Source organism: Pseudomonas sp. (assembly GCF_049653025.1).
In the GTDB taxonomy this organism is placed as follows: domain Bacteria; phylum Pseudomonadota; class Gammaproteobacteria; order Pseudomonadales; family Pseudomonadaceae; genus Aquipseudomonas.
In genome coordinates this window covers 1-115,343 of sequence record NZ_JBASFM010000013.1, presented here as the reverse complement: position 1 = coordinate 115,343, position 115,343 = coordinate 1, and the positions used below count along the sequence as shown (strand labels likewise).

Sequence of the window (115,343 nt, the reverse complement as noted above, 5' to 3'; positions counted from 1 at the left end):
GGGCCAGCCCCTGCAGCGACTCCGCGATGCTGCTGTGCAGCTTGCCCACACGGGTCTCGAGATCGCCCGCCTGACCGGACTGGCCGATCATCGCGTTGACTTCGATCAGGTCGACAAAATCCTCCAGATTGCGCCGCAGCGTCAGGCTTTCGCCGAGCAGGTCAATGCTTTCCAGAGCGGCCTGGGTGCTGATGAACTGCCGATAGGAGTCACGTACCAGGTAGAAGTTGGTCACCAGCATGGGCAGGAAGAACAGCACACTGATCAGGCTGAACTTCATGCCAAAGCTGAGGCGGTTCATAAGCGCGATGGCCGGATACAACACGGTCTTCACAGGACGTCTCCAGTTCTAATTATTGTCGTATAAGGTGACAATTCGGCCGCACAGAATCTCAGACGGCGGCTTGCGTGTCCCTTGCTGCTCGACCTGCGGTGTTCGGATCAACGGGGTAAATACGGGCAGATTAATGTGATCAATGTCACAAAATAGCGGTCGAGCATGGCGTCATGTATACCTCTTATCGACCTCAACCTCTGTAACTTAAGGTTAATGATGCGCACATCGTTAAAGCTTGGCGTCGACCTGGGCGGCAGCAAAATCGAAATCATCGCCCTGGAAAACGGCCAACAAGCGTTACGCCGTCGCGCGCCAACGCCACAAGGCGACTACTGCGCGACTGTCGCCCTGATTGCCAGCTTAGTTGAAGATTGCGAGCGCGAACTGGGCGGCCGCGGCAGTGTCGGCGTCGGTATCCCCGGCACCCGCTCCCCCGACCACGGGCGAATCAAGAATGCCAATTCGCTGTGCCTGATCGGCCAGGACTTGCAGGGCGACCTCGAACAGCGCCTACAACGCCCGGTGCGCCTAGCCAATGACGCCGACTGCTTTGCCCTCTCGGAAGCCTGCGATGGTGCCGGCGCAGGTGCCAACAGCGTATTCGGGGTCATCCTCGGCACCGGCGTGGGCGGCGGCCTGGTGATTCACAACCGCTTGCTCAGCGGCCCCAATGCCATCGCCGGCGAATGGGGGCACAACCCGCTGCCATGGCGACGCGCCGAGGACGGCCCGGCCAGACGCTGTTACTGCGGCAAGGACGATTGCATCGAAACCTTTTTAAGCGGCCCAGGCTGGGCGGCGCGCAGCGCCCTTGGCCTGGACGCCAACGCCCTGGTGGCAGCCGCACAAGCAGGCCATGACGCAGCGCAGCACGCCCTGAGCACCTACTGCGACCAACTGGCGCGCGGACTGGCTTCAGTCATCAACCTGATCGACCCGCAGGTGATCGTGCTCGGCGGCGGCCTGTCCAACGTGGCGGCGCTGTATGTCCAGGTCATGCCGCTGCTGCCGCGCTATGTGTTCTCCGACCAGGTCAACACCCGCCTGCTGCAAGCCCGGCATGGCGACTCCAGCGGCGTACGCGGTGCCGCCTGGCTGTGGAACAACGACGAGCAGCCTTAGAGCCGATTTATGATCTCGCGAGCTAGAGTAATGCAAGGCGAAAACAGGCGAGGAAGCGGAGTTTACGAGTTGTAAATGAGCATTCCGAGCCTGTTTTTAACGCAGCGGGACCAACGCGCAGCAGATCATAAGCAGGCTCTTAGATAAGCAGCGCCCACAAGGCAAACACCGCATACCAGAGCACCGCCGCACGCACCAGCAATTGCCACAAGCCGTCCAGGCTGCTGACACCCGCCTCGCCGATCACCGGCTCCGGCGTCTCGCCAGCGGCGCGCGCGGTATTGATCACTAGTTGCGCGGCGCTGATGTCCCAGCTGAGCAGCTCGTGCAGCAGCGCCCGGCTAACTCCGGCGAAGTTGCCGACCAGGGCAAAGCTGGCCGCCAGCACGCGCACCGGCAGCCAGTCGAGGCCATGGCGCACCTGCACGGCACTCTCACGCAAGGCTGGCAGCGTGGCATGTTCGGCGGCCAGGGCGAGCAAGCGATAGGCCAGTGCAGCCAATGGCCCCAGCAGCGCATACCAGAAGATCACTGCGAAGAAGCTCTGGTAGGCCTGCCAGACCAGATGCCCCTGGACGCTGTACAGCAGCGCACCGGCTTCATCCTCCTCCAGGGCCAGGTCACGGCGCGCCACCAGATAGGCGGCTTCGGCATCACCGCGCCGCCAGCTATCGCGGAACGGTCCGAGCGCGGCCAGCAGATCACCGCGCCCCAGGCTGTAAATCACCACCAGCAAGTGCACCGGAAAAGCCAGCCAGCCATAGGCGACGGACTCAAGCACCACCAGCAGCAACGCCAGAACCAACAGCGGCAGCCCCACCAACAGCGCCAAAGCCAACCAGGGCCGCGCCGCCCACTGCGCTTGGCCTTCGGTCGTGACCAACAGGCGCAACCAGGGACCGTCGTGTTGTATTCGGTTGCGCCAGGCCGAGAACTTCTCAACCCAGAGCACCAGCAGTAGCACCATAAAACTCATGTTGGCTCCTTGTCTTGCTGCAATGCCGTACGCAAATGTTGCCAGTCGAATGCAGGGCCAGGGTCGGTCTTGCGCCCTGGCGCGATATCGCTATGCCCGCAGATCCGCTGTGTGGTGATGGCCGGATAAGCATCTTGCAGGACGCGAACCAGAGCAGTCAGCGCAGCATACTGCTGATCACTGAAAGGCAGCTCGTCCGTACCCTCAAGTTCTATGCCCAGGGAAAAATCATTGCAGTTTTCCCGCTCGGCATAACGCGACTGGCCCGCATGCCACGCCCGCTCGTTGCAGGAAACAAACTGGGTGATCGCGCCGTCGCGTTCAATCAAGAAGTGCGCAGAAACCTGCAGGCTGGCGATGCTGGCAAAGTACGGGTGCTCAGCGGCATCCAGGCGATTCTGAAAGAACTCCTGCACCTTGCCGGTACCGAATTGCCCAGGCGGCAGGCTGATGTTATGGATCACCAGCAGGGAGACTTCCGCTTGCGGGCGCTGATTGAAGTTGGGGGACGGGCAGTGGTGAACGCCATGACACCAGCCACTGGTGGAATCCAGCTGCATAAAGGCTCCTTGAAGAGCCCTCACTCTAGAGCAGGCCGCGCGCAGGGCCAAGCACTAGCCATCTGCGCGGCAATGCAGATGGCCAATTGGCGAGCCAACCAAGGCAAAGCCGTGAGCTAGGAACGCAGGCAGAAATAGCGGCGACTGCAGAACCCAGTCGCCGGGGGAACAAGACCTGATCAGGCCCCTTTGAGCTTGCGCAGGTTGCCGATTACCGACTCCAGCGCCCGATCAAACAGCAAGGCATCGTCCAGCAAACGGATGGCACTGCGGCGGAACTCCACGGCCAGGCCCATACGGGTCTTTTCCAGCACCTTCATGCCAGTGCGATTCACAAAGATGTATTTGCCGGTGGGCTTGATTACCGCCGCCAGCTTGCAACGCAGCTTATGCTCCTCGTCCTCCTGAAACTCGACCCAACTGCCCACACGCAGGTTATCCACCTGCAGCAACGACTCATCATCGTCAGGCAGGCTAGCCTCCGGCTCTGCGGCACGCAGCTCACCCGGTGCCAGCAGAACGATCTCCTCGACCACCTCGACCATCGCCGGCTCTTCAACTGGCTCTGCGGCTGGCAGCTCCAGCAGCGGCAGATCGATCCCAGCCTCGGCCAGCGCGGCGCGCTGCTGCTCATCGACGTCCACAAGCTCGGGTTGAGCGTCTTGCGGCTTGCCCTCTTCCGGCAGGCTGCGCTTGAAGCGCTGGAAGGCCTGCACATGCAGCGCCTCCAGCTGGCTGAAGAACTCACCCGTGGAGAACGGATCGAAGGCCGCGCTGGCCATGCCTTCGCGCAGGGCCTTGAGCAACCCCGGAACCATTTCCAGCAAGCGCATGCGCGCCTCTGGCTCCTCATGCTGCTCGACACTCCAGACCAGCTCATCCATGGTCGCCAGGGCCGACTGCCATTCAGCAGACTCAACGCCGTGCTTCAGGCAGGTGAGCATCAGCACCTTGCTCCAGGCCTCCTGCAGCAAACGCACCACCACTTCCGGCAGGGTCTTGCCGAGCAGGCGTTCATTCAATGCCTGCTCAACCTCACGACGTGCCAAGGCGGCCTTGGCACTGCCCTCTTCAGCATCGCGGGTACGCTGTTCAAGCAATTCGCTACGACGGCGCTCGTCGCCGGTAAAGGCGAGGAAATCGGCCAGCAACTCGGAGAAGATCACCGGGTCGTCGACAAAATCGTTGAGCAAGCGCTGCACGATTTGCTCGATCTTCTGATACAGGCTATCGCGCTGCGTATCGTCCTGATCGCCCCAGCCCAAGGCCGCGGAAGCGATTTCGTTGAGCAAGCGGCGAGCAGGATGGCTGCCGCGACTGAAGAAGGTCTTGTCGATCACCGCCACTTTCAGCATGGGTATCTGCAAACGGCCGATCAGCGCCTTGAGCGAATCAGGCAGGGTGCGGTCGTCGAGAATAAATTCGAACAGCATCGACACCAGGTTGATGACGTCTTCATCAACCTCGCCGACCACCCGCGCCTTGCCCGCTTTGGCACTGGCACGAGTCAGCAAGCCCTCAAGCTGCTCACGCAGATCAAAATCATCACTGACCTGCGCCGGTGCGCGCTGCTGCATGTGCGAAAGCAGGCGCATCAAATCGTTGCTGGAAATCGGCATGGCGTCCGCAGGGCGGTTACGCCGTGGGACGGCAGTGCCGCGCGCCTGCGACAGCAATTCCTGCAGCGCGCCAAAGACTTCCTGGACACCTTCATCGGCAAACTCGCCAGCCAACTCAACACCCGCCTCTTGCCGGGTGCCGCTCGTCGCAGCGCTAGCACGCGCAGGATTACGCCGCGCCGGAGCCGACTTCAGCTCGGGCAAAACGCCTGCAGTGATCAAGGCCTGGTTAGCTTCGGCATACAGCTGATCGAGATCGCTGAGCACATATTTCTCGAACAGCTTGAGAATGATCAGCTTGACCTTGATCTCGACGCCCAGGCTGCTGCAGGCATCGAGAAAGAACTCGCAGAGGCTCATCGGCCCGACGGGGTTGCTCTTGTCATCGAGCTTCTTGCTGACCATGGCATTGAAACGCGTGGTCAGGTGGTTCAGCGCCGTGCCATCGCGGCTGATGACCTTGGCCACCATGGCGTCCAGTGCCACCGACTCTTCCAGCTCGTCGTTCTGCACCAGCGACAGGGTGTCGTACGACACGGCATCCAGCGGGGTTGGTTTGCCGATCTCATACTGATTGAGGGTAGCGAAGGCCTCGAAGACCTTCTGCAGAAAACCACGCTCGATATTTTTGCGTTTCAGGCGCAAATCACGCATGGCCTCAAAGAATGCGTTCTGCTCAGCGTTGCTGGTGGCGCGATCCGCCATCTCGAACAGCGTATCGTCCGCATTGTCGAACAGCGTCTGCAACGCCACTTTCAGCTGTTGCGCCGCTTTGTCACGCACGTTTGTCAGCGCCACAGGCAGTCTTCCTACCGGTGAAATGGGCGGTTGCTCAGGGTTCACCTTGCTCAGGTGCACCACATTCGCATCAGTCTTCATTGCGTATCTCCTGCAGACTGCCCCTCTTGGGCGGACCGATCTGCACAGCGATCAACTGAGCGTCATCCGTAACGTCAAAGGCCTGGCGTCAACAATTCTAAAAAGTAAAGTCATTATAGGGATGCGCGCGCGCATACCAAGCTGACTTTTCCTCCAGACATGATCCAGGTCACAGATGCAGCGCCACAGCTTCCCAACGGTTACCTGCATACGACCAACGCACCTATTAGCAGGCCGCAGCAGCACGCAGCTAACGAAGAACCTTTATCAGCATAGCCGCAGAGCGCCCACTAACCACGCGCAAACGCTGCACGGATGAGCACCAGTCCCTATAATCGGCACATTCAGCTTAATGGAGCCCAGCATGGCCAACCTAATCCTCGCCGACCTCGCCAACGAAATCGAGGCCAACGCTCGCCGCGCTCTGGCTGAGGACATAGGCAGCGGCGACATCACCGCCCAACTGATTCCCGCAGAACGCCTGGCCCACGCTACGGTCATCACCCGCGACTCCGCCATCATCTGCGGCACCGCCTGGGTAGATGCCGTATTTCGCCAGCTTGACCCACGGGTCGCTGTGCACTGGCAAGTCACAGACGGCCAACGCGCCGAGCCCAACCAGGTGCTGTTTGAACTGGAAGGCCCCGCCCGCGCCCTGCTCACCGGCGAACGCAGCGCACTCAACTTCCTGCAAACACTCTCCGCCGTCGCCACCCGCTGCCAGCACTACGCCGACTTGGTGCAAGGCACCGCCGTAAAACTGCTCGACACCCGCAAAACCCTGCCCGGCCTGCGCCTGGCGCAGAAGTACGCCGTGACCCAAGGCGGCTGCCACAACCACCGCATCGGCCTGTACGACGCCTTTCTTATAAAGGAAAATCATATCGCCGCCTGCGGCGGCATCGCCCAAGCCGTAACCGCCGCGCAGAGAATCGCACCCGGCAAGCCGGTGGAAGTGGAAGTGGAGAGCCTGGAAGAGCTGCGCCAGGCACTGGGCGCTGGGGCCGACATCATCATGCTTGATGAACTGAGCCTGGACGAAATGCGCCAGGCCGTAACCCTCACCCAAGGCCAGGCCAAACTGGAGGCTTCGGGCGGGGTCAACGAAAGCACTTTGTGCTCAATCGCCAATACGGGAGTGGATTATATCTCGATTGGCACACTGACCAAGGATGTAAAGGCGGTGGATTTGTCGATGCGGCTTAGCCTTTAGCCAAAAATAGCAAAGCCGCACGCAACAAACTGGGTTCACTGAGTCTCGATAAAGTCGTACAGCCGCATGCGCTGGGTATCGACACAGACAGAACCTTTTGTATAGGCACTCTCAATATCTACACGCAAGCAACCATCCACCTCTTTGCTTCCAGCCCGCAACAGCGCGCCTAGCTGCTCAGGCGCGTCAGGCATTGGCTGAAACAAGTCGTAACGCTCTTGCAAAGGTGTGGCACCATTCAGAACGTCTTTTATATGTTGCTGCAAGAACTCTTCCCGCGTACCCGGCACGGGCACATAGTAAAATCTGGGCAACCAACCCGTAAGCCTCTTCTGAGCCTCTAGATCCAACCCCTTGGTGGAAAAACTCTCTTGATTGTGCGCATAAAAGGTGTCGAAGACCTGCACCACCGCCAGCGGTCTAACCAAATGGGCCGCATATACCCCACCTGCCAGCGCCACAACCTGCATCAGGCCAATAAGCGTTAAGTCACGGCGCAACTCAGCGGCCGGCTTACGGCGGTTAAATACAACCAACGTCAGGCATGGCCCCAAAACCAAATCGACCAAGGCAATAATCTGTACGCCCTGCCAGCCACCCGCAGCCGCAAATAAAGCACCGGGGAAAAACCACAACCACATCGCACCCAGCAACGCAGCAAAAATAACCGAACTAATCAGCAGATGAATGGCAAACGCTTGCAACCGCCCGATCTTCATCGATAAACCTCATTTACCCAGTAAACAAAAAGCCCCCATTAAGGAGGCTTTTTGTTAGCAGCAAAACATAACTAAACGCCATGCAGAGCTAGTTTAAAACTTAACGGCACTCGCTTGGAGCAAACTGGCCAGGCAGAGTACCGGGCGTCAGCCGTGGCAGAAGACGAGCAGCGGACACAGCATTAGAAACAGAAGAGCAGCCCCAGTCGATAGAACCAGTCACACCAGCTGCAAAGCTACCACCCAACTGAGTAGGCGCACCCGCTGCGTTCTGGACATAAGGGGTATATACCAGTGTCGCGTTCGCAGGAATGTTACCAACGTTAGCATTGTTAAACGTAACGGTAACCTCACCGGTTGCCGGAGCAATTTGCACACTGTTGACATACTTACTAAGCGCGCCCGCACCACCTGCCTGAGCATTCCAGACGTTCGCACTTGCTAACAATTCAGCTGCTGTGCCCGAGCTATCACCAATCAGCTGTTTAGCACTAGAGGCCAAACCAACACCTTCAGTTACACGCGCACGGATGGTGTAATCCTGGTATGCCGGCAGTGCTACAGCAGCCAAGATACCGATGATCGCAACCACGATCATCAATTCGATCAGGGTAAAACCCTTTTGCAACTGAGCTTTCATAAAAATCTCCTAAGTGTGTTTAGGTCAACGACCTGAGTTAACCAAAGCAGGTTGCGTGCCAACTTAAGAATCGACTCATGACATGCACCCTGCATGCTCAAGGCCGGTTTCACCCACCACCTTCCAGGCACTAACTGCCCTTTTTTGTCACCCACACCCCATACATTTGGCAGCCCCGGTCAACTAGGCTATAACGCAGGCATTGTTATGGAGCCTGCAATGAACGATAGCGTGTCCCTGACCGGTCTTGCCCGACAGATGGTTCTGGCTGAGCTGCTGGATGAAAAAACCGCCCAGCAAGCCCAAAGCCAAGCCCAGCGTAATAAGCTGTCGCTGGTTACTTACCTTGTGCAGAATAAGCTAGTCAAAAGCCGAATCCTTGCGGAGCTTGCATCAGAACAGTTTGGCGTCTCCTTCGTTGACCTCCACTCCATCGACAAGGAGAGTCAGCCAAAAGATATAGTGTCAGAAAAACTAGTTCGCCAGCACCGTACACTCCCCCTGTACAAGCGCGGCAACAAACTGTTTGTGGCCGTTTCCGACCCCACCAATCACCAAGCCATTACTGACATTCAGTTCAGCACAGGCATGAATACCGAGGCGATCCTTGTCGAAGACGACAAACTCGGAGACGCCATCGACAAGTTCTTCGATGCCGGCTCAAGCGGCATGGGCGAGCTTGATGACATTGACCTTGATGGCCTCGACATTGAAAGCGCCAATGAGGACGGACAGGATCAAGGTGAGAGCAACGCCGCCGATGATGCCCCGGTTGTGCGCTTTGTTAACAAAATGCTGCTAGACGCCATAAAAGGCGGCGCGTCAGACCTGCACTTCGAGCCTTACGAAAAGACCTATCGAGTGCGTTTCCGCACCGACGGCATTCTGCAGGAAATTGCCCGCCCGCCAATCCAGCTGTCACCACGCATCTCCGCGCGCCTAAAGGTTATGGCCGGCCTGGATATTTCCGAACGGCGCAAACCCCAGGATGGGCGCATTAAGATGCGCATATCCAAAACCAAATCGATCGACTTCCGCGTCAGCACCTGCCCAACCCTATGGGGCGAAAAAATCGTGATGCGGATTCTTGACTCAGCCAGCGCACAAATGGGCATCGACGCCCTGGGTTATGAAGAGTCGCAAAAAGAGCTGTACATGACAGCACTCAAACAGCCCCAAGGCATGATACTGGTGACCGGCCCTACCGGCTCGGGTAAAACAGTATCTCTCTATACAGGCCTGAATATTCTCAACACCGTTGACGTGAACATCTCGACAGCCGAAGACCCGGTGGAAATCAACCTGGAAGGCATCAATCAGGTCAACGTCAACCCCAAGCAGGGGATGGATTTTACCGCAGCGCTAAAATCATTCCTGCGCCAAGACCCTGACATCATCATGGTCGGTGAAATTCGCGATCTGGATACAGCATCCATCGCCATCAAGGCAGCGCAGACAGGCCATATGGTGATGTCGACGCTACACACCAACAGCGCAGCAGAAACCCTGACTCGCCTGCGCAATATGGGCGTCCCCTCCTTCAACATTGCCACCTCAGTGAACCTGATCATTGCTCAACGTCTGGCACGCAAGCTGTGTAGCCACTGCAAGAAAGAAATTCAGATCCCACGAGAGACGCTGCTTGAGGAGGGCTTCCCGGAAAACAAAATCGGCACCTTCAAGATTTATGAGCCGATTGGCTGCGAAAACTGCAATGGTGGCTACAAAGGCCGTGTCGGTATTTATGAAGTGGTTAAAAACACGCCAGCCTTGCAACGGATTATCATGGAGGAAGGCAACTCTATTGATATATCCATACAGATGCGCAAAGACGGCTTTAACGACCTTCGTACCTCAGCACTGCTGAAGGCCATGCAAGGCGTCACCAGCCTCGCAGAAGTGAACCGCGTGACAAAGGACTAACAGATGGCCGTTAAAGCAATAAAAACCAGCACCTTTGCTTGGGAAGGTACGGATAAAAAGGGCACCAAGATCAAGGGTGAAACAAGCGGCCAAAGCCCTGCCCTAATCAAGGCTCAACTGCGGAAACAAGGCATCAACCCAACCAAGGTGCGCAAGAAATCTATTTCGCTATTTGGTGCAGGCAAAAAAATAACTCCAACGGACATTGCTCTGTTTGCACGGCAAATGGCCACCATGATGAAAGCCGGCGTACCACTACTGCAGTCGTTTGAAATCATTGGTGAGGGATTGGAAAACCCAAATATGCGCAAGCTGGTTGACGACATCAAACAGCATGTCGCCGCAGGCAATAGCTTCGCTGCATCGCTCCGCACTCGCCCGCTGTACTTCGATGACCTTTTCTGCAATCTGGTCGATGCCGGCGAGCAAGCAGGCGCCTTAGAGGACTTGCTTGATCGCGTTGCCACATACAAAGAAAAAACCGAGGCACTGAAGGCAAAAATAAAGAAGGCAATGAACTACCCTATAGCGGTAGTCGTAATTGCAGTCATTGTTTCAGCAATATTGCTAATTAAAGTAGTCCCACAGTTCGAAGCAGTTTTCGCAAATTTCAATGCAGAACTCCCAGCATTCACCCAATTCGTTATTGGCATATCTCAAGCACTCCAGAAATGGTGGTTCGTATTTTTACTGGGATCATTTTTGGCGATTTACACTATCTCAGAAACGAAAAAACGGTCAGAGAAATTCCGCAACTGGATTGACCGCACTGCACTCAAGGCACCGATTGTTGGCGACATCATTTACAAGTCTTCTGTAGCCCGCTACGCGCGCACCCTGGCCACCACGTTTGCTGCTGGCGTTCCTTTAGTAGAAGCGCTTGACTCCGTTGCCGGAGCAACCGGAAACGTGGTATTCAAGGACGCCGTTAATAAAATTAAACAAGACGTAAGCTCTGGTATGCAACTTAATTTCTCCATGCGGACTACAGCGGTGTTCCCATCCATGGCAATACAAATGACCGCCATCGGCGAGGAATCCGGCGCACTAGACATGATGCTCGACAAGGTTGCCAGCTACTATGAAGCGGAAGTTGATAACGCGGTAGACGGTTTAACCAGTCTCATGGAACCACTGATCATGTCGGTTTTAGGCGTACTAATAGGCGGCCTGATCATTGCAATGTACCTACCGATCTTCCAGCTTGGCGCCGTTGTTTAACTTATGCCAATAATCGATTTTCTGGCCAGCTACGCGCTGGCCTTTATTTTATGCGCACTACTGATCGGTTTGCTAATCGGAAGTTTCCTCAATGTTGTGGTTTATCGCCTACCCAAGATGATGTTTCGTGACTGGCGTGAGCAGGCCCGTGAAGTACTGGAGTTACCCGCTGAGACCTCGACAGAGTTTTTCAATCTGATTCTCCCCAACTCACAATGCCCGCACTGCTCCCACGAAATAAAACCCTGGGAAAACATCCCGGTCATTAGTTACTTATTCCTGCGCGGTAAATGCTCCAGCTGCAAAGCCCACATCAGCCTGCGCTACCCACTGGTAGAGCTAACGTGCGGCCTGTTGTCCGCTTATATCGCCTGGCACTTTGGCTTTACCTGGCAAGCGGGCGGTATGTTGTTGCTGACGTGGGGCTTGCTGGCGATGAGCCTGATTGATGCTGACCATCAACTGCTGCCGGACTCACTGGTGCTGCCGCTGCTGTGGCTGGGTTTGATCGCCAACAGCTTTGGTTTGTTCAGCAGCCTTGAAGATGCCCTGTGGGGCGCAATTGCCGGCTACCTGAGCCTGTGGTCGGTGTACTGGCTGTTCAAGCTGGTAACCGGCAAGGAAGGCATGGGCCATGGCGACTTCAAGCTACTGGCCATGCTCGGAGCCTGGGGTGGCTGGCAGGTTTTGCCGTTGACCATCCTGCTGTCGTCACTGGTGGGCGCGGTACTCGGCATCATCATGCTGCGCCTGCGCAATGCCGAAACCAGCACGCCGATCCCGTTCGGGCCGTACTTGGCGATTGCTGGCTGGATAGCGCTGCTCTGGGGCGAGCAGATCACCTCCGGTTATCTGCAAATTGCCGGATTCCGCTAAGACGTAAACTGGCATCTGCTGTGACCTCGAGTCAGCCCAACAACAGCTGACTGAGGCCCACAGCCCACCCGCACCGCACAACACATCCCCTACCGATTCGCCAGCCCATCAGCGGCTGCACTACAATCGCGGCGTTATTTGACTGACGCGAGCCGCATGCTGATATGAAACCCTGGATTCTTGGCCTTACCGGCGGCATTGGCAGTGGTAAGAGCGCTGTCGCTCAGCACTTTATCGACCTGGGCGTGCACCTGGTCGATGCCGATCATGCGGCGCGCTGGGTGGTCGAGCCGGGCAAACCGGCGCTCAGCAAGATTGTCGAGCACTTCGGCGGCGAGCTATTGCAAGCCGATGGCCAACTTGATCGCACGGCCCTGCGCAAGCGGATCTTTGCCAATGCGGATGACCGTCGCTGGCTGGAAGCCCTGCTGCATCCGCTGATCGGCCAGGAGATCATGCAGTACCTGGCGCGCGCACAATCACCCTATGCGATTCTGGTGTCGCCGCTGCTGATCGAGTCCGGCCAGCACACAATGACCCAGCGCGTATTGGTGGTGGATGCGCCCGAGCAGCTGCAGATACAACGCACCATGGCCCGCGATCAGAGCAGCGACGAACAGGTACAAGCCATTCTCAAGGCGCAAGCCAGTCGTGAAGAACGCCTGCGCCACGCCGACGATGTCCTGCTCAATGACCGCGACCTGGCCTGGCTGCAAAGCGAAGTTGAACGCCTGCATCATTTCTATCTGAGCCTACGTGGAGGCCAAGTATGAGCACCCCGCCCCTAGTCACCTGCCCTACCTGCAACGCCCCTGTCGAATGGGGCCCACAAAGCCCCAGCCGGCCATTCTGCAGCGAACGCTGCAAGCTGATTGATCTGGGCGCCTGGGCCTCCGAAGAGCACGCCATCCCCGGCAACCCACTGGAAGACGATCTGTTCTCTGGCGACCTGCCGCCGCGCCAACACTGATCCGCTCAAGGCCGCATAAGCCGTGGTCGCGCTCGTCGCCCAATCACTCGGCGCGATCGTCATCCTTCCAGGGCGCGGCCAGGTAGCGTGAGCGATTGAAGGTCTCCAGCCAGTCCGGATAGAACACCACCAGCGCCGTCACCAGCATGCCGTTGATAAACGCCTCGGGGAACATTACCAGCCAGAGGTAACCAATAAAATCCTCCAGCCACAGCGGCATTGGAAACAGGCCATCCAGCCACAGCCAGGTGAAACCCACACCGATGCACAACAACGTAGCCAGAGCCGCCGCAAAGAAACCACTAAAGAAGATATAAATGAACAGGTTGCGCGATTGCTGCCGCTCGACCCATATCGCGCAGGCCTCGGTCACCAGCACAGGAATCACCACCAGCAGCAAGCCGTTCACACCCATGGCCGCCAGATCCTGCCGCCCCAAGGCGAGCAAACCGAGCTGCGCGAGCAGGCCGACCAGCACCGCCAGCGGCCAATCCAGCAGCAGGGTCACGGCCGTCATACCGATAAAGTGATAGGACAACCCGGAGTCGAAGTCCCGCCGTACCAGCCACAGCAGGAACAGCGCCAGCGCCGTGCCGCCCAGCAGGTGCTGACGCCGCAGATCGCTGCACAGCTCGACCCAAGGCGCACGCCACAGCGCCCAGCACAGCAGCGGCAGATAAACCAGCCAGCCAACCACCTGACTGGTCGGCGAAAGCAGTTCTGCGGCAATCATGACGACTGATTCCTTGCCATTTATCTCGATATCCGCAGTCTACAGCCGCCGCGCCTCTTTATAAGGTGACCGATCGCCACGCCGCCGGGGTACCAACAACCGTGCCACGCAGGCTAAGCTGAGGCCATGGATGATTCAGACTACCTGCGCCTGCTCACGCACCAGGCCGAACAAGCCAATGCCTTTCTCTCCAACGCCCGCAAATGGGAGCGCGAGCGCTGGGTTTGCCAGCGCCTGCTGCAGGCGCTCAACGTGGTGCACCGGCTCGATGAGTTCAGCGCGGCCGGCCATGAGCCGCCCGACGTGCTGTTTCGCGACGCCAGCTTCGAGGTGTTCTTCGTACTGGACGAAGGCCGTCGCCTGAATGACGAATGGCGCGCCGAACTGGAACGCCGCCGCAGCGCCTTTTCCCTCAGTCAATTGGTGCGCCGCGAAGCCAAGCCACGGCGCATTGCCGTCAGCGAACTGCAACAACGACTCAGCCCGACGCTGCGCAAAAAGGCCCACAACTACCGCGAGCGCGGCCTCGACCTGGGTGAGCTGGACCTGCTCGCCTACGTCAATTTGAAACGCGCCATTCCGGACTTCAATAGCCATTTTCCACCGCCGACTGAATTCCTGCGCCAGGGCTGGCGCTCACTGTCGCTGGTCGGCCCGACATTTGCCCGGGTGCTGTTTGCTCACCCAGACGCGCCGGATTTTCTGCGCAACAACCTGGGCCGCAGCGTGCTCTTTGATGTCGGAATCAGCCTGTGAGCCCTCTGCAGGAGTTGATAGCCAACGTCCCTCAACAGGGCTGCGTACGCTGGATTGGCGTACACCCGGCCGCACGCAGTGACATGTTGGTGCCGGATGCGGTGGAAGCACGCCGCGAGGCCGGCCTGACCGGCGACCACAGCCGCCCCGGGCCGCGCAATGCGCGCCAGGTCACCCTGATCCAATGGGAGCATCTGGCAGTGATCAGCGCCCTGATGGGGCGTCCCGATGAGCAACCGATAACGCCACAGGAGCTGCGCCGTAATATCGCCATCAGCGGCATCAATCTGTTCAGCCTCAAAGGCCGACGCTTTCGTCTCGGCCAGGCGATTCTGGAAACCACCGGCTGGTGCCAACCCTGCGCGCGCCTGGAAGCTCGCCTCGGGTCAGGCACCTTCCAAGCCATGCGCGGCCACGGCGGAATTACCGCCCGCGTGCTACAAGGTGGCATTATCCGCCTGAGTGATGCCTTGCGCGTTGAGCCTTTATAAGCCGCGCAGCTAGAATGCCCACCACTTCAGCCCGCCATCGACACCCCTATTCGAGGCTTCTATGTCCAGCCGCCTGAACCCTGATGATCAAAAACGCGTCGAGCAATACCTAAGTGCTCCGCAGCATCAGGTTGAACGCCAGCCGTTCAAGGTCTGGCGACTGCTGCTGATCATCGTGATCGTCGTGATCGGCCTCGGCGTGCTGAGCCGTCTTCTGAGTCGACTGGTGCTATGAGCTGCCTTGCGCTCGCCCAGAGCGACTCACCGTCTTTCCTTAAAAGCCTTGTGAGCGTGTCTAATGACTCATCAAATAGTAATTGTCGGCGGCGGTGCCGGCGGATTGGAACTTGCCACCCGCCTGGGTAGAACCCTGGGTAAACGTGGCCAGGCCAAGATCACCCTGGTCGACGCCAACCTGACCCACATCTGGAAACCGCTGCTGCATGAGGTAGCCGCCGGTTCACTGAACTCCTCGGGCGACGAGCTGAACTACGTGGCCCAGGCCAAGTGGAATCACTTCGAGTTCCAACTGGGGCGGATGTGTGGTCTCAATCGCGGCGAACGGCGCATCAGCCTGGCCGCCACCCTGGACGATGCTGGCCAGCAGCTGATGCCTGCGCGTGAACTGAGCTATGACAGCCTGGTGATCGCGGTCGGCAGCACCACCAATGACTTCGGTACCCAAGGCGCCGCCGAACACTGCCTGTTTCTCGATACCCGCGCCCAGGCCGAACGCTTCCATCGTCAATTGCTCAGTCACTACCTGCGCGCCCACGCCAGCCAGAGTGAAACCACCGAGCTGATTGACGTCGCCATCGTTGGCGCAGGTGCCACGGGCGTCGAACTGGCGGCCGAACTGCATCACGCCGCCCACGAACTGGCAGCGTACGGGCTGGATCGTATCCGCCCGGAAAACATGCGCATCACCCTGATTGAAGCCGGTCCGCGCGTGCTGCCCGCCCTGCCGGAGCGCATTAGCCAGCCGGTGCACAAGACCCTGGAGAAGCTCGGGGTAACCGTACTGACCAGCTCATCTGTCAGCCAGGTGACCCACGACGCCCTGCACACCGCCCAGGGCCAGGTCATCCCCGCCAGCCTGAAAGTCTGGGCGGCCGGCATTCGCGCACCGGGTTTCCTGAAGGACCTGGACGGCCTGGAAAGCAACCGCATCAACCAGCTGCAGGTGCGCCCGACCCTGCAGACCACCCGCGATGACAACATCTTCGCCTTTGGCGATTGCGCCGCCTGCCCGCAACCCGGCAGCGAGCACAATGTGCCGCCGCGTGCGCAAGCCGCCCACCAGCAAGCCTCACTGCTGGCCAAGGCCCTCAAGCTGCGCATCGACGGCAAGGCGCTGCCGGAGTATCGCTACCGCGACTACGGCTCACTGATCTCGCTATCGACCTTTTCTGCGGTCGGCAACCTGATGGGCAACCTGACCGGCAGCGTGATGCTCGAAGGCTGGCTGGCGCGGATGTTCTACGTGTCGCTGTACCGCATGCACCAGGTCGCCTTGTACGGCATGACCCGCACCCTGCTGATGATGCTGGGGGATCGCATCGGCCGCAGCACCGAGCCCCGCCTGAAACTGCATTGAGCCACGCGCGGGCAAGGTCACACCTTGCCCGCCACCAGTACATAAGCAAGAAGCACTAAATCGCAGGCAATAAAAAACCCGCACTAGGCGGGTTTTTTACTTTCAAGCTTGCTTGAAATGGTGGGTCGTGTGGGATTCGAACCTACGACCAATTGGTTAAAAGCCAACTGCTCTACCAACTGAGCTAACGACCCAAAAATGGTCGGGGTAGGGGGATTCGAACTCCCGACATCCTGCTCCCAAAGCAGGCGCGCTACCGGACTGCGCTATACCCCGATGAAAGATTGGCTCCGCGACCAGGACTCGAACCTGGGACCCAATGATTAACAGTCATTTGCTCTACCGACTGAGCTATCGCGGAACTACTTGCTTCCTTTCTCAGAAACCGGAACCGGTTGTTAAATCGTTTCCCGTGTCTGAGGCGCGCCATTTTACGTTTCCGCGCGCGCCTGTCAACCCCTTAAATTGCTTTTAGTACAATGATTTGCAGCTGCGCGAGCGGCTGCTATATCTTCCCTATGTCTGTATACATTGCAGGACGCACCAGCCATACGGCTTCAGCCAGGAAAGTCCATGAGTAACCAGGGCATACCACCAAACCCACCCAGCTCGGTGCAGACCCTCGCCACCAGAGGCATCCAACCTCGCTTTGGCGAACTGGTGCAAAGCTGCCGCAAACTGGTGATGAACCGCTTGGCCGAGCACCTGACTGGGGTCTTTGCCCAGGTCGACGACACCCTGTTTGAATGCGCGGAAAAAGCCGAGAACAATCAGGTGCAGACCCTGTTCTTCGACAACATGCGAGAAATCCGCAAACAGCGCCCGCAGATCGAACGCAGCTATCACCAGCAGATCGCGCAGAATTTCTCCGACTTCCTCGAAGGCAAACTCAAGCCGCCCGCCAACACCAGTGAATTGGACGCCGAGCAACTGGCCCTGGTGCAGAACGAGGACTACGAAGAAAGCCTGCAAGTCACCAATATGGTCAGCCGGGTCAAGGCGCGCTGCGCGCAACCACTGTTTGCCCTGGAACAACGCCTGGCTCTGCTGAACAACGGACAGAAGCTGGGCGAGGACATCAACCCCTTCGGTCCGCAGATGATCGCCCAGGCGTTTCGCGACGCCCTTGCCCCCTGCCCGTTTCCGCTGCGGATAAAGGTCATCCTTTATACGCTGTTCGACACCCACGTCATGCACAGCCTGGACAGCATCTATGCCGCGCTGAACCAACGACTGATCGATGCCGGCGTGCTGCCCAATCTCAAGTACAGCGCCCAGCGCAATGCCGAGCCGGCACGCCCACGCAGCAGCGCGCCGGCTACAGAGCCCGCAGCCGACAACGCCGCAACCGCATCGCCCGCTACGGCGCAACACCTCACTGGCCAGCCGGGCAACGCAGGCAGCCCTCGCGCTGCCGCTGGCGACCTTAGCGGTCCGCCACCCAGCGATCCGCTGGAGCTGCTCGGCAACCTGGCATCGCTGCTCGGCGAACACCGCCAGCGCGATATCGACGCGCCCCTACTGGGCGGCACCCGCAGCATTGCCAGCTTCACCCCGCGTGACGCCACGCGCACCTACAGCGCCTCGGCACTGCTCGATGCGCTCAACCGCATGCAGCAGCAGTCCGCCAGCGACCTGTCGCAGCGCCTGCATCGCCCGCAACAGGTAGAAGGCCTCAAGGCCGACCTGCAGCAGCAGCTGGAAGCGCACAGCGACATGCCGGGCCAGCACAAGGTTTCCGATCAGGAAGCCGACGTGATTGACCTGGTCGGCATGCTGTTCGACTTTATTCTCGACGATGAGAACCTGCCGGACAGCTGCAAGACCACCCTTTCGCACTTGCACACGCCCTACCTGAAAGTCGCCCTGCAGGATAAGGCACTGTTTACCCAACACCATCACCCCGCGCGCCGCCTGCTCAATGCCATGGCCCAGGCCGGCGTGCTGTATGGCGGTGAAGGCGATGAGCGCGGCCTGCTGGCCAAGATGCAATGGGTGGTCGAACGGGTCATTCATGACTTCTTTGGTGACCTGCAACTGTTCGAGGGCCTGCTGGAGGAGTTCAACGAATTCGTTGCCACCCTCAGGCACAAGGTCGAACTGCGCGAGCGCCGCGCCGTGGAGGCCGCCAAAGGTCGCGACAAGCTGCTCGGTGCACGCCAGCATGCCGTCGAGGTGGTTGCCAACTGCCTGAGCAACCGTCAGCCGCCAGCGATCATCCGCAACTTCCTTGAACTGACCTGGGCCGACGTGCTGGTGTTCGTGCTGCTGCGTAATGGCGAGCGCAGCCCCGAGTGGCAGCGCGCCTGCGAAGCCGCCGAACAACTGGCCTGGAGCGGCACCCTACTGGATGAAGCCGGCCGCGAACGCCTGCAAAAACTGCGCGTACCGCTGCTCGAAGACCTGCGCAAGGGCCTGGAGCTGCTCGGCGGTTACCACGAAGACGGCATCCGCCGCCTGCTGCAAGACCTGGTGGCCTGCCAACACGCCGTGCAGGCCAAGCAACCGCAAGTGGCCGCGCAACTCAAACCGAACCTACCGGAAAGCCCACTGGGGGCCATGCTCGGCGAAGATGCCGCACTGGCGACCCTGGCCCCGCGCGAATCGACCCTTTCGGCCCGCGCGCAGGCGCTGGCCAAGGAGCTCGGCCATATCGAATTCGGCACCTGGTTCGAGTTCGTCAACGGCGAGCAGGTGCGTACGCTGAAGCTGTCCTGGTTCAGCCCGACCACGCGCAACTACATGTTTGTCGACCAAAGTGGCCAGCGCGTAGCGATCAAACCGCTGACCCAGTTAGCCACCGAAATGGAGCAGGGTCTGGCGCGTATCGTCACCCCTGACCGCGGAGCCCCTCTGGTGGACCGCGCCCTTACCGCTATTTACCGCGTGCTGCAGCGCTTTACCGGGCGCACGGCCGAGACCCAAGAATAAGGAACTCGTATGGATGACGAACGTCGCCTGCACAGCCGGCATCACGCGGAATTGCAGCTGGAAGTCTTCGAGCTGCACTCAGGGCAGCGCCTGGGCCGCGTGGTGGACCTTTCCGCCGATGGCTTCATGCTGTTCAGCGACACGCCGCTGACGGCCGATGAGCTGGTGGAATGCCGCCTGGTCAGTGAACAGGTGATCGACGGGGTCTGCGAAATAACCCTCGGGGCCGACTGCCTGTGGAGCCGCCCCGCCGCCGACGGCGAGCATTGCTGGGCGGGCTTTCACATCATCGACCTGGCCGAAGACCAGGCCGCCGCCCTGGATGTGATGCTCAAGCACATCTAGAAATCGAATAAAAAACACCCCGCTCGGCGCAAGCCGTCGCGGGGTGTTTTTATGCCACCAGCAGATCCTTAGTTGAAGACGATGGTGTCGCCCTCGACCCGCCCAGTGACGCTGCTGCCAGGGCCGAACTGCCCCGCCAGGATCAGCTGCGCCAGGGGGTTCTCGATCCAACGCTGCACCGCCCGCTTCAGCGGCCGCGCGCCGTAGACCGGGTCGTACCCCACGGCAATCAACTTGTCCAAGGCCTCGTCAGTCAGCTGCAGAGTCAACTCACGCTCAGCCAGACGCTGACGCAGGCGGCCCAGTTGAATCTGCGCGATGCCGGCGATCTGTTCACGGCCCAGCGAGTCGAACACCACCACCTCGTCGATGCGGTTGATAAATTCCGGACGGAAGTGATTGCTCACCGCATCCATCACCGCCGCGCGCTGTGCCTCGCGGTCGCCGGCCAGCTCCTGAATCTGCGCCGAACCGAGGTTGGAGGTCATCACGATCACGGTGTTCTTGAAATCCACAGTGCGTCCGTGGCTGTCCGTCAGGCGGCCGTCTTCGAGCACCTGCAGCAGCACGTTGAACACATCCGGGTGAGCCTTCTCCACCTCATCCATCAGCACCACCGAGTACGGCTTGCGGCGTACCGCTTCGGTCAGGTAACCGCCCTCCTCGTAGCCGACATAGCCCGGCGGCGCGCCAATCAACCGCGCCACCGAATGCTTCTCCATAAACTCGGACATATCAATGCGCACCAGCGCCTCCTCGGTGTCGAAGAGAAACTCGGCCAGCGCCTTGCACAGCTCGGTCTTGCCCACCCCGGTCGGCCCGAGGAAGAGAAACGAGCCGCTCGGTCGATTCGGGTCGGACAAGCCGGCGCGGGAACGCCGCACCGCATTGGCCACGGCCACCACCGCCTCGTCCTGACCGATCACCCGCTGATGCAGCAGGCCTTCCATCTTCAGCAGCTTGTCGCGCTCGCCTTCGAGCATCTTGCTCACCGGGATGCCAGTCCACTTCGAAACGACTTCGGCAATCTCTTCCTCGGTGACCTTGCTGCGCAGCAACTGGTTCTCGGTCTTGCCGTGCTGGTCGACCATCTGCAGGCTGCGCTCCAGATCCGGAATGATGCCGTACTGCAACTCGGCCATGCGCTGCAGATCCGACTTGCGCCGCGCGGCTTCCAGCTCCTGGCGAGCCTGTTCGATCTTCTGCTGGATCTGCGCGGAGCCCTGCACCTCGGCTTTCTCCGACTTCCAGATTTCCTCCAGGTCGGCGTACTCGCGCTCCAGGCGGGCGATGTCTTCGTTGAGTTTTGCCAGGCGCTTGATCGCTGCCTCATCGTCCTCTTTCTTCAGCGCCTGGGCTTCCACCTTGAGCTGAATCAGCCGGCGCTCCAAACGATCAAGCACTTCCGGCTTGGAGTCGATCTCCATGCGGATGCGGCTGGCCGCCTCGTCAATCAGGTCGATGGCCTTGTCCGGCAACTGGCGGTCGGTGATATAGCGGTGCGACAGCTTGGCCGCGGCGATGATCGCGCCGTCGGTAATGGCCACCTTGTGGTGCACCTCATAGCGCTCTTTCAGGCCACGCAGAATGGCGATGGTGTCCTCTTCACTTGGCTCGTCGACCAGCACTTTCTGGAAGCGTCGCTCCAGCGCCGCGTCTTTCTCGATGTACTGGCGGTACTCGTTGAGCGTGGTCGCGCCGACGCAGTGCAGCTCGCCACGGGCCAGCGACGGCTTGAGCATATTGCCGGCATCCATCGCGCCCTCGCCCTTGCCGGCCCCGACCATGGTGTGCAGCTCGTCGATAAACAGGATGACCCGTCCTTCCTGCTTGGACAGCTCATTGAGCACCGACTTGAGGCGCTCCTCGAACTCACCGCGGAACTTGGCGCCGGCGATCAGCGCGCCCATGTCCAGCGACAGCAGACGCTTGTCGCGCAGGCCATCCGGCACTTCACCGTTGACGATGCGCTGAGCCAGGCCTTCGGCGATGGCAGTCTTACCCACGCCAGGTTCACCGATCAGCACTGGGTTGTTCTTGGTGCGGCGCTGCAACACCTGGATGGTGCGGCGAATTTCATCATCACGACCAATCACCGGATCGAGCCTGCCCTCTTCGGCGCGCTTGGTCAGGTCGACGGTGTATTTATCCAGTGCCTGGCGGTTTTCCTCGACGTTCGGGTCATTCACCGCATCGCCGCCGCGCAGGTTGGCCACCGCATTTTCCAGGGCCTTGCGGCTGACACCCTGGCCCAGCAGCAGCTTGCCGAGCTTGGTGTTCTCATCCATCGCGGCCAGCAACACCAGCTCGCTGGAAATAAACTGGTCGCCCTTCTGCTGCGACAGGCGGTCGGCCTGGTTGAGCAGGCGCGCCAGATCCTGCGACAGGTTGATGTCGCCGGACGGATTCTGGATTTTGCCGAGCTGGTCGAGCTCTTTGCCCAGCGCCTGGCGCAGGCTGTTGACCTCGAAGCCCACCTGCATCAGCAGCGGCTTGATCGAGCCGCCCTGCTGTTCAAGCAGCGCCTGCATCAGGTGCAGCGGTTCAATTGCCGCATGATCGAGGCCGACGGCCAAGGATTGCGCGTCGGATAGCGCGAGTTGCAACTTGCTGGTTAAACGATCGATACGCATAAACACTCATCCCTCACGGTGAAGGCAGGCCGGCGCGCTGAATCACGCCTGTGCAGAAAGCCTGCTAGATGAAGAGTAGATGAGGTCGATTGTGCGGGTTTCAAGCCAGGCGGCGTTGACTTGGGTCATTGACCGCCGGCCTGCACCGCGAGATGAGCGGCGGAAAGGCTCAGCTGCCCAGCCAGATCAGACTGGCAAAACGCCCGGTTTGCGCCGAACGGCGGTAGGAATAGAAGCGCGGATCACTAAAGGTACAGAAATCGCCGCCGTACACCGCATCAATCCCACGCGCAGCCAGACGGACACGCGCCAACTGGTAGATATCGGCGATAAATTTGCCTGGATTCTGACTGGGCTTGAATGCCTCCGCCGCCTGAGCATGTTGCGCGACAAAGGCTTCACGCACCTCGGCACCGACCTCGAAGGCCTGCACGCCGATGGCCGGACCGAGCCAGACCAGCACCTGATCCGCTGGCAGCGCCAGACTCTCCAGCGTCGCCTCCAGCACTCCGCCGGCCAAGCCACGCCAACCGGCATGAGCCGCCGCCACGCGGGTACCGGCGCGGTCGCAGAACAATACCGGCAAACAGTCGGCAGTCATCGCAGTACAGGCCACACCCGGTTTCACCGTCCAGCTGGCATCGGCCTCAAGCACCTGCCCAGGCTGCGCCTCGACCACGTCGATGCCGTGCACCTGGCGCAACCAGGCCGGCTTGCAACCGAGCAAGCTGACCAGGCGCTGGCGGTTCTTCAGCACCGACTGCGGCTCATCGCCAACATGGTCACCCAGGTTGCAACTGTCGAACGGCACAACACTGACACCGCCACTACGGGTGGTGACACAGGCTTTCACGCGCGCCGGGGCGGGCCATTGCGGGGTTAACCAATCATGCATAAGGCGGGCGCTCAACCGATAAATGCCTCGCGATCCTGACGCAACAGCGTCAGCAACCAGACAAAATCATCCGGCAATGGCGACTGCCATTTCATCCGTTCACCGGTAATCGGATGGTCCAATTCAAGGAAGCGCGCGTGCAGAGCCTGGCGCGGAAACTCCTTGAGGCTTTGTACCATAGTCAGGTTGGCAGCCGGCGGAATACGGAAACGCCCGGCGTAGACAGGATCACCCACCAGCGGATAACCGATATGACTCATGTGTACGCGAATCTGGTGAGTACGCCCGGTTTCCAGCTTGACCCGCGCATGGGTATGCGAGCGGAAACGCTCAAGCACGCGGTAATGACTGACCGCGGGCTTACCGCCATCGCTCACCGCCATGCGCTGGCGCTGCGAGGAGCTGCGGCCGATCGGGGCGTTGATCTTGCCGCCCGAGGTGATCACGCCAATCACGATGCATTCATAGATGCGGCTGACCGAGCGTTTCTGCAACTGGTCGACCAGGCGGGTCTGCGCCTCGATGGTCTTGGCCACCACCATCAGCCCCGTGGTGTCCTTGTCCAGGCGATGAACGATGCCAGCACGCGGCACGTTGATGATGTCCGGCACATGGTGCAGCAAGGCATTGAGCAAGGTGCCATCGGCATGCCCGGCAGCAGGATGCACGACCAGGCCGGCGGGCTTGTTGATCACCAGGATCTGCTCGTCTTCGTAGACGATATCCAGCTCGATATCCTGGGCAATCCACTCACCCTGGGCTTCCTGCTCGGCCTTCAGCGCCAGCAGCGAGCCACCGTGAACGATGTCACGCGGGCGCAGCACGGCACCATCGACGGTCAGCAGACCCTCTTTGATCCAGGCAGACAGACGCGAACGCGAGTGCTCGGCGAACAGGAGTGCGGCAACTTGATCGAGGCGTTGACCGCCCATTTCATAGGGCACCTCGGCGTTCAGTTCTATGGTCTGCTTATTAATAGAGGACATGCTCGGCAACAGAGGGGGGCGTAGCCTTTGGTTTCAGCTACACGCTTGTGGTTAAATACGGCGTCTTTGCCCCAGGTGTACCGGGGGCGCTCATCATAACAGGACGGCTTTGCTCAAGACAGCCGCCGTCACAGGGACGCAAGCCGCCATGCAAGTGAAACACCTGCTGCTGATCGCAATCCTCGCCCTCACTGCCGCCTGCTCGTCAAAAGAGGTAGTCGACGAAAATCTGAGCGAGACCGAACTGTACCAGCAGGCACAGGCCGATCTGGACAACAAGAGCTACACCAGCGCAGTGGCCAAGCTCAAGGCCCTGGAGTCGCGCTACCCGTTTGGCCGCTATGCCGAGCAAGCCCAGCTCGAGCTGATCTACGCCTATTACAAGAACGTTGAGCCGGAAGCCGCCAAAGCCGCAGCCGATCGCTTTATCCGCCTGCACCCGCAGCACGCCAACGTCGATTACGCCTACTACCTCAAGGGCCTGTCGTCCTTCGACCAGGACCGCGGCCTGATTGCCCGCTTCGTTCCGCTGGACATGACCAAGCGCGACCCCGGTGCCGCCCGCGACTCCTACAACGAGTTCGCCCAGCTGACCAGCCGCTACCCGACCAGCCGCTACGCGCCAGACGCCAAACAGCGCATGATCTACCTACGCAACCTGCTGGCCGCTTATGAAATCCATGTAGCCCACTACTACCTGACCCGTCAGGCCTATGTCGCCGCCGCCAACCGCGGTCGCTATGTGGTGGAGAACTTCCAGGAAACCCCAGCCGTCGGTGATGGCCTGGCGGTCATGACCGAAGCCTACCAGCGCCTGACTCTGGACGAACTGGCGGCCACCAGCCTGGAAACCCTCAAGCTCAACTACCCGGACCACCCGAGCCTGGTCGACGGCAACTTCGTGCCACGTGAAGAGGAAGCCGATACCCGCTCCTGGATGGCCAAGGCCACCCTGGGCCTGATCGAAACCGACACCCCACTGCCGCCGGGCGAAACCCGCGCCAGCCAGGACGTGATCAAGCAGTACGAAGACGCCGAAGAGCTGATCCCGGACGAACTGAAAGCCGAAGCCGCCGATGAGCAACCCAAGCGTTCCTGGTTCAGCTACATGACCTTCGGGCTGTTTGACTGAGTCAGCGCACGACTGCATGCATGGGAGGCCTCGGCCTCCCTTTTTATTGGCCGTTTCAAGCGGGGACACACTGCACAGCGCAGCGCATCCGCACTGTGCTCACACCGGCGGGTTAGCTAAACTGCCCGCTTACTGACACGAAGAGAGCGCCATGGGTCTGTTCCGCTTGCTGTTCTGGGTTGCCATCATTGCCGCCGCATTCTGGCTGTGGCGGCGCATTACTCGCCCGGTGCCACGCCCCACGCAACAGCAACCGCCAGACACCGCCGTACCCATGGTGCGCTGCCAGCACTGTGGCACCCACGTGCCCCGCGAGCAGGCACTGGCCGATAACCAGCAGTGGTTCTGCAGCCAGGCTCACCGCGAACTAGGCCCCAAATCCAGTGGGCGCTGACCTCTCCCTGAGCGGCGAGCAAAGCTGGCGCATCCTGCGGCTCTACCATCTTTACCGGCTGGTCATCGGCATTACCCTGGCGCTGCTGGTCTCCAGCGACCTCGACAAGCAACTGCTGGAGCTCGCGCACCCGGCGCTGTTTCGCAACGGCAGTTGGCTGTATCTGGTTCTCAACGTTCTGATCATCGCCACCGTGCGCCGACCCAAGCGCCTGGCCCAGGTATTCAGCCTGGCGCTGGTGGACGTGATTCTGCTGTCCGGCCTGTTCTACGCCGCCGGCGGCACCCCCAGCGGCATCGGCAACCTGCTGATCGTCGCCGTAGCCATCGCCAACATCCTGCTGCGCGGGCGTATCGGCCTGCTGATTGCCGCCGTCGCCGCGATCGGCATGATCTATCTGACCTTCTACCTCAGCCTCAGCCGCCCGGCGGCTGCCGCCCAGTACGTGCAGGTGGGCGCGTTTGGCGCGCTGTGCTTTGCCGCCGCGCTCTTTGTGCAGGGATTGACCCGCCGCCTGCAGGTCAGCGAAAGCCTGGCCGAACAGCGTGCCGCCGACGTGGCCAATCTGGAAGCGCTGAACGCGCTGATCCTGCAACGCATGCGCACCGGCATCTTGGTGCTGGATGAGTTGCACCGGGTGCTGCTGGCCAACCAGGGTGCCAACCACCTGCTGGGGCATGCCGACCTGACCGGCAAGATCCTCGATCCGCACTGCCCCGAACTGATCAAGCGCATACAGCAATGGCTGCACAACCCCAGCCTGCGCCCCGCCAGCCTGCAAGCCGCGCCAGACGGGCGTGTGCTGCAGCCGAGCTTTATCGCCCTGCAACGCGGCGAGCATAAACACACACTGATCTTCCTCGACGACATTTCACAGATCGCCCAGCAGGCGCAACAGCTCAAGCTCGCCTCGCTCGGCCGCCTGACTGCCGGTATCGCCCATGAGATCCGCAACCCCCTGGGTGCAATCAGCCACGCCGCACAATTGCTGCAGGAATCCGAAGAGCTGCACGGACCGGACCTGCGCCTGGCGCAGATCATTCAGGATCACTCGCGCCGGATGAACCTGGTGATCGAGAACGTTCTGCAGCTGTCACGCCGACGTCAGGCCGAACCCCAACTGCTCGATCTGAAATACTGGCTGCACCGCTTCGCCAGTGAGTTTCGCGGCAGCGCCGCGCCAGGCCAGACCCTGCATCTGGAAACCACCGGCGGCACCATTCAGACCCGCATGGATCCGCATCAACTCACTCAGGTGCTGAGCAACCTAGTAGAAAACGGCATGCGCTACAGCGCGCAGAAGCACAAGCGCGGCCAGGTCTGGCTGACCCTGTTCCGCGACCTGGATAGTGAGCTGCCGGTACTCGAGGTGCTCGACGATGGCCCAGGCGTTGCCGAAGAGCAGCTGCACCACCTGTTCGAGCCGTTCTACACCACGGAAAACAAGGGCACCGGCCTCGGCCTGTATATTTCCCGCGAGCTGTGCGAAAGCAATCAGGCCCGCCTCGACTATAAACTTCGTGAAGGTGGTGGCAGCTGCCTACGCATCACCTTCGCCCACCCGCGCAAACTGAGCTGACCATGACCCGCCAGAGAGCCCTGATCGTCGACGATGAACCCGATATTCGCGAACTCCTGGAAATCACCCTGGGACGGATGAAGCTCGACACCCGCAGTGCACGCAACGTCAAGGAAGCCCGCGAATGGCTGGCCAAGGAGCCCTTCGACCTGTGCCTGACCGACATGCGCCTGCCCGATGGCACCGGCCTGGAACTGGTGCAGCACATCCTGCAACGCCATCCACAAGTACCGGTGGCGATGATCACCGCCTACGGCAGCCTGGACACGGCCATCAACGCGCTGAAAGCCGGGGCATTCGACTTTCTGACCAAACCGGTCGACCTCGGCCGCCTGCGTGAACTGGTCGCCGCCGCCTTGCGCCTGCGCAGCGCCAATGGCGAAGAACTGCCGGTGGACAGTCGCCTGCTCGGCGATTCACCGCCGATGAAGGCCATGCGCAAACAGATTCTCAAGCTGGCGCGCAGCCAGGCACCGGTGTACATCAGCGGTGAGTCCGGCAGCGGCAAGGAACTGGTCGCCCGCCTGATCCATGAGCAAGGCTCACGCGGCGAGCAACCTTTTATCCCGGTCAACTGCGGGGCCATCCCCACAGAGCTGATGGAAAGCGAGTTCTTCGGCCACAAGAAAGGCAGCTTTACCGGGGCCATCGAAGACAAGCAAGGCCTGTTTCAGGCGGCCAACGGCGGCACCCTGTTCCTCGACGAAGTCGCCGACCTGCCGTTAGCCATGCAGGTCAAGCTGCTGCGCGCGATTCAGGAAAAAGCCGTGCGTGCCGTCGGCGGCCAACAGGAACTGATCGTCGACGTGCGCATCCTCTGCGCCACCCATAAAGACCTGGCTGGCGAAGTCGCGGCCGGGCGCTTCCGCCAGGACCTGTACTACCGCCTCAACGTCATCGAGTTACGCGTCCCGGCCCTGCGCGAGCGCCGCGAGGACATCGCCCTGCTGGCCGACATCATGCTCAAGCGCCTGGCCGACGGCACCGGCTTAAGCCCGGCCAAGCTGGATGACGACGCCTTGGAAAAGCTCAAGAGCTACCGCTTCCCCGGCAACGTGCGCGAACTGGAGAACATGCTCGAACGCGCCTACACCCTGTGTGAGGACGACCGCATCACCACCAGCGACCTGCGCCTGGCCGACAGCGTTCCCATCAGTGAAAACGGCGAAGTCAACATCGCCCAGATCGACAATCTGGAAGACTACCTGGAGGCCATCGAGCGCAAACTGATCATGCAGGCCCTGGAAGAAACCCGCTGGAACCGCACGGCGGCGGCGCAACGCCTGGGCCTGAGCTTTCGCTCGATGCGCTATCGCCTGAAAAAACTGGGGATCGACTGATTGCATGAGCTGGCAGCCTGCCCCGCAGGTCTCCAGCCATCAACCCAAACGCCCGGCCGGCGCATAGGGCGCTGGATCGACAATCGGCGCACGCCCCAACATCAAGTCTGCCAACAGCTGGCATGAGGCCGGTGCCAGAACCAAACCATTGCGGTAGTGCCCGCAGTTCAACCATAAGCCGTCATGCCCAGGCACTGGCCCGATAAAGGGGATGCCCTCAGGCGACCCCGGGCGCAACCCCGCCCAATGCCCCACCACCTCGGCCTCGGCCAGCGCCGGCAACAGATCGACCGCCGATGCCTGCAAACTGGCCAGCGCCTGCTCGGTCGGCGTCTTGTCGAACCCGGCATGCTCCAGCGTACTGCCTATCAGAATGTGCCCGTCGCGCCGTGGAATGGCGTAGCGCCCCTTGGCCAACACCATCGCCGGCAGAAAGTCTTCGGCGCACTTGTACAGAATCATCTGCCCCTTGACCGGCACCACCGGCAACTCGATGCCAAGCGTCTTCATCAGCTCGCCGCTCCAGGCACCCGCGGTGAGCACCACCTGATCGGCGTGCATATCGCCATTGGCCGTGCGCACACCGGTGACCCGCCCACCCTCACGAATAAAACCCGTGACCGCGCATTGTTCGTGCAAGGTGACATTCGGCATCTGTTGCAGCGCCGCACGCAGCGCCTTGACCAGACGCGGGTTGCGCACATTGGCCACATCCGCCATCTGCAACGCCCGGCCAAAACCATTCGCCAACGCCGGCACAGCACGTTCCACCGCCGCCACCTCGACACGCTTTAGCGGCCGCTGCTCACGCTCCGCCCAGGCCAGCGCCTTGGCCTCGTCATCCAGATCCAGCCAATACAGCCCGGTGACATAGACCTCAGGGTCGATTTGCGTTTGCGCCAACAACTGCTCACCCAACCGCGGATAAAAATCCTGCGACCAATGCGCCAACGCCGTCACCGCCGGACTGTAGCGCCACGGATAAAGCGGCGAGACGATGCCTCCGCCGGCCCAGGAGGACTCAGTACCGACCTGTAATTTCTCCAACACAACAACTGCCTGCCCCACGCCGCCCAAGCGTAGAGCCGTGAGCAACCCCATCACACCCGCACCAATGACCATTACATTTTCCAAAAACTCTCCTCGGCTCTAGATGCTGAGCTATAACCAAATTTCGAAATGGATTCGAATAACCACAAAAAGGACGACCTCATGAATGACATTAAAAAGCAAGTAGGATTCACCTTGCCAGAGCTACTCATCGCACTGACGCTGTTCGCACTAGTAGCTAGTCTCGCAGCGCCGGCATTTATGCGCCTTATAGAGCGAAATCGAAACCAAGCCGCAATGCATGAAATCCATGCACAGCTGCAACAAGCACGTACCCAAGCAGTGCTAAGAAAGGAAGACATTGAGTTATGCCCAAGTCAAAACGGGTCGCAGTGCACCCTAGACTGGGAGGACTGGTGGCTAATGCGACTACGCAACAATAATAAGCAACTCCACTATGCTGCACCGCACTCAGGCATAACCAAGCTTCGCTGGACCGGCTTTAGCAGCATTATTCGCTTCCACAGCAACGGAACAAGCCCCATCAGTAACGGCCGGTTTTACATATGCGAACAAGGACGTATCACCTTACAGATCGTACTCAACCGACAAGGCAGAATACGCTGGGCAAATCCTTCTGAGAATCGCCGAGAAAGTGAGCGCTGCCTTTAGCCCGGCCAGGGGAGGGTGCAAAGCACCCTCCCCTATGATTCAGCCCCTTGCAAAGCGCCCCTTTAACTCGTAGACAGCCAGTTATCCACCAAGAGTAGCCGGCCATCCCACAGAACGAGACAGCTGCCCTCCGCAAAAGCGATGATCTTAATCACAAGACCAATTGGAGCGCAGCATGTCCCGCATAGGCAGTACACAAGGCTTTACGATCGTAGAAATGATGGTCACTGTTACCTTAGTTGCCATTGTTGCGGGCATAGCAGTACCTAACTTTGCTCAATTCATACGTAATAGTCAGCTACAAGCAAAAGCAGAGGAACTAAAAAGCTTTTTACTACTAGCGCGCAATGAGGCCATTAGCAATAGAGCCCAGGTACGATTAGTTTTCAGCGCCAACACCCCTTGGGAAATTCAACGCCCTGGAAAATCTAATGAAGTAATACACACGTTAGAGTTCAACTCAGCCAAAGCAAACCTTGTCGCGATGAACGCAAATGACGCTACAATTTCTGAGCTTCTCTATCGACCTAGCGGCATAGTCAGTGCTGCAGCACGTCTAACCGTTTGTAACGACAACACGGCTGAAACCGGTTACCTGATCACAATTGCGTCAAATGGCAGCATACACTTGCATCCAAAAGGAAAAGAAGAAGACAACATTACGGCCTTAGCGGATTGCGATTAACAAGGAGCCTACTTTGAAAAGTAAAAATGGTTTTAGCCTAATAGAAGTTCTAGTCACCTTGGTGCTGGTAACCACTGGAGTTCTAGGCATGGTCGCGATGCAAGGCCGCAGCATCCAGTACACTCAAGAATCTGTACAACGTAACGCCGCAGTTGACTTGACTAACCAACTGATAGAAATAATGAGAGCAAACCCCCAGCTAATCTTTGACAACTTTCCACCGGCACAACCTGCAAGTAGCGACCTGCTAGATGACTCCATATTCTACAAAAAGAAAGGCCATGCTTTTTCTCCAGCCCCAGTAACACTAGCTGATGGTGCCTGCATGGCACCCGACACACCACAGAAACAGAGAGATTGCTGGCTAGAGCAAGTAAAGAGCAAATTACCTAATGCCGCAGCACTCATTAATGAGCATCTCTATATCTGCCGCAGCCCAGAGCCAAGCAGCACGAGCGCTCCAAATTGCGATGACAGCAAAGGCTCAACACTTGAAATCCAACTACCATGGAATGTTAAGCCCGGGGGCTGCCCCGATGATCGTGCCCCGAATGAAACAACTTGCATCTACCGCACCCGGATTGAATTATGAACAGAACAGCCCACCACCAATATGGGGCCAAACAAATCGGCCTTTCAATCATTGAGCTAATGATTGCACTTGCTCTAAGCAGCTTCCTCATACTTGGTATTACCCAGATATACATCGACAACAAAAAAAATTACATTCATCAGCAAAATCAAGCAAACAACCAAGAAAACAGTCGATTCTTAGTTATGATAGTTGATAGCTACCTCAACAAAACCGGCTACCGCAGGGCTCCCTTCCAACTCCAAGAGGATGCCTTTAAGAAAATACCAGAATCTACAGACTGTGAAGAGTTCCAAAAGGAAGCATCTATAACCAAAGCGAAAGGAGGGCTTGGCATATGCATTCGCTACCAACCTCTCGTTAGCCAAGAGCTTGACTGCACAGGCCAACAGACACCTGCATTTGATGACAGCAAAGCCTACAGCATAACCAACAACGCAATAGTAATGACCTTACGCTACAAGCCAAATGCGAATCTTGAAGGCACGCTAGAGTGCAAAGTAGGCGATGAAAGCGCAGAACTATTGAAAGGCATTGCTGACTTTCGTATGGAGTTCGCCATTGGAACAACTCTTGACAAGAAAGTAGACGCCATAATACCAGCAGACACTTGGACAACTGCAGATGGAAACATATTACAAGTACGGTACTCCGCACTCATGTCCAGTGGCGTCAACCAGCGCAGCTCAGATGACTCAGCTGCACTCGATATGTGGAAAAAAGATGCCAGTGCCGCCGAAATAACCAGACTCAGCGCCGCAGATAAAAAATACCTCTACCAACTCGCCAGTAGCACCGTGGCCATGAGGAACCTAATGCCATGAAATCGATGACATACAATAAAGAAAATGGCGCGGTACTCATCATCGCACTGGTAATGCTACTAGTGATAACCGTCCTAACGGTTACCAACATGCGCGAAACAACCCTAGAGGGCCGCATGACTGCTAACAGAATGGAAAACCAGCAATTAATAAACGCTACCGAGTCAGCCATTCGCGAAGCAGAGAAGCGCTATTATGGCCCGGGCAACATCCGCGACAAAGTTGAAGCAAACATCGAGAACTGCAGGAAAGAAAACTTATACCGGAAGGTCGGCAACAAACCATGCCTTATACAAATTGCCGACCTAGCAAATCCAACGAATTACAACCTTTCTGTGAACAACTTCCTCTTAGACCCTATCTCTTACATTAAAAGCAGCTCGGCTCACAACAACTGGACTGGCTCATTAACAGATAGCGCAGGTAATGACTCCTACATACCTTGGATGCCATATCGCGGCACCTCACCAGGCGACACAACCAAGCTCGAAACCAATGCCTACTGGAATACAGCACTAATAGATTCTGTTGGCATAAATGCTGAGTATGGTGACGCCCAAGAAGGCAAAGGCACCTATTACTACCTGGTTACCGGCCAAGCCAAAGACCAGCTAGCTATACAGTCTACGATCGCCAACATTTATCTCGGCCTGAACAACTAAGAGGCTATCACATGAACATGCAAAATATTAGAAGTCCGCTAGCGACCTTACTCACAACAGTCAGCTTACTTGTAGCTGTCGTAATAGACACTCAAGCTGCCGTGTCACAAAGCCCGCTAAGTCTAACCGTTGGGGTGCCGCCGAACCTAATCCTTACACTGGATGATTCAGGCAGCATGCGCTGGGCATTTGTCCCCGACAATATAAATGGCATCGGCGCTACTCGCCGTGCAAAATCGCCAAATTTCAACCCCATGTACTACAACCCTAGCGAGACCTATAAAATACCGCCACGCTTCAACACTGACGGCACACCATCGGCCACGCCATTCACCACCAGCCTCAGTCTTGCATACAATAACGGGTTCGACACAGGCCGCGGCTCATATAATTTGTCCACGGGTTATCGGGCCACCTGGAGTTACGACCCAACCGGTACGCTACCGAGCACAACTGCTTATGGATACAGCAGCACATCTAATAGGTTCGCCGAGAACCCTACCCCTGACTATAATTTTTCAACCTCATTTAACTGGGTAGGTGCCGGCACATCTCCGCCCTTCACAATAAACAATATAGTTTTCACCGTAACACGAACAACCACCGGCTCCAACTGCACCGTAAACATAACTTCCGCAAACATCTACACCACAAAAACATGTAGCAGAACAAACAACACCTATACAATCACCACTAACAATGCAACACAAGCAGGCGTCGCTGCGTATTACTACCTATTCGATGCATCGCTACCCAGCTGTACAACAACAGTTGCCAACCAAGCAACCGATGACAACTGCTATCGCCGAGTACAAGTCAGCAGCACGTCAGGAGTGGTTCGCGCAAACGACCCAACAGCAGGCACTGACGAACGCCAGAATTTTGCAACTTGGTACTCTTTCTATCGCAATCGTGCACTCGCAACCGTCAGCGCCGCGAGTATTGCCTTTGGCGAACTGCCTGCGTCCACTCGAATCACATGGCAAGGACTTACGACTTGCGCGCAACCCAACACCGCAGCCAGCTGCAATAGTGGTGACAACCTCTTCCGTGAGTACAGTCAACCACAACGCGGGAGACTATTTAACTGGATGCAAACACTTGGCTTCCCAGGCGGCACACCTTTGCGTGCAGCGCTGGATAGAGCGGGAAATTTTTTAACCACAGATACTGCATGGCACAAATTCCCGAACGCGACCGGAAACAATACTGAAAACACTTACGCGTGTCGGCCAAGCTACCATATCCTGATGACTGACGGCACATGGAACGGCGCCAACGGCACTCCAGCCACCACACTGCGGCCAGACCATAGCAACTTCAACCTACCAGACGGAACAAACTACAACGGCACTCGCGCGCCCTATGCGGGCAGCACCACGAATACACTTGCAGATTTGGCCATGCACTACTGGTCAACAGACCTGAAAAGCACTCTAGACAATAGACTTAAACCTTTTGTCATCGACAAAAGCGGCACTGAGCTTCAGAATTTTTGGAACCCTCGCAACAATCCTGCGACCTGGCAACACATGGTCAACTTTACCGTTGGTCTTGGCTTAACCGCGGGCCTTAAACAAAGTGGACTGGAGTGGGACTCTAATTTAGGGACATTTGGCTCGCCTAGCTATACAGGCTTAGCAAACGGTACTATTGCATGGCCTGCACCGGCAGCAGACTCCGCGAATAACGTTTCCGACCTATGGCACGCGGCAATTAACTCTCGCGGCGAGTTCTTCAGCGCAGACAGCCCCGAATCTGTAGTTCAGGCGTTTTCTGACATTATGTCGCGTATTGCCGAGCGTAGATCTGTAGCTGCCAAGCCCGCAGTAAACTCTGGGCAACTCGTCGAGGATGTTGTGGATGGCACGAAAGTTATCACCGTGTCGTACCAAACCTCCTATGCCAGTGACGACAACTGGTCTGGGGACTTAAAACGCACAGAGAAAGAACGGATTTACAATCCAACAACCGATGAGTACGAAGACAAGTTCACAGAAAAATGGAGCGCTAAAGATAATCTACCATCTGAAAGCACTCGTAACATCACCATTAAAGGCACCACTGCAAATGGTTTGCAGCCTTTTATTTGGGCCAACGCCGGCAGCACTAGCACTGTAGGCACTCTGGCTAACTTGTTGAGCCGAGACCCTGAGAATGGCAATGTTATCGACACAAAGGGAGAGGCGCGCCTGAACTATCTTCGTGGCACGCGAGCCAACGAAGGCACAACATTCCGCACCAGAACCTCTGTACTCGGCGATCTATATTCATCTAGCCCGGCAGTAGTTTCTGGCCCACGTTATTTGGTTGGTTTTGCGAATCGGCTTGAGGCCAACACTGCATATTCGACCTTTGCAACCTCGCTCACGAGCCGCACTCCTCGCATCTATGTGGGCGGCAATGATGGAATGCTGCACGGTTTCAACGCCACAACAGGGATAGAAGAATTCGCTTTCGTACCAACGGCTGTTTTCGCAAAACTCAATAAACTCACTGGAAAAAACTACAGCCATGAATTTTATGTAGATGGCTCTCCGACAGTTGCTGATGTTTTCAACGGTACAGAATGGCGAACGATATTGGTCGGCACGTTGCGCGCAGGCGGAAAAGGAATATTTGCACTCGACATCACAACACCCGGTAGCGAAAAGTTGCTATGGGAGTTTGATGATGCATCTATACCCTTGGCAAACACCGTAAAAATGGGGCACAGCTTTTCACAACCAACCATCGCACGACTACACACCGGAAAATGGGCTGTAGTATTCGGCAATGGATATGAAAGTGCTAATCACACTAACGGCAAGGCAGGACTTTTTATTGTTGATGCATTCAACGGACTCTTGCTAAAAAGCCTCGAAGTTACTGGAGCGGCCAACACACCTAACGGTCTTTCCACACCAAAACTGTCCGACTATAACGGCGACGGTGTCGCGGATTACGCCTACGCAGGAGATATTCAAGGAAACCTGTGGCGCTTCAATTTACTACGCGATGGTCGCGACCCTAGCGATCCATTTACAACAGTGGACGATGCCACTTCAGCAATAGACCAATTTAAAGTCTCTTATGGAGCCAAACCATTATTTAAAACCGTCTCAGCGAGCCCAGAAAAACCCCAATCAATAACATCAGCCCCATCACTAGTTCTTCACCCTAGCGGCACTGGGTATCTCGTTATATTTGGCACAGGAAAATACTTTGAAGATACGGACAAAGATGGAGATAAAAGCATCGCTCAAAGCATATATGCCATCTGGGATACAAAAACTCGCGGTGAAGCGACAAGCGAAACAACTATCGCCAGGGCAAATCTTGCAACACAGAAAATAGATAGCCAAATCACTGGCGTCGATGAAGCAGGAGCTACTGCGCCTGCACGAACTATCTCTAGCAACGACGTGCAATGGCTTGACACCAACGGCAATGTCGCAAAAAACGGCTGGGTGCTTGACCTGAAAGCTGGCGCAACACTGGATGGCGAAATGATGGTGGAGAATATGTCCATACTAGGCAGAACGCTGCTCTTCCAGACGCTTATTCCCAATAATGATCCATGCGCAGACGGTGCCAGCAATTGGACCTACGCAATAAATCCATTTACTGGCGGGAAAACATCACACCATCCATTTGACTTCAAAGATGTAACCAACCCAAACATCCCACAAGTTGTTTCAGCAATCAGGCAAGATGGAGAAGGTGGGCTAACGGTTTCACAAAAACCCGACAGCAAGTTTGAGGTTTGCACTGGCCAAACCTGTATAGATGTAATCCCTGACCCATCAAGTATTGGCCGACAAACCTGGCGACCAGTAGAGGAACAATAATGAACCCAACGCTTAATAGACAAAAAGGATTTACACTGGTTGAGATCATGGTGGTTGTCGCGATAATTGGCATTATTGCGACAATCGGATACCCCAGTTATGCAGAATACGTCCAGCGCGGTAACCGCACGGAAGGCCAAGCCCTGCTGAATGAAGCCTCTACAGCCCAAGAGCGTTACTACGCACAAAACTACGTATATATAACCAACATGGCAGATATAAACAAACTCAAGATTCGCCTTACAACAAGCACAGGGAAATACAGATTAAATATAGGCACCACTGCAAATGACGGCGGCTATACACTCACAGCAATGCAACAGTTCAATGACCTAAGATGCGGCAACCTCACATTGACGGCAACAGGTACCAGAGGCCGAAGTGCATCGGGAGGAAAAACAATCGAGGAGTGCTGGCGCTAAAGGAAAACCTAATGAGTCTATTTTTCTAAATAGGCTCATTGGCAAAAGCTACAACTGCTTAATCCGCAGCTCTTTCGGCATCGAAAACGTCACATTTTCTGGCCGGCCTTGCAGTTCTTGCGCGCCAGCTACGCCCCACCCGCTTAGCTGCTGGATAACGCCCTGCACCAGTACTTCTGGTGCAGACGCGCCAGCGGTAATGCCAATGCCGGCAACACCTTCAAACCATTCAAACTTCAGGTCTTCAGCCCCATCAATCAGATAGGCAGGAGTACCCATACGCTCGGCCAGTTCGCGCAAACGGTTGGAGTTGGAGCTGTTGGGGCTGCCGACTACAAGCAGCACATCGCATTCGGCAGCCAGCTGTTTGACGGCATCCTGGCGGTTCTGGGTGGCATAACAGATGTCGTCTTTGCGTGGGCCGCCGATAGAGGGGAATTTGGCGCGCAGGGCGTCGATCACCTTGCTGGTGTCGTCCATCGACAGGGTGGTCTGAGTGACGAAGGCCAGCGCCTCTGGATTGCGCACTTCAAGTGCGGCCACATCCAACTCGTCCTCCACTAGGTAGATTGCACCGCCATTGCTGGCGTCGTATTGGCCCATGGTGCCTTCGACTTCCGGGTGGCCTTCGTGGCCGATCAGGATGCATTCGCGCCCTTCCCGGCTGTAGCGCACCACTTCCATATGCACCTTGGTCACCAGCGGACAGGTCGCATCGAAGATCTTCAGCCCCCGCCGCTCAGCCTCGGTGCGTACGGCCTGGGAAACGCCATGGGCACTGAAGATGACGATAACGTCGTCAGGAATCTGATCCAGCTCTTCGACAAATACCGCGCCGCGCGAACGCAGGTCTTCGACCACAAACTTGTTGTGCACCACTTCATGGCGCACATAAATCGGCGGGCCGAACACCTCCAGCGCACGATTGACGATTTCGATAGCGCGGTCGACGCCGGCGCAGAAGCCGCGGGGATTGGCGAGTTTGATATACATGGCGGGTATCTCGGCGGTTAACCTTGCAGGCTAGTGTACGGCTCGGCCGCACGCGCAGGTCAAGCAATCTGCGGGAACGGGCTGCGCCTTAGAGCGCCTTGACCTCGATGATTTCCACATCAAAGCTCAGCGCCTTGCCGGCCAGCGGATGATTGAAATCGATGGTCACCTGGCTGTCGTCAAAGGCTTTGACCACACCAGGAAGCTCGGCATTGGCGGCGTCATTGAAGATCACCAGCAAGCCTTCAGACAACTCCATATCCTGGAACTGGCTGCGTGGCATCACCTGCACATTCTGCGGGTTACCTTGACCAAAGCCTTGCTCCGGACTGATCGACAGGCTGCGCTTGTCGCCCGCCTTGAGGCCGTAGATAGCCTGCTCAAAGCCTGGCAGCAGGTTGCCATCGCCAACCTTGAAGGTGGCAGGCTTTTTATCGAAAGTGCTGTCGACCACATCGCCGTTGTCCAGCTTGAGGGCGAAGTGCAGGGTAACTTCCTTGTCCGGGCCGATACGCAGCTCTTGGAGGAGAGAGTCAGTCATGGGCGGTTTCTCCGGACTTTTCACTTTTGAACATATCCAACGCCAGCAGGATGGCCCCGCCGGTGATTGCCATATCGGCGACATTGAACGCCGGGAAATACCAGCGATGCTGCCAGTGCACCAGAATGAAATCGACCACGTGGCCAAACAGCACACGATCCACCAAGTTACCCAGCGCACCGCCAAGCACCAGCGCCAGCGCTACGGCCAGCCAGGTCTCAGTCGGTTTCAAGCGTTTGAGCCAGACCACCAACACCGCGCTGACGGCCACCGCAATCGCGGCGAAGAACCAGCGCTGCCAGCCTGCTGCATCCGCCAGGAAGCTGAATGCAGCGCCTGTGTTGTAGGCCAGGGTCCAGCTGAAGTAATCCGGGATGATCACGATCTGCTGGTACATGCTCAGGTTGTTGTCGAACCAGAACTTGCTGGCCTGATCGATCACAAACACCAGCAGGCTCAGCCACAACCAGGACAAACGGCCGAAACGACTGGCGTTAGGCATGCCGTTATTAAGCATAGTGACGCACCTCGCCCGCGCCTTCGATATTGTCCACGCAGCGACCGCAGATTTCCGGATGCGCCGGCTTCACGCCGACATCCTCACGGTGGTGCCAGCAACGTGCGCACTTGGCGTGCCCGGACTTCAGCACTTTCAGCTTGAGGCCGGCGACCTCGGTCACCACCGCATCGTCCGGCGCAGCGCTGAGCGGCGCAAGGCTGGCGGTAGAGGTGATCAGCACAAAGCGCAGCTCGTTGCCGAGCTTGCTGAGGTCGGCGATCAGACTGTCTTCGGCGTACAGGGTCACTTCGGCCTGCAGGTTGCCGCCGATGGCCTTGGCGGCACGCAGGTTTTCCATTTCCTTGTTCACTGCGACCTTGACCGCCATGACCCGCTCCCAGAATTCGCGGCTCAGCTCGAAGCCCTGCGGCAGTTCGCTCAGGCCTTGGTACCAGCCATTGAGCATCACCGACTCATTGCGTTCGCCTGGCAGGTACTGCCACAGCTCGTCGGCGGTAAACGACAGCACCGGCGCGATCCAGCGCACCAGCGCCTCAGCGATGTGGAACAGCGCGGTCTGGCAGGAGCGCCGCGCCACGCTGTCGGCGGCGGTGGTGTACTGGCGATCCTTGATGATGTCGAGGTAGAAACCGCCCAGCTCCTGCACACAGAAGTTGTGCACCTTCTGGTAAACGTTCCAGAAGCGGTAGCTGTCGTAAGCTTCCTCGACTTCGCGCTGCAGCAACAGGGCGCGGTCGACTGCCCAACGGTCCAGCGCCAGCATGTCTTCAGCCGGCAGCAGATGCTGCGCCGGATCGAAACCGCTGAGGTTGGAAAGCAGGAAGCGCGCGGTGTTGCGGATGCGCCGGTAGGAGTCGGCGCTGCGCTGCAGGATGACCTTGGACACGGCCATCTCGCCGGAGTAGTCGGTGGACGACACCCACAGACGCAAGATATCGGCACCCAGGCTGTCATTGACTTCCTGCGGCGCGACCACGTTGCCCAGAGACTTAGACATCTTGCGGCCGTTCTCGTCGACCACGAAGCCGTGAGTCAACAGCTCCTTGTACGGCGCATGGCCATCGATGGCAGCCCCGGTCAGCAAGGAGGAATGGAACCAGCCGCGGTGCTGGTCGGAGCCTTCCAGGTACAGATCGGCACGCGGGCCCGACGCATGGCCCAGCGGGTGCGAGCCGCGCAGCACGTGCCAATGGGTGGTGCCTGAGTCGAACCAGACGTCCAGGGTGTCGCTGATCTTGTCGTAGTCGGCAGCCTCGTCACCCAACAACTCGGCAGCGCCCAGCTTGAACCAAGCCTCGATGCCCTCTTGCTCGACACGCTTGGCCACTTGCTCCATCAGCTCGGCGGTGCGCGGGTGTAACTCACCGCTGGCTTTGTGCAGGAAGAACGGGATCGGCACACCCCAGTTACGCTGACGCGAGATGCACCAGTCCGGACGACCGGCGATCATGCTGTGCAGGCGCGCCTGGCCCCAGGCCGGAACGAACGCGGTCTGCTCGATGGCGCTCAGTGCGCGCTCGCGCAAGGTGCCACCCTCATTCGGCTGCTTGTCCATGCCGACGAACCACTGCGCGGTGGCGCGGTAGATCAGCGGGGTCTTGTGCCGCCAGCAATGCATATAGCTGTGCTGGATAGGTTCGTGCTTGAGCAGGCAACCCACCTCGTCGAGTTTGGCGACGATATTCGGGTTGGCCTTCCAGATAAACTGGCCACCGAAGAACGGCAGCGACTCTACGTAGACGCCATTGCTCTGCACCGGGCTGAGAATATCGTCGTTGCTCATGCCGTAGCCCTTGCAGGAACGGAAGTCGTCCTCGCCATAGGCAGGGGCCGAGTGAACGATGCCGGTACCGGCACCCAGTTCGACGTATTCAGCCAGGTACACCGGCGAGAAGCGCTCATAGAACGGGTGACGGAAGCGGATCAACTCCAGGGCCGCGCCCGGGGCGATCGCCAGCACTTCGCCTTGCAGGCCGTAGCGCACCAGGCTGCTCTCGACCAGCTCCTCGGCCAGTACCAGCAACTTGTCGCCGGTATCGACCAGGGCGTAGTTGAACTCAGGGTGAACGTTGAGCGCCTGATTGGCCGGAATGGTCCACGGCGTAGTGGTCCAGATCACGATGCTGGTCGGCTTGCTCAGGCCGGCCAGACCGAAGGCGGCGGCCAGCTTGTCGGCATCTTCAACCGGGAAAGCCACGTCGATGGCATCCGACTTCTTGTCCTGGTACTCGACTTCAGCTTCGGCCAGCGCTGAGCCGCAATCGAAACACCAGTTGACCGGCTTCAGGCCCTTGAACACGAAGCCCTGCTTGACCATCTCGGCCAGCGCGCGGATCTCCCCGGCCTCGTTGGCAAAGTCCATGGTCTTGTACGGGTTGTCCCAGTCACCGAGCACACCAAGGCGGATAAAGTCGGCCTTCTGCCCTTCGATCTGCTCGCCGGCATAGGTGCGGCAGCGCTCGCGGGTCAGGTCGGACGGCTGATTCTTGCCAAAGGTGGTCTCGACCTTGTGCTCAATCGGCAGGCCGTGGCAGTCCCAACCCGGCACATAGGGGGCGTCGAAGCCAGCCAAGGTCTTGGAGCGGGTGATGATGTCCTTGAGGATCTTGTTGACCGCATGACCGATATGGATGCTGCCGTTGGCATAGGGAGGGCCGTCGTGCAGGACGAACTTCGGCCGGCCTTCGCCTTGCGCGCGCAGCTTCTGATACAGGCCAATCTCGTTCCAGCGCTGCAGAATCTGCGGCTCGCGCTGCGGCAGGCCAGCCTTCATCGGGAACTGGGTATCAGGCAGATTTAGCGTGGCTTTGTAATCGGTCATGTCAGGCTCTTCGTAAGCGGTTGGCACTAATGTGTTTAAGTGCGCCAGTGGGCACGGGCGGCGGCAATATCGGCAGCAATTGCCGCTTTCAGTGCCTCGAGTGAGGCAAAACGCTGCTCATCACGCAGCTTGTGGTGGAAAGCCACCGTCAAACGCCGGCCATATAGATCACCGGCAAAGTCCAGCAAATGCACTTCCAGGTGGGCACTGCCATCACCCGCAACACTCGGTCGCACGCCAATATTGGCCACGCCGGGCCAAGGCTGGCCGTCCACTTCGGTGCTGACCAGATAGACCCCGGTCAGCGGTACGCGTTTGCGCTTGAGCTGCACGTTGGCCGTTGGCGCATTCAGCTGGCGACCGAGTTTCTGCCCATGCAACACCCGCCCGGCGATCTGAAACGGCCGACCCAGCAGGTGTTCGGCCAGGACGAAGTCGCCTGCAGCCAGCGCTTCGCGCACACCGGTGCTGCTCACGCGCACACCATCCAGCTCGACCGTGCTCGCGGCCTCGACGCTAAAGCCTTCGCGCGCGCCAGCGGCGGCCAGAAAGGCAAAATCCCCGGCGCGATCACAGCCAAAGCGGAAATCGTCACCGACCTCCAGATGCTGCACACCCAAACCATCGAGCAATACTTGCTGCACGAACGCCGCCGCACTCAACTCACGCAAACGCGGGTTGAAGGCCAGGCACAGCACCCGATCAACCCCTTCGGCGGCCAGCAGCGCCAGCTTGTCGCGCAAACGGGTCAGCCGCGCCGGGGCCGCTTGCGGAGCAAAGAACTCACGTGGCTGCGGCTCGAAAATCACCACACAGCTGGGCACGCCGAGCTCAAGCGAGCGCTCACGCAAACGCGCCAAGATGGCCTGATGGCCACGATGGACGCCGTCAAAATTGCCGATGGTGGCGACACAGCCCCGATGCTGGGGCCGCAAATTGTGTAGGCCTCGAACCAGCTGCATAGCGCGCTTCTTGCTCATAAAGTGGTCGATTATACGCACACCAGACAGCAGACAACAGGCGGCAAATCAGCCGCGCTCAGACTGCGCTGCGCCGCGCAAAGTCGCGCAAGCGAAAGCCCAGCAGCGCCAATACGGCCAAATAGACCAGCATGCCCACACCAACCAGCCCCCCCAGGCGCAACAAACGCCAGAGCATTGTGCCATCCGCCCAAGCCGGCAGCTGCTGCATGGCCAGCAGCAGCACCGCCACCATCGCTAGCAACGCCAGCAGCAGCTTGCCGAGGAACAGCGCCCACCCCGGTTGCGGCTGGAACATGTCGCGCTTGCGTAGCTGCCAGTACAACAACCCAGCATTCAGACAGGCGGCCAGGCCGATGGCCAGCGCCAGGCCGGCATGGGCCAGGGGAATCACGAAGATAAACAGCAGATTCATCGCCTGGGTCGCCAGCAGCGTCACCAGGCCGATACGCACGGGAGTCTTGATGTTCTGCTGGGCGTAGAAGGCCGGCGCGAGAATTTTCACCAGAATGATCCCGACCAACCCCAGCGAGTAAGCAATCAAGGCGCGCTGGGTCATCAAGGTGTCGTCAGCGGTGAACTTGCCGTACTGGAACAGCGAGGCGATCAGCGGCTCAGAAATAATCGCCAAGGCCACCGCACTGGGCAGCGCCAACACCAAACAGAGGCGCAAACCCCAGTCGAGCAGCTTGGAATAGTCTTCGCGACTGGCTCCAGAATGGGTTTTCGACAAGGCCGGCAACAGAATGGTCCCCAGCGCCACGCCGAGCACACCGGCCGGCAGCTCCATCAAGCGGTCGGCGTAATACATCCAGGACACTGAACCGGCGACCAGAAAGGAGGCGAAAATCGTATTGATGATCAGCGAAATCTGGCTGACCGACACGCCGAAGATCGCCGGCCCCATCTGCTTCATCACCCGCCATACGCCGGTGTCCTTGAGATTCAGCCGAGGCAACACCAGCATGCCGATCTTGTGCAGATGCGGCAGCTGAAACAGCAACTGCGCCAGCCCTCCCACCAGCACAGCCCAACCCAAAGCCATTATCGGCGGATCGAAATAGGGTGTCAGAAACAGGGCAAAGACGATCATGCTGATATTCAGCAAGGTCGGTACAAAGGCCGGCACCGAGAAGCGATTCCAGGTATTGAGCACCGCCCCCGCCAGCGAGGACAGGGAGATCAGCAAGATATAAGGAAAGGTGACCCGCAACAGATCGGTGGTCAGCTCAAAACGCTCCGCCTCATCGGCAAAACCTGGCGCGGACGCCCAGACAATCCAAGGCGCGGCGAGAATGCCGATAAAGGTCACCAGCGCCAACACCAGGGTCAGCAGGCCCGTGACATAAGCCAGGAACGTGCGCGTAGCCTCATCGCCCTGCTGGGTTTTATATTCGGCCAGAATCGGCACAAAGGCCTGGGAAAACGCACCCTCGGCAAAAATACGGCGCAGCAGATTAGGCAGCTTGAACGCCACCACAAAGGCGTCCGAGGCCACGCCAGCGCCGAAGGTGCGGGCGATGATGGTGTCGCGCACAAAGCCCAATACACGCGAAAGCATGGTCATGGAGCTGACTGCGACCAACGACTTGAGCAAATTCATGTAATATCCCGGCTTCCGCAAACAAGCACTGGCGCGCAAAGGCGACGAGTGTAGCGGTCTGCCACTGGTCAGGCCAGCACAGGGAAAAGCCAACAGGCTTGACAGCACTCCCTCATATCGGCATGATTCGCGGCCTTATTTGTTTGTAACCCCCAGAATTTTTTCGAGGAGCTTGACGGTGGCCAATACACCTTCTGCCAAAAAACGCGCAAAACAGGCTGAGAAGCGTCGTAGCCATAACGCCAGCCAGCGCTCGATGGTTCGTACTTACATCAAGAACGTCGTCAAGGCTATCGAAGCCAAAGACGTAGCTCTTGCAACGACTGCTTACACCCTGGCTGTGCCGGTAATCGACCGTATGGCCGACAAAGGCATCATCCACAAGAACAAAGCAGCTCGTCATAAGAGCCGCCTGAATGGCCATATCAAGGCCTTGAGCGAAGCTGCAGCAGCCTAAGCTGTTAGCGACACGCTGCTAGTTCTTGAAAAACCGGCTTAACCGCCGGTTTTTTATTGCCTAGAAAAAGTCTGACCGCCATTTATGGCAGCCATAAGAAAGCCCGAAGCGGATTCGGGCTTTTTGCTTCAGGCCTGACTCAGGGCTTATCCGGCCAAGGCAGAATCGGAATGGCCGTCACCGCATTTTGCGGACTGCCCTCGATCACCCGATCGCTGTAGACCAGATAAACCAGGGTATTGCGCTTCTTGTCGAAGAAACGCACCACCTGCATGGTCTTGAAAACCAATGAGGTGCGCTCGCGAAACACCTCGTCGCCCTCCTTCAGTTCAGCCTTGAAACTGATCGGCCCAACCTGACGACAAGCAATCGAGGCCTCGGCGCGATCCTCAGCCAAACCCAGACCACCCTTGACACCACCGGTCTTGGCCCGCGACAGGTAACAGGTCACCCCTGCCACCTGCGGATCATCAAAGGCCTCGACCACGATCTTGTCGTTTGGCCCCATAAACTTGAACACCGTCGACACCTCGCCGACCTGCTCAGCCGATGCAAGCAGCGGCAACGCCACCAGCGCGCCCAACAATCCCTTTACCACTCGCATACGCCTCTCCTCAGACCAGGATCAAATTATCTCGGTGCACCAACTCAGGCTCGTCGACGTAGCCAAGCAGCTTTTCGATAGCATCCGACGACTGGCCGATGATTTTTTGCGCTTCAAGCGCACTGTAGTTGGCCAGGCCGCGCGCGATTTCACGCCCATCCGGACTGACGCACACCACCATTTCGCCGCGACGGAAACTGCCCTGCACCGCCTTGACACCTACTGGCAGTAGGCTTTTGGTGCCGGTACTCAGCGCCCTTACCGCGCCCTCGTCGAGCACCAGCGTGCCGCGCGTTTGCAGATGCCCAGCCAGCCACTGCTTGCGCGCCGCAAGCATGCCACGCTCGGGCGCCAGCAAGGTACCCAGGCGCTCGCCCTGACGCAGCCGCGCCAGCACCTGCTCGATCGCACCGCCGACAATCACCGTATGCGCACCGGAACGGGCCGCCAGACGCGCCGCACGCAGCTTGGTCTGCATACCGCCACGCCCCAGCGCACCACCGACACCACCCGCCACAGCATCCAGCGCCGGATCATCGGCGCGCGCTTCAAAAATCAGCTCAGCATCGGGGTTATGCCGCGGATCGGCGTTATACATGCCGTCGCGATCCGTGAGGATCACCAGCAGATCCGCCTCGACCAGGTTGGCCACCAGCGCCGCCAGGGTGTCGTTATCGCCAAAGCGGATCTCATCGGTAACCACGGTGTCGTTCTCGTTGATCACCGGCACCACATCCAGATCCACCAAGGTGCGCAGCGTGCTGCGCGCATTCAGGTAGCGCTTGCGATCCGACAGATCGTCATGGGTCAGCAGAATCTGCGCCGTGCGCCGGCCATGCTCGGCAAAGCTCGACTCCCACGCCTGAATCAGCACCATCTGGCCAATCGCCGCCGCTGCCTGCAACTCATGCATGGCGCTCGGTCGCGCGACCCAACCCAGCTTGCTCATGCCAGCCGCCACCGCACCGGAGGACACCAGCACCAGCTCCACGCCCTGCTCACGCAGCGCAACCATCTGCTTGACCCACACCGCCATCGCGGCACGATCCAGACCACGCCCATCGGCGGTCAGCAGCGCACTGCCAATCTTCACTACCCAGCGCTGCGCACCGGTTACCTTGTCACGCATGATCTTCCAACCCCAGCAGCGACCTGTGATTACAAAAACGCCGCAATTAAGCGGCGTTTTGTAGTTGCTTAATCCCGGACGTAAATGATTTCCGGGCCATCCTCTTCGTCTTCCTCATCCCAGAAGCTGTCGTCTTCATCGACATCGCCGACCGCCTTGACCCCGGAACGACGCAGCGCACGCTTATCGTCCAGCGCCTGCAGCTGGGCGCGCGCCTCGTCTTCGATGCGCGTATCCAGCTCGGCCAACTCGGCCGCGTACTCTGGGTTTTCCTGAATGCGTTCAGCGCGCGCCTCAAGGAAGTCCATGATGTCATAACAGAGCTTCTCAGTACCCTGGCGCGCCAGGGCAGAAACCACATACACCGGACCTTCCCACTCGATCCGCGCGACGATTTCAGCAATACGGGCTTCCTGCTCCTCATCGAGGATCTGGTCGGCCTTGTTCAGCACCAGCCAACGCTCACGCTCAGCCAGCGACGGGCTGAACTTGGTCAGCTCATCAATGATGGTGGCTGCCGACTCGGCCGGATCGGTCAGATCCAGCGGCGCCATATCAACCAGGTGCAGCAACAGACGGGTACGCGACAAGTGCTTGAGGAAGCGAATACCCAGGCCAGCACCATGGGAAGCGCCCTCGATCAACCCCGGAATATCGGCAACCACGAAGTTTTTGTAGCGATCGACACTGACCACACCCAGGTTTGGCACCAGGGTGGTGAAGGGATAGTCGGCGACTTTCGGCTTGGCGGCCGACACAGAGCGGATAAAGGTGCTCTTACCGGCATTCGGCAAACCGAGCAGGCCGACATCGGCCAACACCTTCAATTCCAGCTTGAGATCGCGCGCCTCGCCCGGTTTGCCAGGCGTGGTCTGTCGCGGCGCACGGTTGGTACTGGACTTGAAACGGGTGTTACCCAGACCATGCCAACCACCCTGCGCCACCATCAAACGCTGACCAGAGCGAACCAGATCGCCAATCACCTCCTGAGTACCGGCATCGATCACCGTCGTACCAATCGGCACCGGCAGGATCAGGTCCTCACCTTTGGCACCGGTACAGTCAGTGCTGCCACCCTTCTCACCATTCTGCGCTTGGAAGCGACGGGTATAGCGGTAGTCCACCAGGGTGTTGAAGTTATCGACCGCTTCGATATACACCGAGCCGCCATCACCACCATCACCACCGTTTGGACCGCCTTTCTCGATGAACTTTTCACGACGAAAAGCCATCATGCCGTTACCGCCGTCGCCGGCTTTTACAAAAATCGATACTTCATCGACGAATTTCATGGGTACGCCTCCCGCAACTGGGCGGGTTATCTAAAACGGAAAACACTAGGTTCTTGCAAAATTGACCTGCATTCAAAGCGAACGCTAACACCCAGGACAGTTTGGCAAGAACCCCAAGAAACAAAAAAGCCCCGTCGCATGGACGGGGCTTTCCCAGCAGTCGCGCAATTAAGCCGCAACGACGCTCACGTAACGGCGGTTGAACGCGCCTTTTACTTCAAACTTGATCACGCCTTCGATTTTCGCGAAGAGGGTGTGATCTTTACCCATGCCTACGCCGTAACCGGCGTGGAACTGGGTGCCGCGCTGACGCACGATGATGTTGCCAGGAATGATTTTCTGGCCGCCATACATCTTCACGCCAAGGCGTTTGGCTTCTGAGTCGCGACCGTTGCGGGTACTACCGCCAGCTTTTTTGTGTGCCATGAGTTCAATACTCCTATTAAGGGATTAGACCGAAACGAATCAGGCCTGAATACCGGTGATTTTGATCTCGGTGTACCACTGACGGTGGCCCTGACGCTTCATGTGGTGCTTACGACGACGGAACTTGATGATGGTGACCTTGTCGTGACGACCTTGAGCGATCACTTCAGCAACAACCTTGGCACCTTCAACAACCGGAGCGCCGATTTTAACGTCGTCGCCATTGCCGATCAGCAGAACACGGTCGAAAGTCACAGCTGCGCCAGTGGCCAGCTCGAGTTTCTCGACCTTGAGGAATTCGCCTTCGGTGACTTTGTATTGCTTGCCACCAGTAACAATTACTGCGTACATGGTAAATCTCCGTTAATCCTGCTCACCCAGCGCTTTATAGGAATAAGTGTCGACTGGCATGGCTGCTTGGGGCCGGAAGGACACCCTTGCAATTGCGTAAGGCAGGGAAATACCCAGGGGGAAGTTCAGGGTGCGCGATTGTACGCAAGCATCCAGCGCGACGCAAGGCCCTGCCGCCTCCACCCAAGCCACTCGCCTTGACAGCCCCTACCCTGCCCCCTAGCATGCCGCGCAACCCATGAGCAGCAGGTGCCAGCGATGCAACCCCAGGTTTTCTACCGCGTGGTGGCGGATGATTTTACCGCCGTCGACGGCATCATCCGCGCCCAACTGGTGTCACGCGTACCGCTGGTAGAGAAAATCGGCGACTACATTATCTCCGCCGGCGGCAAACGCCTGCGTCCGCTGCTGGTATTGCTCAGCGGCAAGGCCCTCGGCCTTGAAGGCGACAACCTGCGCCTGCTCGCCGCCACCATCGAATTCCTGCACACCGCAACCCTGCTGCACGACGACGTGGTCGACATGTCCGACATGCGCCGCGGCCGCAGCACCGCCAATGCACAGTGGGGCAACGCGCCCAGCGTGCTGGTCGGCGACTTCCTCTACTCGCGCTCGTTCGAAATGATGGTCGAGCTCGGCTCCATGCCGGTGATGAAGATACTCTCCAAGGCCACCCGAGTGATAGCCGAAGGCGAAGTGCTGCAGCTGTCGAAGATTCGCGACGCCAGCACCACCGAAGAAACCTATATGGAAGTCATCCGCGGCAAGACTGCCATGCTCTTCGAGGCCTCAGCCCACAGCGCCGCGGCCCTGGCCGGCGCCACCGCCGAGCAGACCGAAGCCCTGCGCACCTTTGGCGACCACCTCGGCGTGGCCTTCCAACTGGTCGACGACCTGCTCGACTACAAAGGCGACGCCACCACCCTGGGCAAGAACGTCGGTGACGACCTGGCCGAAGGCAAACCGACTCTGCCGCTGATCTACACCATGCGCGAAGGCACCGCCGAACAGGCTGCCCTGGTGCGCCAAGCGATCCAGAAAGGTGGCATCGAGGATCTGGAAAGCATCCGCAATGCCGTGGAAGCCGCCGGCGCTCTCGAGTACACCGCCCAACAAGCGCGCACCTACGTCGAACGCGCCATCGCCTGCCTGGACGCCCTGCCAGCCAGCGAATACCGTGATGCGCTGGTCGAGCTCAGCCGCTTTGCCGTGGCCCGCACACACTGACGCTTGTCGCGCCAGGCAAGAGCCCGTCCATGTGACGGGCTTTTTTATGCACGACATTGTTTGCACGACGGAAGGCAGCGATTAATCCTTGCTATAAATATAATAAGAATTATTCTCATCTGACCATTTGAAGGGAGATGAGTCATGACCTATTTGATCGACGCCTGGCTGGATCGGCCACAGCCCTATCTGCGCATTCTCAATCGCGATACCGGTGAAGTGTGCGCGGTGCTCAAGGAGGATGCTCTGGACGAGCTACGCGATCAGGGTGACCTGGATCTGCACGAACTGAGTTCCAGCGAGCCACTGGTGCTCAAGGAGTTGGTGCGCAATCTGTTCCTCTACTGCTACGCCCGGGCATTGCGCCCATGAAGTCGGCAGCCTAAATGCATCGCGGGCATGGCCGCTCCTACCTGTCTAGCGTAGGAGCGGCCATGCCCGCGATAGGTACAACTGCAGCGTTAGAGAACGTCGAGCAGCTCTACGTCGAACACCAGCACGCTGTGCGGCGGGATGCTGCCCACGCCTTGCGCGCCGTAAGCCAGCTCGCTCGGCACGTACAGGCGCCATTTGCTGCCGGCATTCATCAGCTGCAGGGCTTCGGTCCAGCCGGCGATCACGCCACCCACTGGAAACTCCGCCGGCTCGCCACGATCGTAGGAGCTGTCGAACACGGTGCCGTCGATCAGGGTGCCGTGGTAGTGAGTGCGCACGCTGTCTTCGCGGGAAGGCTTGGCACCTTCACCGGCGGTCAGCACTTCGTACTGCAGGCCGGAAGCCAGAGTGGTGATGCCATCACGCTTAGCGTTGTCAGCCAGGAAAGCCAGGCCAGCGCCAGCAGCCGCTTCGGCTTTAGCCTGAGCTTCGGCCTGCATGATGTCGCGGATCACTTTAAAGCTGGCCGACAGCTCAGCTTCGCCAACACGGCTTGGCTGGCCGGCGAAGGCGTCGGTCAGGCCCGCCAGGATGGCGTCCAGGCTTACACCCGGCGGCGGGTTGTCGCGCAGCTGACCACCCAGTTGGCGGCCGATGCCGTAGCTGACGCGGGTTTCGTCAGTCGAGAGATTGATGTCGGACATAGCACGGCTCCGCTAGGGGCTGAAAAAAGGGCGGCCAGCCTAGCACAATCACTGCGCCAGCTCTAACCGCAAGCCGCCCCGTACAAAGGCGAAAGACACTCAGTGCTCGTGCTTGGTCAATTTGTCCAGGTAGCCCATGGCGAAGGCCGAGATCACGAAGGTCATATGGATAATCACGTACCACATCAGGTATTCCGCCTTGATGTTCTGCGCATCCATAAACACCTTGAGCAGGTGGATCGAGGAAATGGCCACGATGGAGGCGGCCACTTTCATCTTCAGCGAGCCGGAGTCCATCTTGCCCAGCCAGCTGAGCTTCTCCTTGCCGTCGTCGATGTCCAGTTGCGAAACGAAGTTCTCGTAACCGGAAATCATCACCATCACCAGCAAGCCGCCAACCAGAGCCATGTCGATCAGCGACAGGATCACCAGAATCAGGTCGGCCTCAGCCATCGCGAAGACGCTGGGAATGATGTGAAAGATCTCCTGGAAGAACTTCAGCGCCAATGCCAGCAAGCCGAGTGACAAGCCGAAATAGATCGGGGCCAGCAGCCAGCGGGATGCGTACATCGCGTTTTCGATAAAACGTTCCATGGTGTCTCACAGCGGTTTGGAAAGTGCCGGCGAGTATACCCAGCCGTGTGTTGCAGACAAAGCCGCAAGGGCGGCGCGAGGTTATCCCCGCGAACTGTGGATAACCCTGTGCGGGGTCTTTGGATTAATCCCGCGCGCCTAGGCGCAATCGGCCCTGCCCGACAGCGGACAAAAGCTGATCAACCTGCCGGTCAGGTTTGCGCCTAGAACTGGTAATGGCCCAGATGACGACCGCGCTCGGCATTCACGCGGCGCAGTTCGGCCTGAATATGCAAACGCCAGATCGGCGGTTCAGTGCACGGCTCATAGCCCATGCCCAACAAGCTTTCGGCAATTCCCTCGAGCACGTCTTCGGCGACACAAGGCCCGTGGAATGGGCCTTGCGCCTTGACCGTAGAGGGTTGTGCACCCGACATACCAGCGGCGCAGATCAGCGTCCAGAGCCCGTTGTTGCCGGCCAGCGGCAGCACCACGCATTCGATGCGGGTATCCAGACCCAAGCAGTGACGGGTGAGATTGAGGTGGCGCGACATGACGGCGACCCTCTCGGGAGCAGATCTTCAGCCTACACCCGAGAGCGCGCCAGTGGGAAGCCGGCAGTTATCCCCGCCAACTGTGGATAACTGTGTGGATGAAGTGAGGAAAAGCCGCCCGCAGCCAGGCGCACTGGCGGGCGGCGCAATTCGCTCAGTGACCGATCAGCCACCGGGCGAACTGCCGGCTCGGGCCGGTCATTCCACCACAGGCTTTTTCGCCCGCGGCTTCTTCTCCTTCGCTGCCGCAGCAGGCTTTTCCGGCTTGGCCTCATCCTTCTTTGGCTCGTCCTTTTCCTCTTCTTCCATACCCATGGCGGCAATATCGCGCAGGCGCTCAACCACCCGGGCATTGACGCTGCCGGCCGGGAACTGGCCCTCGGCATTCGGCGAACCGGCATCCGCGCCGACCAACAGGCTCAGCGCCTCGTCGACCTGACGCACCGCATAGATATGGAACTGCCCGGCGCGCACCGCTTGCAGCACCCGCTCATCAAGCATCAGGGTGGTGACGTTGGAGTGCGGGATGATGGCACCCTGCTCGCCGGTCAGGCCGCGGGCCTCACACAGGCGGAAGAAACCCTCGATCTTCTCGTTGACCCCGCCGACCGCCTGCACCTCGCCGAACTGGTTGATCGAGCCGGTGATGGCGAAACACTGCTTGAGCGGCGTACGCGACAAGGCCGAGATCAGCGTGCAGACCTCACCGAGCGAGGCGCTGTCGCCGTCGACATAGCCGTAGGACTGCTCCAGGGCGATGCTCGCGGAGATTTCCAGGGGGAATTCCTGGGCGTAACGGCTACCCAGGTACCCGGTGAGGATCATCACGCCCTTGGAGTGGATCGGCTGGCCGAGATTGACCTCGCGCTCGATGTCGACGATGCCGCTGCCGCCCGGATAGACCGTGGCGGAGATGCGCGCCGGCACACCGAAGGCCGAGTCACCGACTTCCAGCACGGTCAGGCCGTTGCACTTGCCCACCGCCGCACCGGCGGTGTCGATCAGGATGATCCCAGCCAGCATGTCATCGATGATCCGCGCCGAGACGCGGCCGGTGCGAGTGGCCTTGGCCTTTAGCGCACGCTCAATATGTCCGGCGTCGGTCACTTCATCCCCAGCCAGGCTGCGGATAAAGTCGGCTTCACTGACCAACTGGAACAGGTCACCAATACGAGCCGACAAACGCCCCTGGTGCTCGGCCAGGCGCGCGCTGTAGGTCGCCACCCGCGCTACAGCAGCGGCGGTCAGCGGTGCCATGCCCTCTTCCGAGGTGCGGGTCTTCATCAGCTGGGCGAACTGCTCCAGGCTGTCGTCAGCCAGCGGGATATCCTCGTCGAAGTCGACCAGGACGCGGAACATCTCCTGGAAGTCCGGATCGAGGTCCTGCAGCGTGTAATACAGCTGGCGCGAGCCGATGATCACCACCTTGAGGTGCAGCGGAATCATCTGCGGGGTCAGGGTCACGGTGGCGATGCGGCCGAGGTCGCCGAGCGGCGACTCCATCTTCAGCTGGCGCGATTGCAGGGCGCGCTTGAGCGCATCCCAGACGAATGGCTCACCGAGCATCTTCTCTGCTTCAAGAATCAGGAAGCCGCCGTTGGCGCGGTGCAGCGCACCGGGACGCAGCTGACGGTAACTGGTGTAGAGCGCGCCCTGGTCGGTGTTGTATTCGATACGGCCGAACAGATTGTCGTAGGTCGGGTGCGGTTCGAACACCACCGGCGCGCCGCCCTGGGCGTGATGACCGACTACCAGGGTCGGGCAGTATTGCTCTTCGAGCAGCTTGCGCGTCTGCGCATCGGCCTTCTCGACTTCGACCAACTGATCGACCACGGTTTTCAGCAGGTTGACCTGCACCGCCTGCAAATACGCGCAGACCTCGGCGTTTTCCGCGTACTTCTGCGACAGCGGCGTCAGCAGCGGCTGCAGGGCGACTGTGATGGTTTCTTCGTTGAGCTGACGCAGCAGGTTGCTCGACTCGCGCTTCCACTGCGGCAGGCTCGACAGCTCCTCGTTGAGGCGCTCCTCGAGGGTGGCGATATCGGCATGGAAGCGCTCGCGCTCGGCTTCCGGCAACTGGGCGAACTCGGCCTCATCCAGCGCCTTGCCATCGAGCATCGGGGTAAAAGCGATATTGCTGCTGTCGCGATAGAGGGCGACCTGTTTCTCCAGCGACAGCCGCTCGACCACATCCAGCGCTTGGTCGTAGCGCTTGTTGAAATCGCGGTCGATGGCGTTCTTCTTCTGCTGGAACGAGGGATGCTCGAACACCGCCGGGAAGGTCGCCAGCAGGTTATCGATCAGGCCGTTGATGTCGGTGAGAAAGTCGCTGGCAGTGCCGGACGGCAATTCCAGCGCACGCGGCTCGCGCGGCTCGTCGAAATGGTTGACGTAGACCCGATCGGCCGGGGTCTCCAGGCGCTTGGCTTCGGCCTTGAGGTAGCGTTTGACGAAGGAGAAGCGCCCGGTGCCGGGCTCGCCCATGACAAACACGTTGTAGCCGGGGCGCGGCATCGCCACGCCGAACTGCAGCGCCTCGACGGCACGCTCCTGGCCCAATACGCCACGGAAGGGCTCCAGGTCTTCGGTATTGCTGAAGTTGAACTGCTCAGGGGAGAAGGGACGGGTAAGTGCTTCAGGTGCCAACCGCAAATGGGCTGCGACGGAGTCTGGCATTGGAAATCCTTGGACGGGGGCCTGGGGGAAATCATGGCCGCATCGGCCCGCATCCACAAGCCATAAGCTCAATCACGCACCTGTCCGCTAATAGCTAGACGGCAACCACGCCCATGATCAGTTAGCACTGCTTTGCATATCGGCACAGCCCAAACAATATTCGGCAGCAAGTATGGCCTGCAAGCGCGCCGCACTGATGGCCTCGCCACAGCGCAGGCACCAAGAAAAACGGAGCCTTACGGCTCCGTTTTACCGTGCGACACGGACAGACTCTCAATAGCGCAAACCGGCGCGCCGCTCTACGCCAACCACTGAACTAGGGCTGAACACCCGCAGGGTAGGCTTTGCTGCCCAGCGTGACCCCATCCACCGTTTTGCCGTAGTAACCCTCGTCATCGCCGTGGAACTTCGCTGCGGTGCCTGCCAGGTCACCGGTGTAGCGCGGGTCCTGCGGGCGTTCGCGGCTGTTGATAAAGGCCGCTACGTCCCAGGCCTGCTGTGGATTGAGCTGAACGCCCTTGCCCAGCGGCATGTTCTCGAAGATGAAGGTGGCAGCGGTGTTGACCCGGTGCATGCCAGCACCCCAGTTGTAGGACTGCGCGCCCCACAGTGGCGGGAGTACCGGCGCGCCAGCCATCGTGCGGCCCTCACCCTGCGCGCCATGACAGACCGAGCAGTACTCAGCGTAAACCTTCTCGCCCCGCTCCGGCGAAGGCTCCTGAGCAGGCTTGGCCAGAGCCGCGAAGGCACGCCCCGGCATCTTGTCGCGCCCGGCCATCTTGACCCTGTCGTTCAGGGGACCGGGTAACGCGAAGGATGCGTCATTACCACCCTGCTGCAGTAGTTTGTCAGAGAGTTCAGGCACCGGCTTGTCCTGCATGCCGAACATATCCAGTAATCCACCCATCAGCAGCCAGTAGGAATAGGCGGACATGGCCACCAGCTCGGGGGAGTCCAGTGCCGGGGCCTTGCCATTCATTGAGTAATTGAAACAGCCCTGGATGCGCTCGGCGAAGCTGTTGACCCGGTTGTCCTTCTTGCGAAAGGCCGGGTACGCCAGGTAGGCCGCCCACATGGGGGCCGCATAGGCCTTAGCCCCGGCATCCAGGTGGCAGTTGGTGCAGTTGAGCTGATTGCCGACATAGCGCCCCTTGAGCTGCTGGGTATCGACAAACAGCTCGTAGCCCTTGCGCACCTTGTCGCCAAAAGAGCCCTGGGGGATCTGCGTCAGGTCGCGCGGCACGAAGTAGTGCATGTCAGCCGCCTTGGGCTGCACCGAAATCTCTTCCTGCATGTCCGGGACGTAGTCCTCGGCATGGCCCAGCTGAGCAACACACAGCAGCAACGCCAGACAAACCTTGTCGATCTTCATCGTGCATCCCTCAACGAATAGCGGCCAGGTATTCGGCCAGTGCCTGGATTTCATCCGCTTTCAAGCGGCCGGCGATGGCGACCATCATGTTGCCCGGATCGCCCTTACGCTCGCCTTTTTGCCACGCCTGCAACTGCCCCGCCAGGTAGCTGGCCTGCTGCCCGGCCAGACGCGGGAAAGGCCCGCCTCCCACGGCGGATGGGCCGTGACAGCTGTAACAGGCCGGAATATTGCGTAGCAGATCGCCCTGGTAATAAAGTTTCTGCGCCGCCGACGTCGGTATTTTCTGACCGCGCAACTGCGGCTTGGGCATCTGCCCTTGGGCCTCGAAATAGGCCGCTACCGGCTTGCGCAGCTGCGGGTCGGCATAGTTCTGCGCCATCATGCTCATCAACTCGCTATGCCGGTCCCCGGCAATAAAGCGCGTGATCTGCGCATCGATATACTCGGCAGACAACCCCGCCAACACCGGCCCCAGCGCTGTGCCCTCACCCTGCGCGCCATGGCAGGACACACACACCTGCGCCTCGGCCGGTGGTTGCGCCGAGGCCTCTGCGGCCAGCAAGGCCAACGCAGCGGTGAATATTGCGGTTATACGCATCACTCCCTCCCCTTCATCCGTGTACTTATAATCCCGAGAGCATAGGCTAGCTCGCATAGCATGCAGCTCCAAGCAACAGACTCGCAGCGTAATCAGCACGTATTGCAAGCCAATAAAAACGGGGCCCGCAGGCCCCGTTTTTATTGCGACTGACGCTACTGCGCCAATTTCTTGTAACGCACGCGGTGCGGCTGGGAAGCCGCATCGCCGAGGCGTTTCTTACGGTCGGCTTCGTACTCGGTGTAGTTGCCTTCGAAGAACTCGATATGTGAGTCGTCTTCGTACGCCAGGATGTGGGTCGCCACGCGATCCAGGAACCAGCGATCGTGAGAGATCACAATGGCCGCGCCCGGGAAGTCGAGCAGTGCCTCTTCCAGCGAACGCAGGGTTTCCACGTCGAGGTCGTTGGACGGTTCGTCCAGCAGCAGCACGTTGGCACCCTCTTTCAGGGTCAGCGCCAGGTGCAGACGGCCACGCTCACCACCGGAGAGGTCCTTGACGAACTTCTGCTGGTCGCCGCCCTTGAAGTTGAAGCGACCCACGTAGGTACGCGACGGCACTTCATAGTTGCCAATCTTGATCATGTCGGAGCCGCCGGAGACGGCTTCCCACACGGTCTTACTGCCGTCAAGGTCGTCGCGGCTCTGGTCGACACAGGCCATCTGCACGGTTTCACCGATTTCGATGCTGCCCGAGTCCGGCTGCTCCTTGCCCATCAGCATGCGGAACAGGGTCGACTTACCGGCACCGTTACCGCCGATCACGCCGACGATGGCACCCTTGGGCATGCTGAACGACAGGTTGTCGATCAGCGCGCGGTCGCCGTAGCCCTTGCCGACGCCCACGAAGTCGATGACCTTGTCGCCCAGACGCGGGCCGACCGGGATATAAATCTCGTTGGTCTCGCTGCGTTTCTGGAATTCCTGCGACTGCATTTCCTCGAAACGCTGCAGACGCGCCTTGGACTTGGACTGGCGGGCTTTCGCGCCTTTGCGCACCCATTCCAGTTCTTCCTTCATGGCCTTTTCATGGGCCGACTGCTGCTTGGACTCCTGGGCCAGACGATCCGACTTGGCTTCCAGCCAGCCGGAGTAGTTGCCCTCATAAGGAATGCCGGCACCGCGGTCGAGTTCGAGAATCCAGCCGGCGACGTTATCCAGGAAGTAACGGTCGTGCGTGATCGCGACCACGGTACCCGGGAAGTCGTGGAGGAAGTGCTCCAGCCAGGCCACCGAGTCGGCGTCCAAGTGGTTGGTCGGTTCGTCGAGCAGCAGCATGTCCGGGGCCGACAGCAGCAGGCGGCACAGGGCTACACGGCGCTTCTCACCACCGGAGAGGAATTCGACCTTGGCGTCCCAGGCCGGCAGACGCAAAGCGTCGGCGGCGACTTCCAGTTGACGCTCGAGGTTGTGGCCATCGCTGGTTTGCAGAATGGCTTCGAGCTTGGCCTGTTCGGCAGCCAGTTTGTCGAAGTCGGCATCCGGTTCGGCGTAAGCGGCATACACTTGATCAAGACGGGCCTGGGCATCCTTGATCTGGCTGACCGCTTCTTCGACCACTTCACGCACGGTCTTGCTCGGGTCGAGCTGCGGCTCCTGCGGCAAGTAGCCGATATTCAATTCAGGCATCGGCCGCGCTTCGCCATCGAACTCGGTGTCGACGCCGGCCATGATTTTCAGCAGGGTGGATTTACCCGAGCCGTTGAGGCCGAGCACGCCGATCTTGGCGCCAGGGAAGAACGACAGGGAGATGTTCTTGAGGATTTCCCGCTTCGGCGGCACTACTTTGCCGAGCCGATGCATGGTGTAGACGTATGAGCCTGTTTTTCCTGATTTGTCACTTTTGGACATAATTGTACTCGCCTTTAATCCTGTTTTTTCAGTGCTTTATGGTAGCGACAAGCGCTTAAATTCTGGAAAGCAAAACGTTAGGTTTTGCGCTGACCTTAACTTGTTCCTGACTATACTTATAAAAGTTATTTTTTATGAGGGAGCAATATGGGTTTCCAGGTCATAGAGCAGGTGGTGAATGGTGCTCGTAGAAAGCTGCTGGTGCAAGACTACATCCCGGTTTACTACCCCAACCTCTACATGACCATGGAGCACTCGGGCAGAGCCCTCGAAACGACCAAGAAGTACCTTGAGCATCTGGTTGTGCTGGAGCAGTTTCTGGCCTTTTCCTCCATTGATTTGATTTCTCACCTCGAACAACGCCCTCACAGCCAATACCTGACAGACAGTGAGCTTTCTAGGTTTGTGTCGGATGCGGGGTTTAGCAAGGAAACCCTGGCCATGAAGTATGCGGGGATGCATTTGCATCCGACTGCCTACATCTCCGTTGGCAAAGTCCATGCGCGGCAGCGAATCGAGGCGGTACGCGACTACCTGTCCTTCCTCTATGACAAGTTGGGTGATCACTCAACACGATATGAGGCGGTTGACGATGTGAAGAAGCGCATCAACCGCAAGATCAAAGCGGCCAGCCCTGCGTGGAAAAAAACGCGAACGGACGAAATGAAGGGGCTTACGAGTCAGGAGCGAACTCGCTTGCTGGAAATAATGCATCCGGATAGCGCCGAGAACCCCTTTTCAGATGAAGCCATCAGGCTGCGTAACTACATCATTTTGCTGTTGGGTCTCGACATGGGGCTGCGACGCTCCGAGATGCTGCTGATCAAGACTAGCGATATTCACTGGCACAGTCGTCAACTAGCGGTGGTCAACCTGGAGGATGAGAGCCTCGATCCACGAACGATGGCCCCGCAATTCAAAACCCACGAGCGCATGCTGGTGATGACTGACGACCTGTATGACGCAATCACTGAGTACGAATCGAAATATCGCAACAGAAAGCCCCGTAGCGGCACATCGCAAGCGAGAAGCCATCCGTTTTTGCTGGTGGCGCACAAGCGAAATGAGGGCGGACCTCTGACCATCAAAGCAGTGGATGGCGTTCTGCCCAGGGTCCGAGAAACAGCACCGGAACTGGCTCATGTGCACCCGCATATTCTGAGGCATGACGCGGTCTACACGATGCTGGAAAGCATGCGTGAGGAACTGGCAGCGTTCACGCCGGAGGATCGCACCACGCAAGTTCAAAAGACCCTGACATACATGTTCGGCTGGAGTCCCGATTCGGACATGCCCGGCCGCTACGGCGCGAAATTCTGGAAGGAAGAGGCAGACAAAGCGATACAGAAACGGGCCGAGCGGTTAAAGGCCAACCGTCAGAAGGCCGGCACGACACAAGGAGGTTCAGAGTGAACATTGCCGTCGAAGCACTTCAGGCACCCACGAAAATCACCCTAGATACGTGGCTGAACACGCCTCGCCTAGCGAAATGTGGGAAGGTGTTCACACCCGCCGAACCAATGTGGAAACCGGATCAATCGGCTAATCATTCAGTCAACTGGAAAGCGGCTGTTGCCTGCGTCTCGCTAGATTGGCAGCCTTGGTTGCACGCCGCCCTGGCGTACCGAATGGCCGATATGGCAGCGGGCACGGTTGCTAGCGCCGCCAGTGGGTTGTCGCGGGCTGCACAAGCCGGGCTTGACCCGCTCAACGAGGATCACCTGATCGATCTGCGGGAGCGCTGTAACCGTTCTGAGTTTAGTGTCATTGCCTCTTTCATGGCGTTTTGGCACGACTGCGAATCCCTCGAACAGCGCCCGTCGCAACCCCTTATCGATGCCTACCAGGCACTGCCTAGGAACAAGAAATCCAGCCACGATGTGATCCTCAGCCTGGACCCCGAACAAGGCCCGTACACGCAGGTGGAGCAGGACGGTCTGTACCAATGGATACATGAGCAGTTTTGTCACGGTCAGTTAGATCCCGAGCAGTACCTTTACCTGCGCTTGTTGATGATTTATGGGCCGCGAGGCACTCAGGCGCGAGCGCTGGTTTTTGGTGATTTCACGAAGAGCGATCAGGGCTGCAAGGTCAGGATGCCCTGGGCAAAGCAAAGATGGGACGAGGGAGGTTGGTGTAGGGGCCAGAAGATTTAATACGACCTGCTGGTTAAAGTTGATATCCAGGGCCGGTTAAAGCTGAACACTCCGCTGGCAAGTTTAAAGGCTAGTCTGCAGCAGTGACCTGAATCAAGTTGACCTAGAACCTATGGTTATTGCAGAGACTCAGCAGCCTACCTGTAGTCATAACCCTAACAGGTAAAAGTAGAGCTGAAGACAGGCCCTACAGCCCCTATAGGCAAGGTTTCCGACTGCTCCTCTATTCGGCCAGCTAGCACAACATCATCTCGCGTTGGAAAATGGCGCAGCAAAAACCGGGCATCACGGCGCACTTTGTCTGGCAAGGTACTGTCTCTGGACAGCTCAACAAGAAAGGCTCGGCCCTGTACTACGGCACGAGAGCGCTCATTAGGCATTGTCATTTCTACCTCCTCTGATATCCGCGGCGAATACCGCTACCAACTGGGCATGCGTACATCTGCAGACTCTAGCAACAGCCTTGCCTGGGTTTTAGACGGGCTGAATTGGCTCCTGACCTGCGCCTTCCATAGCATCTGACTTAGCGGCACTATCTAGCTTTGTGTCGATCAGCAAGGAAGTAAAGATGTTGAAGGCTCGCTATAACAGCCTTAACGGTTTATATGTGACACCTGAAAAATTCATGGCGCTCGCAGGTCCTGATTTTCGAGCTAGAGGTATTTTTCCTTACTGCCCGAGCTGCAAGGAGCGGGTAGATCCATATGGAGTTCACAGCCCGAACGTTCGCTCCAGGTTCGATCATCAGAATCTAGCGGAAGGTGTGGATCCGCTAGATGACTGCCTTGAGGCCAACCGCTCAGACCGGTTCAGGGGGATGCATGCAGATGACTGGGATGACGAAAGGGGGATTGCTCTTCGAGAGCAGTTTTTTGAGACGGAGAATTTGAAACAAACCTATGGATTCTGCTTAGCTCTTTGCCGGAAAGGAAATCTTAGCGCTGTAGACTTCGCTGCCTTAATCAGAAGAGCTGATCGGAAAAACATATGGGCTTATAAAGACATTCCTCTATGGATAATACCTTATGTGCTTCTGACCCTAGGAAATTTTGGACTTACTGCTACGACGCAATACGCATTTCACTTTGTGCTTAAAAAAAGTAAAGCCAAGTCGCTGTCGGAGCTCTGGGCAGAACCTGAGAAACCATTCTCCCTCTGCAAGGTCTTTTCGAACTCCGGAGAAGAGATCAGAACCTCTGGAAATCCTTGGCCTATTAGTCATCAATTTATTGCGGAAACCGCTGGGGATACCTCATGGATGCATCAAAAGCTAATAGATGCCTTTGGGAAGGCTAGATAACACGAGCGAGGTCTCATCATATATTCAACAGTCTCATCCACTACTGCCTCGCTCGGCTGCACCCACACCCAATTAGCCATCACCGTTCCTCTTTAAAAAGCCTTCAGGCCTCACAGGTAATATCGGGTCGTTAACTACCGGTTTCTCAAGGGTTGTTTCTGGCCGGTAGTGGGCAGGTCATACATCTCAGATAAGCTCTTTCTCTCGGAGATGGCTCGCAGTAAAGTGTCGCAGATTGCTCCCCCCCCTAAAAAACAAAAGGTTGATTCATGTCCAAACTTGCTGAATTCAAAGCGCTTGAAGCCCAACTCGCAGCCCAACTAAAACAGCTTGATGAGCTGAAGAATGACGGTGGTCTGAAGCGTGAGATCGAGTTCGAGGAAAAACTCCGCAAGCTGATGGCTGAGTACGGCGTCAGCCTGAAAGGCATCATTGCTCTTCTAGATCCGCAAGCCCGCGCGAATGTAACTGCCTCAGCACCTCATAGCCAGCGCCGGCAACGCCAGGTCAAGGTATACAAGAACCCAGAAAGCGGGGAGGTAGTGGAGACCAAAGGCGGCAATCACAAAGTATTGAAGGCTTGGAAAGAGCAGTACGGTTCTGAGAAGGTAGAGGGGTGGCTGCAATAAGTCAGCGGCCTAAATGATGAGGCCAGGAATTGCCTGGTTCTTCTTTTAAAACGCATTTTCATAGCTGCTTTCGGCCAAGAACTGCATGTTGGAACCGGCAGGAATTGGCCAGAAGTGGAGGCTAGAGCAGAGAAATAAATCCGTCCCCTTTACCCAAGTGCCCAATCATTCGACTCTTTTCGAAGAGTCGCCACAGACGTTTTCATGACAGCGATCTGTTCCGCTGGTTGTTCAATGAGGTGCTGTGGCGCTGCATGGTGGCCTGCCTGGTCAATGGCGAAGGTTTCGCCGTCGTCGCCGGCTTGACCCGGACGGGTTGGTCCCACCTTATACGCCGGGCGTCGGGCTGGCCCACTGGGCGATGAAGTCGCCGATACTTTCCTCGATGCGGCTCTCGACCGTGCACAGGCGCAGAATGTGAATGCCGCTTTTCGCTAGGACGCCATTCTTTAAGGCGTCCCGCGCCGTCTGGTCGGGCCGGTCGTGGGAGCCGCCATCGACCTCGATTACCCCCACCGGGATCTTGCCTACCTTGAAATAGATCACGAAATCGCAACTGGCGCGTGCCATGAAGGTCCGCTCGCGGTCTGTCCAATCCTGGTTACTTGGCGATGCGATCTGATTCAACTTGATCTGCGCGTGGTACATCAATGACTGGTACGCCGGGGCGGACAGCGCCTCGCGCAGCAATTGCGCCACGATTTGCTCGGATTTGTAGCGGGAGTCTTCAGGCCGCAGGCGGGCGTCCAAGCGCGCCAGGGACAGGTCAAACTCCCGATACAGCAAGTCGAAGGCCGATACCACGGGGGCGCGAATGACCTGCTCCTCCTGCGCGTAATAGGTGACGTAGCGCATCAGAGCCGCGATGTTACCGTTGTTGCCGGTGAACACCTCGTCGCCCGTCACCAGTGTGAAGCGGTGCTTGGCCCGCGACACCGCCACGTTGATCATGCGTGGGTCATCGACGAAATCCAGGCGTTTACGCTCTTGGTTGTAGCGCTTCTTGTCTAACACGGTGGAGAAAACGATCTCGTCGCACTCTCGGCCCTGGAACTTGTGCACGGTGTCCCTGACGAAATCCGTTGGCAGGTGTGTGCCGGAGAGGTTGACCTGGGCCCGAAACGGCGCGATGAAACCGCGGCCATCGCCATCCAGACCGACCGGCTCACCCTCGTTCTCAAGCAGTTTAAGCAGAGAGTCCAGCTCGCGAAGGTTGACGTTCTGGCGAGCATGATTGCCCTTGGCAGTCACCACCAGACGCAGCGGCTCTTCGCCCTTGTCCTCGGTCATCGGTACCAGTGCGTTGTTATAGAACTGCTGGTTGCAGAACTGAATGATCCTGGGATGGCAGCGGTAATGCTCTTTAAGCAGAGTTCTGGGAAGCGCCTCCTTGAACACGCTGATGCACGAATCGAGCAGGCTGTAGCGCTCGCAATCGTAGGCCTCAGCGGGTGCCTGCAGGCCCAGTGCCACGGGAATGTGCGCCAACTGGCGGTTGTCACCGACGACTATCAGATTCCTCGCGCAGCCCAGCGCTAGGATGCCCGGCACGATGTCCTGCAGCGAGGCTTCGTCGATGATCACGTAGTCGAGGATTGCCCCCGGTGCGATCGAATTGACGATGGAGTGCGTGCCGCTGCCCAGAATCGGGAAGCGCTGCATGAAAACGTCGAACTGCTTTTGATCTTGGTACGTCTTGGTATCGAAGCTTTCCGATGGCCGCGCCTGGCGATGTAGATGCTGCTTCAGGTGGCGCATCGATGCCGTTTTCAACTCCTCCAGCAAGACCGTGAAATTTCCGCGTGCTAGCGATTCACGACACTCCTGTAGCTCCGCTTCCTTATCTTGCAACGCCTTGTCGTAATAGTGCATCTGCAGGGCATGAAAGACGGACAGGCGCGCGTCGCCCTGAGCGAATGGCTTGGCACGGAAAATCCTGAAGTTGAACAGCAGCTCGACGCGATCCTTGAGGTGGATGCGCTGCTCACCGAGATGGGCCAGATAGGCCATCAAGTCCGCGGTCTTGCGCGGCGACAGTCCGTACCTGTCCAGCGAGACGGTTGCCTGCACGCCGCTGTCTATCTGCCATTGCTGCAGGTAGCGCCGCTCGATAGTCAACTCATCGAGCTCGACCTGCAGTTGCGCCGCCCGATTGTGATCGTGCAAGTGCTGCTTCAAGCGGGCTAGCAAGGCTTGAATCTCCTCCAGAGTCGGAGCAGGTTCAGGTTCGCTCAATGGCCATGGCGGCAGGTCAGCGAAGAAGTCCTTGCGGTTGTCCTGGTTGCCGAGTTTGGCGATTAGATGGCCCAGGCCGCATTTTTCCAGCTTCTCATAGACGTTTTCCACCGCCGCATTGTTGTTGGACAGCACGGCAACCGTCTGTCCACGCAGCAGGATATTGGCGAGGATATTGAGGATGGTCTGGGTCTTGCCGGTTCCTGGTGGGCCCTCGATCACGCTGACCTGCGCGCGAAAGGCTTGCTCGACCGCCGCGAGCTGGCTCTCGTTCAGCCCGAACGGATAGATAAGCCCCTGGCCCGGCGTCAGCGTACCATTGCGCCCCGTGCAATAGGCCTGCAAGGCGGTGTCGGCACTGGCGGGCAGTTTTTCCAATTGGCGCACGACATTGGCGGCGATCTCACGGTCAGTCTTCGACTCGGCGCGATCCTGTCGGGCATGCGCCACAGCTGAGAAATAGTGGAAGACCGGCGCGTCTTTCATCGTTGTCGGCGCGGTAAGGGCGATGCCGTCCATCTTGTAGACGTAGGGCTGATCCGAATTTCGATGAAACACTACGGCATAGCGTTCGCCATAGATCGTCGCCTTGGCGATGGGGGTGGCAATCGTGCTGCCAGGCTTGGTCAGCAACATCTCGCCCAGCTCGCGGCAGGGCGAGATAACGCAGTCATCGAGTGCGTGTGCGACCTTGCCCTTTTTTAGATAAGAGCACTTCAGTTGCAGACCTTTGTGCTTATCGCTCCAGATCGACCAGTTGGTGATCTCTGCGGTCTTGTCCTCACCACCCACCTGAATCGAAACCATACATCCCTTATTCGTGTGCGCACGGCATCCCTTCGCGCCTCAAGGCGAACATCGAATGCCGTTAATTCTCCAGTAAGGATCATCTTGCCATCATTGCGTGCAGGGCCGATAGCCGGCTCATGCACTTGGGCATCTGCAAGTCCTTCAGCGCTTGCTTGAAGACGGAATGCTGTTCGACTTTGGCCTGTGGGTGATTCAGATAGATAAATGCCTAAGGCCTCTCGGCTCGACGCTGTGTGCCTGGAAGAGAAAATCGCCAAGCTCAAAACTCAAAGGAAAGAACTTCAGATGATCGAGGTTCAACTCAGGGAAACCGAAAGGGGACGGATTTATTTTTCTTACTCTATACGTCCGATTTTGGCCGACATCGGCCTGCCACAACCGGCCGATGTCGGCCAATAGCGGTTATCGAGTGCCTACCAAGGCCGGGGCGATTCAGGCTTTACCTGCGGCCCTGCTGAGACTGTGTTCTGAGATGAAGCAACGCACTGGAGTAGCCCGAGACGAAATCGGAGTAATCGCTTGTGTCTTCTATAAGTGCTTGTCTAAGCCCCATGAAGACGTGCTCTCCCATGCCTGGTTGTGCCACTTGCAACTCGGCACATTCCACGCCCAGAAGCCGGATCGCTTCACGTTCTTTTGCTTCGTCCATGTAATTACGATGGTGATACTCGACGAGTGCTTTGTAGACAGACCAGAGTTTTTCGGCGGTACTCCTCGTGAGAGTGGAAGGCAGGGCTGATTGGGTGATTGCCTTTGTCAGTACTCCAAGAGCTTGCGGTGGCGCATCGTTCTTCATCCCGGCCTTTACGAACCATTGGCCAAGTAATGCAGCGAGTGCCGCATTTGGAAGAGAGGTCTCATCTGCAAGGCGCCGTAGAACCGCCGCAGCATGACCCAGAGTCTTCTCGAACCGTGCCCTGAAATCCCAAAGGGCAGAAATGACAGACATGAATTCGGGGCTTGCATCGAGAATTTGGATGCCTTGATTTATATTCTTCACTTGCGCCAAATCGCTTGGCAGTAGAGGCATGAGCTCTTGGAACCGAACCACTAGGCCCACCCTCCACTCACAAAGTTTTGAAATCTTACTAACGACTTCGTTACGCGTGAGCAGGCCAACCTCCTCCAAGGCCATCAACACATCTAGCGTGCAGATTCCATCGGGTGTGTTGCTCTGTGCGCAATAAACGCGGAACGCGAGATCATCTGAGTAGAGACGGAAGCTGGTACCCTCATTTCGGCAGAGCTGCTGAATTTCCTTGTTCTCACGTCCAAGCGGGTCGGTGTCTTGCTCGTCGTCTTGTACGTTCGTGATCGACGGTTGGACGATCACGCTCAAGTGCGGTTTTAGGGCGTCTTGTAAGGCTATGCATTTACCTCTCATTGGGCTGCCGGAAAATGGGGTAACTAGATTTGCCAGCGTCTCTAAGGTGGCTTTCGCGATTGCCACCCTCTCAAAAAATTCTACTGCTTGATTGATCAGATCCAGGTCGAATAGGACAAGCAAGGCTGTCAAATCAAGGAGTGGCATGCGGGCGCGCAGCGATGCGGCGCTCGAAGGCTGCCACTGCGGATCATTGAGCATCGTGAGGTGAAACTTTTTGTCGTCCCGGCCGGATACTTTCGCGATCTCCCACAGATGAACAACATCAAGTACGGACGAGAGAATCAGCTTTGGTCGCCAGGAGAACGGAATCACCGTCAGTCCCTGCTGTAGCTGATTCTCCATTCGTGCTTGAAAGGACTCGCGGTCAGCCGTAATACCGATAATCTCTTTAAGTTGAGTAAGCAACTCCTCGGGTGACGCACCGTCTCGAACCTCTCCTCTCTTGAGGATTTTCGAGTTCGGAAAATTGATAAAGAACGTTTCTGATCTCTGCCTGAACTCAGTCAGCTCCTGCTGCGAAGGTGTGTTCGTTTCGGCGAGCGTAGCCATGAGGAACATCATCAGGTAGATACCCTCCTGAGCCTCTGAGTTTGGGTCCGCCAGCCTCCCCATCTGGACTGCTAGTGCCAGGAGCCGCTTACTAGTGGGATCAGTGTTTTGAATCAGGTTAAATAGCAGCCTGATGCAATCCATCTGTTGCGTATTCGAACTTGACGATTCGAGGATATATTCTGCGGCTTCAAGTGCCTCTTGGACGTAACCACATCTCACCATAATGGTTACGTAGGTGTTCATCGCCAAGTTATCGAGAATACTCCCGGCAAGCATCTGTTCAAGCAGTCGTCTGGCTTCTTCTGTGTGGCCTAGGCGGTCTAGTGCGAGCGCCTCGAACGCCTGCATGCGTGGGCCAGCATCTACTCGAATCTTGAACCCTCGGCATAGTTCAAGGAGCTCCGTCCAATCTTGGAGGGTAACCAACGCAAGCCCCAGATGCGCAGCCATAGAGGGGGGGATCTGGACTTTCTCCGTGATGCGCTTGGCCACTTCCACGCAAATTAGCGCATGCTCTGGGTTCGTTGGGGTCAACTCCTGCAGCAGTGCAACTGCCAGCATGAACGGGCGGCCAAGCTCTTGATAGCTTGCTCGGAGCATCTGAAGAGCTTCTGAGTTTCCGAGCTTGTTTAGCTCCAGCATCAAAAAGTATTGCAGCAGTGCAGCGTCTTCACGTAGAGCTGGGGCCGATTCCAGCATTGTCGCCCATTTGTTGACTAGGTCCGGCTGCGCCATTTTGTGAGCGGAGAGCGCGGCAACGATTGTGGCCGAGCCGAAGAGTTCGTGAGCTCGGTCGAAGGAGTCAAGATTCGCCTCAAACCATTGGACGCAGGCACGGTGCTTTTTGGCTTCGTGCAGGAGAAGAGTCCGCCGTAAGTTTTTCGTCTCAGTGGCTGGAGTTCGTTCATTCGCTTCCAGAGCAATTGCGAACTCGCCGCACTGTGCTGCGACTGATTCCAACGCTCCTTGCAGGGTATTGAGGTGTGGGCGGGCACGGGCTGCTTCGGCAAGCGTCGGAAATGCCTCTTTCTGCTTACCGAGCATGGAGGCAGTGGCTGCCCAGATATCGGCAACATGTTCGATGTTAGAGCCCCAACCAGCTTCCCGTAGAGCTTCGACAGCAATATTAATAGCCTCCCAGGCTTCTCTCACCAAACTCGGGTCGATTCCCGCAACTCCGCTCGGTGGTAGCATTTCGGTCTCTGGCTTAGGAGCGCTGGCCTGGGCCAATGAGAACTTCGCGCGAGCCTTGAGCACCAACAACATTTGCCGCTGGATACTTAGCAAATCGGATAGTGCGAGACCTGAGTCGCATTCTGCTAGAGCTTCTGCAGGCTTGCCGAACATCGTGTATGTAAGAGCTCTGGCGGTATGTTTTTCTGGGCCGTCAATTTTGTCGGCAACTGCGATGGAGTCTTCGAATTTCCCTTCAACCGCGAGCACCCTCGACCTTGCAGAAAGCACAACGGGGTCGTCCCCTTCAAGTGCTTCAAGTAAGTCCGGATAGGACTTGGGCTTATCGTCTTTATAACGGATGCGAATTTCCGCCTCTGCCCAGGCGGCAAGATACTTCGCGTGAGGGTTTGCTTGATGCGCGCATTTAAATGCATCGCTCGCTGCTTGATCCGAGCCAGATGCGGCCTTACATTTCCCAAATAGGAACCAATAATCCGCAACCTCAAGCTGTGTAGCTGCGCTCAGCATCGTTTTTGCCGCGTCAAGCTCCGTGGAGGCGCGCCCAACGGAGTTAGTGCGCATAAGATCCTTGGCTTGATTCAAGTGCCAGGCAAGAGTTCCTGATGAAGGAACGACCCAATGCCCTTCCGCCGGTGCTGCGAGTGCATCAATGAAGGCAGAGCTTCGAGCCGCGATTCCATGTGTTACGCCTTGAACCACGTTTAGTCGCTCTTGAATCTGCATATTGGGGTGCGTTTGTTCTACACGGACATCTAATGCATGCCCGGCACGGGAGAGCTCGTTCTGCCGATCAATGTCCCCAGATAGATCAGTTTTAGTTGTCAGGCGGTTTTGGGTGGGGACCCGCAGATTGACATACTGCTGGTCCGCCGGCAGGTTGGCCACGTCAATACGGCGTAGCTCGTCCCGTAACCAGACGTAATACAGATGACAATCAACCGGCTCTGGATCCACTTTCAGATTGCATACGATAAGCAGAGTTGGCTCAACTAGCCTGTCGTAATACCGAATGGTCGAGGCCTTGAGGCGAATGGAAATGAACATGCCATCGGCCGAGATATCCGGCGAGCGCGTGCCCTTAAGCTGGACCCGGAAAATATCTGTCACTCTCTGGCCTGGCGTCGTTTGGACCTGGTAGTCCAAACCATAGTCGTCTGTTCCCTCTAGGCCATGAGCTCTCCAGTCACGCGGAGACCGCGCTCTGAAGCAACGATCTGCGTCGGCGTTGATGTCGTGCTGATCCCCTGTCTGGGGTAAGGGTCCTTCGACTGGCATAGTTCCTCCTTGATTCTCGCGTCAAGTTAGCGAGGGCCTTGCTCTTCATCAGAGCTTAGCTTTCCTCTGTCCTGCATTTAGTAAACATCCATACGAGATAACCTGATCCGTCTAGACGCCGCAACTACTTCGGTGGACTACGCCCGCTCAGGTAGACAACTCCAAACCTCTGCTTTTGGCCGAAAGCGACTGATTTTGAGAGGAAGTTCTGGGTCGACATTGGCCGGTCTGTAATGGGCAGGAGTTGACGCATTGCGGACGCTCATGACACTTGCAATGATGTCCGCTGCGCTCACGTGTTGACGACTAGTTAAGGCCCTCGGCGTCAAACCTGCTCAACAGTAAGGCAATAGGCACCTCCTAGCTGCGTCCAACTCCGCTCAACACAGTAGTTGTATCAGGTCCTACGGCTAACAAGAGCCTTACCTGATCGATCCGATTTAGAGGCAATACAGGCAAATGTCAGGTGGAATCAGTGCAATCCGCGGTTTCGACTATCAGGCCACGGTTATCTTGGATCTGCTGTTCGACCATTTCGATCATCATGGGCCGAATGCCTCTGTTCGCCCTGAGGGGGAGGACGATCTTGATCTGCGGTGGATCGACGCTGATGGTGATCATCGCCGCTTTGTGCAGGTCAAAAAGCCCATTGAAGATGCTCAGACCCGCCCTAATCCATCGCTCTGGGGGCTGATGGATATTGTGCACGGGCTTTTGCCGGACGCCGTAGCTCACCTCCGCGGCAATGAGTATGAACAGGTCTGGGTGCTTGGGGACGAAGTTACGACAGAAGTCCGAGAACTCGTTGGCGCCGGCCCGCGCGTGCTCATCGAAGCCCCCCAAGCGTGCTGGACCGCCATTCACTACCTTGCGCGCAAAGAGGCGCAAAGATCCTTTCCTGCCAAATCAGACATAGCCAAGGCCTCTGCAAAATGGAAGTCGTCAAAAACATTTCCAACTGACCCACTTGAGGCTCGGAGAGCTTTGATCGAAGCGGCAAGTACGTTTGGGCTGGGATATGGTTCTGACGGCGCTGGGTTTGCACAGTGTTATGTGCAAGAAGTAAAACAGCTGTATACGCTTTTACCGGGGATCCTCGACCGCATTTGCATCCAGGATGCAAATGGATCAGAGATCGAGGTGGCCGAGCGGGTTATACAGCGCTTGGAACAGCGCTATGGTCTGCAGCGGTCGATCATTGAACACGCTCTCTTTCGCAATCTGAGGGGCTTCATCAGCGACATTGCCAAGCAGCCAGCGCGGTCTTTCGATCACGAAGAGTTGGAGACGGAATTGCGTTGCGTTTGGCCGCAGATGGTCCCAGTAAAGGAGCCGCCGCCGCTTCAGGATGACCACGTAAGGCGGCCTGCACTGACCTCCGACCTCGCTAATCTATGGTATGGAGCAGCTATCGAGGTGGTTGGCATTTCCGGTTCTGGCAAAACCCGGTTGGCTGCCGAAGTCCTCGAACGATCACGATTGATCCATCCGGATCGGGTTGCCCTTTATGCAGAAGTGCGCACAGGCGTTAGCTTGCGCGACTGCCTAGTGGGTACCGCTTTCCACCTTAGACGATGGGGGGTATCGAAGCCCTTCGCTGTGGCGATCCAGCCCGATCAGGCCTACGAGAGTGTTCTTGTTGCACTGGCGAAGGCCTTCTCCGAGATGTCTACTGAGTGTCTGCTTTTACTGGACCTCGTCGAGGGTAGTGAGCCGCCAGGTTTTGCGCGGGATCTTGCCGCTTTTATCCGCGCCCAGCCGTCAAATATGCTGCGCCTTATTGTCTTTGGACAGGAGCGCGGACTTCGGGAGCTGGCCCCTTTGGAGCAGGTGCAGTTTGGCGTTCGCAACCTGGATACTCCTGGGCTGAGCTTTGAGGAGTTTGTCTCTCTTGTCGGACGACGACACGCTGAGCCGGATCGGACTCGGCTCTGGGGGCTTTACCAACAAGTAACCGCCGGCCGCGCAGCAGGTCTAAACGTCAGTCTGGCGCAAGCCTTCGCTCGAGCTCAAACAACAGATGAAATGGCTGTGATTGCAGCCCGTCCTGCTGAGGACCGACTAGCTTATGCAGAGCGAAGTCGCTTCAGCAGGTTGGCTGCCCGCGTACTCTCTGCCGCTGAGAGGCTTACGTGTTTCGCACTTCCGTTCCGACGGACTGATGCTGAAAGCGTCTTCCCTAACGAAAATGTCGGCCTAGCGATTCACGAGCTCTTAGACGTGGGACTGCTGCGTCGGCATGACAGTGAAACTTTCGAAATGCACGAAACAGTGCGTGCCGGGCTTGAGGAGATGATCGCCCCGCAGATTCGTCGGGACGCCCATGGTGCTTTGGCTACCTGGTATCGAGATCAGGGCCAGATAGGCGCTGTTATTCTCCACTTGGAGCGAGCCGGTCGAAACCAGGAGGCTCAGACCCAAGCGAGGGACGCTTTCCTGGCGGGAAAGAGTTGGGGGGCACTCTGGCCATATGTAGCTCGCCACCGACTCGTATCCGCAAAAGAGGTGCTCGTCGTCATCGCCGGTCCCGGGCGGGTTAAGGGTGATTACCTGCTGCCTGATATTGTCGAGGAGTTGGGAGATCCGCAGGTCACCGAAACGCTTATGGGCCTCGTTCGTGAACAGTCTGGACGTATGTTTGCGGATCCCCAATGGGCGCTGCCCATCTTTAGGGCGATCCTGGCGGAGATACCGTCGCGTCTGACCGATCTGATTGAGCTTCTGATCCAGGCTGCACCAGAAGCTGAGGCGTGCGCGGGTTCTTTGGCATGGCTCTCTATTGCGGCGCGCCGTCAGATGAACTTTATCGAACCCGCCACGTTTCCCACTCTTGATCGCCAACCTGAATCGGTCCAGAGAGCCTTGCTAGGGCTTCTGATGCAGGGTGGCCGTGCTGCAATGCAGCATGCTCTTAGTTACCTCATGACGCATCCAAAGGTGCTCGATTCAGGTCGTAGCAACGGTTGGCCTACGATTCGCCTAGAAATTCGCCATGCCGAGGATGTTGCTGACCTACTTTCGGCAATCCCAATGGCATCACCCTCCGGCATGATTCGTGCTCGTGGACCACTGTTTGGGCCTTTGGGCGGCTTAATCTGGTGTGCTCGTAAGGACTTGCGAGGTCCATGCATCGCTGTGCTGCAGGCTCAAGCGATGGACAGTGATGCGCTTGTTAACGCTATCAGGATCCTGCTCTACCTAGGTGAGCCGACGATATTGGATTTGTGCGCCCCTCTCCGTAACCAGGATGGAGATGTGGGTGCGCTAGCGAACCTCATTTCGGTGATGGCTCCGGCGCTCACCGACTGGCTGCCCTATGAGGCTAACGTGCTGGACCAGACAGCAGAGTTCTCGGTCCGGTTACAAGCACTGATCCACTTGGCTTGGTCTGGCCGTCAACTCGACGACTTGCTCAATCGCCTTCAAGCGAGTGACTCGTTAGGTTGGCCTCGTTGGTGCGGTGCCCTTGGGCTCATTACTAGTTTGACGCCGTTCGTTGCCGCGATCCCCTTGCTGGAAAATGCCTTGGCATCTAAGGATGATAAAGAGGCCGCTCAGATTCCTTTCATCATCGCTCGGCAAGGGCAAGTTCCTGGCGCTAATGTCACGGCTGTGCTTCTTCAAGCGCTGGGCCATCGCAGCCCTCAGGTTCGTCTTAGCGCTGCGCTTGGCCTTGCCCGTCGGCGTGATCGCTCTGCCTTGTCACGGCTGATCGAGTGCTATGGGCAGGAGTCGACTCCAGAACTTCAAGCCATCCTAGCGACCGCCGTTATTGCTTCGGGGGCCAGGTCAACAGCTGACCTAGCTGGTCATATGGGGGCTCCAGCGATAGATCTGTGGTGGTGCATCCTGGCGCACCGTACCCGAGACATGGGTGCAGCCCATCGGCTTGTTTCGATTGCAACTGATCCCCGCCAGTTATGGCAGGTTCGGAGGGCCGCGATCACCGCTGCGGGTAGATTGCCCTATGAGGCAGCACTTGTTCGTATCGAACCCACAGTCATGGCAGAGCAGTCGCCATTCACCCTAGATCATCATCGGAGTCTCCTGGCTCACCATGTAATGGCGCATATCGTTCCCCTGGCAGCATGGGATCTGGAGCGGTCCTATCAAGGTAATCGCGCTGGCTTCGTTAGTTGTTTTGCGTCTTACTTCGAAGAGAACTGGAGTGGGACTCTCGACTCGACTGGCTTGCCATCTGGGGAGGATGCTGCCGGTTGGCTATATGACATGCTTGTTTGCGAAGACGGGCAAGACTGCTCCTCAGTGGATCAGCTCCTCAATTCCCTACACGTCCCACTGCTGCAAGCGGCGGTGTTGCGCTCGCTTCGACTATGCGGGTGCCCAGAGCGGATCGACGTGCAACTGGGAGCAGCTAGTCATGTTTGGCTAGCTTTCCGAGCCCTGCTGGAGCGTTCTAAATTCGCAGAGCGTGGTCCAGTGCTGGGGCAAAGGCTGCAAGCTCTCGTAGCCGGAGCGGAATGGGCCGATGACAGAGTGGTTAAGGATCATCTTCATCAGCTTGGGACATCAGCGGAGACGAATGTAGGCGAGCGGGCTGCTGCAGTGCCTGCACTAGCGCCCAAAAAAGCAGGAGCCTCGCCACTGAGTTTCCAGGCAGTGGTTCGCCTTCTTTCTGGTAGCGCAGCTAGTGCTTTACCCGATGAGCCCATAGTTCTTGAGCCAATTACAGCCGAGGAGTGCGAAATCCTCATTAGTTTGGCTGACCCGACAAAAGATCTTGAACGGGGGGTGACAATCTTTACCCCTGTTGTCTCGTTCACCAAGGAGGGGCACCAGGTCGCTCAACGCCAAACTACTTCTCAGGGCGGGCCATCCTTGCCGGATCGTTTGCGTCCGGCCATCGTCGCTGCTAACTGTTCTGGCCTTCCAATCCCGTGGCACACGAAGCAGCTTGAGGGGCCTCTTGGCGAATCCTATGCGGCCAAATTTCTTGAGTGTTTGGCGGCCCAAGACGACGCTGCACGTTTCTATGCGGCACTGGCTGAGGCGGAGGAAGTGTTGATGCCAGTGCTTTGCCAAAAAGCCTATGGTCTATCGGCTCAACTCGTGATTGATGCCCGCCTAATTCCTGCTTTAGCTCGTTTTCTGCATACTGGAGGTGATGATTTCTTTGAAGGGCTGTGCATTCTTGCTAAGTGCATCGATGCTCCTGAAATTCAACCTATCTTGGAGGGATTGCTCCATCGTTGGGTTCAGCGATTTGACCTACAAGCTGGCCCCCCTAAAAACGACGAGGCTTTTCTCCTATGGCGTGGCTTTGCCCGGCTGAATGAGCACCCTCGTTTCGGTGCCATTTCTGACTGGCCCCAACAGTTGGAGACAGTCCTGAGAGCGCCAATGGCTTGGTATCACTCCCAGACGATCGTGCGTGTGCTGGAGCGGGATCCTGGGTCTTACTATCTGGTTGAAGCGCGCTTGTTTAAAGAGACTAATTGGGAGCACTACCGAGAAGACGAAATCGAGCGGCTCGACCGTGCGGCGGAAGCTCTATTTGGGCATATCCAAGATACATCGACTCTCTGAGTGACCAACGCAGTCGAGCGCACAATTGCAATGGCTCCTCTGGCCGAAAGCTTTGAATAGTCCCCCATTCCCTGGACGCTTTGAGCGTTCGCTCCTGGCTGATTCTGTTGAAAAAGTCAGTCTCTGAGAAAGTTGCTTTTCGGCAGCTCGAAAATCGCTCGATTTCGGCGTTGCTACGTAAAAAACAAGACAGCTCCGTCTTCTTAGCGAACCAGATTTCAACGCCGCTAACGCTCTTTGATGGGCAAAAAACGCGACGGGCCTTTTTCAACAGAATCGGCCGGAAACAGGCGCTGGTGAAGGGCTGTTTCCGGCCCTGGCTGTGTAAAAACGCAGGCTCCGTTTTGAAGTCTGCGTTGCTAATTAAAATCTGCAGTAGCTTGGTCAGTCAGCAGACCTGAAATTTGCGTAGGAACGCGATTTTTGTTCCGACTCAAACCATCAAGCCGGCTCGAAAACGTTTTTACACAGCCTCGGCCAAAAGCGGATGGTCACCTTGTTCGTGATCAGCATTCCGCATTCGTTCCGTCGGCGGCTTAGCAGTGGTCGCAGCGCATGCGGATATCGAGCTGCTCCAATCGATCAACAGTCGCCAGCAGGCCTGCTAAAAAGCGGAGATACAAGCTCCCATCCTTGTAGGGCTTTTGCACTCCCCATTGCGAACAGTTTTATTCGTTTAGCGCTGGACCAACTCATGACTCAGTACACTCAGGGTATTGCTCAGCCTGAGACACCGCCGTGAAAAAAATACTTTCGATTCAGGAAACGCTTGACCGTTGTGTGGCACAGGCCACCTCAAGGGAGCAACTGCTTCCAATGGCGCTAGCCAGGGCTGCAAAACGGCGGAACATCAGTCTTCCTGAGCATGACATTCAACGCTTAGCGGCTGCGCTCCTTAATGCAGAAGGAGAGGAAATCCAACTCGACGTAAACCCCCCATGCGCATTTGGAGACAACGAGAAGGAAGTCCAGACGACGGTACAGGGGCTCATTGATGAGCTAGGGGAATCAATAACTGATGTATTGGGCAATGTGGCTGAGGCGATTTCGCAGGCCGTCCCTAATGCACTTGCAAGCGTGGCTGAGTTTATCGGCGACCGTATCTCAGAACAGGCACTTGAGCACTCGCTACACCTAAGAAAAGCACATTCAGAGCGAGCTGAAACAGTTCAACGCATGTGGGGGAAAGCCATTGAGCAGTTGGATCTTCTGAGGCACATCGTGCTGGAGTGGAATCATGCTGCTGCTCTACATCGCAAGGGCGCATACGCCAAGCCAAATACTGCATTCGCGTTGAGCAAGCTTGTCGCGCGAGCATATGAGGTCGTCGGCGAGATTATTACGCTGGCACGATCTGGGTACGCTGACGGCGCATTGGCAAGGTGGCGTTCACTCCATGAAATCTGTGTCATCACAATGTTCTTGGCCATGCGATCCGACAGGTGTGCTCAGATGTATCTATCCCATCACTGGGTGGAAGAACTACGACTTCTTGACGTTGACAGGGCCAGCGGCACAGCTAGAGCAGTAAATGCTCATAGTGATCGATACATACATGACTTGCGCAAACAGAAGGACGCGCTGGTAGCCAAGTTCGGAACTGCCTTTGCTAAGGACTACGGGTGGGCATCGGTCGAGCTTGGCCGTGCCAAGATCACATTCCGGGATTTGGAGAGTAATGTTGGGCTGGAAACGTTGCGACGTGGATATCAACAGGCAAACAGTACAGTTCACGGCGGTGCCCTTGCTACCCTCACTCGGGTTAGCGTTGGGCCGGGCAGCGTTGATGGTGCCGTGATCCCTCCGGCCTATGGTTGTGAGGTGGCCGCAAACTACACCACTGCTTCCTTGTCCATGATGATTGCGGAGCTCTGTCTGGAAACAGAGAATGCTGACTTGCTCACCATGAACATGGTCATTAACAACTCTGCGTCTAAGATTCGAGAACTAATTAGGAAGGCTCAGAAAAAAGCCTCTGGAGACACCCCGCGAGCAAGGATACTAATGCTCAAGGCTGCGCAGCGCGAATCTCGAAGGAAATCACGTAGAGCTATCTGAAGTTAGCGATTTCCCGCGGAGTTACCGACCGTTAACCGGAAACGGTTGTACTGGCGAACCAGCACGACTTTTCCATGATTGTTCATGGCGTATTCTCCATCTGATCTCAGCGGGCCGCTGATAGCCTTTACACGCCACGTGCAAAGCGAGCAGAAGAGTGCCAGGCAGGAAGGAGAGCCCTTTGGTGGTAGCTGCAGGCAAGATGCTATCAGTGGATGCTCAACCTGGAAAGGCCGGCCTCAACTCCACATAGCTCCGCCAACTGAAGGAAACAGAGAACACATAGGCCTTATGCTGCAGTCGCCCTCCGAGGGAACATGGCTAGCTATGCCATCATCTTGTCAAAATGCGATTCGAAGTTGGTTTTGATGAACACATCCTTGAACCGGGCGACGAAGATCGCCGGATTAATCTCACCGAAATCCGTGAGATTAATCGCGTCGGCGTGCGATTCACGGTTGATATAGCGGTACAGCGCTCTGAACTCTGGGTTCTCCTCGCTAAGATCAGTCAAAGCCTTGCGCAGGCTGGAGGTCTGGTGCACGAAGCTAAAGTAGTACTCCAAGATATTGCGCATCATGTTTGGGATCACATTAGTGGACGTTCGTCCCTGCAGCGCGTCCTTTATGGTTTGCCAGAAGGCCTGGTAATCGTTCTGGATTTCCCGCTCTTCCATAGCCGCAACTAGGCTGTATTCGGACTTGGTGATCCGGAACATCGCTAGAGATTTCTCTCCGTCATCCTTCATGAGCTTGACCATCTCGTGGAAGAAGAACAGGTTGTGCGTCAGTATGATCACTTGCTTAAACCGGTCTGCCGGAGTGAGCACCTGGCGCCTGATCAGCGACGCAATGTCGTAGACATAGTTATGGGATAAGCTCGATATAGGGTCGTCGATGACGATGATGCGATCACGCTTCAGTTTTCCACCAGCAGTGTCCAGTTCGCCATTGCATACCTCCAGGAAGTAGAGAAACGAGATCAGCGTCTTCTCGCCTTCACTTAGCGTTCTGAACACTCCTTCGGTTTGGCCAGGGCGCTCGAGACGATATTGCGGCACAGGGCCTTGTTCTTTAATCAGCTCGAAACCTTTGAGACCCAGCAGCCGCAACCAGCCCTTGATATTCTCGATCGACTGGTCGATGTTCGTAATGGCAGCCCTGGATTGAGCAACAATGTCACGTTGTGCCTGAATGCGATCCCGCAGAGACTGAACCTCATCCTTGGCCGCCTGGCGTAGGCGACTCTGTTCCGTGTCGACCTTTTCAAACGTCACGAAAGCATCGTCACACGATGCTCTGTACCAGTCCCAGAAACGTCGTTTGATGTCCTCCTCATGCTGTCTCTTGTTTTTTATCCTGGCATTGATAACGTCGATTTTTACTTGTTCAGCCGCAATCTCACCGTTTAATTCGGTGACCAAGGCAGCAGTAGATTCAAGCGTAATCGCAAGGGACGGACTGGCGATTTTTGTGGCGAGGGATTGCAGGTTTTTCTGGAACACAGCGTGAAGTTTGGTGATCCGGAGTTTAATGCCTTGTAGCTGATATTCCGGTGCATCGCACCGTCGCAGGAATTGATCCACCGCGCCCCTATACTGGTTTTCGAGTTGCTGCAATACACCAAGACGTTGCTCATAGGTCTTATCGAAGACTTTGCGAATTTCTGGGTAGAAATTCTGCGGTAAGGGCTGCTGGCATAGTGGGCACTGATCTTTTGCCTCGACCTCATAGCGCAGCGCCTGCTTGACCCAGTCCGAATTTCCCAACTGCTGAATGAAAGCAGAGAGGTAGGAGTTACCTGATCCAGTGATGACCTCCTGCATGATCGGATTGGCTTCAAGCACATCCGCCTGGAAGGTGATTGGGGCGATAGCGGGCAGCTCCTTATCACTGGCCTCGTTAAGCTCTGCCGCTTCGCTGAGCAGCCCATGAGCGGTGTCAGCGGTTGGTACCAGTTGGATACGCCGGACAGCTTCAAGTAGACGCTCTTTGGTGTTGAGCGGCTTGACGCAGTAAGCCAAAGCGGTGTTATCGAAGTCACGTTTAGGCTTCCAAACGCTGTCCAGGAGAACTTCATAGGCTTGCTCCTGGGTCTTCTTGCAATTCATCCCCTTTTCCATCTCAGCATCATGGGCAATCGTCAGCTCGCCAATTACTGACTCAGCCGCTTTAAGGGCGGCCTCTGCCTCAATGTTGCCCTCATTGAGGGTGAAGACCCCTGGTTGGGATGCCGCTTCGTGGAAATTCTTCTCCATGAATGCATGGTTGTAGACCAATACCTCTCGGCCAGCCTTTGCTGGCTCCACGCTGCAAACGCTAAAGCACGCTTCAGCAGGGGACTGGAGGAAGTTTCCGATGGTGGTCTTGCCCGTCCCGTTCTGACCGTAAAACAAACTCACGCGTTTGAGCGGGGCAATAGACACTGCAGAATCGGGTGAGTAGCTGGAGACGTTGCGTAGAACAATTTTTTCGATCATGGGGCAGTCCTTGGCATGAGCAAATCCAACTCAAAGATAAGCGGAAGATGCTCGATTTCATAGTGCCATCACCCTACAGAACGGCCCTATTAGGCTTGTGCCACATAGCTACCATCGCGAATTTAAGATGGTGACTGGCGGCCCCGTCTTACGCAATATGGAATCGAAAGCCGGATCAAGCGCCTCCAATACATAGCCTCCCCCGTGTTGTGGCTGACGAAGAAAAGTAGAACCTAGATCGTGTGAAGTCCTAAAGTCATTGATTTGCCCGGACGCCCGCAGCCGCCATAGCTAATCACCGCTTAGCTAGTTGTTATCTCACGCCAAGGCCAGGTTCGTGTTGGGAGGATATAGCCATGACCGTCCACTTCTCCCTTGTTATTCTATTTGAAACCACGAGATCGGCTCTACGGGATTGAGGGCCTGGCTGTCTCAACGTTTCGGCAACACATACTGGCGGTTTATGCGAGTCGGTGCAGAGGCATGCGAATGAGAGGCGGCACCATGCGATTCGCTGGCGGTTTTGGCAAGCGGCGGCGCGGCGGTTTTGCCTGCGATTCGGTGTCGGTTAGTTATGCGACTTAGTGTCGGAGTCAATGCGAATACTCAGCTGTGGACGAGTACATAGCCAAATCACGCATCTCATGCCTATTGAAAGTCCCCGTCAATACTAATAAGGTGATTCTGCAACAACCAAAATCGGCATTAACATCAAGGAGAGATCTTATGGCGCTTAAACCAGGCCCAAAGCCAATTGCTAAATCAACCGGCGAAGTTGATAAACGTCGTCGTGACAATAAAGACACGCCGGGAAATAATCCCGACTTAAAACCTAGCAAGCCCTCAAAAAAATAGATTGTCGCTGGCAGAAGCTACTGTAATGGTAGCTTTTGCCATTAGATCTTGTAGGGGATGAATTCATAATCTGTAATTTCGTTTTATCTGACGACCATTACCCGTTCTATGAACGTTATAGCGACATATCGAATGCCTTCATTGCGGCATAGCCTGAGAGTTGAATTACCTTGTTTTTCTAGATGCCCTCCAGGCTTGCTGCGTACAGTTTTTCAACTCTTCCGGTGACCGATTGCCCCCATTTCGCAAAGAAACTGAGTGATCGCTTTTGGCCGGAAGCAGCAGTTCGCGTTAGGCAAATGTCGGTAAGACAAAGTCAGCCTAGTTCGGCTCTTTATTTCAACAAATATTAGCTGCTAGCCAATCTATCGGGTGCGTCCAGCCTGCGATAAAGCCGCCACGGGAAGATCGAATCGAATCATGACGTTATCGGACTGGCGCAAGGTATGACCTTCTTCATCTTTGACAACACGCACACCGCGACTCTCCAAATCGCCCACATTGGTCACAAAGCCCAAGCGTCGAGACTCTGAAGCGTGGAGCTCATAGGCAATTCCCCTATCGTCAACGCATGACATCCCCACAATATCGATGTAGCCGTAGCTCGCGTCATCTGAGAGCCCTTTTCCCTTACCCTGCAATCGACAGCCGTCGCCCCGGAAAATGGTGTCCATGGTAAATGGCTTGAAAGGGCTGACCAGCGTAAAAAGAAAATTGCTCTCGGTCAGGGGGCTCGCATCATCCAGCACACTGCGGTTCATTACCTTCGCTACGACATGTTCACTGCTAGGGTTTGTGTATTTGACTGCTTCTATCGAGGCCGACTCTATAATCGCCTCCATGCTAATGTGAGGCGAGCGTAAGGCACTCAAAACATCGTCAGGCGTAATGGAGTTCCAATCCAGTAGGCCGACGATTCCAGTAACAACGCCAAGCGCTGTAACACTACGAGCAGCCAGCTTTAGCGAACGGTGCTCCCCACAGAACAGCAACCAATTCCCCGTCCTCTTGCATCTACCTTCCTCGCGAGTTCTACCCAGGCACTGACGCATCTGCACTCCAACATCGGTGATAAATTTGGCTCAATCCTATCCCAGCCCTATTGGCGATCTTCATCCAAAAAGCACTGCTTCCAAAGCCTGTCTCCGTAACCGCCGCCAGATCAAAAAAACGCCCATTTTTGGCGTTGCTACGTAAACACCACTCAGCCTTCTGAGCGAGTCAGATTTTGATCTCGCCCACGCTCCTTAGTGGACCAATATCGCAGCGGGACTTTTCCAACAGAGTCGGCCAAAAACGGATAGCGTGGATCAGGTGCCCGGAATGGGATTCTATAATCGCTTTATAATTAACTATAAAGCTCATCCTAGAGCGGCTCCATTACCTTTTACGCAGAGCGTCAAGCGTCTTTCGGAGTATGAGCGGCTGATCTGAGCAGAGACTGCTTCTCCGGCTTGCGCCGATGTCTACGAATGCATGCTTCGGCATTGTTAGTGGCAGGAGATCAATCAGTCGCCTCGCTGCCAATCGCCTCAGCCATCCAAGATGGAAGCTGAGCTCGCACTGAATGCAGCATCTGCCATTCATTGTGCGGTAGCTGCCGATGCAATTTCGCTGTCGCCTCGCGCACATGCTCCTGACCTAGCCAAGCAAGTGCACGAATAGCATCGCCTGCCGCACTTGTGCCGAGCGCCATCAACCACCTCGGGGCGTGCTCAATTTGCACCTCTGCCTTGCCTAGTTGCAGCGTCCGGGACGAACCGCTGGTGAGAAACACCTCTCTGGTTGGCATCTGCAGGGTCAATCCCAGAGCATTGGCTGCATGTGCACCGTTGCGGGCGATTACTTCATGATGCTTTGAAGCTAGCGAGGCCACGACCTTATCTGTCGACGGGGCACGCTGCCCGAAGCGGCTCGCAATAGGAGCCACATAAATGCCTCGCGAGATGCGCATCAGTTGTCCGGCCCTGACTAGGCGCGAGAACGCTTGATCTACAGCTGCTCGACTAGAAAAATTGAGGAAATCTTTAGGAGCCAGCACGCCGCCTTCTGGGAGGAGCTTGCCGTGTTCAAGGATTGTCTCGGGGAGGGTCTTCATGGCCGAGGATGCCCGGTTTGATGCAGTCTCAGAAACTTATCTACCTTTCCGGATATGGAATCAAATACCTATCTGGCTTAATAGTGCCTGCACCGGCAAGCCGTGCTCGATAACGTGAGTCACTTGCAGTACTACCCTACGGTCCGACTCAGTAACGAGCAGATCGATCGGTCGCTCAGAGACCAAGGTCAGAACTGGTGAGGTCAGCCAGGGGAGCGCGCCATCGATGTCACCCTAATGGAGCTCCAAGAGGGCGTCCAGAGTTTCGACGAGACAGCAAATATAGGTTAACCAGCTGCAGTTGCCGGACGCGATTCAGATAGCCCTATTACACCTCAGTATCACACTGTATTTTTCATCATGGCTTGCGCGGCCAGCCGAGACCCTTCTAATAGTTTCAAGCATGTGCCACGGCTCCTCCCTAGCCATCATTTGAGCAAGTATAAGGAAGGCCTTCCCATGACGTCTGTTGCTAGATGAGACCTTAGCAAGCACTCCATGTACTTCTTCATATAAGTCTTCGGTAACGCCATCAAAATCAGAAACCAAACTGATTTCAATAAAAAAGTACATTACAAGTTCTCTTAAGGATCGAGACTCTCCGTATTCGCCATGCAGCTCATGAGCTTTAACTGCGATTAATAGAGCAGCAAGCTCATCCAAACCTCTCCGATCAATAGCGCGCAGAAATTTTGACCCTGACGAGAACCAATCACGACTTTTAGTGAAGCTCCTGAAATCTATAGCTCGAGTAACTTCATCATGTTTCAGTAGGATCTGGTGAAGCCCCGGCTCAAGCTTCTGAGCAAGTACTATAAGCTCGGCCTCTTCTGGGTCGCGGGTCGATAGTAAAGACCAAATCGGGTGGCTAACAATTCTCGCCATGCCCGGCAACAGCTTGTCTACCGCTTTTATAAGATTGTCATTTTTTATATTTTCTCCTCTTTTGTATCTGTAAAAGTCGGCACGAAACTTCGAGTAGACAGCTCCTCTTTCGGCGCCTGCCACCTCTACAAGGGCAGGGGTAATTTGCGAAACCTTATCCACCCCTAGCCTGCGTAGTAGCACATTTACAAAGTACTTGCTGCGAATCGCTATTACAGAGTCGGATAATGTGAAAAAACGTTCCATAGAACTTGCCTTGTGAAACAAGTTACACGAGCAGCATGTATCCACACTTGGCACTCGGAATGACCTTGATTCTTAAGCCAACAACAAGAGAATTTAGTCGCAGTTTTTCAACATTCTGAGATTCCCCAAAAAATACGACGAAATGCGGCCATTTCAGGTCCGGCATAGACTTGTCACGTTAATGACAAACGACCTAGGTAGGCCGCTATGGACGATGTCGAGAAGGCAATGCTGATTGAGGCTCTAGCCAGCAGTCTTGAGAGCGACTTACTAGGCCGCTTTGGACCAGTGATGACTGGGGATGAGCTATTGCGTGCACTGGGCTATCCGTCGCGCGAAGCGTTCCGGCAATCGTTAGTGCGCCACACCGTCGCGGTTCCCTTGTTTGACCTGGAATACCGGCGAGGGAAATTCGCCCTCGTGAAGGATGTTGCCCGTCACCTAGCCGAGCAGCGCTTCACTGCTAAGTTCGGCATTTCTCTCAATCGCGAACCAGGAGGTGATCCCAAATGACCTAGCGACACACGCGTGTAACCAACGCAGTGAGGCGCAGATAAGAAAAAGCCTCCGGGGGGCAATCCCAGAGGCCTTTTGTGGCAGTCGATGTGAAGACCCGACTCCCATCAGTCTTATCCCCGAAGCCCAACCTGTCAAGACGAAAGCCCATGCGCACGCGCGGGCTTCGGGGCCTCTCTGTATCCCTATTTCGATTGCGTCTAACGATGCCGGCTTTGCTCGTCCTTCGGATGACTGAAGCCGGCTCCAGGAGGGTACAGACATGCAAGCTCAAACCTATCGGAAGGTATTGCATCTCAACTGCTGCTCGACAATGAGCCTGCGGCAAATTGCCAAGCAGGTAGGCATCGCTATCAATACCGTCAGGAAGATTACGTCCGTAGCGCAGGCCAACCAGTGGGACTGGGAAGTCGTCCAGGACATGAATGATCGCGAGCTAAAAACTTGCTTTCACGCAGTTAGGCAGCAGGAAAATGGCAAGGTCATGCCTGATTGGGTGGCCATCCATAAGCTGATGCAGGCCAAGCATCAGACTCGGATCGAGCTCTGGGAGGAATACCGCGATCAGCTCAAATCCGCCGCCTACTCTTACTCCCAATTCAACCATTACTACCGCGAGTATCTGAGCAAAATCGACCTCACCATGCGGCAGGTCCACTTTGCTGGCGAATGTGTGTTTGTGGACTATGCCGGGCAGACTATTTCGTGGTTTGACGCGGAACAAGGTAAGCAGCGCGAAGCTCAGGTCTTCGTAGCTGTGTTCGGCTGCTCCAACTACACATTCTCTTATGCCAGTGCCAGTCAAAAACTTTGTGACTGGATCGACGCCCACAACCGGATGTTCCAGTTCTTCGGCGGCGTGCCCGAGACGGTCATCCCGGACAATCTCAAGTCCGCAGTGACCACGCCAGGCCATGATCCTGTCATCAACAAGACTTATCAGGAACAGTCCGAGCACTACGGTTTTGTGGTGGTGCCCGCCCGGGTTCGTAAGCCGCAGGACAAGGCCAAAGCGGAGCTCGGTGTAAAACTGGTCAGCCAGTGGATCACTGTACCGCTGCGCCGCCGGCAGTTCTTCAGCCTAGAGGAGATCAACGTTGCTTTGGCTGAGCTGCTGGAGAAAGTGAATCAGCGTTCTTTTAAGCGCCTGCCCGGCAATCGCCTAGAGCGTTTCCTTGAGTTGGACAAGCCCGCGTTGAAACCCTTGCCGCCGGAGCCTTATGAATACGGCGAATGGATGGCCGCTCAGAGGGTCGGGCCGGACTACCACATCTATGTGCAGAATCACGCTTACTCGGTGCCCTGGCGGCTGGTGGGCGAGCGGGTGGATATTCGTGTCAGCCCTTTGACCGTCGCCTTTTTCCACCTGAGCAAGCGGGTGGCCCTGCATCCTCGCGACGACTCGCCCGGCGGCACGACGACCAACCCGAATCACCGGCCCGAAGCCCACCAAGCCTATGCCTCTCGGACCGCGCACCACTATCTCGAATGGGCCTATGGTCTTGGTGCGGCTACTGCGGAGGTCGTGCAGGCGCAGTTTCACGGTAAGGCTGATTTCTCCATCTCCGGCAGCAAGGCCTGTCAGCAGTTGCAGCATCTGGCCAAGCACTACGGTAATGCCAGGGTCGAAGCGGCTTGCGCGAGGGCGTTGGCCATCCAATCGCCGACGATCAAGAGTCTGCGTTCTATCTTGCAGCATCGTCTTGATGAGTTGCACCGGCCCTTGCATCCCGTCGCCGCTCTGATTCCGCCCCACGCTAATGTGCGCGGCTCCGACTATTACACCGGGGAGAACCGCCATGAATGAGCAGCAGACTTTCGAGCAGCTGAAAGCGCTCAAGCTGCTCGGCATGGCGAACGCTATGGCGGCGCAGCTGGAAAGCCCCAACATTCAGAGCCTGCCCTTCAACGATCGCCTGGCCCTGCTGGTTGAGGCCGAATGCCATGAACGTGACAATCGCCGGCAACAACGTCTGATGACGCAGGCGAAGCTGAAGATACGCACTGCCTGCCTCGAAGACATCGACTTTAGGGCGCGCCGCGGTCTGGACAAGCCACAGCTGATGTCACTGGGGCAGTGCCAGTGGATCGGGCGCCACCAGCACCTGCTGATTACTGGTCCGACCGGCGTGGGCAAGACGTGGCTCGCCTGCGCTTTTGGCATGCATGCCATTCGCCGCGGACAGTCCGTTGCGTACCACCGCGTTAGCCGGTTGTTGGAGGAAACCGAAATTGCTCGGGCCGACGGTTCTCTGTCCGGCCTGCGCAGCAAGCTCGCGAAGTGCCACCTGCTGATCCTCGATGATTGGGGGATGTCACCGCTCACTGATATCGGTCGACAGGATCTCCTGGAGTTCGTCGATGACCGGACGGGGACCGGTGCCATCTTGATTGCCTCCCAGCTGCCGGTCGCTAAGTGGTACGAGTACATCAACGAGCCGACCCTGGCGGATGCCATCCTCGATCGCATTGTTCACCGCGCGCACAAGATCGAGATGCACGGCGACTCCATGCGCAAGAAGCGCGGCCTCAACGATGGGGAGGACTAGCCATGTACGATCCCCATCAGATCCAGCATCAGGATGTGATGATTCATCAGCCGATCGCCCGCTGCTCCTACAACGACGGTATGGCGGATAACCTGGTGGTCAATCAGGTGCTCGACTACTACTCGCAGACCTTGTGCAGCGACACGAAGGCCTTGGCCTATCTGCAGGGCCGAGGTATCTACCAACCTGATCTTCTGGCGCAGTTTCGGCTTGGCTTGGCAGATCGATCCCTAGGGCTGCAGCTACGCAAGCTGAGCTTTCTGGAGGAAGAGACGGTCAGAGGTGCGCTGATGCGCGTCGGTCTGCTGAGGGACTCTGGGCACGAGCTGTTTCGTGGTGCACTGGTGTTTCCGATGCTCAATCAGGACGGAAAGATCCTGGGGTGTTATGGGCGTCGGATCACGCCCAAGCTGACCGCGCACTCGGCTTATCACGTGCACTGGCATCTGGAGCACAGCGGTTTTTTCAACCAGAAGGCGTTGTTCGAATTTCCCGAGTTGATTCTCTGTAAAAGCCCGATCGAAGCACTGACTTGGTGGTGTCACGGATATACCAACGTGGCCGCCATCATGGGTTTTGCTGGCTTCGACGAAGAGCACCTGAGCATCCTGCAGAGCAGCCTGGTCAGGCTGATCTACATCGCCTTCGGCACTTCCCATCCCGAGCTGGATGAGGTGCATCGGATCGCCCATCTGCTTGCGGACAGTGGCATCGAAGTGCGCTTGGTTTTGTTCCCCCAGGGCTTGGATGGCAACCGCTTTGTCTCCACGGTTAGCGATCCTGATAAGGCTCTCTCGCGAGCCCTCAAAGACGCCTTGGCGTTACCGGAAAGCATGGGAGGTGATCATGGCTGCTGAAACTTATCCGACCAGCCTGTTAGCGTGCGTGCCCTTTTACATTGAGGATTGCCTAGCTCGCGGACAAAGTGATGCGACGGCCAACTCCAAGACAGCGATGCTGCAGATGTTCGTGCATTGGAGTGAGCAGCAAGGCATCAGCGAGGTGACGCAAGTCGACCTGGCTCTTCTGGAGAGTTACCGCAAATACTTGCACCGGTACCGCAAGCGTCTGGACAGTGCACCCTTGGAGCTCTCAACACAGCGCATGAGATTGATGGCCGTGACAGGCCTGCTCAAGCGTTTGCACTACTACGGCATTGTGCTTTCGGACGATTACTCCAAGTTTCCGCTGCCCAAGGTTCATCGCAAGATACCCAAGCAGATTCCTGATGAAGACGAGATAGACCCGATTCTGCACCAGACGCTCACGAAAGGTCGTATGGGATTGCGGGACCGCGCCATCCTGGAGGTTTACTACGCCACGGCGATACGCCGAGCCGAGCTGGCCGTGCTGGATATCCGGGACGTGGACTTCAAACACAAGCTGGTCACTGTACGCAAAGGGAAAGGTGGACAGGATCGACGGGTTCCAATTGCGCAGCGAGCACTCGACTGGGTTGAGAAGTATCTGAACGAGCTACGCGGCCGTTTGGCGACGATGGCCAGCGGCGAGGCTCTCTTCCTGGGCGAAACTGGCAAGCGCATCCAGAAGAGCAAGTTGACCGCGCTTGTGGGTGGCTATATCCGGCGCTCCGGGATCGGCAAGAGTGGCTCCTGCCACGCGCTCCGTCACGCGACGGCGACGCACATGCTGCGCCACGGTGCTGACATTCGTTATGTGCAGGAGATGCTGGGTCATCAGTGCATCGAGAGTACCCAGATCTACACGCATGTGACGGTCACGGATCTGCAGGGCGTGTACGGCAGGACGCACCCGGCAGCTCAGGAATCCGGCCGAAGAAAGACGCTTAGGCGAGCCCGTGTAACTCGAAAAATCGTCCCCCGAGGTGATTAACCAAGTTGCCAGATATAACCTAGCAGGTTAGTGCGACCCATATGGAGAAGCCGGAGAGGTCTATCTGAAACTCACGGTCATTGATGATGTGCTCATCGTGTCCTTCAAGGAGCTATGAACATGAAATGTCCATCTTGTGCAGCGGCGGAACTAGTGCACGACACCCGTGATATGCCATACACCTACAAGAACGAACCGACCACTATTCCGGCAGTAACCGGCGACTTCTGCCCGGCCTGCGGTGAAGTGGTTCTTGATGCAGGCGAGTCGGCCCGCGTCAGCACAGCGATGCTGGGATTTAACAAGCAGGTGAATGCTTCAGACGCTCGCCGTTGACCAGCGTGAAACGGCCGAGACTTTCGGCATTGGCGTCAACGCATTCTCGCGCTACGAGAGTGGTAAACCTTGAGTCAGTGCCGGCCGTTTGGCTCATTTCTTTGGCCGACTCTGTCATTCTCATGCCCGGGTATTAGCTATAAGTTTTTCCATGAAAGTAGTGTAAATTATAGTTTTATCATGATCCCTATAGGAAATTCTCTATGCGGCAACCCATTGAGCGAGCCGGGTACAGTTGGCTGATCAACGCCCTCGATCTTCACTGCGTGCCGCTTGATCATGAGTGTGTCATAGGCTCGCGTCCTGCGCTTTCTCAGCCCATCGGCGGCGCAAAAGTAGAGGTCTTCACCAAGGGATACGCCAGAGAAAATCGCCCCATCGACCAGATGCTGTTTGCGCTTTCGTACGAAGGGGTAAATCTGGGAGTCCTAGAGCGCGCATTCCAGATTCCCGCTGTCCGAGATGACCTGGTTGCTGCGATCGCTGAGAAGCCAGCCAGCGGCTATCTGCGCCGGCTCTGGTACATCTGCGAGAATATTGCTGGCCATCAGTTGCCTCTGCCCGACACAGCCCAGAACATTCCCTATGAGCACCTGCTCCCACCGGAGAAATATTTCACCGGCCCAGAGGAAATGTCGCGCAGGCATCGCGTTCGGATGAATCTCCTGGGGACGCCACAGCTGTCAGCTCTGATTACCCGCCAGGGCTGGACAGACGACAGTCTTTTGAATGCGCAAATAGTCGAGCGCATGCATGACCAGATGGTTGATTTCTCAGTCACCGAGATTGCTAGAGCGGCGCAGTACCTGCTGACGACCGAGACTCGCAGCTCATACGAAATCGAGCATGAGCGCCCAGCTCCTGATCGAATCTTGCGTTTTGTACGAGTGCTGGAGCAGGCGGGCCAACGCCCACTAGACGAAGAGTTTTTGTTCGAGATTCATCGGATAGCTCTCGGTACGGGGCGTCCCGATCCGTCCATTGGTGCATACAGGCACCTGCAGAACTGGCTCGGCCGCGGGGATCTCATTCACCTGATCCCGCCGACGCCGGAAACAGTGCCTGGGATGATGGAGGAGTGGTTCGTCATGCGTGAGCGCGTCATGCGCAGTGACGCCCCTGCGCTGGTGAAGCTAAACGCGATCGCGCACAGCTTCATCTACATCCATCCTTTCATGGACGGGAACGGCCGGTTGTCCCGCTTCATCATGCAGGACATCCTGGCCAATGAAGGCCTCAAGCTGCAGGGCATCATCATGCCTATCTCTGCCGGTCTTCTGGTCAATCTGGACAGTTATATCGGCACGCTCGACGCACTCTCACGGCGACTACTTAGCGCTACGCAGTACCACCGGAGGGACTTGTCCAGCGACCCTGAACTGGATGAGGCGCATGCCCATCTGTTCGCCCACCTGGACTTCACTGATCTGCAGGGCGAGGTCAATAAAAGCGCTGCACGAGTTCTGGATGGACTCATGCGTGATGAGGTTAACCATCTCGTCCGCCGCGATAGATTCAAAGAGCAAATGAATCGCGAACTGGATCTGTCGAACCGGGATCTTGAACTGCTTATTGCGGTGATTTACGAGAACAGCGGGCGTGTCTCCAAGCGTAAGCGGACGAGCTTGTTCCAGCACCTGACGGATGAAGATATTGCGCTAGCAGAGAACATCTACGCCGATCTGCATGCGCCGGAAGAACCGGAATCGGAGATGACGTTGGGTCGCCCGCAGTAGGCTTCTCTTGGGATTGAATGGCCGGTTGGTAGCCAAAGGGTCAAGGCGCAGATGCGGGCCAAGGTCGAGCATCCATTTCGGGTGATCAAGTGCCAGTTCGGTTATGTGAAGACGCGCTTTCGTGGCCTGGCCAAGAACACGGCGTAGTTGTTCACGCTGTTTGCGTTCTCGAACCTTCGGGTGGAACGCAGACATTTACAGACAAATGCAGGAAAGGTGCGCCTGTAATGCGGGGAATAGTTGCTGCGAGGTCCTCGCGGCAGTCAACCACACAGAAATAAGCGGGTGATCTGATTATCTTTGATCGATTCGCTGCTTTCAAAATCGGCGGGGCCTGAAATCAGCCAGAAATACTGACTACTTCAGACCATCCCTAACACTGCGTTTTAATTATTTAAATCTTGACAGCGATAAACTTAGTCTGGTTTTTGAACCAGTTAAAGTGCCTGTAAAGTAATGTATATCACAGGACAACACTCTTTAATTAACCTCGACCCACATGCTACTGCTTGCACCTCCTTTCCCATAATCCACAACCGTTATAAATATGGGTTTAGTAGTTTTTGTCTTGGCATTGATCTCAATTGAAAACTCGCCTTTATCAGCAAGTATTTTAGTTTCGAGCGCATTTTTATCGGTTGCATCCTGAGGTTTTGCAGACACTCCGATCACGCCACTAGTATTCTGTATGGGAAACTGAGTAACTGAGTTGGCATTCAACTTAGTAATCAAACTATCCCCTACCTTGACGATGCGCGGCGCAAGGCCTCCAGCAATCGGACACTCCTTGCTTGGGTTGTCCTTGAATGCTGTGGACAGTTGTTCAGACTGGGAAACCCAGTCCTCTAAGTCTGGGTAAAGTGACGTGGCACCGCCCAAGGCGGCTGCTACTTTGGGAACAACCGCTTTGGGTGCTGGGATGTTAGAGGTAATTACGCTAGAAATAAAAGCATACGATTGTTCCGGAGATGGTTGCTCAGCCGAAAGCATTACATTTATAGTGGCAGGCACATCTAGAACTCTACTCTTATACTCGTCCTCATACTTACGAACCATGATTAGCGCAGCATAATATCTATCCTTGTAGCTAAGCCAGTCAGTGTCATCTAGATAATTCTTGGCTAGATCCTCACCTCGACCAGAATCAAACCCACTATATAGCTTGTCAATACAGTTAAGTGCGCTAACGCCGCTTAAATATATCTGCTCTCTGCTCGGCTTATATAAAGCTCCATGGAGGCCATAGGTTACACCTGCTCCAGCGCCGAGCGCAGCAATTTGGTGGCCGCCACCACCGGTGACACCTTTATATCCACCGAAACCTAAAAGGCCGGCAAGAGCAACGGTAGCACTATTCGACACCTGGGATAGCTCAGATGCATAAGATTCAAATTTCTTTCTGTACTTTTGGGAAAGTAACTTAACTGGATGTTTAACTTCGATGGTATCTACTTCGATTTTTGTTGTAGGGATGTACGGGTCAAGTATGACGCACGATGAAGTAAGTGTGATCAAAGGGAGGCACAAGATGAGTTTAAAATCCATGAGTCCATTCCTGGCAAGTGTAGTGCAGAGAGAGCCTATTACTGCATTCAAGTAGCAATATTAGATCGCCATTACCAGTTGTCCAGAACGTGTTGAAATATATTTGCAGTAAGGGTATGGAGTCTGGATAAATTATATTTTCCCATTAAATCATATGGTTGCCTGATTTTTGGGCTGCTCATCTTGGGCGGCACCTTGCTCGGCGAGCTCGAAATAGGAGCTCAGAACATTCTGCTGGTTACGAGCCGATCGTTACTACTGGGGGCATGACCTGTTCCAGGGAAACGAGATGCTAGACAAAACACCATCGGGGATTTGTAGCGCTTTGCAATGCGGGTCTACAGTCAATAGAGATGGCGACTCAACCTGTACCGAATTTTCGTGCAGAACTTAAGAAAGCGTTTCCAAAAGTAGGTGAGTCAGCCGAGACAAGGCTAGAGCCGACAAGGACGCCAAATTTACTAGCTGTAAATTAGCATTCCGAGCCTGTTTTAAATGCCGAAACGGCAACGAAGGTACCTGCTCGTGACCCTGCCGTTGGACTTGAGTCCACGGGGTGGTAGTTTTAGGTTTGAAGTCTACTATGAATCCTGCGCCACCTGAGGTGACTCGCTCAGTGTGAAATTAGTGTTAACCAGAAGCGCTCATAATTCTGGAAAAGGTTTTTCGGATTGCTCTTCTTCGTATGCATGGAGAATACATTATGACTAAAAAATCGTACATATATGGCGGCGTTCTATTGCTCGCGTACTCTGGGGCCTTATGTGCAGAGGATGTTCCATTGATAGAAGCGCTACCAGAATCTTACATTTATATGTACACATCTAAGCAGAATGTTGATGACCTGACGGCGGCGCAGCGTCAATTGTATGATGAGCAACGCATGTGGGAGCCTGGAAGAAAACTCCGTGTATGTACTTTTGGCGGGAATAAAACGGTTGCTAGGTTAATTAGGGATGTCGCTGGCGAGTGGAGTAACTACTCAAGCGTCAAGCTAGATTTTGGGCCAGATTCAGGTGGCTATAATTGCCTTGACCATCAGAGAGGATATTATCAAATCCGAGTTGGTTTTGGTTCAAGTGGATATTGGTCTCTTATTGGAAGAGATAGCGAATCTATGATAGATCCGCTCTCTCCGTCAATGAACATAGCTAGATTCAACAGGATTTATTCAGAGGGCAAATTTTCGCCATCCGTGGTTACAGAGAAGGCTGATGCTTATCATAAAGCGGTGATCAGACATGAGTTTGGACACGCTTTAGGCTTATTGCATGAGCACCAGAATCCGAATACAAACTGCCAAGCAGAGATAAAGTGGAGCGGGCCTGGAAATGTATACGAATATTTTGCTAGGGCCCCGCATGAATGGGATCGCGATCAAGTAGATCGCAATTTAGGATTCATTGGGCAGGTAAATCCAAGTTATGTTGCTCGAAAGGGTGATTTCGATTCAATAATGATCTACAACCTTCCAAGTGAGATATACAATGATCGAAATAGTAGGTGCGCTAATATTGTTAACTATAACATTTCTGATCTAGATAAAAAAATTATCGCGCAAATATACCCGCCTGCTTCTTTCGTAAGTGCGTCCGTGGATGTACCTCTTTCGGGGGCTGCTATACGTCCGCTGCCTGCTATTGTGAGCGCATACAATAAGGATGGCTTGCTTCAGAGGGCTTTAGTGGATCTAGAGTCAAACGATAAATATACTCGCAGAGATGCCCGAGTCCGCCTGGCGGACATGATTAAAAGTGATTTACCTAAAGAAACGGTTTCGGATCTGATTAGGGATTTAGATGGCGGTTCATACCGCTATCAACTTGGTGTCTCAACTGCCCTTTCTCAATCTGAAGGTAAAGTAGAGCTAAACACGACTGACAAGAAGGTTCTCGAGGATTTAACCAGCACGATAGAAGATGGAACTCTTAAGAGTGTTATAAAAAATATCCACTAGAAGTGTGAGGTTCTTCGCTGTACCTTTTGTTATTTGGCGTATGGCCCAGAGAAAAGCTATACGTGTGCTTATGGCCAATTTCGATGTTAACCCGGCTCTGGGCGGGTATATTATGATGCTTGGAGGTGGTTCAGCGCTTCGAAGGGCCAAGGGTGATACTGTGAATTAGTTTACAACTACTTCCGCGATTACGACCCCGAGACGGGGCGCTACGTCGAAAGCGATCCGATTGGACTAAATGGTGGTCTTAATACCTTCGGATATGTTGATGCCAATCCAATAAAATATATGGACCGACACGGATTAGTAAAAGCCATATATTTTAATCCGACAGATGAGATTCCATATAACGGAGCTCAAGCAGATCCAGACGACCCCACAAAATGTGTCATTTATGGTCATGGAACTCCTGGTTCTGTTCAAGATGATAGAGGCTCATCAAGGGTATGGTTCGGAAACAACCCAGACGGACTAGCTAGTCTGAAAGAAGATCTCAAAAAGCATGGATGCACTGAGAATATGCCTGTAGTTTTCAAGTCGTGCTCAACAGGGCAAGGTGAAAACTCGATAGCAGAAAACTTTTCGCCGGTATGGGGCAATCAAACCAGTGCGCCAGATGCTCTAATTTGGTGGCGCTGGGACCAAAGCTTTTTCGGCAATAAAAAATATTCGCTTAATCCAACGCCATATGCTGCTGACAGTTCCGGTAAGCACCCGGATACCTCTAGGCCTGGAAGCTATCGTTACTTTGGAAGGGAATGATATTTATGCGTAAAATTTATCTAGTATTTGCACTGGCTTTATATGGCTGCACAGCCAATCAGGGCACAACAAGCAGGCCTGGATGCCCCGCAGAAGAGTTAGGGGCAAGTGCGGATTATATATACTCACTGCTCGCATGCGGTGATCAGAAAAAAGCACTAGTTATAACCAAAAATGGTGCGGATTCAGGTAGCTCTGAGATGTCGAACTTATACATCCAGATATTAGCCTCGAATAATGATTCCGCTGCAGGGCTTGTGTATGCTTTGAGATATGCAGAGGCTGGAGACTTTGAATCCGCTCAATGGGTTATGAGAATAGCCAGAAAGAATAACATTAGAATTCTAGATGAGGCGATAGCTCGCTGGTATATATCCTATATTTCGAGTGGGGATAATAGGCATGCATATTTGGCCATAACGGAACTTCTCCAGTACGCATTAGGTAGTCCAGTCCCCAAGACCTTGATCAAAGACCTCCATCTTACTGAAGATATAAGTTCAAGATTAAGCAGTGAGGAGATGGCTGCCGTAAAAAGCCAAATAGAAAAAATAGAAAAGTAACAATTATTAGCCCAAGAGCAGCAGCTGATAAGTGTCTTTTGGGATAACCAGATTGGGTGGGGGAAACCCTCAGCATTTCCGACCCAAGCGTCCTAAGCCCAGTTATGCACTGGGCTTTTTTTGAGCTGCTAGTTAGTCAATGCCTACTCTTCACAGCGTAAGAAAGCCACCCTGCTTGGTGTATCAATTTCTCCAGCAGGGTGTTCAGACTTTTTCGGTTCAAGGTGTCACGTTAGGCCAGCAGGGTGTTCACGTTGGGCCAGCGCCTACAGTTGGCGAGTAAAGTTCGAAACATTCAGTCTGGATGATGACCTCTACCGCGTGGTGCATGCCTACAAGGCAATGGTACTGGCGCAACTCTGGCAAACGTATCCAGACGGTACCGATTGGAATGCAGCCATTGAGAATGTGCCCCTCTTTCGTCGGAAGCTGGATGATGAAACAGAACTTAGGGAGCGGGTGAATCCCCCTGTTTTGCTCGATAGTCACCTTCAAAAAAGCCTCGAAGACGCGCCGCAGGCGATCTTTCATGTCGGATCAAATACAGTCAGAGCATGGCTTGAGCGCATCGGGCGGATGGAGGGCTTTCCGATTTCGCCTCGCACCCATCAGCCGCTGATTGTGACGCGGGGTCACCGGTTCAGGCACACCCTCGGCACGGACCTGTCCAATGCGGGGATGAGTGAGTGGGCGATGGCCCGCGCATTGATGCACAAGGGTACTCAGACAGTGCGAAAGTACCGACAGGTGTCGGCAGAGTTGCTGGCGTTGATCGACGCGAAGATGACCGACCATCTGGCCTTGGTTGTGAATGCGTTCACCGGGATCATCGTCACAGATCGCACCTCAGCGAAAAACGGGGAACTAGCGGATCGACTAATCGAGGATCTGGCGGTGTGTGGTGCCGATGCCGCCTGCCATCTCGATGCGCCGTTTACCTGTTACGCCTGCGGAAAGTTTCAGCCACTTCTGGACGCGGATCACAGTTCGGTCCTTGAGCGATTGGAACGTCGTCGGGAGCAAACAATTGCCACGGACAAAACCACCGGCGTGCTCTGGGATCGGGCCATTCTGGCCTGCCGCAAGGTGATTCTGGATTGTGAGGCCATGCGCCGATCATCGGGCTCTGGGAGGACAGAAGAGTGACCGAAGCGTTTGATTCTGAACCGTCTGAACCAACGAGCAACATTGTTGATTTTAAGCCCAGGAGCCAACTGGCTGCGGAGACTCAGCTCGCGGCGTTTATCGAATGGGCAAAACAGACCCTACCCAAAGGCATTCCCTATCGAGTGCACGCGAGTATTCGCTGGGAAGACGACAGTTGGCACTCGCATGGCGTCCAATCCTGTAGCTTCACGGCGCTCGGATCGACCAAAACCGCCCCAAAGGCGATGCAGGTACCCTTCACGGAGTTTGCCAAAGCAATGGTTGTGTACCGAAGGGTGTATTTGCAGAAAAAGGACATCCGTGATTGGCTGTCCACCCTGAAGGCGCTGGAAGCCGTCCTGTTCGAGTTGACCGGCACGCTGGATGTGACGCAGGTGTCCGCCGCTGTCTGTAATAAAGCGTGCGACCACCTGAACCGTCACAGCACAAAAGGCGATACCGCATACAGACACAGTAAGGCACTTGAGGCCATCATCACCCTGATGCGGGACAAAAAACTGCTTAAGTCGGATTTCCGATGGACTTCTCCGCTGAGGCTGAAGCCGACTGGCACGCTCAAGCAGCAAAGAGCCGATCGGAAACAGAAGCTGCCCAACCCTGAAGCAATAAAAGCCCTCGGGGAAGTGTTCAATAACGAATTGACCCGCCCCCTCGATATCGTTGTGACATCCGCCTGTGCGCTGTTGCTGAGTGCACCTAGTCGCGTGGGTGAATTGGCGGATGTCGAATTGGCTTGCCTAGTATTTAAAGAGGATACCCAAGGCAACCAGCGCATGTTCTTGCGCTGGTACGCGGAAAAGATAAACCAGGTAATGCTGAAGCCCGTCATTACGCCTGAGATGGAGCCGGTCGTCGAGCGGGCCATCACGTTACTGAAACCGATCACCGATGAGGCGCGGGCTTACGCCGCCTGGCTGGAGGATCATCCCGATGAGTTTCCGCCCCATGAAGGACTGCCATCCAAGGGGCCTGATGAACCGCTAACCTACGCAGAAGCCTGTGCCGCGCTGAAACTCAGCGTTGGTGACGGCCCGCGAAGGAGATTCAATCAAAAATTCCTGATATGCATGGAGAAGCAAATGGCGCTCAGCCCCGTCGCCCGAGCCCTATTGGCCGAGATCCGAGACGGGTGGGACTCCAGCGCGGGGAAGCGCATATATGTTAAGGGCAGGTTAGAGAGCTTTGAATTTGACGACCGGTGTGTGATCACGCTGCGCAAGCTCAATGTACTGTTGCGGGAGAAGTATCTTCCAAAGGATTTTCCATACACCACGCCGTATACGGAGGGCAAAGCTCGGGTGAAGTACCGTAATGCGTTGTTCACAGTGCGCACGGGAGCGCTGGCTGAAGACGCAGGTGGCATTACTGTGACACACGGGTTTGGCATTGAGATCGCGGCGAACCCTACCCGAATGGCTGCGCAATTAAGCGGTTTGACCGACCGGAAAAAGATAAACCTGTTCGAGCGCTATGGCTACTCCGGCGTCACGGTCAACACACATGCGTTTCGGCACGAATTGAACACGCAGATGCACCGGGCGGGCCTGTCGCAGCTCCTGATTGACGCCTTCTCCGGGCGCACGACGTTGGGGTCGGTCTACAACCATGAAACCGTCGAGGAACGCACCCAAAGGGTTGCGGATTACCACCCACAAACGAAGCACAGCACCGCTGCTCAGCGCCTGGAAAAGGTCAAAACCAATCAGCCGCTGAACCTGATTGAGGTGAGGGAACTGCGAGAGGGTGAGCAGGACCGCATTATCCATCTAACCCCTTACGGCGTTTGTGTGCACGACTTTGCTTCCGAGCCCTGCCCGAAAATGGGTGCCTGTTTGGACTGCGGGCGGCTCGGTTGCGTCAAAGGGGATGACGTAAAGCTGAGCAATCTTAAGGAAGAACGCGACGACCTTAAACGCCGCCTAGATAAAGCCATGGATGCCCAGTCTCGGGGTGTGTTCGGGGCATCGGAGTCGGCCAAAAAACTGGGTGAGAAGCTCTTTAAGTGCGAGGCGCTCATCCATACGCTGGAAAACCCCGAACTCGAAAACGGTGCCATCGTGTGGAACGCCGATAACGGTTGGACGCTGACCAAGAACGCCGCCGCAATGTCGGGGCTGATCGAAGTCAAATTCGTTGAAGATAACCAGGCGCAAGAGGCGTTGCCATCGTTGGATGACGTCTTGGCCTTGCTGGATGAGATCGAGGGTTAACGATGGGGCATTTAACGCCAAAGGATGAGAAACGCATCATTAAGCTAATTGAGGAATGGTCAGAGCCGAAGCTGACCTGGCCTTTGCTCGTTGAGGCCTGCAAAGAAAAACTGGGTATCAGTCGTGCTCGCCAGTCCCTGATGAATCTACCTGCCGTGGATTTAGCAATGAAGAATGCCAAGGCGGGATTGAAGGCTCAGAAGCTGAAGCCGGGCTGGATTAGCGATATTCAGGCAGCCAACGAGCGCATCGAGAAACTGACAGCGACCAATCAGAAGCTGTTAGCTGCTGTTCGAGATATGCATAGCCGGTTTTTGATCTGGCAAGCCAATGCGGATATGCACGGGCTAACGCAATCGATGTTGGAGCAGCCGGTTTCACAGCTTCAAAAGAAGACCTGATCCGGTGTTCAGAACACCTACACCAGGAAAAGATTCATGGCAGCTACGTCCTGAAATTCGAGCACTCGTACCATGCTCCGCGCTACGTTCTGGAAGGGGACGAGTTGATGATCCGTGGCGTCATGTCCCATAACCGATACCGATTGGAGACTGTTTAAACAGGCAGGCCATGCTCAATCGAGTGGATTACTTGGAACACGGCCCGGCAGCCGGCTCCGTGACGAGCTGATCTACCGGCCGTTCAGACGCGAGCATCATATTTGGCGAGGTCAGCCATCGAAGGGCCCCATCAAGATTGCCATCGTAGAGCTCTAAAAGCGCATCCAAAACCTCGACAAGGTGATAGAGGATCTCGCTTAAACATGGAGACATGACGGCTCGGCGAGGTGATGCTCCTACCCACTTTGCGCCTGAGAGCTGGCAGACCTAACTCATGTGCTAGATCTGCAGCCAGTTTTGTCGGGAGTCCATCCAGGGCGGCATTGTGCATCTGGTAATGCGTCGCTGGTAAACCCAACCGACGATGAAGCGCTCCGACTGGCATATCTCAGAGATCCCGCCTTATGTGTCAGATGAGCTCCGCCATCCAGGCCGGGAGTATGGGTTTAGCTGATTGCAGGGCCCGCCACTCACTCGCAGGCAGTAGCTTTTTCAATTTCACTGCGGCCCTTCGTGCGTGATTGGGCCCCAGCCAGGCCAGTGCTCTAACCGCCTGACCGGCATAGGAAGCCCCGAGAGCCATCTGCCACTTTGGCGCATGCTTGATCACTATTTCGGCCTTACCCAAACGCAAGATTCGTGACTGACCACTGGTGAGGAATATCTCCCGGACAGGCATCTGTCGCGTCAAGCCTAAGGCATTGGCTGACCGTGCACCGCTGGCGACGATTACCTCATGGGTTGTCACAGCCAAAGATCGGATCACCCTCTCCGTCGCAGGTGAACGCTTACCGAAGCGAGTGGCGACCGGCGCTACGTATAGACCTCGCGCCACACGTAGCAAGTGCTCATCCTTCGCTAGCCGAGAAAAAGCCTGATTCACTGCCCCGCGATTACCTAGATGAAGAAGGTGTCGAGCCGACAGCAGGCTCCCTTCAGGTAGGCACCGAATTCGCTTAAGTATTACCTCAGCGAGACTACTCATAACACGTGTGGTTAGGCGGCCGTGGAACGGTAGATTTGAGCGCGCCCTACATCAACCGAGCTGACGTAATCTCTATCCGAGTAGATAACCCCTGATGCGGTTTTGAGGTCATAGCCCAATACCTTTTCATCGGTATCGAAGATGCGAACCAGCTCGGCGAGCGGTTCCATCTGCCATGCGCCGGTTCCATTCAGGCGTGCGGGAGTGATGACTTGCACGTCCTCTACTTTGGCGTTGGCAGCGACACCTTCCAGCATTTTTTCTAGCTCTGCCTCGGATGCAACAAGGTACATCGTTCTCCAGTTCGCTCGACCCTTGCCTATGTTCAGGGTTACGCAAAACCAGGGGCTTTGTTGCTCTAGTTCAACAAAGCGCCACAGTTGGTGGGGCTCCTCAAATACGGGCGCGAGCGGGATTTCAGCATGCCGGTGGGTGGTGAACATCGATGGTTATCCACATTTAAGCTATATACAGCATAGCTCATTTGGCCCCGAAAAGGCTTCATCGTTCCTTTTGCGAGGCAGCAAAGTGGAACTGAATGAAGCGCTTGGGCTGGTGATTAAAGAGCTTCGGCAACATAGGGAATTGCCTCAGGAAGGACTGGGCCCCAGCCAGAGCTACATCAGTGCGATTGAGCGCGGCAAGTGGAAGCCTTCGCTGGAGAAGATCGAGCAAGTGGCTGCAATTCTTTCGGTTCATCCCGCCTCATTGCTCATCCTGGCCTATCTAAAACAGGCCCCGGCGGGAGAGGTGGATCAGATCCTCAGCAGTATCCAAGCTGAGGTCGCGGATCTACGGTCTACCTGAAGGCGGCTCGGCGTGGAGGCATCATCGCCTTCACAGTGGCGCTTTGATCGGTGCTATTCTTGGGCGCTGCCCAAGAGCTTCCTCTCCCGGGTATGTATACCGGTGATGAAACTTGGTTTGAGGCGGTCTCGTTGAGGTCGCCTTTGTCATTTCTGGGACGTCATTTCAGCGCGGAACAGACGGCCACTCTTCAAGTCGCTGCTGTGCTGTAAGCGCGCTGACGCGTAAATGAAGCCTCTGCTCCGCTGTCCGTAAACGATCTGATTCGCGCCTTTTGGCAAATTTCCTGTCCTCAAGACGGCCACGGATTGGGGAATTATCTGCAATTATCTCGACATAGATAATTGATCATTTTCTAGCCAGCTCTCTTATCCCCTGTGGTCGCGGCAGCATTTGCTGGTCGCTTGTAGCCCATATCCAGCTGCACTCCGGTCAGTATCCGTGGGCGTAGAGCACCGTGTATCTTCACTGCCTGCTCCGAGAATTCGTTGGCCTCTAGCCTCCCCTTGGAGACATTCGAACGCCCGCCTTGCTATGCGCAATGCTTACGATGATCTTCGCGTCACGATAGAGGTAGGTATCGAGGACACGATACTCAATGAAACCGTGGTGCGGTTCCGCGACGGCATTTCGGTCGGCCGGCTAGATGGTGTGATGATTGTGCAGGAGGCTGATTACCGCGAAGTGCAACGTTTACATGACAAGTGCTGCCTCAACGTGCGCGCGCACTCACATGCGGCCGGCCAGCAGCGCCCTGTAACGCAGCCAGCCGAATTCCGGCATCACCTTGCATCACGACCACTGTAGCGCAATACTGCGCGCATCGGAGTGACAGACCAGATGAGACCGAGCACTCCCCAGCGGCGAAAGCCGTAGTCGCGCAAGGCGGCTCGCAAGTGGTGTCTGGATCGCAATATTCAAAGAAGGTGCCTGTGGTGCCTTTTTTCGTATCTGACTACCGCCTGGTAGAAACCGGCTCCCCCGCATACACCTTCGAACACAGCAGATCAAATGAATAGCCCCTGCGTCTCTTGAGGCTTCCATGTCTAATTGTGAGTTCGCTTTTGGCCGGGAGTCGCCGGTCGCAACAGGCAGGTGTCGGCCACAAGCTGGACACTCAATGTGTCTACGAAACTCGTGGCGATTCAATTGGATGCAGCTCGTCGACTATCCTTGACCATGACCTGCACTCAAGCAAACTCCGTATATCAATACGGGGTTTGGCTATCCCTTCATGCCATCCGTCGTGACCACAGAAAGCTTGCTTGATGCGCGGCGCGTTAAGCGTGGGCAAGACGTCGCCACCCCTTCGCCGTCGACGCCAGCATCATCAAGGCCGATGCGATCGTGTGTAGAAAATGAATCCTCCTCGCTTGCAAACGTTTCACGTCCTCGGTGCGGGTCATGCACCCAACTAGCGCTAGTACTATGTAGGCAAAACATGAGTAACGAGGCCGCCAAGCTGATCCTGCTGCTTCACGCGCCCCGGCACTAAAAATCGCATGTTGCGTAGGAAGCCTGGTGCGATGTAGCATTTATTGGCGAATTTACAAGGAATGTAAGAATGATTAGCGGCAGCACAGTCGCGCAGGCTACCCCTCAGGACACCCAGGGGCACCTGGGCAAAGACAGCTTGAGTCAGTATGTAATTCGGCGCCTTCAAGACGGTATGCAAGGCGCAGCAGTAGCAAGAACGACCGGTGAGTGTCCCTGTCCGATAGTTGGCGAGCGCATTGAAGTAGCCCAAAGGGTTGCCGGCAAAGTCAGCGTGCACCTTCAAGTACTTTCTGGATCTGGTAGTAGCTCAATGGTGGCCATTGTCACGTTGATACCATTGCCACAAATTGCGGGTTCTAATTCTACCCCTTGCATTTTAGCACTCTCTCCTAAAGCAGGCCTTCATAAGAGGCTTGTATCTGCGCGTCCGTCATCATCCAGACGGTGCCAACTCCGTAAACATTCTATGACGTGCCCCCGCGGCGCGCGGCCTGCGGCATTCTGTCCAACGCAGTCATGCGCCTATCAAAACTACCCAACTCAATTAAATCAAGGGCGCAACCGGCGACCTGTAGCGCGGTCAGGGAATTTTTGGCCGAGTTGACAGGAGTATGCTCGCTTACTTTGGTGGCGACATTACAACTGCCGAGCCTATAAGGAAAAAGAAGTGCATTCACATCTATTAACAGGCGTGCTCTGCCTGCTTGGGTTTTCGATATTGTCAGCTGCGAGGGATATTGCTCTAGAGGGGCACTTTAAAGTCGATAATCCATATGACTATTTGTTTATAGTGTTCGGCTTGGCAGCTATATTCTATGCCGCTGTAAATTTTTTTAAGAGCACAAGTGGCGCACCCAGAAAGGCAGCGAAATATACAGAAAATATAATTTGGCTGAATCTGGTTACTGCAGGAAATTGGGTTGGACTATTCCTCGCGCTGAAATACTTAAGCCCGCCGTCTGTGGCAGCCTTGTATGCAGGAACAATACCTGCCGCCACACTAATTGTTAATCGGCTACTGCGATCAGAAAGCGCATTGACAAAGGCCGACTGGATTTCGACAATCTTATTACTAGCCTGCGCGACAGCATGGGCGTTTGTAAATATCAGTTCACTGCAAGGGAGTCAAGCAGCTACAGGTTTTGCTTATGTGGTGCTGTCTTCCTTCACAATTGCTGCTACAACTGTTTTTTCGAAACGGCTGGCCGACTCGCAGATACCAACAAGTAAAATCATGGCGCATCGGTTTTATATATTGGTTGGCATATCGTACTTCATGTCATCGCCGTCTGTAGAGCTGCTTGACGTGGCAGTGCGCAATTACCAATTGCTATTGATAGTTGCTGCTGCAGGAACCATTTTAAGTCTTTGGTTGCTACAGAAGGGAATTGAAAAATGCGAGCCCGTGCTGACCGAGGTCGTCATTGCCACATCTCCAGTTGTTAGTTTAGCGCTGTACACTCTATTTGTCGGCGGAGAAACAATCAAGATTGATACAATTGTTATGTCTGTCTCGGTTGTATCTATCGCGGTATTCCACACTCTCTTTCAGTATAAAAATGAATCGCACCGGGAAATTACACAATGAATTTAACAGATCAAAATAAGCAGGTCTCTTGGGCCATTGTTGATGGCTATTCGAGTGGCAAGCATTTCGCGAGACTTTTAAATGAGAAAGGGATAAGCGTTTATCATATTCAAAGTATGAGTGAGATACTGGAATATGACCTGAAAAGTTTTGATGCTAGTCAGTACAAAGCGAATTTTGCTTACAGTGGCGATTACGGCACATTATTAGAAGAAATTCGGTCGATTGAAAATCTGACTGTAATTCTTCCCGGCTGCGAGACCGGCGTTGCGCTTGCAGACTTGTTGTCAGAAGATCTTGGTACGCCAACTAACGGACGATTTAAAAGCGAATCGAGAAGAAATAAGTTCGATATGGCTGAGTCGCTTTCAATTGAGGGCGTAAGATCAGCCAAAACATTTAGAGTAGAAAGCGAAGTGGAGCTTGAAAGAGCCGCTGAGCAACTAGGTCTCCCTGCGGTCGTCAAACCATGTGCGAGTGCCGGTTCTGACGACGTATATATCTGCAAGACGAAGGATGAACTATTCAAGGCTTTCCAAAAGATACACCGCAAGACGAACACCCTTGGATTAGTTAATGATGCAGTACTTGTCCAGCAGTTGCTAATTGGTAAACAGTACATCGTAAATACGATTAGCTACGGAGGCCAGCATTTCATTGCCGAAATCTGGGAGGACAACAGAGAGGATGTAGGTACGGCATATATCTATAATTATGAGCGATTATTGCTGAGCCACGGACCGTTAGAGCAAGCGTTAGTTGACTATACAAAGTCAGTATTGGACGCACTGGCCGTTCGTAACGGCCCTTGCCATGTAGAGCTAATGGTCAATAATGGAGTTCCGACACTTATAGAAGTTGGCGCCAGGCCAGCCGGAGGTATTCAGCATCAAGTAATGTCTGAAGCCCAAGGGTACTCACATGTGAGCGCAACTATTGACTGCTACCTTGAGCATGGCCTAACGCAAGAATACCTCAATAAAAAAAGCGCTAAACATGTGCTTTCAGTCTCCTTGATTAGTCGACGCTCTGGTATTTTGAAGGGGTATAATAATTTAGATAAAGTCGAAGGGCTTTCATCATTTCAGTGCCTTGTGGGATTACCGAATATTGGATCGCAGGTGCAAATCACAAGAGATCTTGAAACTTCGCCAGGCATCTTGATGCTTTCACACGAGTCAGAGCAACAAGTTCTTGGCGATCTAGATACATTTAGGTCGCTTGAACTAAATGGAATGTTCGACCTGGGTGAATGATTCATACAGCATGAAGCGTAGTTGTGGCACATAGTGTGCCTTGCTTTTGTGGCTTTCCCGCTAAGCGGGGCCGGCCATTTATGCTGGATAGAAAGATTATAAAATAAACAAGGAGTTGTTGATGTCTAAGACCGTTGCCGATGTGATGAAGTTGGTTAAAGAAAACGAAGTCAAGTTCGTTGATTTTCGCTTCACCGATACTCGTGGCAAGGAACATCATGTAACAGTGCCCGTTTCTCACTTCGATGAAGATAAATTCGTCTCCGGCCACGCGTTCGACGGATCATCGATCGCCGGCTGGAAGGGTATTGAGGCGTCTGACATGCTGTTGATGCCGGATCCGAGCACGGCCAACATCGACCCATTCTTTAAGGATCGGACGCTAATCCTGAGCTGCGACGTCGTCGAACCAATAGACGGGCAGCCCTACGAGCGGGATCCGCGCTCGCTGGCCAAACGCGCCGAGGCCTACCTGAAGTCCTCGGGACTCGGCGATACCGCGTTCTTTGGCCCGGAACCCGAATTCTTTATCTTCGACAGCATCCGATGGGATGTAAGTATGAAGGGGGCGTTTTTTGAGATCGGTGCCGAGGACGCCGCCTGGAACACGGGCGAGGCCTATGAGCAAGGGAATAAGGGCTATCGTCCTACCGTTAAGGGGGGCTACTTTCCGGTCCCCCCGGTCGATGCTGGCCATGACATGCGTTCACAAATGTGCCTAGTCCTTGAGCAGCTGGGTATCCCGGTCGAAGTGCACCACCACGAAGTTGCCAGCTGCCAGATGGAGATCGGTACAAAGTTCTCGACGCTGGTTGAGCGTGCCGACTGGTGGCAACTGCAGAAGTACGTCATCCACAACGTCGCCTCGGCCTACGGCAAGACGGCCACTTTTATGCCGAAGCCCATCGTTGGCGACAACGGCTCGGGCATGCACGTGCACCAGTCGGTCTGGAAGGACGGCAAGAACTTATTCGCCGGCGAAGGCTATGCTGGCCTGTCGGAATTCGCGCTTTTTTACATCGGCGGCATAATCAAGCATGCGCGCGCGCTCAATGCGATCACGAACCCGACGACCAATAGCTATAAGCGACTAGTGCCGGGCTTTGAAGCGCCCGTCAAGCTGGCTTACAGCTCGCGCAATCGCTCGGCCTCAATCCGAATTCCTTACGTTGCAAGCCCAAAGGGCCGTCGCATCGAAGCGCGCTTCCCGGATCCAATGGCAAACCCGTACCTTGCTTTTTCCGCTTTGCTGATGGCTGGCCTCGACGGTGTTCAAAACAAGATCCATCCCGGCGAAGCCGCTACCAAGGATCTTTACCATCTGCCGCCGGAAGAAAACGCGAAGATCCCGACCGTTTGCCACAGCCTGGACCAAGCGCTGGAACATCTCGACAAGGATCGTTCCTTCCTGACCAAGGGGGGAGTGTTTACCGATGAATATATCGATGCCTATATCGAACTCAAGATGCAGGAAGTCACTCGTTTCCGCATGACTACACACCCTGTCGAGTTCGACATGTACTACTCGCTCTGACGCGAGCCTTAATCTTCGCTATTGCGACAGCTCTTGAATTTTCATGAGTTGATTTTTAATCATGTCAGTTCATTGCTCATGTTGTGGGCAATGAACAAACACGCTTCACGCCTTTACTCATAGCAGGATGCCATGACTATTTCGCAGATTCCCGGGTATTCGCCACACTTAAGAACTCAAGTTGATGCGTTTCTACTTGACGTAAAAGAAGAGTTGTGCGGAGTGCGCATCGATACGGAACAGTGGTCCGCGCCGATACAAGCGCTTGACGACCTGCTTCGAAGCGACCCAACTGTTCGTATGTATGCACTGGAAATGTTCCAACAAGTGCCCCGAGAGCACCGAGTAGTTTCCAGCATTACAGAGTTGCTACAAGCGCTTCAACTGATTTCTACCCGCGCTCCGGAGTACAACGCAGACCCCAAGCGTGCCAATTTTTTCCCTGTCTCGACCCTCTTCGTCTACATGATGATGACGCCCGCCGGCCAGGCCATTTTTCGGATTGATACTTTCAATAACTGTATCAAAACCATTCTCAAGAGCTGGTGCCTCTATCTCGATTCCCCGGAATCTAGGGCAGTGCTCCATACGAACGAAAATGGCTGGTTATGCCCCTCGTCCTATGCGCGTCACAACCTGGATGAGTATCTGATTACAGATCGATCGGCGCCGCACTGGGGCTTCGCCTCGTTCAACGCTTTTTTCCACCGTCAAATCAAGCCTGAGTGTCGGCCAATCGCCGAGCCGGAAAACGCCAAAGTCATCGTCTCGCCAAACGACGGGACGTTCTACAAGGTGGCTAGTGAGATCAAGAGCATCGATCAATTCTGGATCAAGAGCCAGCCCTACTCCCTCGTACACATGTTGGCGGGCGACCCCCTTTCGCAGCGGTTTCAAGGTGGCACGGTCTTCCAGAGCTTCTTGGATGGAAAGAACTATCACCGCTTCCACTGCCCCATCGCCGGGACCGTAAGAAAGGTCTCGACCATCGAAGGATTGATGTTCAGCAACGCCGAAGCTGTCGGCGAAGATTTGACCGCTGGCACTTACTCCCAGGCGTACATGTCTTGCGTCAACACCCGGAGTTTGGTGTTTGTCGAGAGCGACGACCCCGCACTCGGGATGGTTTGCATAGTGGCCGTCGGAATCTCGGAAGTGTCGTCGATTTCGATATCTGTTCAGGTTGGGTATAGGGTCGAGAAAGGCGATGAGCTTGGATACTTCAGCTATGGCGGAAGCAGCGTTTGTCTTATTTTCCAGCCCGGCGCTGTCCGAGATTTCACTATCGATATCAGCGATGTAGGCACAAAAGTAGGCACCCGCGGTGCGGTTCTGAAGGCTGGTCAAAGTATCGCTGTAAGTTATTAACGGATAACGATTGGGCTGCATGCAGCGCGCTGCCCACTTCCACAAGGGAATTGAAAATGCTTTTAGCGAACATGATTGACTGCTCAGCGGAGTTGAAGACGCGCCTTGCTGATTACGATACCGATTCACTCGGCAACCAATTGAGCCAACACGGGGTGGTACATCTGAGCGGGTTTCTGCCGAGGCTGCTCAAACAAGAGCTAACCGAAGAAGCGGACGAGCTACTGAGCTCGCACGGCAGACGCGTGGATGTCCGCATTCAGTCGACGGGCAATACCCCGAGGAAGTACGTTAGCGTGTCCCGAAACAATGTGTTTGAGCATGCGCCTTTAATCTCGCAGTTGTACTCCGACTCGGGGCTCATCCAGTTTTTGGCGAAACTGGCGAGAAGTGCCGTCATCACGTGCCCCTACGAACCCGAGCAAATCGTGGTTAACAAGATGAACGAGGACGGAGACACCCACGGCTGGCACTGGGATGATTACAGCTATTCTCTTGTATTGGTGCTCGAGGCACCCGAGCGGCAGAACGGTGCCCAGGTCGAATACGTGGATGGAACGTCCTGGGACAAGGCTTCCGCGCAGGTTCAGCACTATTTGGACACCAAGACGATTCAATCTCTCGAGCTCGCCTCCGGTTCTGCCTATGTGCTTTTAGGTAAACGAGTCATGCACCGAGTCTCCCCGTTAAAAGGCACAGACACCAGGAAGATAATCTGTTTTTCCTACGCGACAGAGGAAGAACGGTATACCGCTGTGGAGCACGGAAGCATGGAAGATATCTATGGCTAGGGCATGCAATGGCTGAACCTATTCCGACTTCATCTTATCTCTAAAAATTTGGCGGGACACAAGTATATGGGAAGAAGCTGCGGCTGATCGATACTTCCGAAGGCCGCTCCTTATCCTAGAATAATCGGTAAAAACAGCTCAGGCGCTGAACGTCGATTTTATCTTGCTCGATTATTCAAAGGGCCGCGCGTTATCGGACTGGTGGTTCCTCCGCGAATTTCGTCGGCGGGGGAGACTGCCATCTTGATAGTCGTCGGCAAGCTCGGCGAGTGCTGCATTGGGCGGTGCACAGGTACTGGCAGATGTCTTTTGCAAAACGCGGCCATGTTACCAAAGTGCAAGAGTTACTCCCGCTAACGTTTGATGAGGCGCTTACTAGTGCAGCAATAGAAACAGTACTTGGGGCCCCTTTGCAACGCTGTCGCCCCGAACTGGCTCTGGGCATTCTTATCTAACCTGATATTCGTCGCGCCAGCTTTCGGGTTTCGAGTTTTACGCAGGGCATTGTTAGTTATGGAAGTGTCTCAGGTCGGCTCTTTGACACGCGCGGAAACTTCCAGCTGCGCGTAAGCGCGCAATGAAAATTAATTTAAATATAGTTTAACAGGGAAGAATGAATTATGTGGAAGAAAAATATTCTTGAAACCATTGGAAACACGCCAATGGTTCAACTTAACCAGTTAGTTAGTCATCTCCCGGCGACAGTACTGGCAAAAATAGAAACATTTAATCCTGGTAATTCTATTAAAGATAGAATGGCTTTGAAAATGATTGAAAACGCAGAAAAAGATGGGCTGTTAAAACCAGGTGGAACTATTATTGAAGGAACTAGTGGGAACACCGGTATGGGATTAGCCATGGCAGCTATCATAAAGGGTTATAAGTGTATATTCACAACAACGGATAAGCAGTCGAAGGAAAAGGTAGATGTCCTTAGAGCTTTAGGAGCTGAAGTTATAGTTTGTCCTACAGACGTTGATCCAGAAGATCCTCGATCGTACTACTCTGTCTCATCCCGATTAGAAAACGAAACTCCTAATTCATGGAAGCCAAATCAATACGACAATCCAAGCAATCCCCAAGCGCACTATGAAACTACCGGTCCGGAAATATTTGAGCAAACCGGAGGTAAGATTACTCATTTAGTAGTTGGTGTTGGAACTGGAGGTGCTATTAGCGGGATTGGAAAATATTTAAAGAATAAAAATCCAAACATTAAAATCTGGGGTGTTGATACCTACGGGTCTGTTTTCAAGAAATATAAAGAGACGGGTCTTTTTGATAAAGACGAGATTTATCCATATGTGACCGAGGGCATAGGAGAAGATTTTTTACCTGCCAACGTCGATTTTACAATTATTGACCACTTTGAAAAAGTAACGGATAAAGATGCTGCTCTCATGACGCGTGAAATATCACGTAAAGAAGGGATATTTGTAGGTAACTCGTCAGGTGCAGTCATGGCAGGTTTAATGCAGATGTCAGATAGTCTTACTCAAAATGATTTGGTGGTGGCTATTTTTCATGATCATGGATCTCGATATCTAGGAAAAATGTTTAATGATGATTGGATGAGAATGAAGGGATATCTAAACGAGGAGGTTTAAATCCGTATATCCAAGCTTCGCGTGAAATTCCCCAACTTGACGTTAGCCTTGAACTACCGCGAGCGCAGCTGAACGAGGGCACGTCATTCAGCCGCGCCGCAGATATTCCTGTCACTTTCCACCCGTACTGCTCCCAAAGAGGCCGACTTGGACGAACCCTACTCTCTTCGAAACTCGGCCGCCGTGCCGGTTTTTTTGTTTTCGCCAAGCTGGTAGTGCCAGTGCTCTATCGAATAGTAGGTGTCCGTTTCTGGCCGTTCTGTATCTATGGCGACCGGCAGAAACCGACCGATTCTGTTGAAAAAGTCGGCCTTGGTTACCACGGCGGAAAAATTGGCGTCTGAGATTGAAATCTTAAAATACGGCAGAGGTTTGTGGGCTCAGATTTTACGTAGCGCCGCATAGAAAAGGCCTTTTCATCGGTCGCTATTGAGGTAATTCGGGCAAAGCGCCTTTTTCAACAGAATCGACCCAATGCGGACGCTGACCCGTATTTGGTTGAGGGGCGGGCTTTAGCCCGTCACAGCGAACGAAGTGAGCGATATGAACTATTTGTTAGGTACGGTGCGCCCAGACTACAACCGCTTCAGCGCTTTGATTGCAGTATCTTGTTGGGCCACAAGAGCCCTTGCACGACTGCCTGCACCGCGACGCCTGCACCTACAGCTGTGGCACAGGCAGTCCAGAACTCAACTCGCGGCCATAAAACGGCAAGCACGAGGAAAAAAGCGGTAAACGAGTAAAGGCCCTTCACCATGCCCCGATACATGTGCGCCACCTGGCGCGGCCCCAGAGTCCTGTGCGTGAAAACCGATAGAACAAGGCCAATGATCGGAAAAACGGCCAGCAACCCACTCCAGACTTCCCCCAGGGTTGCTGCTGCACCGGTAACAGCAAGTGTCAGGATGGCTCCGGTGAACATCCTATATGGGAGATCGGTAAGACTATTGTCCTCGGTTGAGGCAGACCCACTCGGAGGAAGGATATGCGGTGTGAGTGCAAGAGCGAGCCCTGCAATGACCAGTGCTAATTCTGGCTCAGCGGGCAATGCCGCAAGGCAGGTCGCTGTAACAAACCAAGCCCCGGTGGCGCAGGCAAGAGCGGCTGGCCACGGCCATTGAATGCTTACCCAGCAGTACGTCACTCCGAATACCAACAAACCTGCAATAGCAGAGATCGCCGCAGTAGCAGCGAGCGCGCCAAACAGGGTGCCGTTCTCAAGAGCGACGAATACAACAATCGGGCCAGCGACTATGGGGAATCCACTCAGCAGTCCTGCAAAGCCGGCGCCCCAGCGACGCCCAGCAAGAGTTACAGCAGCGATAAATAGTGGCACGACAGCTAATTTTAGAATTAGCACATAAATTCCTATACCTAATGATTAAGCTAAGGTGCGAGCTTTAGTCTGTCCCAGTGAGCGAGCCGAGCGGTCTGAACCAGTTGTTAGGCTTGCCTCAGGTCGCAAGCCATTACGGTCATACCGATTTCTTTTAAGTCGGTTTTGAAAGGTATTTCACCAACCTGTATAAAGCCGACGCGTGAATAAAATTTCTGAGCCTTAGTGTTTGTTTTTAGTACATCGAGCCAAATGGATGATTCGCCACGTAAAATTGCATTTTTAACGGTTGTTTTTAATAGTTCCGTGCCTGCGCCAACGCCAGAAAATGATTTGAGAAGATAAATTTTCTGTAGCTCTGCGCCCAATATGTTGGTGATAGGATTGGGCTGAGACCAGTTTGCCTTAGACAAACCAACAGGTAGGTCGCTAGAGTAGTAAGCAATAAGCCACTGATGCTTGTTCGGGTGACTAAGGATCATCTCTAAGGCTTCAACAGAAAAGTCTTGTGCCAAGAAATTTTTAAGGCCTTCAGGTGACCATAAGAAAGAAAAGTGATCAGCATAGGTCTCGCAACCAAGCTTTTGAATGGTCGCAAGGTCACTAAGGTTGGCTGGTCGTATGAAAATATCGGTTTTGGGCATATGCCTAACATTTGGTTGAGGGACGGGCCGTAGCTCGCCCCAGTGAGCGAAGCGAACGGTTTGAACCTGTTGTTAGCTTACGTGAACACGTCACTCATTTCGGCTTTTAGTAGTTCTTTGGCACCATTTTTAGTGAGTGCGCCATGTGCAGCAATAATAGCCTCGAAGTCGAGGGTTAGAAGAGCCTGGAAATCTTTTATTAGTGTTTCACCTTTTGGTGTTACGCGCTTCAACCAAGGCCTCCCAATGTTTAGGCCTGTTTTGAATCCTAGTAACTTAAAGGCAAACTTTGTAAACCACGTGAAATAACTCCAATCGGAATAATATTGAATGCTATCGGTGGTTATTAATAGCTTGTGCTCTTTAATGAGAAGCGCTGCCTCTGGAAAAATGGCAGATTCAAAAATGAAAAAATCGGAATTTTTGATAGGCCCAGTAGTGCTTGAATTAATAATTTTTGTTGGGCTTGGTGATTTGTATGTTTCCTGGCCTTGCTGAGCCCAGAACTCACATTTATATCTGTTTAGGTAGAATTCATCGTCAAGGCCGTGAAAGTCTCCCAGCCTGATTATTTTGCTCACCTTGCCAAGTAGATCTAAAGCTGCAAGGCCTTCCTCGTTCATGCGAACTGGATTAATTAATGTTAATTCTGGGCCGCCTTGTAGAATGAGCATGTTTCTGTTCATTCTCATTCCGGGGCCCATCTTAATGCTGCCATGCAGCAGAAATACGCCAGGGTACAAATTCTGTATTTGATCGTGTGGATATGCTGGCGGATACATTACTCTTCCTTAAGTAAGCTAACTATTAATTCGGCGACATTACTGTCGCAAAGCACACCTGAGCTGCCTGATAACATCCGTTGTCAGGCAGAAAACCCCGGATTTCAATAGAAGTATAAATGGCAAACGCGACTAAGCCAGGTGAAAAACGACATGAAAGGCAACACGCACCAAACCAGCCAACGTAACGTAATGGCTGGACGCCACTGATCGGCTTCAAGACTGCCTAGCAGACGTGTCGAAAAGTGTCGAAATCACAGCAAAGTGAATTGCCACTGGTCTTGTCGGCACTCGATGACCGCTATTGGCCGAGGCTGTGTAAAAACGTTTTAGAGCCGGTTTGATGGTCTGAGTCGGAACAGAAATCGCGTTCCTACGCAAATTTCAGGTCTGCAGATTGACCAAGCTGCTGCAGATTTCAAGTAGCCACG

96 protein-coding genes, 3 tRNA genes and 6 pseudogenes are annotated in these 115,343 nt (G+C 55.8%); 59 read left to right on the top strand and 46 right to left on the bottom strand.

Annotation, left to right across the window (positions count from 1 at the left end):
- The first annotated feature begins 553 nt into the window (after positions 1 to 553).
- Positions 554 to 1,459 (top strand): ROK family protein, encoded by a 906-nt coding sequence (locus tag WBK23_RS10615; protein WP_424483932.1) that lies wholly within the window; start codon positions 554 to 556, stop codon positions 1,457 to 1,459.
- Positions 1,460 to 1,598: 139 nt separating this feature from the next.
- Here the strand turns inward: WBK23_RS10615 and ampE are convergent, their stop codons facing one another.
- The 3 genes from ampE to WBK23_RS10600 all read right to left on the bottom strand — a co-directional run bounded on the left by ampE (position 1,599) and on the right by WBK23_RS10600 (position 5,493).
- On the bottom strand, positions 1,599 to 2,435 hold the full coding sequence (gene ampE / locus WBK23_RS10610) for a regulatory signaling modulator protein AmpE (RefSeq protein WP_424483931.1): 837 nt from the start codon (positions 2,433 to 2,435) through the stop codon (positions 1,599 to 1,601).
- Entirely contained in the window at positions 2,432 to 2,995 is a 564-nt protein-coding gene (gene ampD, locus WBK23_RS10605; protein WP_424483930.1) for a 1,6-anhydro-N-acetylmuramyl-L-alanine amidase AmpD, read from the bottom strand. The genes ampE and ampD overlap by 4 nt, the downstream gene beginning before the upstream one ends.
- 179 nt (positions 2,996 to 3,174) lie before the next feature.
- Positions 3,175 to 5,493 carry a DUF1631 domain-containing protein gene (locus tag WBK23_RS10600; protein WP_424483929.1) on the bottom strand — a complete coding sequence of 773 codons (2,319 nt, stop codon included), beginning with the start codon at positions 5,491 to 5,493 and terminating at the stop codon, positions 3,175 to 3,177.
- A gap of 364 nt (positions 5,494 to 5,857) precedes the next feature.
- On the opposite strand from WBK23_RS10600, the gene nadC reads away from it, so the two are divergent.
- Positions 5,858 to 6,706 carry a carboxylating nicotinate-nucleotide diphosphorylase gene (gene nadC, locus WBK23_RS10595; protein WP_424483928.1) on the top strand — a complete coding sequence of 283 codons (849 nt, stop codon included), beginning with the start codon at positions 5,858 to 5,860 and terminating at the stop codon, positions 6,704 to 6,706.
- Positions 6,707 to 6,741: 35 nt separating this feature from the next.
- Here the strand turns inward: nadC and WBK23_RS10590 are convergent, their stop codons facing one another.
- Together WBK23_RS10590 and WBK23_RS10585 are read right to left on the bottom strand one after the other, a co-directional pair.
- Positions 6,742 to 7,425, bottom strand: a complete 684-nt coding sequence (locus tag WBK23_RS10590) for a hypothetical protein (protein WP_424483927.1) — start codon at positions 7,423 to 7,425, stop codon at positions 6,742 to 6,744.
- Positions 7,426 to 7,525: 100 nt separating this feature from the next.
- Positions 7,526 to 8,065 carry a pilin gene (locus WBK23_RS10585; RefSeq protein ID WP_424483926.1) on the bottom strand — a complete coding sequence of 180 codons (540 nt, stop codon included), beginning with the start codon at positions 8,063 to 8,065 and terminating at the stop codon, positions 7,526 to 7,528.
- Positions 8,066 to 8,284: 219 nt separating this feature from the next.
- Here WBK23_RS10585 and pilB point away from each other — a divergent pair, with 219 nt between their 5' ends.
- The 5 genes from pilB to yacG all read left to right on the top strand — a co-directional run bounded on the left by pilB (position 8,285) and on the right by yacG (position 13,055).
- Positions 8,285 to 9,988, top strand: a complete 1,704-nt coding sequence (gene pilB / locus WBK23_RS10580; protein ID WP_424483925.1) for a type IV-A pilus assembly ATPase PilB — start codon at positions 8,285 to 8,287, stop codon at positions 9,986 to 9,988.
- A 3-nt stretch (positions 9,989 to 9,991) separates the two neighbouring features.
- A complete protein-coding gene (locus WBK23_RS10575) occupies positions 9,992 to 11,209 on the top strand; it encodes a type II secretion system F family protein (RefSeq protein WP_424483924.1) in 1,218 nt (405 codons plus the stop codon).
- Positions 11,210 to 11,212: 3 nt separating this feature from the next.
- A complete protein-coding gene (locus tag WBK23_RS10570) occupies positions 11,213 to 12,085 on the top strand; it encodes a prepilin peptidase (RefSeq protein WP_424483923.1) in 873 nt (290 codons plus the stop codon).
- 164 nt (positions 12,086 to 12,249) lie between these two features.
- Positions 12,250 to 12,858 (top strand): dephospho-CoA kinase, encoded by a 609-nt coding sequence (gene coaE / locus WBK23_RS10565; protein ID WP_424483922.1) that lies wholly within the window; start codon positions 12,250 to 12,252, stop codon positions 12,856 to 12,858.
- On the top strand, positions 12,855 to 13,055 hold the full coding sequence (gene yacG / locus WBK23_RS10560) for a DNA gyrase inhibitor YacG (protein WP_424483921.1): 201 nt from the start codon (positions 12,855 to 12,857) through the stop codon (positions 13,053 to 13,055). Before coaE ends, yacG begins: the two co-directional genes overlap by 4 nt.
- 43 nt (positions 13,056 to 13,098) lie before the next feature.
- On the opposite strand, the gene WBK23_RS10555 is transcribed toward yacG, so the two are convergent.
- Positions 13,099 to 13,788, bottom strand: a complete 690-nt coding sequence (locus tag WBK23_RS10555) for an energy-coupling factor ABC transporter permease (RefSeq protein WP_424483920.1) — start codon at positions 13,786 to 13,788, stop codon at positions 13,099 to 13,101.
- 126 nt (positions 13,789 to 13,914) lie between these two features.
- Here WBK23_RS10555 and WBK23_RS10550 point away from each other — a divergent pair, with 126 nt between their 5' ends.
- The 4 genes from WBK23_RS10550 to WBK23_RS10535 all read left to right on the top strand — a co-directional run bounded on the left by WBK23_RS10550 (position 13,915) and on the right by WBK23_RS10535 (position 16,632).
- Complete coding sequence (locus WBK23_RS10550; RefSeq protein WP_424483919.1) at positions 13,915 to 14,544, top strand: DUF1780 domain-containing protein; 630 nt, start codon at positions 13,915 to 13,917, stop codon at positions 14,542 to 14,544.
- Positions 14,541 to 15,035, top strand: a complete 495-nt coding sequence (locus WBK23_RS10545) for an MOSC domain-containing protein (RefSeq protein WP_424483918.1) — start codon at positions 14,541 to 14,543, stop codon at positions 15,033 to 15,035. The genes WBK23_RS10550 and WBK23_RS10545 overlap by 4 nt, the downstream gene beginning before the upstream one ends.
- A gap of 61 nt (positions 15,036 to 15,096) precedes the next feature.
- Positions 15,097 to 15,270, top strand: a complete 174-nt coding sequence (locus tag WBK23_RS10540; protein WP_422582059.1) for a DUF3094 family protein — start codon at positions 15,097 to 15,099, stop codon at positions 15,268 to 15,270.
- A 63-nt stretch (positions 15,271 to 15,333) separates the two neighbouring features.
- On the top strand, positions 15,334 to 16,632 hold the full coding sequence (locus WBK23_RS10535; protein WP_424483917.1) for an NAD(P)/FAD-dependent oxidoreductase: 1,299 nt from the start codon (positions 15,334 to 15,336) through the stop codon (positions 16,630 to 16,632).
- 118 nt (positions 16,633 to 16,750) lie between these two features.
- Here the strand turns inward: WBK23_RS10535 and WBK23_RS10530 are convergent.
- The 3 genes from WBK23_RS10530 to WBK23_RS10520 all read right to left on the bottom strand — a co-directional run bounded on the left by WBK23_RS10530 (position 16,751) and on the right by WBK23_RS10520 (position 16,993).
- A tRNA-Lys gene (locus tag WBK23_RS10530) sits at positions 16,751 to 16,826 on the bottom strand.
- A 5-nt stretch (positions 16,827 to 16,831) separates the two neighbouring features.
- Positions 16,832 to 16,908: transfer RNA gene (locus WBK23_RS10525), tRNA-Pro, on the bottom strand.
- 9 nt (positions 16,909 to 16,917) lie between these two features.
- Positions 16,918 to 16,993: transfer RNA gene (locus WBK23_RS10520), tRNA-Asn, on the bottom strand.
- 212 nt (positions 16,994 to 17,205) lie between these two features.
- Here WBK23_RS10520 and WBK23_RS10515 point away from each other — a divergent pair.
- Positions 17,206 to 19,563 carry a DUF1631 domain-containing protein gene (locus WBK23_RS10515; RefSeq protein WP_424483916.1) on the top strand — a complete coding sequence of 786 codons (2,358 nt, stop codon included), beginning with the start codon at positions 17,206 to 17,208 and terminating at the stop codon, positions 19,561 to 19,563.
- Between the two features lie 9 nt (positions 19,564 to 19,572).
- Complete coding sequence (locus WBK23_RS10510) at positions 19,573 to 19,908, top strand: PilZ domain-containing protein (RefSeq protein ID WP_424483915.1); 336 nt, start codon at positions 19,573 to 19,575, stop codon at positions 19,906 to 19,908.
- 68 nt (positions 19,909 to 19,976) lie between these two features.
- Here WBK23_RS10510 and clpB read toward each other — a convergent pair whose 3' ends face one another.
- From clpB to rluD, 3 genes are all read right to left on the bottom strand, one after another.
- A complete protein-coding gene (gene clpB, locus WBK23_RS10505) occupies positions 19,977 to 22,541 on the bottom strand; it encodes an ATP-dependent chaperone ClpB (RefSeq protein WP_424483914.1) in 2,565 nt (854 codons plus the stop codon).
- A gap of 169 nt (positions 22,542 to 22,710) precedes the next feature.
- Positions 22,711 to 23,436 carry a peptidoglycan editing factor PgeF gene (gene pgeF, locus WBK23_RS10500; RefSeq protein WP_424483913.1) on the bottom strand — a complete coding sequence of 242 codons (726 nt, stop codon included), beginning with the start codon at positions 23,434 to 23,436 and terminating at the stop codon, positions 22,711 to 22,713.
- An 11-nt stretch (positions 23,437 to 23,447) separates the two neighbouring features.
- On the bottom strand, positions 23,448 to 24,422 hold the full coding sequence (gene rluD / locus WBK23_RS10495; protein WP_424483912.1) for a 23S rRNA pseudouridine(1911/1915/1917) synthase RluD: 975 nt from the start codon (positions 24,420 to 24,422) through the stop codon (positions 23,448 to 23,450).
- Between the two features lie 148 nt (positions 24,423 to 24,570).
- On the opposite strand from rluD, the gene WBK23_RS10490 reads away from it, so the two are divergent.
- The 4 genes from WBK23_RS10490 to WBK23_RS10475 all read left to right on the top strand — a co-directional run bounded on the left by WBK23_RS10490 (position 24,571) and on the right by WBK23_RS10475 (position 28,867).
- On the top strand, positions 24,571 to 25,554 hold the full coding sequence (locus WBK23_RS10490) for an outer membrane protein assembly factor BamD (RefSeq protein ID WP_424483911.1): 984 nt from the start codon (positions 24,571 to 24,573) through the stop codon (positions 25,552 to 25,554).
- 151 nt (positions 25,555 to 25,705) lie between these two features.
- Entirely contained in the window at positions 25,706 to 25,948 is a 243-nt protein-coding gene (locus WBK23_RS10485; protein ID WP_424483910.1) for a PP0621 family protein, read from the top strand.
- Positions 25,938 to 27,527 carry a sensor histidine kinase gene (locus WBK23_RS10480; protein WP_424483909.1) on the top strand — a complete coding sequence of 530 codons (1,590 nt, stop codon included), beginning with the start codon at positions 25,938 to 25,940 and terminating at the stop codon, positions 27,525 to 27,527. The genes WBK23_RS10485 and WBK23_RS10480 overlap by 11 nt, the downstream gene beginning before the upstream one ends.
- Positions 27,528 to 27,529: 2 nt before the next feature.
- Positions 27,530 to 28,867, top strand: coding sequence for a sigma-54-dependent transcriptional regulator (locus WBK23_RS10475; RefSeq protein WP_424483908.1), 1,338 nt, complete (start codon positions 27,530 to 27,532; stop codon positions 28,865 to 28,867).
- A gap of 39 nt (positions 28,868 to 28,906) precedes the next feature.
- Here WBK23_RS10475 and thiO read toward each other — a convergent pair whose 3' ends face one another.
- Positions 28,907 to 29,989, bottom strand: a complete 1,083-nt coding sequence (thiO, locus tag WBK23_RS10470; protein ID WP_424483907.1) for a glycine oxidase ThiO — start codon at positions 29,987 to 29,989, stop codon at positions 28,907 to 28,909.
- Between the two features lie 90 nt (positions 29,990 to 30,079).
- On the opposite strand from thiO, the gene WBK23_RS10465 reads away from it, so the two are divergent.
- The 7 genes from WBK23_RS10465 (at position 30,080) to WBK23_RS10435 (ending at position 37,604) form a co-directional block, all read left to right on the top strand.
- Positions 30,080 to 30,589, top strand: a complete 510-nt coding sequence (locus tag WBK23_RS10465) for a GspH/FimT family pseudopilin (protein WP_424483906.1) — start codon at positions 30,080 to 30,082, stop codon at positions 30,587 to 30,589.
- A gap of 175 nt (positions 30,590 to 30,764) precedes the next feature.
- Entirely contained in the window at positions 30,765 to 31,274 is a 510-nt protein-coding gene (locus WBK23_RS10460; protein WP_424483905.1) for a GspH/FimT family pseudopilin, read from the top strand.
- 13 nt (positions 31,275 to 31,287) lie between these two features.
- Positions 31,288 to 31,866 carry a type IV pilus modification protein PilV gene (pilV, locus tag WBK23_RS10455; protein WP_424483904.1) on the top strand — a complete coding sequence of 193 codons (579 nt, stop codon included), beginning with the start codon at positions 31,288 to 31,290 and terminating at the stop codon, positions 31,864 to 31,866.
- Positions 31,863 to 32,690 (top strand): PilW family protein, encoded by an 828-nt coding sequence (locus WBK23_RS10450; RefSeq protein ID WP_424483903.1) that lies wholly within the window; start codon positions 31,863 to 31,865, stop codon positions 32,688 to 32,690. The genes pilV and WBK23_RS10450 overlap by 4 nt, the downstream gene beginning before the upstream one ends.
- Complete coding sequence (locus WBK23_RS10445; RefSeq protein WP_424483902.1) at positions 32,687 to 33,352, top strand: pilus assembly PilX family protein; 666 nt, start codon at positions 32,687 to 32,689, stop codon at positions 33,350 to 33,352. Before WBK23_RS10450 ends, WBK23_RS10445 begins: the two co-directional genes overlap by 4 nt.
- 11 nt (positions 33,353 to 33,363) lie before the next feature.
- The gene (locus tag WBK23_RS10440) at positions 33,364 to 37,182 is read left to right on the top strand and encodes a pilus assembly protein (RefSeq protein WP_424483901.1); all 3,819 of its coding nucleotides are present in this window, start codon (positions 33,364 to 33,366) and stop codon (positions 37,180 to 37,182) included.
- Complete coding sequence (locus WBK23_RS10435) at positions 37,182 to 37,604, top strand: type IV pilin protein (RefSeq protein WP_424483900.1); 423 nt, start codon at positions 37,182 to 37,184, stop codon at positions 37,602 to 37,604. Before WBK23_RS10440 ends, WBK23_RS10435 begins: the two co-directional genes overlap by 1 nt.
- A gap of 48 nt (positions 37,605 to 37,652) precedes the next feature.
- Here WBK23_RS10435 and ispH read toward each other — a convergent pair whose 3' ends face one another.
- The 6 genes from ispH to murJ all read right to left on the bottom strand — a co-directional run bounded on the left by ispH (position 37,653) and on the right by murJ (position 45,062).
- A complete protein-coding gene (ispH, locus tag WBK23_RS10430; RefSeq protein ID WP_424483899.1) occupies positions 37,653 to 38,597 on the bottom strand; it encodes a 4-hydroxy-3-methylbut-2-enyl diphosphate reductase in 945 nt (314 codons plus the stop codon).
- An 88-nt stretch (positions 38,598 to 38,685) separates the two neighbouring features.
- Positions 38,686 to 39,138, bottom strand: a complete 453-nt coding sequence (gene fkpB, locus WBK23_RS10425; RefSeq protein WP_424483898.1) for an FKBP-type peptidyl-prolyl cis-trans isomerase — start codon at positions 39,136 to 39,138, stop codon at positions 38,686 to 38,688.
- Entirely contained in the window at positions 39,131 to 39,640 is a 510-nt protein-coding gene (gene lspA / locus WBK23_RS10420) for a signal peptidase II (RefSeq protein ID WP_424484026.1), read from the bottom strand. The genes fkpB and lspA overlap by 8 nt, the downstream gene beginning before the upstream one ends.
- 7 nt (positions 39,641 to 39,647) lie before the next feature.
- Positions 39,648 to 42,479 (bottom strand): isoleucine--tRNA ligase, encoded by a 2,832-nt coding sequence (gene ileS / locus WBK23_RS10415; RefSeq protein WP_424483897.1) that lies wholly within the window; start codon positions 42,477 to 42,479, stop codon positions 39,648 to 39,650.
- 35 nt (positions 42,480 to 42,514) lie between these two features.
- Positions 42,515 to 43,441: a bifunctional riboflavin kinase/FAD synthetase gene (ribF, locus tag WBK23_RS10410; RefSeq protein WP_424483896.1), complete on the bottom strand. Its 927-nt coding sequence runs from the start codon at positions 43,439 to 43,441 to the stop codon at positions 42,515 to 42,517.
- Positions 43,442 to 43,517: 76 nt separating this feature from the next.
- Positions 43,518 to 45,062: a murein biosynthesis integral membrane protein MurJ gene (murJ, locus tag WBK23_RS10405; RefSeq protein WP_424483895.1), complete on the bottom strand. Its 1,545-nt coding sequence runs from the start codon at positions 45,060 to 45,062 to the stop codon at positions 43,518 to 43,520.
- Between the two features lie 178 nt (positions 45,063 to 45,240).
- Between murJ and rpsT the strand changes: the two genes are divergently transcribed.
- A complete protein-coding gene (gene rpsT, locus WBK23_RS10400; protein ID WP_304866148.1) occupies positions 45,241 to 45,519 on the top strand; it encodes a 30S ribosomal protein S20 in 279 nt (92 codons plus the stop codon).
- Positions 45,520 to 45,658: 139 nt separating this feature from the next.
- Here the strand turns inward: rpsT and WBK23_RS10395 are convergent, their stop codons facing one another.
- The 5 genes from WBK23_RS10395 to rplU all read right to left on the bottom strand — a co-directional run bounded on the left by WBK23_RS10395 (position 45,659) and on the right by rplU (position 49,321).
- On the bottom strand, positions 45,659 to 46,123 hold the full coding sequence (locus tag WBK23_RS10395) for a CreA family protein (protein WP_424483894.1): 465 nt from the start codon (positions 46,121 to 46,123) through the stop codon (positions 45,659 to 45,661).
- A gap of 10 nt (positions 46,124 to 46,133) precedes the next feature.
- Positions 46,134 to 47,252, bottom strand: a complete 1,119-nt coding sequence (proB, locus tag WBK23_RS10390; protein WP_424483893.1) for a glutamate 5-kinase — start codon at positions 47,250 to 47,252, stop codon at positions 46,134 to 46,136.
- A gap of 68 nt (positions 47,253 to 47,320) precedes the next feature.
- Positions 47,321 to 48,544 carry an Obg family GTPase CgtA gene (gene cgtA / locus WBK23_RS10385; RefSeq protein ID WP_424483892.1) on the bottom strand — a complete coding sequence of 408 codons (1,224 nt, stop codon included), beginning with the start codon at positions 48,542 to 48,544 and terminating at the stop codon, positions 47,321 to 47,323.
- A 168-nt stretch (positions 48,545 to 48,712) separates the two neighbouring features.
- Entirely contained in the window at positions 48,713 to 48,970 is a 258-nt protein-coding gene (gene rpmA / locus WBK23_RS10380; protein WP_003176049.1) for a 50S ribosomal protein L27, read from the bottom strand.
- Between the two features lie 39 nt (positions 48,971 to 49,009).
- The gene (gene rplU / locus WBK23_RS10375; protein WP_424483891.1) at positions 49,010 to 49,321 is read right to left on the bottom strand and encodes a 50S ribosomal protein L21; all 312 of its coding nucleotides are present in this window, start codon (positions 49,319 to 49,321) and stop codon (positions 49,010 to 49,012) included.
- Between the two features lie 258 nt (positions 49,322 to 49,579).
- Between rplU and WBK23_RS10370 the strand changes: the two genes are divergently transcribed.
- On the top strand, positions 49,580 to 50,548 hold the full coding sequence (locus WBK23_RS10370) for a polyprenyl synthetase family protein (protein ID WP_424483890.1): 969 nt from the start codon (positions 49,580 to 49,582) through the stop codon (positions 50,546 to 50,548).
- 144 nt (positions 50,549 to 50,692) lie between these two features.
- The gene (locus tag WBK23_RS10365; RefSeq protein ID WP_424483889.1) at positions 50,693 to 50,920 is read left to right on the top strand and encodes a hypothetical protein; all 228 of its coding nucleotides are present in this window, start codon (positions 50,693 to 50,695) and stop codon (positions 50,918 to 50,920) included.
- A gap of 89 nt (positions 50,921 to 51,009) precedes the next feature.
- Here WBK23_RS10365 and WBK23_RS10360 read toward each other — a convergent pair whose 3' ends face one another.
- From WBK23_RS10360 to ettA, 8 genes are all read right to left on the bottom strand, one after another.
- Entirely contained in the window at positions 51,010 to 51,627 is a 618-nt protein-coding gene (locus WBK23_RS10360) for an FKBP-type peptidyl-prolyl cis-trans isomerase (RefSeq protein WP_424483888.1), read from the bottom strand.
- A gap of 99 nt (positions 51,628 to 51,726) precedes the next feature.
- Positions 51,727 to 52,221: a TIGR00645 family protein gene (locus WBK23_RS10355; RefSeq protein WP_424483887.1), complete on the bottom strand. Its 495-nt coding sequence runs from the start codon at positions 52,219 to 52,221 to the stop codon at positions 51,727 to 51,729.
- A 203-nt stretch (positions 52,222 to 52,424) separates the two neighbouring features.
- Positions 52,425 to 52,754: a hypothetical protein gene (locus WBK23_RS10350; RefSeq protein ID WP_424483886.1), complete on the bottom strand. Its 330-nt coding sequence runs from the start codon at positions 52,752 to 52,754 to the stop codon at positions 52,425 to 52,427.
- A gap of 198 nt (positions 52,755 to 52,952) precedes the next feature.
- Complete coding sequence (locus WBK23_RS10345; protein WP_424483885.1) at positions 52,953 to 55,430, bottom strand: Lon protease family protein; 2,478 nt, start codon at positions 55,428 to 55,430, stop codon at positions 52,953 to 52,955.
- 117 nt (positions 55,431 to 55,547) lie between these two features.
- A complete protein-coding gene (locus WBK23_RS10340) occupies positions 55,548 to 55,646 on the bottom strand; it encodes a TraR/DksA C4-type zinc finger protein (protein WP_424484025.1) in 99 nt (32 codons plus the stop codon).
- 100 nt (positions 55,647 to 55,746) lie between these two features.
- Positions 55,747 to 56,802, bottom strand: a complete 1,056-nt coding sequence (locus tag WBK23_RS10335; RefSeq protein ID WP_424483884.1) for a c-type cytochrome — start codon at positions 56,800 to 56,802, stop codon at positions 55,747 to 55,749.
- A gap of 10 nt (positions 56,803 to 56,812) precedes the next feature.
- Complete coding sequence (locus tag WBK23_RS10330; protein ID WP_424483883.1) at positions 56,813 to 57,403, bottom strand: c-type cytochrome; 591 nt, start codon at positions 57,401 to 57,403, stop codon at positions 56,813 to 56,815.
- A gap of 155 nt (positions 57,404 to 57,558) precedes the next feature.
- Positions 57,559 to 59,253 carry an energy-dependent translational throttle protein EttA gene (gene ettA, locus WBK23_RS10325; RefSeq protein WP_424483882.1) on the bottom strand — a complete coding sequence of 565 codons (1,695 nt, stop codon included), beginning with the start codon at positions 59,251 to 59,253 and terminating at the stop codon, positions 57,559 to 57,561.
- Positions 59,254 to 59,400: 147 nt separating this feature from the next.
- Here ettA and WBK23_RS10320 point away from each other — a divergent pair, with 147 nt between their 5' ends.
- Positions 59,401 to 60,666 carry a site-specific integrase gene (locus WBK23_RS10320; protein WP_424483881.1) on the top strand — a complete coding sequence of 422 codons (1,266 nt, stop codon included), beginning with the start codon at positions 59,401 to 59,403 and terminating at the stop codon, positions 60,664 to 60,666.
- Positions 60,663 to 61,388, top strand: a pseudogene (locus WBK23_RS10315) (site-specific integrase); the annotation flags it as partial. The gene WBK23_RS10320 and the pseudogene WBK23_RS10315, both read left to right, overlap by 4 nt.
- A gap of 176 nt (positions 61,389 to 61,564) precedes the next feature.
- Here the strand turns inward: WBK23_RS10315 and WBK23_RS10310 are convergent.
- On the bottom strand, positions 61,565 to 61,789 hold the full coding sequence (locus tag WBK23_RS10310; protein WP_424484024.1) for a BPSL0761 family protein: 225 nt from the start codon (positions 61,787 to 61,789) through the stop codon (positions 61,565 to 61,567).
- A 188-nt stretch (positions 61,790 to 61,977) separates the two neighbouring features.
- Between WBK23_RS10310 and WBK23_RS10305 the strand changes: the two genes are divergently transcribed.
- The 3 genes and pseudogenes from WBK23_RS10305 to WBK23_RS10295 form a co-directional block, all read left to right on the top strand.
- The gene (locus tag WBK23_RS10305; RefSeq protein WP_424483880.1) at positions 61,978 to 62,709 is read left to right on the top strand and encodes a hypothetical protein; all 732 of its coding nucleotides are present in this window, start codon (positions 61,978 to 61,980) and stop codon (positions 62,707 to 62,709) included.
- Between the two features lie 269 nt (positions 62,710 to 62,978).
- Positions 62,979 to 63,338, top strand: coding sequence for a histone-like nucleoid-structuring protein, MvaT/MvaU family (locus tag WBK23_RS10300; protein WP_424483879.1), 360 nt, complete (start codon positions 62,979 to 62,981; stop codon positions 63,336 to 63,338).
- Positions 63,339 to 63,492: 154 nt separating this feature from the next.
- A pseudogene (locus tag WBK23_RS10295) lies at positions 63,493 to 63,649 on the top strand (IS5/IS1182 family transposase); the annotation flags it as partial.
- 16 nt (positions 63,650 to 63,665) lie between these two features.
- Here WBK23_RS10295 and WBK23_RS10290 read toward each other — a convergent pair.
- Together WBK23_RS10290 and WBK23_RS10285 are read right to left on the bottom strand one after the other, a co-directional pair.
- Positions 63,666 to 66,380: an AAA domain-containing protein gene (locus WBK23_RS10290; RefSeq protein WP_424483878.1), complete on the bottom strand. Its 2,715-nt coding sequence runs from the start codon at positions 66,378 to 66,380 to the stop codon at positions 63,666 to 63,668.
- Positions 66,381 to 66,822: 442 nt separating this feature from the next.
- Positions 66,823 to 70,794 carry a DUF4365 domain-containing protein gene (locus WBK23_RS10285; RefSeq protein ID WP_424483877.1) on the bottom strand — a complete coding sequence of 1,324 codons (3,972 nt, stop codon included), beginning with the start codon at positions 70,792 to 70,794 and terminating at the stop codon, positions 66,823 to 66,825.
- Between the two features lie 459 nt (positions 70,795 to 71,253).
- Here WBK23_RS10285 and WBK23_RS10280 point away from each other — a divergent pair, with 459 nt between their 5' ends.
- Together WBK23_RS10280 and WBK23_RS10275 are read left to right on the top strand one after the other, a co-directional pair.
- The gene (locus WBK23_RS10280) at positions 71,254 to 76,341 is read left to right on the top strand and encodes a hypothetical protein (RefSeq protein ID WP_424483876.1); all 5,088 of its coding nucleotides are present in this window, start codon (positions 71,254 to 71,256) and stop codon (positions 76,339 to 76,341) included.
- A 738-nt stretch (positions 76,342 to 77,079) separates the two neighbouring features.
- Positions 77,080 to 78,399, top strand: coding sequence for a DUF5677 domain-containing protein (locus tag WBK23_RS10275; RefSeq protein WP_424483875.1), 1,320 nt, complete (start codon positions 77,080 to 77,082; stop codon positions 78,397 to 78,399).
- Positions 78,400 to 78,724: 325 nt separating this feature from the next.
- Here the strand turns inward: WBK23_RS10275 and WBK23_RS10270 are convergent, their stop codons facing one another.
- The gene (locus tag WBK23_RS10270; RefSeq protein WP_424483874.1) at positions 78,725 to 80,878 is read right to left on the bottom strand and encodes an AAA family ATPase; all 2,154 of its coding nucleotides are present in this window, start codon (positions 80,876 to 80,878) and stop codon (positions 78,725 to 78,727) included.
- 726 nt (positions 80,879 to 81,604) lie between these two features.
- On the opposite strand from WBK23_RS10270, the gene WBK23_RS10265 reads away from it, so the two are divergent.
- The gene (locus tag WBK23_RS10265; RefSeq protein WP_424483873.1) at positions 81,605 to 81,733 is read left to right on the top strand and encodes a hypothetical protein; all 129 of its coding nucleotides are present in this window, start codon (positions 81,605 to 81,607) and stop codon (positions 81,731 to 81,733) included.
- A gap of 365 nt (positions 81,734 to 82,098) precedes the next feature.
- On the opposite strand, the gene WBK23_RS10260 is transcribed toward WBK23_RS10265, so the two are convergent.
- The 3 genes from WBK23_RS10260 to WBK23_RS10250 form a co-directional block, all read right to left on the bottom strand.
- Positions 82,099 to 82,494 (bottom strand): hypothetical protein, encoded by a 396-nt coding sequence (locus WBK23_RS10260; RefSeq protein ID WP_424483872.1) that lies wholly within the window; start codon positions 82,492 to 82,494, stop codon positions 82,099 to 82,101.
- A gap of 743 nt (positions 82,495 to 83,237) precedes the next feature.
- Positions 83,238 to 83,831, bottom strand: a complete 594-nt coding sequence (locus WBK23_RS10255) for a DUF6088 family protein (protein WP_424483871.1) — start codon at positions 83,829 to 83,831, stop codon at positions 83,238 to 83,240.
- Between the two features lie 315 nt (positions 83,832 to 84,146).
- A complete protein-coding gene (locus tag WBK23_RS10250; RefSeq protein ID WP_424483870.1) occupies positions 84,147 to 84,962 on the bottom strand; it encodes a hypothetical protein in 816 nt (271 codons plus the stop codon).
- Between the two features lie 207 nt (positions 84,963 to 85,169).
- Here WBK23_RS10250 and WBK23_RS10245 point away from each other — a divergent pair, with 207 nt between their 5' ends.
- The 8 genes and pseudogenes from WBK23_RS10245 to WBK23_RS10210 form a co-directional block, all read left to right on the top strand.
- Entirely contained in the window at positions 85,170 to 85,475 is a 306-nt protein-coding gene (locus WBK23_RS10245; protein ID WP_424483869.1) for a hypothetical protein, read from the top strand.
- Positions 85,476 to 85,740: 265 nt separating this feature from the next.
- Positions 85,741 to 87,285 carry an IS21 family transposase gene (gene istA, locus WBK23_RS10240; RefSeq protein ID WP_424483868.1) on the top strand — a complete coding sequence of 515 codons (1,545 nt, stop codon included), beginning with the start codon at positions 85,741 to 85,743 and terminating at the stop codon, positions 87,283 to 87,285.
- Positions 87,278 to 88,027 carry an IS21-like element helper ATPase IstB gene (gene istB / locus WBK23_RS10235; RefSeq protein ID WP_193826304.1) on the top strand — a complete coding sequence of 250 codons (750 nt, stop codon included), beginning with the start codon at positions 87,278 to 87,280 and terminating at the stop codon, positions 88,025 to 88,027. The genes istA and istB overlap by 8 nt, the downstream gene beginning before the upstream one ends.
- Before the next feature lie 2 nt (positions 88,028 to 88,029).
- The gene (locus WBK23_RS10230; RefSeq protein WP_193826305.1) at positions 88,030 to 88,884 is read left to right on the top strand and encodes a hypothetical protein; all 855 of its coding nucleotides are present in this window, start codon (positions 88,030 to 88,032) and stop codon (positions 88,882 to 88,884) included.
- Positions 88,874 to 89,881, top strand: coding sequence for a tyrosine-type recombinase/integrase (locus WBK23_RS10225; protein WP_424483867.1), 1,008 nt, complete (start codon positions 88,874 to 88,876; stop codon positions 89,879 to 89,881). The genes WBK23_RS10230 and WBK23_RS10225 overlap by 11 nt, the downstream gene beginning before the upstream one ends.
- Before the next feature lie 114 nt (positions 89,882 to 89,995).
- A pseudogene (locus WBK23_RS10220) lies at positions 89,996 to 90,290 on the top strand (type II TA system antitoxin MqsA family protein).
- A gap of 130 nt (positions 90,291 to 90,420) precedes the next feature.
- On the top strand, positions 90,421 to 91,953 hold the full coding sequence (locus WBK23_RS10215; protein WP_424483866.1) for a Fic family protein: 1,533 nt from the start codon (positions 90,421 to 90,423) through the stop codon (positions 91,951 to 91,953).
- Positions 91,954 to 91,986: 33 nt separating this feature from the next.
- A pseudogene (locus tag WBK23_RS10210) lies at positions 91,987 to 92,181 on the top strand (transposase); the annotation flags it as partial.
- A 252-nt stretch (positions 92,182 to 92,433) separates the two neighbouring features.
- Here WBK23_RS10210 and WBK23_RS10205 read toward each other — a convergent pair.
- The gene (locus WBK23_RS10205) at positions 92,434 to 93,498 is read right to left on the bottom strand and encodes a hypothetical protein (RefSeq protein ID WP_424483865.1); all 1,065 of its coding nucleotides are present in this window, start codon (positions 93,496 to 93,498) and stop codon (positions 92,434 to 92,436) included.
- 703 nt (positions 93,499 to 94,201) lie between these two features.
- On the opposite strand from WBK23_RS10205, the gene WBK23_RS10200 reads away from it, so the two are divergent.
- The 7 genes and pseudogenes from WBK23_RS10200 (at position 94,202) to WBK23_RS10170 (ending at position 100,558) form a co-directional block, all read left to right on the top strand.
- Positions 94,202 to 95,455 (top strand): hypothetical protein, encoded by a 1,254-nt coding sequence (locus WBK23_RS10200; RefSeq protein WP_424483864.1) that lies wholly within the window; start codon positions 94,202 to 94,204, stop codon positions 95,453 to 95,455.
- A gap of 165 nt (positions 95,456 to 95,620) precedes the next feature.
- Positions 95,621 to 95,764: pseudogene (locus tag WBK23_RS10195) on the top strand (RHS repeat-associated core domain-containing protein); the annotation flags it as partial.
- Positions 95,744 to 96,217 carry a hypothetical protein gene (locus tag WBK23_RS10190; protein ID WP_424483863.1) on the top strand — a complete coding sequence of 158 codons (474 nt, stop codon included), beginning with the start codon at positions 95,744 to 95,746 and terminating at the stop codon, positions 96,215 to 96,217. The pseudogene WBK23_RS10195 and the gene WBK23_RS10190, both read left to right, overlap by 21 nt.
- A 5-nt stretch (positions 96,218 to 96,222) precedes the next feature.
- Positions 96,223 to 96,780 carry a hypothetical protein gene (locus WBK23_RS10185; protein WP_424483862.1) on the top strand — a complete coding sequence of 186 codons (558 nt, stop codon included), beginning with the start codon at positions 96,223 to 96,225 and terminating at the stop codon, positions 96,778 to 96,780.
- A gap of 273 nt (positions 96,781 to 97,053) precedes the next feature.
- Positions 97,054 to 97,926 (top strand): annotated as a pseudogene (locus tag WBK23_RS10180) (site-specific integrase); the annotation flags it as partial.
- Positions 97,923 to 100,157, top strand: a complete 2,235-nt coding sequence (locus WBK23_RS10175) for a hypothetical protein (RefSeq protein WP_424483861.1) — start codon at positions 97,923 to 97,925, stop codon at positions 100,155 to 100,157. The pseudogene WBK23_RS10180 and the gene WBK23_RS10175, both read left to right, overlap by 4 nt.
- A gap of 2 nt (positions 100,158 to 100,159) precedes the next feature.
- The gene (locus WBK23_RS10170) at positions 100,160 to 100,558 is read left to right on the top strand and encodes a hypothetical protein (RefSeq protein WP_424483860.1); all 399 of its coding nucleotides are present in this window, start codon (positions 100,160 to 100,162) and stop codon (positions 100,556 to 100,558) included.
- A 186-nt stretch (positions 100,559 to 100,744) separates the two neighbouring features.
- On the opposite strand, the gene WBK23_RS10165 is transcribed toward WBK23_RS10170, so the two are convergent.
- From WBK23_RS10165 to WBK23_RS10155, 3 genes are all read right to left on the bottom strand, one after another.
- Positions 100,745 to 100,930 carry an antitoxin Xre/MbcA/ParS toxin-binding domain-containing protein gene (locus WBK23_RS10165; protein WP_424483859.1) on the bottom strand — a complete coding sequence of 62 codons (186 nt, stop codon included), beginning with the start codon at positions 100,928 to 100,930 and terminating at the stop codon, positions 100,745 to 100,747.
- A gap of 196 nt (positions 100,931 to 101,126) precedes the next feature.
- The gene (locus WBK23_RS10160) at positions 101,127 to 101,702 is read right to left on the bottom strand and encodes a DUF6088 family protein (protein WP_424483858.1); all 576 of its coding nucleotides are present in this window, start codon (positions 101,700 to 101,702) and stop codon (positions 101,127 to 101,129) included.
- 11 nt (positions 101,703 to 101,713) lie between these two features.
- Positions 101,714 to 102,145, bottom strand: a complete 432-nt coding sequence (locus WBK23_RS10155) for a hypothetical protein (protein ID WP_424483857.1) — start codon at positions 102,143 to 102,145, stop codon at positions 101,714 to 101,716.
- Between the two features lie 85 nt (positions 102,146 to 102,230).
- Between WBK23_RS10155 and WBK23_RS10150 the strand changes: the two genes are divergently transcribed.
- The 9 genes from WBK23_RS10150 to WBK23_RS10110 all read left to right on the top strand — a co-directional run bounded on the left by WBK23_RS10150 (position 102,231) and on the right by WBK23_RS10110 (position 112,150).
- A complete protein-coding gene (locus tag WBK23_RS10150) occupies positions 102,231 to 102,509 on the top strand; it encodes a helix-turn-helix domain-containing protein (RefSeq protein ID WP_424483856.1) in 279 nt (92 codons plus the stop codon).
- A 534-nt stretch (positions 102,510 to 103,043) separates the two neighbouring features.
- A complete protein-coding gene (locus WBK23_RS10145; protein ID WP_424483855.1) occupies positions 103,044 to 103,316 on the top strand; it encodes a hypothetical protein in 273 nt (90 codons plus the stop codon).
- A gap of 757 nt (positions 103,317 to 104,073) precedes the next feature.
- The gene (locus tag WBK23_RS10140; protein WP_424483854.1) at positions 104,074 to 104,610 is read left to right on the top strand and encodes a dihydrodipicolinate synthase family protein; all 537 of its coding nucleotides are present in this window, start codon (positions 104,074 to 104,076) and stop codon (positions 104,608 to 104,610) included.
- Between the two features lie 63 nt (positions 104,611 to 104,673).
- Positions 104,674 to 105,594, top strand: coding sequence for an EamA family transporter (locus tag WBK23_RS10135; RefSeq protein WP_424483853.1), 921 nt, complete (start codon positions 104,674 to 104,676; stop codon positions 105,592 to 105,594).
- Entirely contained in the window at positions 105,591 to 106,850 is a 1,260-nt protein-coding gene (locus WBK23_RS10130; protein ID WP_424483852.1) for an ATP-grasp domain-containing protein, read from the top strand. Before WBK23_RS10135 ends, WBK23_RS10130 begins: the two co-directional genes overlap by 4 nt.
- A 121-nt stretch (positions 106,851 to 106,971) precedes the next feature.
- The gene (glnA, locus tag WBK23_RS10125) at positions 106,972 to 108,384 is read left to right on the top strand and encodes a type I glutamate--ammonia ligase (protein WP_424483851.1); all 1,413 of its coding nucleotides are present in this window, start codon (positions 106,972 to 106,974) and stop codon (positions 108,382 to 108,384) included.
- 132 nt (positions 108,385 to 108,516) lie between these two features.
- The gene (locus WBK23_RS10120) at positions 108,517 to 109,752 is read left to right on the top strand and encodes a phosphatidylserine decarboxylase family protein (RefSeq protein ID WP_424483850.1); all 1,236 of its coding nucleotides are present in this window, start codon (positions 108,517 to 108,519) and stop codon (positions 109,750 to 109,752) included.
- Positions 109,753 to 109,808: 56 nt separating this feature from the next.
- A complete protein-coding gene (locus WBK23_RS10115; RefSeq protein WP_424483849.1) occupies positions 109,809 to 110,543 on the top strand; it encodes a HalD/BesD family halogenase in 735 nt (244 codons plus the stop codon).
- A gap of 620 nt (positions 110,544 to 111,163) precedes the next feature.
- Positions 111,164 to 112,150 (top strand): PLP-dependent cysteine synthase family protein, encoded by a 987-nt coding sequence (locus tag WBK23_RS10110; RefSeq protein ID WP_424483848.1) that lies wholly within the window; start codon positions 111,164 to 111,166, stop codon positions 112,148 to 112,150.
- 586 nt (positions 112,151 to 112,736) lie between these two features.
- On the opposite strand, the gene WBK23_RS10105 is transcribed toward WBK23_RS10110, so the two are convergent.
- From WBK23_RS10105 to WBK23_RS10095, 3 genes are all read right to left on the bottom strand, one after another.
- Positions 112,737 to 113,510, bottom strand: a complete 774-nt coding sequence (locus WBK23_RS10105; RefSeq protein WP_424483847.1) for a hypothetical protein — start codon at positions 113,508 to 113,510, stop codon at positions 112,737 to 112,739.
- Between the two features lie 83 nt (positions 113,511 to 113,593).
- The gene (locus WBK23_RS10100) at positions 113,594 to 114,130 is read right to left on the bottom strand and encodes a GNAT family N-acetyltransferase (protein ID WP_424483846.1); all 537 of its coding nucleotides are present in this window, start codon (positions 114,128 to 114,130) and stop codon (positions 113,594 to 113,596) included.
- 77 nt (positions 114,131 to 114,207) lie between these two features.
- Positions 114,208 to 114,804: a hypothetical protein gene (locus WBK23_RS10095; protein ID WP_424483845.1), complete on the bottom strand. Its 597-nt coding sequence runs from the start codon at positions 114,802 to 114,804 to the stop codon at positions 114,208 to 114,210.
- Positions 114,805 to 115,343: the final 539 nt, after the last annotated feature.

Excerpts from the sequence above, each read along its gene's own strand:
- rpmA (WP_003176049.1), bottom strand. The coding sequence starts at position 48,970 with ATGGCACACAAAAAAGCTGGCGGTAGTACCCGCAACGGTCGCGACTCA.
- ettA (WP_424483882.1), bottom strand. The coding sequence starts at position 59,253 with ATGTCCAAAAGTGACAAATCAGGAAAAACAGGCTCATACGTCTACACC.
- WBK23_RS10100 (WP_424483846.1), bottom strand. The coding sequence starts at position 114,130 with ATGCCCAAAACCGATATTTTCATACGACCAGCCAACCTTAGTGACCTT.
- coaE (WP_424483922.1), top strand. The coding sequence starts at position 12,250 with ATGAAACCCTGGATTCTTGGCCTTACCGGCGGCATTGGCAGTGGTAAG.
- WBK23_RS10215 (WP_424483866.1), top strand. The coding sequence starts at position 90,421 with ATGCGGCAACCCATTGAGCGAGCCGGGTACAGTTGGCTGATCAACGCC.
- WBK23_RS10585 (WP_424483926.1), bottom strand. The coding sequence starts at position 8,065 with ATGAAAGCTCAGTTGCAAAAGGGTTTTACCCTGATCGAATTGATGATC.
- WBK23_RS10445 (WP_424483902.1), top strand. The coding sequence starts at position 32,687 with ATGAAATCGATGACATACAATAAAGAAAATGGCGCGGTACTCATCATC.
- WBK23_RS10335 (WP_424483884.1), bottom strand. The coding sequence starts at position 56,802 with ATGAAGATCGACAAGGTTTGTCTGGCGTTGCTGCTGTGTGTTGCTCAG.
- WBK23_RS10095 (WP_424483845.1), bottom strand. The coding sequence starts at position 114,804 with ATGCTCATTCTACAAGGCGGCCCAGAATTAACATTAATTAATCCAGTT.
- WBK23_RS10590 (WP_424483927.1), bottom strand. The coding sequence starts at position 7,425 with ATGAAGATCGGGCGGTTGCAAGCGTTTGCCATTCATCTGCTGATTAGT.
- WBK23_RS10270 (WP_424483874.1), bottom strand. The coding sequence starts at position 80,878 with ATGATCGAAAAAATTGTTCTACGCAACGTCTCCAGCTACTCACCCGAT.
- WBK23_RS10555 (WP_424483920.1), bottom strand. The coding sequence starts at position 13,788 with ATGATTGCCGCAGAACTGCTTTCGCCGACCAGTCAGGTGGTTGGCTGG.
- WBK23_RS10350 (WP_424483886.1), bottom strand. The coding sequence starts at position 52,754 with ATGTCGCGCCACCTCAATCTCACCCGTCACTGCTTGGGTCTGGATACC.
- WBK23_RS10285 (WP_424483877.1), bottom strand. The coding sequence starts at position 70,794 with ATGCCAGTCGAAGGACCCTTACCCCAGACAGGGGATCAGCACGACATC.
- ampD (WP_424483930.1), bottom strand. The coding sequence starts at position 2,995 with ATGCAGCTGGATTCCACCAGTGGCTGGTGTCATGGCGTTCACCACTGC.
- lspA (WP_424484026.1), bottom strand. The coding sequence starts at position 39,640 with ATGCCTAACGCCAGTCGTTTCGGCCGTTTGTCCTGGTTGTGGCTGAGC.
- WBK23_RS10115 (WP_424483849.1), top strand. The coding sequence starts at position 109,809 with ATGCTTTTAGCGAACATGATTGACTGCTCAGCGGAGTTGAAGACGCGC.
- WBK23_RS10225 (WP_424483867.1), top strand. The coding sequence starts at position 88,874 with ATGGCTGCTGAAACTTATCCGACCAGCCTGTTAGCGTGCGTGCCCTTT.
- WBK23_RS10310 (WP_424484024.1), bottom strand. The coding sequence starts at position 61,789 with ATGCCTAATGAGCGCTCTCGTGCCGTAGTACAGGGCCGAGCCTTTCTT.
- WBK23_RS10485 (WP_424483910.1), top strand. The coding sequence starts at position 25,706 with ATGGGTCTGTTCCGCTTGCTGTTCTGGGTTGCCATCATTGCCGCCGCA.
- WBK23_RS10205 (WP_424483865.1), bottom strand. The coding sequence starts at position 93,498 with ATGGATTTTAAACTCATCTTGTGCCTCCCTTTGATCACACTTACTTCA.
- WBK23_RS10465 (WP_424483906.1), top strand. The coding sequence starts at position 30,080 with ATGAATGACATTAAAAAGCAAGTAGGATTCACCTTGCCAGAGCTACTC.
- WBK23_RS10260 (WP_424483872.1), bottom strand. The coding sequence starts at position 82,494 with ATGAACCGCAGTGTGCTGGATGATGCGAGCCCCCTGACCGAGAGCAAT.
- WBK23_RS10570 (WP_424483923.1), top strand. The coding sequence starts at position 11,213 with ATGCCAATAATCGATTTTCTGGCCAGCTACGCGCTGGCCTTTATTTTA.
- WBK23_RS10395 (WP_424483894.1), bottom strand. The coding sequence starts at position 46,123 with ATGCGAGTGGTAAAGGGATTGTTGGGCGCGCTGGTGGCGTTGCCGCTG.
- WBK23_RS10345 (WP_424483885.1), bottom strand. The coding sequence starts at position 55,430 with ATGCCAGACTCCGTCGCAGCCCATTTGCGGTTGGCACCTGAAGCACTT.
- WBK23_RS10365 (WP_424483889.1), top strand. The coding sequence starts at position 50,693 with ATGACCTATTTGATCGACGCCTGGCTGGATCGGCCACAGCCCTATCTG.
- WBK23_RS10370 (WP_424483890.1), top strand. The coding sequence starts at position 49,580 with ATGCAACCCCAGGTTTTCTACCGCGTGGTGGCGGATGATTTTACCGCC.
- istB (WP_193826304.1), top strand. The coding sequence starts at position 87,278 with ATGAATGAGCAGCAGACTTTCGAGCAGCTGAAAGCGCTCAAGCTGCTC.
- WBK23_RS10600 (WP_424483929.1), bottom strand. The coding sequence starts at position 5,493 with ATGAAGACTGATGCGAATGTGGTGCACCTGAGCAAGGTGAACCCTGAG.
- WBK23_RS10305 (WP_424483880.1), top strand. The coding sequence starts at position 61,978 with ATGTTGAAGGCTCGCTATAACAGCCTTAACGGTTTATATGTGACACCT.
- fkpB (WP_424483898.1), bottom strand. The coding sequence starts at position 39,138 with ATGACTGACTCTCTCCTCCAAGAGCTGCGTATCGGCCCGGACAAGGAA.
- WBK23_RS10130 (WP_424483852.1), top strand. The coding sequence starts at position 105,591 with ATGAATTTAACAGATCAAAATAAGCAGGTCTCTTGGGCCATTGTTGAT.
- WBK23_RS10300 (WP_424483879.1), top strand. The coding sequence starts at position 62,979 with ATGTCCAAACTTGCTGAATTCAAAGCGCTTGAAGCCCAACTCGCAGCC.
- WBK23_RS10615 (WP_424483932.1), top strand. The coding sequence starts at position 554 with ATGCGCACATCGTTAAAGCTTGGCGTCGACCTGGGCGGCAGCAAAATC.
- WBK23_RS10120 (WP_424483850.1), top strand. The coding sequence starts at position 108,517 with ATGACTATTTCGCAGATTCCCGGGTATTCGCCACACTTAAGAACTCAA.
- WBK23_RS10255 (WP_424483871.1), bottom strand. The coding sequence starts at position 83,831 with ATGAAGACCCTCCCCGAGACAATCCTTGAACACGGCAAGCTCCTCCCA.
- WBK23_RS10490 (WP_424483911.1), top strand. The coding sequence starts at position 24,571 with ATGCAAGTGAAACACCTGCTGCTGATCGCAATCCTCGCCCTCACTGCC.
- WBK23_RS10550 (WP_424483919.1), top strand. The coding sequence starts at position 13,915 with ATGGATGATTCAGACTACCTGCGCCTGCTCACGCACCAGGCCGAACAA.
- WBK23_RS10160 (WP_424483858.1), bottom strand. The coding sequence starts at position 101,702 with ATGAGTAGTCTCGCTGAGGTAATACTTAAGCGAATTCGGTGCCTACCT.
- WBK23_RS10290 (WP_424483878.1), bottom strand. The coding sequence starts at position 66,380 with ATGGTTTCGATTCAGGTGGGTGGTGAGGACAAGACCGCAGAGATCACC.
- WBK23_RS10155 (WP_424483857.1), bottom strand. The coding sequence starts at position 102,145 with ATGTTCACCACCCACCGGCATGCTGAAATCCCGCTCGCGCCCGTATTT.
- WBK23_RS10140 (WP_424483854.1), top strand. The coding sequence starts at position 104,074 with ATGATTAGCGGCAGCACAGTCGCGCAGGCTACCCCTCAGGACACCCAG.
- WBK23_RS10230 (WP_193826305.1), top strand. The coding sequence starts at position 88,030 with ATGTACGATCCCCATCAGATCCAGCATCAGGATGTGATGATTCATCAG.
- WBK23_RS10440 (WP_424483901.1), top strand. The coding sequence starts at position 33,364 with ATGAACATGCAAAATATTAGAAGTCCGCTAGCGACCTTACTCACAACA.
- WBK23_RS10450 (WP_424483903.1), top strand. The coding sequence starts at position 31,863 with ATGAACAGAACAGCCCACCACCAATATGGGGCCAAACAAATCGGCCTT.
- pilB (WP_424483925.1), top strand. The coding sequence starts at position 8,285 with ATGAACGATAGCGTGTCCCTGACCGGTCTTGCCCGACAGATGGTTCTG.
- WBK23_RS10360 (WP_424483888.1), bottom strand. The coding sequence starts at position 51,627 with ATGTCCGACATCAATCTCTCGACTGACGAAACCCGCGTCAGCTACGGC.
- WBK23_RS10540 (WP_422582059.1), top strand. The coding sequence starts at position 15,097 with ATGTCCAGCCGCCTGAACCCTGATGATCAAAAACGCGTCGAGCAATAC.
- clpB (WP_424483914.1), bottom strand. The coding sequence starts at position 22,541 with ATGCGTATCGATCGTTTAACCAGCAAGTTGCAACTCGCGCTATCCGAC.
- rluD (WP_424483912.1), bottom strand. The coding sequence starts at position 24,422 with ATGTCCTCTATTAATAAGCAGACCATAGAACTGAACGCCGAGGTGCCC.
- WBK23_RS10265 (WP_424483873.1), top strand. The coding sequence starts at position 81,605 with ATGGCGCTTAAACCAGGCCCAAAGCCAATTGCTAAATCAACCGGCGAA.
- ileS (WP_424483897.1), bottom strand. The coding sequence starts at position 42,479 with ATGACCGATTACAAAGCCACGCTAAATCTGCCTGATACCCAGTTCCCG.
- WBK23_RS10515 (WP_424483916.1), top strand. The coding sequence starts at position 17,206 with ATGAGTAACCAGGGCATACCACCAAACCCACCCAGCTCGGTGCAGACC.
- WBK23_RS10330 (WP_424483883.1), bottom strand. The coding sequence starts at position 57,403 with ATGCGTATAACCGCAATATTCACCGCTGCGTTGGCCTTGCTGGCCGCA.
- WBK23_RS10435 (WP_424483900.1), top strand. The coding sequence starts at position 37,182 with ATGAACCCAACGCTTAATAGACAAAAAGGATTTACACTGGTTGAGATC.
- WBK23_RS10200 (WP_424483864.1), top strand. The coding sequence starts at position 94,202 with ATGACTAAAAAATCGTACATATATGGCGGCGTTCTATTGCTCGCGTAC.
- WBK23_RS10355 (WP_424483887.1), bottom strand. The coding sequence starts at position 52,221 with ATGGAACGTTTTATCGAAAACGCGATGTACGCATCCCGCTGGCTGCTG.
- thiO (WP_424483907.1), bottom strand. The coding sequence starts at position 29,989 with ATGGTCATTGGTGCGGGTGTGATGGGGTTGCTCACGGCTCTACGCTTG.
- WBK23_RS10280 (WP_424483876.1), top strand. The coding sequence starts at position 71,254 with ATGTCAGGTGGAATCAGTGCAATCCGCGGTTTCGACTATCAGGCCACG.
- pgeF (WP_424483913.1), bottom strand. The coding sequence starts at position 23,436 with ATGCATGATTGGTTAACCCCGCAATGGCCCGCCCCGGCGCGCGTGAAA.
- WBK23_RS10245 (WP_424483869.1), top strand. The coding sequence starts at position 85,170 with ATGGACGATGTCGAGAAGGCAATGCTGATTGAGGCTCTAGCCAGCAGT.
- WBK23_RS10475 (WP_424483908.1), top strand. The coding sequence starts at position 27,530 with ATGACCCGCCAGAGAGCCCTGATCGTCGACGATGAACCCGATATTCGC.
- WBK23_RS10510 (WP_424483915.1), top strand. The coding sequence starts at position 19,573 with ATGGATGACGAACGTCGCCTGCACAGCCGGCATCACGCGGAATTGCAG.
- WBK23_RS10190 (WP_424483863.1), top strand. The coding sequence starts at position 95,744 with ATGGACCGACACGGATTAGTAAAAGCCATATATTTTAATCCGACAGAT.
- ampE (WP_424483931.1), bottom strand. The coding sequence starts at position 2,435 with ATGAGTTTTATGGTGCTACTGCTGGTGCTCTGGGTTGAGAAGTTCTCG.
- nadC (WP_424483928.1), top strand. The coding sequence starts at position 5,858 with ATGGCCAACCTAATCCTCGCCGACCTCGCCAACGAAATCGAGGCCAAC.
- WBK23_RS10110 (WP_424483848.1), top strand. The coding sequence starts at position 111,164 with ATGTGGAAGAAAAATATTCTTGAAACCATTGGAAACACGCCAATGGTT.
- WBK23_RS10185 (WP_424483862.1), top strand. The coding sequence starts at position 96,223 with ATGCGTAAAATTTATCTAGTATTTGCACTGGCTTTATATGGCTGCACA.
- WBK23_RS10535 (WP_424483917.1), top strand. The coding sequence starts at position 15,334 with ATGACTCATCAAATAGTAATTGTCGGCGGCGGTGCCGGCGGATTGGAA.
- WBK23_RS10170 (WP_424483860.1), top strand. The coding sequence starts at position 100,160 with ATGGGGCATTTAACGCCAAAGGATGAGAAACGCATCATTAAGCTAATT.
- WBK23_RS10460 (WP_424483905.1), top strand. The coding sequence starts at position 30,765 with ATGTCCCGCATAGGCAGTACACAAGGCTTTACGATCGTAGAAATGATG.
- glnA (WP_424483851.1), top strand. The coding sequence starts at position 106,972 with ATGTCTAAGACCGTTGCCGATGTGATGAAGTTGGTTAAAGAAAACGAA.
- ribF (WP_424483896.1), bottom strand. The coding sequence starts at position 43,441 with ATGCAGCTGGTTCGAGGCCTACACAATTTGCGGCCCCAGCATCGGGGC.
- WBK23_RS10250 (WP_424483870.1), bottom strand. The coding sequence starts at position 84,962 with ATGGAACGTTTTTTCACATTATCCGACTCTGTAATAGCGATTCGCAGC.
- WBK23_RS10145 (WP_424483855.1), top strand. The coding sequence starts at position 103,044 with ATGCGCAATGCTTACGATGATCTTCGCGTCACGATAGAGGTAGGTATC.
- WBK23_RS10320 (WP_424483881.1), top strand. The coding sequence starts at position 59,401 with ATGGGTTTCCAGGTCATAGAGCAGGTGGTGAATGGTGCTCGTAGAAAG.
- ispH (WP_424483899.1), bottom strand. The coding sequence starts at position 38,597 with ATGTATATCAAACTCGCCAATCCCCGCGGCTTCTGCGCCGGCGTCGAC.
- proB (WP_424483893.1), bottom strand. The coding sequence starts at position 47,252 with ATGCGTGACAAGGTAACCGGTGCGCAGCGCTGGGTAGTGAAGATTGGC.
- WBK23_RS10575 (WP_424483924.1), top strand. The coding sequence starts at position 9,992 with ATGGCCGTTAAAGCAATAAAAACCAGCACCTTTGCTTGGGAAGGTACG.
- murJ (WP_424483895.1), bottom strand. The coding sequence starts at position 45,062 with ATGAATTTGCTCAAGTCGTTGGTCGCAGTCAGCTCCATGACCATGCTT.
- istA (WP_424483868.1), top strand. The coding sequence starts at position 85,741 with ATGCAAGCTCAAACCTATCGGAAGGTATTGCATCTCAACTGCTGCTCG.
- yacG (WP_424483921.1), top strand. The coding sequence starts at position 12,855 with ATGAGCACCCCGCCCCTAGTCACCTGCCCTACCTGCAACGCCCCTGTC.
- rplU (WP_424483891.1), bottom strand. The coding sequence starts at position 49,321 with ATGTACGCAGTAATTGTTACTGGTGGCAAGCAATACAAAGTCACCGAA.
- WBK23_RS10165 (WP_424483859.1), bottom strand. The coding sequence starts at position 100,930 with ATGTCTCCATGTTTAAGCGAGATCCTCTATCACCTTGTCGAGGTTTTG.
- cgtA (WP_424483892.1), bottom strand. The coding sequence starts at position 48,544 with ATGAAATTCGTCGATGAAGTATCGATTTTTGTAAAAGCCGGCGACGGC.